Below are 113,469 nucleotides of genomic sequence, written 5' to 3'. Positions count from 1 at the left end.
GGACGTGCCGCGAAATGACTATACGCGGAACCTGCTCGCGGCCGTCCCGCGACTGCGGATCGCAATGACGGCTGTGAAGACTGATAATGACACGGGTCGGAGTGCTTCCGTCGAGAAGGATAATGGGCGAGACATGTTTCTCGTCGTTGAAGGTCTTTCCAAGACCTTCCCGCCGCCGGGCCTGGCGTGGCGCCTTGGCCGGATCGGCCCGAAGTTCGCGCTGCGTGGCGTCAATATCCGGCTGCGGCGCGGCGCGATCACCGGCATCGTCGGCGAGAGCGGGAGCGGCAAGACGACGCTTGGCCGTATCGTCGCTGGCCTCGACACGGCACAAATAGGCAGGATCATCATCGACGGAAGGGAGTATGACCCTTCGAGGAATGGCCGGCGAGGCGGTCTTCTCGGCCGCGTGCAGATGATCTTTCAGGACCCGGCCATGTCGCTCAATCCCAGGATGACGATCGAGGAGACGCTGCGCGAAAGCATCCGATTTGGCGGAGTTTCGCGTCACGATGGCGGGTCCGACGATCTCGTGAGGATGATGGATCGCCTCGGCCTCGCCCGAAGCCTGCTCGGCCGATATCCGCACCAGCTTTCGGGCGGCCAGAAGCAACGCGCCTGCATAGCGCGAGCCCTGCTGGCTAAGCCGCAAATCATCGTGGCGGACGAACCGACATCGGCTCTCGACGTCTCCGTGCAGGCGGAGATCGTGACGCTGCTGAAGGACACCATCACCGAGCGGGACATCACCATGATCTTTATCTCCCATGATCTGGCCGTCGTGCAGCAGCTCTGCGATTCCCTTTACATCTTCAGGAATGGCCAAGTGGAGGATGGCGGCCCTTGCGATGCCGTCTTCTCGCGTTCCCGCAATCCCTACACGCAAACGCTCATCAGCGCGCGGCCTCACCGCTTCATGGCCTGAGCCTCGATTGTTGCAACGGCTGAGCGCCGGCGCGCGCTTCAATATTGGTTTTTGGAAATTGGCGGCATTCGCCGCGATAAAAGGTGACACATGAACAACAGCTTCACGTTGGCCGTCACAGGCCAATCGCTCATAAAGCACGACATCCACGATATAAGCGCTGCAGCCTTCGGGCAGGTTCGCTCGCTGCTTCATCAGGCCGATCTCTCGTTCACCAATTTCGAGGGGACGATCCTTGGTAATCACGGCGGTTGGCCGCTAAAGGGTTCGTTCTTCGGATGCAGCAAACCAGCCGTCCTGGACGCTCTCCGATCCATGGGGTTCGGCGCGCTTTCGCTCTCGAACAATCATGCCTTCGATCTTGGCCCGCCGGGCGTGTTGTCGACGCTGGAAGAGGTGGAGAAGCGAGGCTTCCTCCATGCCGGTCTTGGTCGCAACGGTCAGGAGGCCTCGCGTGCGGGTGTCGGGACAATCAAGGGCCGGCGTGTCGCGATCATCGCGATGGATGGCGGTCCGGGTCCGGATTTCATGTATGCGGCGGACGCGGACAACGGCCGTCCCGAGCGCCCCGGCGTGAACCGGCTCGGACTGTCACAGGTGATCGAGGTGGACGAAGAGTCGTTCCGACGGATTAGCGTCATCCGGGACAGGGTCGGCTATACGCCGATCGACCTTGCCAATGACAGTCAGCCGGACGACCCACGGCGTCTCTCTCCAGATCGCGAGATCGGTATCGGGCGCGCCGTGTTCGCGCGATCCAACAGGTTCGGCCGCGGCGTGACGATCGAGGAGGGTGACATGGCAAGAAATCTCGCGGCGATCGGCTCCGCCGCGGCCGACGGCTCCTTGGTGGTCGCCTATCTGCACCATCATCACTGGGCTTCGGACTGGTACCAGGTTCCCGAATGGGTCGGCGGCGTCGCCCGGCAGTGCATCGACGCGGGAGCCGCCATGTTCGTCAGCCACGGCGCGCCGGTTCTCCAGCCCCTGGAGATCTATCGGGCCAAGCCGATCTTCTACAGTCTCGGCAATTTCATCTTCCATGTTCGTTCGGAAAAATCGACTTGGACGGCACCCGAGGTCTGGGAGAGCGTGATCGGCTCGTGCTCTTTCGACGGTGACAACAATCTTACCGCGATAACGCTTCATCCCGTCATCATCGGCGGCGACGAGGGACTGAAGGACCGACTGCTGGAGCGCCGGCTGGTGCCACATCTGGCAACCGGGAAAAGCGCCGAGAGAATCTTGCGGCGGTTTTCCCAACAATCGGCCAGCCTTGGCGTCGATATCGTGGTCGAGGGCGACATCGGCGTCGTGCGGCTCGAGTCGAGGACATCAGGGTCGGAGGTCATGCGCGATCGCTTCGCTATCTGACGCCATGCCCAAATCATGCCCAAATGCAGCGATCGGCCGTGCCACGAATGAGAATGCCGAGGATTTCGACGGCACCTCCTTGAGCCAGCCTGGATGGGATGAAAACCATGCAAGTTCGAGACGAACTCGTCAGTCGATTTTTTCGTTATGCCGCGATCGAGAGCCAGAGCGACGGCCGTTCCGAATCGCTGCCATCATCACCCGGACAACTCGAGCTCGCCGTCTTGCTGGCAGAGGAGTTGCGTACGCTCGGGCTCGATGATGTCCAGGTCGACGAGCATGCGATCGTGACGGCGGTGAAGCGCGGGAGCAGACCGAAGGCTCCAAAAGTTGGCTTCATAGCCCATCTTGATACAGTCGACGTCGGTCTCTCGCCGATCGTCCGACCGCGGGTTCTTCGCTTCGAGGGAGCGGATCTTTGCCTCAATCCTCGCGAGGACATTTGGCTGCGCGTCGACGAACATCCGGAAATTCTCCGTTGGGCAGGCGAGGAGATCATCTTCGGCGACGGCACCAGCGTCCTGGGCGCGGATAACAAGGCGGCGATCGCGGTCATCATGACACTCCTTGCCCGGCTCGATGCAAAAGGCGAGCACGGAGACATCTTCGTTGCCTTCGTACCAGACGAGGAAATCGGGCTGCGGGGATCCAAGGCGCTCGATCTCTCCCGCTTCCCTTGCGATTTCGCCTATACGATCGATTGCTGCGAGCTAGGCGAAGTAGTCCTTGAGACCTTCAACGCCGCATCTTGTGAAATCGTCTTCACGGGTGTCAGCGCTCATCCCATGTCGGCGAAGGGCACCCTCGTCAATCCCCTGCTAATGGCCATGGACTTCATCGGCCACTTCGACCGTGGCGATGCACCGGAATGCACTCAGGGCCGGGAGGGTTTTTTCTGGTTCAAGGATCTGATCGCAAATGACAGCCAGGCGACGTTGATCGCCCTGATCCGGGACTTCGATGAGATCGGATTCAATGAACGCAAACGTCGGATCTTGGAGATCGCGGATTTGGTCAACTCGCGATATCCGACTGGCGATGTTCGCTGCCAGCTGACCGATACCTACCAAAATATCGCCAGCAGCCTTTGCGATGATAACCGTGCCGCTGAGCTGCTTTTCGAGGTTCTCGGCAAGCTCGGGATCCAAGCGAAGCTCCTGCCAATGCGCGGCGGCACCGATGGCGCTGTGCTTTCCGCTCGAGGAACACCGACTCCGAACTTCTTCACCGGCGCGCACAACTTTCATTCTCGCTTCGAGTTTCTACCTCTGCCGGCCTTCGAACGATCATTGGATGTTGCCCGCGGGATATGCCTGCTGGCCGCCAGGGAAAATGGATCGGACGGCAGCTGAAGGAATCGGACTCGCGGGACCTCGTTTGGCATCGGCACCTTCTACGGAAAATTCAGCGACGTAGGAACGAGACGGATCCACCGAAATCATTGATGTTCCGCTTGACGCTCCGTCGAAGCTTCTCCTATCCCTGATAGGGGGCCGGGAAGATTATGTCCTGGTCCACCAGGACGTTGAATTTGTAGCCCGGCCGGATTTGGATCGTCGGCTGAACATTGAGGCTCTTCGAGATCGTCTGTTCCGCGACCCGGCCGAAGCTCTCGGCGAAGTTTCGTCGCGCGGCATCCGACGCCGTGTCCTGCGTCGCAAGCGTAGAGCTTTCCGGCATCGACATGTCGATCCCAGTCCCGATAATCGCCACCAGCGCCGCTGAACCGAATGTCCTCCACAGATGGCGGTCTACCTTGTCCCGGAAGCCCCCATATCCCTCGGCGTCGGTGCCGGCCATGCCGCCGATCCGCAAGGTAGACCCGTTTGGGAATATAAGATCCGTCCAGACGACTAGTACCCGCTCCTGGCCGAAGGAAACTTTCGAGTCATATCGACCGAACAGCTTGGCGCCTTGCGGGATGAGGAGGCGATAGCCCGTCGCGCTGTCATAGACGTTCTGGCTGACCTGCGCGGTCACGCGCCCAGGCAGGTCGGAGTTGAGGCCGGTGATCAAGGTTGCCGGAATGACCGAGCCGCGCTTCAGTTCATAAGGCGACATCCGCTGCACGACCTGGTTCGGCAGGTAGCCGAGATCCTTGATATCTTGGTTGAAGAAATCCTCCTTCGACGCCTGGCCGTTCTGGTCGACGTTTTGGCCGATAAGCCCGGATTTCATGGCGGTGGCGTAGAGGTCCGAAGCATTGTTCGCGGCGGCATTCGGCGCCTGGCGACCAGGCTCATTGGTGGAACTCGCCGCCTTCTCGACATCCGAGATGTCGACTTTAAGCGGTGAATCGAGCGCCGTGGCGCGGGCCTGAAGGCGCGCCATCCGTTGGCGCTGTGCTTCACGGATATATTGCTCGTCCTGCTCCCGCTTCAACCGCGCCTTCCACTCCTCTTCCGACTCCAGCCTTTGTCGACGATCTTGCCGCTCCGGTGGCTGACGTTCGACGAGTGGTTCGTGCTTCTCCGTTTTTTCCGCGATAACGGGAGTTGGTTGAAACGCCTCCTGCTTTTCCGGCTCACCGATAATGCCATCGGTTACACCTCTCTTGAGCTGGTCGCCGAAATTGGTCGCGGGGCTGTTAGACGCCTCCACGATGTCGCCACGTTGGAAGGAAAGACCGCGCAGCGACAGACCGATGACGACGATTCCCACGAACAGCGTGATGACGATGATGGCGACGATGATCGGCAGGCGGTTGAGCCGGCGCATGCCGGTCTGATCGTCGGCTTGGCGTGACGTGCCAAGCTGGAGCGATTGGCCCATTTCGATCTCCCTCAGTTGCGCCGCATGATCGAAAGTGGACTGGCCGGCGCGGCGCCGGATCCCGCGGGCGTATAAGCACGGCCAAGAGCGATCGAAGGCGTCGACAGGCGTGCCAAAACCTGTCCGTCGAACCGCTCGATTGCATAGGCAAGCTCAACCGGCTTGACGTCCTTCGCAACCTTGCCGTCCGTGACGACCGTGTAGCCCCACCCCTTCAGGGCCGCCTCGAGGGCGGTCGCGAACTCCGAGGTGTCGTTCTCCATCTTGATCGTCGCCACACCGGCCGGACCGATCTGCTCGGCAAGCCGGCTTGCCATGTCACCGGCAATGGCGCTTGCGGCGGGTCCGGTGACGGCGACGGGAGTTGAGCTCGTGGTCAGCGCGTCATCCGCCGTTTGGCAACCGGAAAGTAGCACGACCACGAGCAGGAATCCGAAAAGCTTGCCCATCGATCATCCTCCCCGCCGGATAGTGATCTTCTGCTGTCGCCAACCGACGCCGGAAACGAGGATCGCCTTGTCGATGGCATAGTCGACGGTCATCATGTCATTCTTCATCCGATAGTTCACGATGCGATTTTGGCCGCCGGAAACGACGAACAGTACCGGTGCGTCCTGACCCGAGATCGACTTCGGGAACTGGATGTAGGTCTTCACACCGTCCGAATAGACCCGCTTTGGCCTCCAGGGCGCGCTGCCGCTCACGGAATAGGAGAAGTTCAGCTTATCCGGCGTCGTGCCCGGAATGCCGCCTGTTTCGAGACGGGCATTGATATCCGCGAGCTTGGTCGAAACATCTTCCGGATATTCGAAGCCGACACGCGCCATGTATTGGCTGGGGTGAGACTTGAGCTGAATATGGTAGGTGCGTCGCGATGTCGTGACCACCATCGAGGTCACAAGACCAGATTCGGAAGGCTTGACGATCAGGTGGATCGCCTGGCCTCCGGTGGCCCCCGATGTCGCGGGTTCCACCTTCCAGCGCACCGTGTCGCCCACCAGCACGTCACGGACGATCTCACCACCCTGCAGCTCGATATCGCAGACCTGCAGCGGCGAACAGACGACCGAGGGCTGGGTCTCGCCAAACAGGAAGATGACCTTGCCATCCGGTCCTGTCGTGACCAGGCCAGGTGCCCCACGCCACTTCCGGGAAATAGTCGTTCCCCTCACTTCATTCGTGGTCATGCTTTGCGCCTGCGCGCACGCCACAAAGGCGAGCCCGGCCATGCAGCCGGCGGCCGCGATCAATCCTCTTTTTCGCATTGAGATATCCCTATCCTTAAAGCTGAGCCGTCCAGTCGAAATCCCGGACATAGAGGCCGATGGGATTGAGGCGGATCGTCGCCTCATCCTGCGGCGCGGTAAGCGCGACCGTGGCGATGCCACGAAAGCGACGGGTCCCGGTTTCCTTGCCCTTCCGGTCCCGCTCGTATTCCGTCCAGTCGATCTGATAGGTCTGCTTCGAAAGCGCCACGATGTTGTTGACCTCGATCGCGACCGTCGAGGATCTCGCCCTCTCGAAGGGTGAATTGCCGCGGAACCAAGTGTTGATCTTCTCGGTCGACGGATCGGAGGTGCGCAGCAGGGCGTAGGTGCGGTCGATATATTGCTTCTGTACCACGGCGTCGGGCGTGATAGAACGGAAGCTCGTGACGAAGTTGCCGAGCGTCGAGCGTACCACCCGCGCATCGGCATACTCGATTTGTTCGGGGAAGCCGGCTGTTACCGCGGTTCCAAGCTTGTCGACCTCGACGATATAGGGGACAAGCTTCACTTGGGTACTCAGATACATCGCGTAGCCGAACCCGATCACGGCCATTGCCAGGCCAAGGATGCCGACGATCCGCCAAGCGGCGGCGGCTTTCACATAGGAGCCATAGCGTTCGTTCCATTCAAGACGTGCGGCGAGATACGGATTATCAGGTGCGCGGTTCGCTGCCATTTGTTCTTCCCTTGTGATTTATGATCTGTCGTTGCGTTCCGGGGGCGGCTTTGGCGCGCCGTGACCGCCACGCTGTTCATCGAGCTTCGCATTCGCAAGTCCGAGAATGGAGCCGGCATAGGCGCCGGGGGAGCCGATCGCCTTTTCCTTGGCGGCTGAGCCGGCTGCTTGCGCGCCCGAACCGAAGCCCACACCGATACCGCGAAGAGCGGCGCCAGCGACGGAAGAGCCCGCGGCTCGTGCGGCCTGCGCCGCCGCGAAGCCCGCGCCGGCAGCGCCAGCGGCGAGGAACCCGGCGCCGGTGGCGAAGGATGCCGCCTGTCCACCATGGCGGATCGTCTCCATACCGCCGCTGACGGAGGCTCCCTGGACAACACCCTGAAGGATGCTCGGTACATACATGGCGATAATGAAGACCACGACGGAAATGCCAGCGATCGACAAAGTGGTGACAAATCGATCGGAGGATGCGGTCGGAGCATTCGCCAGACCCAAGAGGACCTGCGATCCGATCTTCGCGATCATCACCAGCGCCATCAGCTTCATGCCGACGCCGAAGGCGTATATGAGGTAACGGATGGCGAAGTCTTTCGTGTAGGATGAGCCGCCCAGCCCTAGCATGATCATGCCGGCCAGCAGACCAACATACATCTCGACCATCACCGATACGAAGATCGCCGCGACAAGCGAAAAGCAAATGACGACGACGCCCATCGCTAGTATGGCCGCGATCGCCAGGGCATTGTCCTCGAAAACCCCGAATTTCGCCTGTTGTGACATTTGCGAGGCGACCCGGATACCGGCGTCGAATATTTCGGCGGGCGAGGCTGAGCCACCGCCCGAGCCGATCTGAAACAGGCTGTCGATCACCGCGCGTGCAAACGTCGGCCCTTGCGTGAGGACGAACGCAAAGAACCCGATGAACATGATCCGCCGTACGAGTTCGGCGAACCAACTATCCAGCGACGCGGCCTGGACGGCGAGCCAGACCGCCGCGATACCGACTTCGATCGTCGCGAGGATCCAGAACAGCGATTTCGCCGCGTCCATGATAGTTGTCTCCCATCCCTTCGCCGCGGCCGATACTTGGTTTTCCAGCTCGGTGAGAACCTGTCCTTCCTGCGCTAACGCGGGGGCGGCGCAGGCGAGGCAGGCAAGTCCTGCGATCAGGAACGGGCGCTCAAAATTGCTCTTCACCATCTTGGGCGCATCTCCTGTCCGTCCTTGATCGGTGGCGGCTCCCCGCCGGAGCCGAAGAATTTCTCCCGAAGAGCACGCTGCTCCTCGCTGAGAACAGGTTTGGCTCCGCCCCGGAAACCAGCGATCAACAGGCTCGCGGCGGTGACGGCGAGCAACAGGGCAACGAGGGCAGCGCGGCTCACCAGCGAGGCTCCATTTTTTGACCTTCGGGAATGCTCTTGACCTCGGCGTCGAAGAACTTTTCGCGTCGCGCCTGGGCCAAATCCTTGTCGGTCTGCTCGGTCTGGAGCCAAGTTCCCATCATCGTCATTTGCTGTGAGACGAGACCGCGAAGCTTCTGCATCTGCGCGACTTGCTGGGCGGCGATTTCATGGCCCACCTGTAAGGCCTTCATCTGCCCATCGGCCGTCTCCGACAACGATCTCAAGGACGACATCGTCTCCTCCTCGCTGTCGAATTGGCTGGCCGTCAGGCTCGCCGCCTTCAGGGAGCTGGCGATGGTGTCGCGGTTGGTGTTTGACCAGGACTGGTAGGTCGAGGAGAACGTCGCGTTGTCCGGCAGGTTGGTTTTGAGATCGGCATAACTCTGAAAACGCTGCTGAAGAACATCGTCGGCATTGCCCATCGAAAAGGCGATGCCCTGACCTTGGTTGACGATACCGCGCAGCTGATTGAGATCGCTTTCAACCTGTCCCCAGATATGATCGGGAAGCCGAGCCGTGTTTTGCAGCATGTTCTGGTAGATCTTGAGCTGGTTTTCGATCTGATCCGCAAGCTGGCTGATCTGCGTCAGCTGGTTGTCGACCTGGATGCCCGAGCTCTTGAGCAGGTCCACCAATTGCGCGTTGTTGGCGAGCTGCGTCCACTCCGTCGCGGCACCGGTGGCGGTCCCCGCTCGAGCTAAAGGCGCGGTTCCGATCGTCAGGGCCGCGGCCGCCAGCCAGGCGAACCATCTATTCGAACTTGAGTAGCGATGTGGCATCGTGAACTCCTCTCGATTCAAGCCAGTGGATCGGCCAGTCATGGCCATGTTCGGATTTCAGCGCGCGGATGCGCTTCAAGTCTTCCTTGCCGGAAGCGCCGACGAAGCTAAGGGCGACCGGTCCGAGCGACATGTCGAAGAGGCGTCGGCCTTCAGGCGTCGCCACGTAATATTCGCGCTTGGGGATCGCGGTGGAGACAATGTCGATCTGCCGCTCGTTAAAGCCCATCCGCTCATAGAACTCCCGCGTGCCCGGCTGTCGAGCGGAACCATTGGGAAGGCAAATCTTGGTCGGGCACGACTCCTTCAGGACGTCGATAATCCCGGACCGCTCGGCGTCCGAGATGGATTGGGTCGCGAGCACCACCGCGCAATTGGCCTTGCGCAGTACCTTCAGCCATTCGCGGATCTTGTCGCGGAACACGGGATGACCGAGCATCAGCCAGGCCTCGTCGAGCACGATCAGACTGGGAGACCCGTCCAGGCGCTTCTCGATCCGGTGGAACAGGTAGGTCAGAACCGGGACGAGGTTGCGCTCGCCCATGCTCATGAGCTGCTCGATCTCAAAGGTCTGGAAGGCGCCAAGGGTCAGCCCGTCTTCCTCGGCATCCAGGAGCTGCCCCATGGGCCCATCGACGGTGTAGTGATGCAGTGCGTCCTTTATCTCGCGCAGCTGCACGCCGCTGGCGAAATCCGAAAGCGATCGCCCAGAAGCACTCGCCATCAGTCCGATCTGACGGGAAATGGCATTACGATGATCGGGCGTGATGGTGACACCCTGGAGGCCGACCAGCATCTCGACCCATTCCGTCGCCCACGCACGGTCGGCGTCGCTTCCGAGTTCGGATAAGGGGCAGAAGGCCAGCGCCCGGTCCTTCCCTTCGGCGTCATCGCCGATCTCATAGTGATCGCCGCCGGCCGCGAGCGTCAGCGGCAAAAGCGCGCTTCCTTTGTCGAACGCGAAAATCTGAGCTTGGCCGTATCGGCGGAACTGCGCGGCGATCAGCGCCAGAAGTGTCGATTTACCCGATCCCGTCGGCCCGAAGATCAGCGTGTGGCCAACATCATCGACGTGCAGGTTGAGCCGGAACGGGGTGGATCCGCTCGCGACCTGCATCAAGGGCGGCGAATTCGGTGGGTAGAAGGGGCAGGGGGCGATCGGAGCTCCCGACCACACCGAGTTGAGCGGGATGAGGTCCGCGAGATTGCTGGTGTTGATCAGTGGTTCGCGAATATTGCAATACCAATTGCCTGGCAGACTGCCAAGAAACGCGTCCGTCGCATTGAGCGTCTCTATCCGAGCGCCAAAACCTTCGGCCTGGATCAGCCGGCGGATCGCCTCAGCCTTTTCCTGCAGTGCCTCGCGGTCGCTGTCGAACAGCACGATGACCGGCGTGTAATAGCCATAGGCAACCAGCTGCGATGAGGCCTGTGCGATGGCATCCTCGGTCTCGGCCACCATGGCCATCGCATCCTGGTCCATCGACCGGCTTTGTGTTTGGAATATCTGGTCGAAGAATGGCCGGACTTTCTGCTGCCATTTCTTGCGCGTGCGCTCCAGCTTTTGCCGCGACTCCTCCGCATCGAGAAAAATGAAGCGGGATGACCATCGATAGGTCAGCGGCATCAAGTCGAGGCTATTGAGAATGCCTGGCCAGCTCTCCGCCGGCAGACCATCGATCGCGACAACGCCTAGGAAGCGGCTTTCGACCTTTGGCGTCAGGCCATGCTCAAGCTCGGCCGTCGCGATCCAGTCGACGTACATGGGAATATCCGGAAGCCTGATCGGATGGTTCTCGCCCGTGATGCAGAATCGCACGAACTGCAGCAGGTCGTCATAGCGGGCGATCCTTTCCCTTCCCTTCTCGATCGTCTCACGGGTTTCCATTCGCCTGATCGACAATGTGTTCGCGAGATACTGCTCGATTTCACGGATGGCATTCTTGAAAACAAGGAGCACCGTGTCCGCGTAAGACTTCTTCCGACTCTCTTCATCCGAATAGATATATTTGCTGAGGGCGGTCTTCCGGGACTCAAGCGGCCGGTAGGTGAGAATGAGGGCGTGCTTGCTCTCGAAATGCCCCTGATCCCGCTTGAAATGCGCCCGGCGCTCCGCGTCGATCGCGCGCGTGACCGGATCGGGGAAATGGCAGCGCTCTTCCGACGGATAATCGACCGTCGGAATGCGGATGGCCTCGACCTGGATCATCCAGCCGCTTCCAAGCCGCGAGAGGACCGCATTGATCTGCCGCGAAAGGCCGTTGCGTTCAAGATCGGTCGCGCTTTCCGAGTCCGGACCGGCGAAGTACCAGCCGGCCATCAGGCTCCCGTCCTTCAGCAGGAGAACGCCATTGTCGACGAGGCCCGCATAGGGAACCAGATCGGCGAAGGATGGACCGGTCGCGCGGAAGCGTTTGAGTGCCGCCATAGCCGTCTCCTCAATACCGGCGCCAAGGCGACGTGGTCGCCTTATAATAGGGTCTGTACGAGATATGCCGGATATAGACCTGCCGCATGAATGGGTCGGACTTCGCCATCATCCTGAGAAGTCCGACGATGACGATCCAAACGGCGACTCCAAAGAGCGCGGAATAGACGGTCAGCACAACGAAGATCAGGATGACCGCGCCCAGACCGGTGAGCAGCACTAGTTCGCGGTCTGCGCCCATCAGGAGGTTCGGACGCGAGAGTGCACGGTGAATGCGGTTGCGCTGCAGGCCAGATACGGGCTCAGTCATGAGTCCTCTCCCCGTCCAAGCGTTGTCCGTTCGATGTTAGCTGCGCGTCCGGCAATCCGATCGAGGCACCGGTCGCGCCGAACAGGCCGACGATGTTGGTGGCGCCGAGCAGGATGCCGGCGACGAGGACGACATAGACCAAGCGCCGCGCGAAATCGTTGAGCTCGCCGCCGAAGATCAGCATTCCGCCAGCGATGGCCACGGCGGCCAGTGCAATGGCGCCGGCGACCGGACCGGTGATCGATTCCTGGATTTGCTGCAACGGACCTTCCCAGGGCAGGCTGCCGCCAGAACTGGCGAACGCTGGGGTGACGCTAGCAAGAGCGAAGGATGCGGCAAGCAGCGCAACGATGAAACTCAAGTTCTTATACGACATGATGTCCTTCTTCCTGTTCTTCGCTAAGTTGGTCGGATTCAATTTCATATCGGCCGTTGACGAAGCGCTCGACCTGGATGACGTCGCGAACGCGCCGCCCGCGCGCTGTCCGTTCGATGGAGATAACGAGATCGACGGCTTCGCCGATCACCTCGTTCATGGGCTGCTGGCTTGCTTCCGCCGTGAGCTGCTCAAGACGACGCAGCGCCGACAGGGCGGTGTTCGAGTGAATGGTTGCCACTCCACCCGGGTGACCGGTGTTCCATGCCTTGAGCAAGGTGAGAGCGGCACCGTCGCGGACTTCGCCGACAACAATCCGATCGGGACGCAGGCGCATGGTGCTCTTCAAGAGCCGTGCCATGTCGACAGTGTCACTGGTATGAAGAAGAACGGCGTTCTCCGCCGTACATTGGATCTCGGCCGTATCCTCCAGAATGACGAGCCGATCCTCTGGTGCGCATTTCACGATCTCGTCGATCACCGCATTCGCGAGCGTTGTCTTGCCAGACCCGGTACCACCCGAAATGATGATGTTCAGCCTGGAGGAGATCGCGCTTCGAATCGTGAAGGCCTGGTCCTGTGTCATAACGCCGGAGCACACATAATCGTTGAGCGGGATTAGACGCGAAGCGCGTCGGCGAATCGTGAAGGCAGGCTTGGCGACCACCGGCGGCAGCAGACCTTCGAACCGGTGACCGCCTATCGGTAGCTCTCCGGAGATGATGGGTTGCTCGGCGTCGACTTCGGACTGGAGGGCATGGGCAACCGTGCCGATCACCATTTCGGCGGCGGCCGACGACATCTCGCCGGCCGGAGCGATACCGTGCCCAAGCCGTTCGATGTAGAGCTTTCCGTCCGGATTGAGCATTATCTCGACGACGGTCGGATCATCTAGCGCGACGCAGAGCTGATCGCCGAGGGCTTCTTGAAGTTTGCGGACAAGCCGGGGGTGAGAGCGAAGCTGGTTCACCGATTTCTCCTTACACTGCATGGTTGCTAGGGGTGAATTCCGACTGGTAGTTGGAAGGGCGGAGCTTCTGAAACATCTCCTCATTGGCAGGTAAGGTGCCGGCTACCGCCATGGTACCACCGATCTTCCTGGGTTGGTCGAGGCGCTGGAGCGGCCAATCGACACGAGCGAGGATCCGCTCGAAGCGGACGTCGGTCACCGTGACGATTTCCGAGAAGTTGTTCGCCATGCACCATTCGATGATTCCCGCGAACATGGTCAGCGTTGCTTCATGCACTGAACCCGTTTCCCTTCCCTCCTTAAGTGCGGTGTCGACGCAAAAGCGCGAGCTTTCGATCATTGCGCGGTGGGCATTTAGCCGGCCATTCGGGAGAAGCGAGGAAAAGACCTCGGTCACCATGGTCGGACCGAGGGCCGGGAGCAGCCTTGCACATCCGGCCACTTGGCCACAGGCGGAGATTGCGAGGACGTAGGTTGGCCCATGAGCGTCAAAGTCATCGGACTCGCATTCCGCGGTTACCTTGACGTCCCAACCCAGGCGACCGGAGAACACGCGGGCACGGAGTTTGTGATGCATGTGGAGGAGATGCGTCTCCTGGATCGTCCGGGGCGTCGAGAACGCGACAACTCGCATGAACTTCTCCGTCGTTGTTTCTTCCGCGGAGAAATCAGCACAGATTGGAATTGTGTGGCAGTTGTAGAATCCTACAAATCGGTAGCGGCCTGGGTCGGGTGACTTGGGAAAGATGCTGGAAGATCAATATTTCAACAGCGTTTCCGTTGAATGTGGTACCAGAGCCTGCCCGCAAATTTCGAGCCATGCGATTTGTGGCGGATTTCGCATGGGCGCGAACTGATGGCGGCCACGGTGGTCGTTCGGGCCATGCTGGGGGTGAGCAATGCAAAGGTTGCTGTTGATCGACCTCGCACCTCAAGTGTGAGTCCAAGCTGCAACAGTTTTCGACAATCGACCGCTTGGCCCAGCCGGCGCTGGATCCCTTTCCTCCGTTCGAGTTATTTCGATAGGGCAGGATGATTTGAGCGGACATGGTGGCCGTCTCATCCGAAGGACACGTCATGACGGCGCAGATTGTCGCGGCATGGGCCGCACGGAACGGTTTCGATTTGCTCGATGCATGGAGGTATCGTCGCAGTGACGATGCACGCACAATCACCATCGAGATCAAGAGGCTCTCGGTGGTGTTGATCGATGAGAGAACAGGTTCGCGCCCGCGGATCGTTTCCGCATTGTTCAAGGATCTGGTGTTCGGGAATCCGAGCAGCAAACTCGACCGGCTCCTGCTTGATCGTTGACAAGCGGGTGGCCGGGATTTCCATCTCTGTAATTGTTACGCTATTCGACCAAGCGCAGCTGTGGACACTCCGAGATTACATTGAATCTCTAGGTGGTAGCTTGAAAATCATCGCCGATGTCGCCGGCAAGAAGGTCGACCTTTCCAGCATCGCTGAAAAGTCACCACACCGCTCAAAAAGGGCATAATTCTGAGTTCGGGCGGCCACTAGATTACCAACCTAGCCGCCCGTCCGTTCTTTCGCTCCGCATTGTTATAGTAACTCGCCGCCTGCGCCACGGACTTGTGTAGGGATTGCTGCATGGCTTCCTGCAAAGGAACGCCGCGATTGGCGGCTTCCGTCAGATATCCGGAGCGCAGTCCATGCGCCGAAAACAGCTCCGGATCCAAACCGGCCTGGCTGCAGCGTGTCTTCAGGATCAGATTGACCGACTGTGGCGTCAGCGCCCGCCGATCGATATTGCCCCATTGGTCGATGCGCCGGAACACCGGTCCCGCGTCGACCTTGGCCTCCATCAGCCATTGCTTGAGCGCTTCGACCGGCCGGCCGATCAAAACGACGTGCGCGCGGTCGTCGGCCGCTGTCGTCTTGGTGCGGCCGAGAGTGATGGTGAGACACGGCAGGAGAGGGGAGGCGGGATTTCGGGGATCGGCATGCACCGGCTCCTCGTCGACCAGATCCTCTACTCGCAGGTCAGCGACTTCGGAGCGCCGGCGGCCGCCGGAGGCAAAGGCAGTCAGCAACAGGGCGCGGTCGCGAAGATCGACGCGGCGGTCGCCAGCACAAGCGGCCAGCAGCTTTGCCAACACATCGCCGGTGACGGCTCGTCTGCTCTTGCGGCGGCGTTGTCGCGGCGTGGCGCGCACAGCCAGGCGCAATGCGGTTTTCAGGGAAGGCGCGGCAAATAATCCCGTTAGCCCGCGCCAGCGCGTCAGGATCGACCAGGAGCTCAGCCGCCGGCGTACCGTGTCTGGCGCATGCGGGCCATCGACACGCAGTAGACCCTGGGCGCGCAATCCGATCTCGACGTTGGCCGGCATACCATGCGTGGGATCCTGGGCACGCTCGGCGGGATCCCAGAGATGATGGGCGACGAATTTGAGAAGCAGACTTTCCGGCGCCGGCCAGGGGAGGGAAGCGCCGGTGGCAAGCTCGCACCAGGCTTCGAGATAGCCGAGATCGGAGGCGAGTGCGCGAAGCGTATTGGCGCCCATGCCTTCCTTGGCGAGATGCTTGAGGGTGGCGACGTCGTCATCGGTCAGCAGCGCCGCCAGCTGATCGCGGCGGGCGAAGGGCAGGATAGCATCAAGGGCGTCCAGCTCCTCGGCGCGGAGCAGCACTGGATCAGCGGGGGAGGGCCGGACGACAGCTTTGCTTGTCATTGAGTAGCCGATGCGGGATGGCACTTTACGTCCGTCCGCCCGAAATCATTCCCCTTGAAGAGGAGAGGGGCCTTTGCGATCGCGGCAACGGCGTACGAATAGCAGTCGCCTATGTTAAGGCTGGCCGGATGGCGACCTTTGCCAAACAGGTCGAAGGCCTTCTCGGCAACATAATGATGCCGCTCGCCAAAGGCCACCGCAATCACATTTGGCAAAGCGACGAGCTGTGAAATGATGATTGCAGCGTTAGGAAAGTTCTTGCCGGTGAGCACCATTCGTGCCTCAAGCAAGGTCGGCCAGCCAATGACGACATCCTCGCGGGAGACGAGCGCATGAAACCGTTCAGCTTCGGGCTCTCCCAGTGATGTAGCCACAATTACCGACGTATCGACAGCGATCACTTCGGCAAACCGTTTTCGTCGTAGAGATCATCGTGGGCGTAGGTGGTGCCGGCCGGCACGGACCGTCGGCCCTCCGCCATCAACTCCCAAAGCGTGTCGGCTGGCGTCTGTGTCGGTTTTTGCCGCAGTTCTTGGTCGTAATGCTCGAGCGCAATTTCGACGAGCTTGTTGATTGGTTGGCCGGTGCGTCTGGCCAGGGCGTGCGCCAGATCGCGTGCCTTGCTGCTGCGGATGGAAAGCCGCGGTGCGGGCATTTTGAGCATTCCTGGCGCGGATATCATGGCTCGCAAAGATAGTGCTTTGCTGGGAAGATAGCAAGCGAACGCCTTCAGATGGCTCACTATCGATACTTGGTAAGTCTGGCTTGAGCGGCGTTGGGGCCGGATCGGCACGCACGGTCAGATGAAGCTGGAACTGATCGAGAAGGATGTCGATCCCTCGAAGCGCATCGATGCGCTGGCACCTCAGAAAACCAGACGCGGCTATCAGCCGAAATAACCCCCCGGCGGGACAGGCCTCTTTGACGTTCGACGGCAGAACAATGCCCCCGGCGGCAAGACCGGGGGAGATTTGCGGTGTCAGTCCCAAGGGACGACGGCCATCAGCTCGTCGCCATCCTGTCCGGGATAGCGGCCGAGGTTGGCGTTGAGCCTGCCGTAGCCGGTGTTGACGGAGAGGGTCAAACAGTCTCCGCCATTCTGGTTCTGCTTCTTCCAGATGCCGCCGATTTCGACGCGGCGTCCGCGAGGTGTCTTGACGAAGAGGCGATAGACCGGAGCCTTGGCGTTGGGGCTATCGAATTCCTCCCCGAAAATGTCGAAGTCGTAGGCGAGGGATGCGACATTGCCGGTGAGCGTGTTGTCCTCGTTGACGCGGATGAAGTTGACGAGATCGGTCATGGCAGTGTCTCCTTGGTTTGCGTTGCCGATGGTCACGATCAAGCGGCCGGAAGACAGTCAGCGCAAATGCCAGGGCATTTGCCGCGGGGACTGCACCCGAGGGGCAAAGCGCATGCGGAGCGGCGCCGGCTGGGAGGAATTTGCCTCGCGAGGAATGACGTCAGTCAGGGGAAATTCGTCAATGCGGCGGTTGCTGTCCGACTGGCCGGTCGCAATGAGCCATCAACTTGAGGCAACGCAATCCAGGAAGATACGTCCGGCGCTCAGGTTTCGTCTCATCTGCCTTCCATGAAGACAACGCGCCGCCGGCGCGATCGAACAACAGCCATGCCACGGATGGGTAGGCAAATTACAAAACCGCAGCGCCAAGGTTTCGGTCCACAGCCCGAAGGTGATCACCTGGGCGTGCCTACATGCTGGTATCGGCGGCATATGGAGGAAGCAGAAGCGGCAACGGCGCTGTTTGAAAAGCCGTCACTTGATAACCAAGCCGCCCGGCATTGCACCGAACGGTATGCTTCCGATGGGGATGTCTTAGTCCTGTCTGTCGTGCTCCGGGTGCGATCGGACCGATCCGGCCGAAAAGCCGGGGGCATCGCCTGCCTTCGACCTTGCGTTTCATTGCGGGCGGGCAGGGGTGCACGAGGGGAAGGGCCGAAGGGGGTTCCCCTCGCCCCAATGATGATCAAGCAGCTGCTCGCAGATCGAAATTCGCGTGGATCACCTCGTAGGGAATATGAATTTTCCCATCGTCGGTCTGTTCGATTATACCCCAATCAGACAAGGCTGACACATCGTCATGCACCCGCTTGATGTCCCGTTCGAGAGAGCGGGCAAGGCCGCGAATGCTCGACGGGCCGATCTTTTGAAGATGTTCGATCAATTCCCATCGTTTGGGTGTGATGACCGAAAAGAGCTGGGCGGGTGAGGAAAAAGTGAAGACGGCGACGGGATCAGAGGGCTTTCCCGACCGCATCGCGCTAGCCGCCCGGTCAAAGGCTTCATCAAGAGCTGCTTCGCTATCAGCTCGGATTTGGATCAAGGCTTCTTTCATGGCTTCTGCCTCCTCTTGATGATCTCCTTCCGAAAATCGGACAGGAGGGCATCGGTCGTCGTGAAGTGGTAAGGCTGCTCGTCACCGTCCAGATGGCAATGATCACCCTTACCCCGCTCATTGTCGAAACCGACGATGCGGCGACCATCCTTGCCGTAGAACAGTCAATACTTGAACAGATGCATGCTTCCGGCAACAGGTTCAGGCACTTTCCAGATAACGATCTCGACAATCGCGCCGTCTGGCAAAACCGTTTTGGAACGTTCGATCAAGGTCGCTGCAATCATGTTGTCATTTATGCCATCAGTTAAAACCGTTGTCAAGAATGACAACGGGCAAGATATGGAGAAAGCAAGCCGGTCGCAGCGGAGAGACGCTGCGACCGGCGACGGCTGATTACTCAGCCGCCTCGGGACGTTGATCATGTCCGTTGCATGGTAGTCGCTGTACTCATCTGCCTCGGCAGCCAGCAAACCACCCTTGCCTTCGTCCGCCTTGGAAACGGCGGGGCGGATGAGGGAGGGGAGCAAAGCCGCGCCGATGGCCCGGGCCTCGGCATAGGCTGCGGCTTCAGCGTTATGAGACGGCGGCGAAGGAAACCTTCACGCCACCTCGTAATCAAGCCGCCTTCGATGGCTCGTCCGACGACGCGAGCGACACGGAGAGTTTCACGCCGAGCGCTCTGGCGGCACCGATCAGCGTCGAAAGCTTCGGATCGCCGTGCTCGCTCGGGGCTTTATAGAGCGCTTCCTGCGTTACACCTGCTTCCTTGGCAACAGCACTCATGCCGATAGAACGAGCAACATCGCCAAGCGCATGAGCGATCAGGGAGGGGTCGCCATCCTCAAAAGCCGCTTCGATATAAGCGAAGCGCTCCTCCGGCGTTTTCAGGTAATCCAGAACATCAAAGCGGGTCGTTTCTAGCACCATGTCAGATCTCCTTCGCCATTTTCTTCGCTTGGGCGATATCGCGCGTCTGCGAGGACTTGTCGCCGCCACATAAACGAATGACCAAGGTGCGGCCCGTATAGGTCAAATACAAACGATATCACGGCTTAGATTGATCGAACTGCCTGCGAAGGACCTGCCATTCCTCCCAGACATGGGAAAAATCAACATCCTTGTAGCCACGCCTCTCTTCTACAGCTTCCGCGGCGCTCGTCGGCACAGCAATGGCGGCAGCGCTGTCGCGCACTGCTTCCACCTGACTTTGGGTCAGTGGCTTTCCACTCAACTTCTCCGCGTTCAGCAGCAATGCAGACAGTGACGGCACAGCCACAATGACTAGGTGGTCGGGATTGGGCCGGCGCATCAATTCCGCGAGCGTACCATTATCAGAACTCTCCAAAGGTTGATTGCTTGCCGCCATACTTGCTCCCGAACTGACGATGAGACAGACAACCCATAGCACGGCATAGATATTCACCACTCTTGGCATGGATAATCTGTACCTGTACCGATATGAAATAAATAGATCATTCGGGATCTAATGTTTTGCTGCGATGCGGCAGAAGTGACGCTTTTCGATCCGTCGAGAAACGTTTATCGAGCGCCGTGAGCCTTGGCAGTCATATCAACTCCGAGAGCGCGCATCACCGCCAACGTTGTTTTGAGCGTTGGGTTTCCGCGTTCGCTGAACGAGCGGTACAGTTGTTCCCGGGATAGCCCCGTCTTTCGAGCAATCTCGGCCATGCCCTTGGCGCGGGCCACAACGCCGAGGGCTTTGGCAACATAGGCAGCATCGCCTGTCTCGAAAGCATCGGCCATAAAAGCTGCAATTTCCTCATCATCAACGAGCGCAGCGGCCGGATCGTAAGTGGTCAGCTTTTCATTCATCCTGTTCACTCCATTCCTTCGCCAATTTTTTTGCGTTGGCGATGTCGCGGGTCTGTGATCCTTTGTCCCCGCCACAAAGCAGTATGATCAGCACGTCGCCCCGCCGCTGGAAGTAGACGCGGTAGCCGGGGCCCTAGTGAATTCGCAGTTCACTGACGCCCTCACCAACTGGCTCGACATCACCGGCCAAGCCCTCGGCCAGTCGCATCAACCGGGCTGCAATCATGGTTCTGGCTCGTTTGTTCCGTAGGCGCGATTCCCATTTCGCGAAAGTCGGCGTCTGCTTCAGTTCAATCATGCCTGTAATGTAGTCTATAAACTACATTTTGCAAGCGGAATGCTTGTGTGATTAAGCGATAGACACCCGGTCGTAGCGGAGAGACGCTGCGACCGTCGACGGCTGGCGTTACTCAGCCGCCTCGGGGACGTTGATCATGTCTGTTGCATCGTAGTCGCTGTCCTCATCTGCCTCGACAGCCAGCACACCACCCTTGCCTTCGTTCGCCTTGGGAACGGCAGGATGGATAGGAGAGGGGAGCCATGCGGTTCCCTTGGCCTGCGTCTCGGCATAGGCGGCGGCTTCGGCCTCCTTCATGCGGGCAATGCCGCCTGCGAACTCTTTGCCCTTGATTTCTGTCAATGCGGTTTCGATGCCATCGCGGGTGAGGTGATTGAAGTAGCTCTCCGCCGTCGCCTCGAAATATTTGCTCATGTCGAAATCGAGAGCCGTTGCCAATGCCTCGGCGCGGGCTCGCTGCGTCTTGCGGAAATCGTACTTTTCCTTCACGGCATCGATCGCATGGGACGCGGCGAAAGCCAGCAATTCGACAAGCTCAAGCTGATCGCGCTCAAGGCACCACTCAAAGAGATTGGCGGGATTGCCGGGAACCTGATCGCCAAAGCGCTCCGCTAGCTCGGCCAGTCCCGCGATCGCGAGGTTGTTCTGCGGTGCCTTCATGCTGGCTTCCAGCGACTTGCTGGTGAGTACAATCTCGAGGCAGCTGTAATCGCGCGAATGGGTGAGAACCGTCTGCAGCAGCAGGGCGTGAACCACGCTCGCCAGCGCGACACGATGGTTGCTAGCAAATTCGAGCCGGAGCGCGGCGGTGCTCTATACCGTCAGGTCTTCGATCAGCGTTGCGGAATGGATTAGCACGGGAGCGACGGGAGCCTGCGCGGCAGCTTCGTTTGCCCGAGCCGCATCCGCATCATTCTCGGCGTCCTCCGAACCATTCTCACCGCCCTTGGCTTCGTCCGGTCGAACATAGCCGCGATAGATCACAGGGTTTCCGCTGTAATCGAGCGACACGATAGCGCCAGCGCGGGCAAGATCATCGGGCGCATAAGCCCGTCAGCCTATGAGGAGGTCTGGAGATAATGGGGCAGGCTGGCGCAGTAATTGCGATCAGCTGCATCTACGATGCGTGCCGGGCACATCAACTCGGCTGGCGGCTATCTCGGGGATCTCACTGCAAAGGCGAGACGAGGGGAATTTTCGTTGGGTCCGATGCTATTTGCTCTCTTGAGAGCGAATTCGGTGCCAAGCAAAGCCTCCGCGCGAATACGAGGGACCGTGCAGTCACCGAAGTTATATAATAAGCCTTTGAATTCATGTGGAATTTTAAAAGTTTCCGGCTGGCACCTTCTTGCGTGACGCGGGATCAATCATTTGCTCGGGTGCCCTTCATCGGCCGCATGCTGTCGACGCCACGTTCGCGGTCGATCCAGCGCATGATGGGCGTGACCGCAATCCCGTGGGCGACAACAGAAATCAGGATGATCGTGAAGACAGTCGCCCATAGGGTTTCGACGTGTTCGAATTTCGCTCTCTGGGTTGCGAAGGCGAGATAGTAGATCGACCCGAGGCCGCGGATGCCGAACACGGCGATGATCGCCTTTTCCGCTTTTGGTTGATGGCAGCCGAACAGGCTGATCCAGCCCGCGAGCGGCCGGATGACTGCCAGCACGATGACAGCAACGACGACAACACGCCAATCGGCCTGAGCCAGGAGCGTGCCCTCGGCAAGCACAGCGCCGAAACAGACGAGAAGAACCATCATCAGCAGCCGCTCGATCTGTTCGCCGAAGTCGTGCAACTCACCGTGGAAGCTGCTTCCCCTTTCGACGCTGCGCAAGGTCAACGCGCTGATGAAGACGGCCACGAAGCCATAGCCGCCGACCAGTTCGGTGGCAGCGTATGAAACGCAGGTGAAGCCGAGGGCGGCGAGCCCGTCGCCCGTTTTCGCAAGCTGCCCGGCCTTGGGCAATCGGAACGTCAGATGGGCCAACGCCCGCCCGGCGAGCCAGCCCATGCCCGTGCCTGCGACGAGCTTCCAAAGAACGTCGACGACGAGCCAATGGCCGATCCAGTCGATTTGAGATGACGCGCCGGCTATTGCGATCGCGGCCATGACGAAGGGGAAACTGAGGCCATCATTGAGACCGGCTTCGGAGGTGAGCGCAAAGCGGATATCGTCCTCCTCGCCAGTCTGCGGCGGCCCGACCTGGACATCGGCAGCAAGCACGGGGTCGGTTGGCGCGAGCGCAGCTCCGAGCAGAAGCGCCGAAGCGGGGGGTAAGGACAACAGAGCCCAGCCGAGAAACGCGATGGCGGCGATGGAGAGCGGCATTGCAACGCCAAGCAGCCTCCAGGTCACCATCCAGCGTCTCCATCCCAGCGGACGATCGATCTTCAGACCAGCCCCCATCAACGCGACGATGACGACCAGTTCCGTCAGGTGTTCGGCCCAGCCGACATTCTCCAGCGGGTTCCTCTGCGGCAGCGGCGTAAACGGCGACAGCGAGAGGAGTATGCCGATAACGATGCAGCAGATCGGCAGCGATAGCGGAATCCTCTTCAAGGCCAGCGGCAACCATGTCGTCAGAAGAACCACCACTCCGAAGATGAACAGCGTGACGACGTAGTCCATTATGTCCTCTACTTACAGGCTTGTCAGCCGGAGGAAGATCAGACGCTGCGGGCCTGCTGTGGATGTTTTCCTTCCCTCAAATTCCTCGAGGATCTTGGCGCAGAAAGCAGAAAGAACCTTTGGATTGCGGCTCGTGATCAGCCAAGGCCCAAAGCAGGCAGTGAACGGCCGCAGGCTAGTATATGCTAAGCGGCCGCCTTTTCTGTGCCGGCACCAAAGCGCCGACGATAATCACCCGGTGACACCCCAACAAGCCGATTAAACACTCGTCGAAAAGCCGTAGAGTCCTCGTAGCCAACCGACCAAGCGATCTGGTCGACCGTACGTTTTGTAAATTGCAGCAGTTCGCGGGCCTTCTCGACACGGACGCACTGTACATACTCCGTGGGCTTGATGCCCGTTGCGGCTTTGAAGCGCCTCTGAAAGGTTCGCTCTTCAAGCCCGGCTTCGCGCGCCATATCGGTCACAGAAATGGCGCGTGCTCCTTTCGCCTGCAACCAGTGTTGGACGCGCAAAATGGCTTCGTCGCCATGCGTGAGGCGTGGTGCGAAACTCCCATAGTGGCGCTGTTCCCGTCCGCCTGCATCGACCAGAAAGAAACGGCTGGTTTCGACCATGATGCTTGGGCCCAACAGACGGTCGATCAGCCGCATGCCTAGATCGGTCCATGCCATCAATCCTCCCGCTGTGACGATATCACCATCGTCGATCACGATTTTTTCAGGCTCGACCCGTAAATCGGGGAAGCGCGTCTGAAGAAGATCTGCAAACTGCCAATGCGTCGTTACAGGGCGGCCCCGCAATAAGCCTGTCTCGGCCAAGACAAACGCGCCACCGCAGTTCGACGCCAACACGGCTCCGCGCGTGTGTTGTTCCAAAAGCCAGAGCGCAAGCGGAGCGGCTTCGGCGGCCGTAACTGGGCCCGACAACCTGCCAGGCGCGACGATAATATCCGGGAGGCCCTCGCCACCGGCATGGGTATCGAAGGTGCGCTCGAAACTTTTTCCGCTGACTGCCCAGTGAGTCAGCCGTAAAGTTCGGCCATTGCGTGCGCCGGAGAAGCTACTCGCGGTCATCAGCATATCAGTAAGCCCATGGACCATGGCTGTTTGGCATCCGCCATACAACAAGATTCCGACCTCAGCTGCCCTGACTGAAGGGCCTTGCCGATCCTGAAGCGCGGGTTCGATAGCCTCGTCCATGATAGTAGTTCGACTTTCTGATTGTCAGTTTTGGCCTGCCAAATGTCCGTTCTGCCGATCCCGATCATGCCGCAGCTGCGGTAACTATTCAACCACGGGGCGGAATTGGTTCCCCCGTTGAAAGCTAAGGAGGATACGGATATGGCGACTATCAAAACTACCGACGGTACCGAGATTTTCTTTAAGGACTGGGGACCGAAGAATGCTCAGGCCCTCGTCTTCCATCATGGCTGGCCGCTCAGCGCCGACGACTGGGATAACCAGATGATGTTCTTCCTCGAAAAGGGCTATCGCGTCATCGCCCACGACCGTCGTGGTCATGGTCGGTCAAGCCAGACCTGGGAAGGTAATGAAATGGACACCTACGCGGCAGACGTCACGGAGTTGGTCAGGGCACTCGATCTCAAGGGCGCGATCCATATCGGCCATTCAACGGGTGGCGGCGAAGTTGCGCATTACGTAGCCCGTGCTGAGCCAGGGCGTGTCTCGAAGGCCGTGTTAATTGGCGCCGTGCCGCCGGTAATGGTCCAGAAGGCATCCAATCCTGAAGGCCTGCCTATTACGGTCTTCGACGGCTTCCGTGCAGCAACCGCCGCCAATCGGGCACAATTCTTCATCGATGTGCCCGCCGGGCCGTTCTACAGCTACAATCGCGAGGGTGCGAAGGTGAACCAGGGCGTCATCGATAACTGGTGGCGCCAGGGTATGATGGGGGGCATCAAGGCACACTATGACTGCATCAAGGCGTTCTCTGAGACCGACTTCACCGAAGACTTGAAGAAGATCGACGTGCCGGTGCTTGTGATGCACGGAACCGACGACCAGATCGTGCCCTACAAGGACTCAGCTCCGAAATCGGCGGCCCTGCTTAAAAACGGCACTCTCAAGACTTACGAAGGCCTGCCGCATGGGATGTGCACTACGCACCCGGAGATCATCAATCCGGATCTTCTTGCCTTCATTGCCGGCTAACTGGCCTGGGTAACATAACGCAAGGGCGCCGCAGGTGGCGACGCCCTTGCGGATTTGGACCGTGAAGAATTCAAGAGAACGCAGCCGTGCGCTCGTCTGGATGCTGCAGAACGGCTAGCCTCGTTCGCTCAGAAGGAGTTTCAAAGATCGAAGCACTCGCGCCGCCCTGCCGCTGCGCCTGCCCGCACTATTGTAATAGCTCGAGGCTTGTTGCACGGAGCGATGCCGCGACTGCTCCATCGCCTCCGGAAGAGGGATACCGCGGTTAGCGGCGTCGGTCAGATGGCCTGATCGCAAGCCCGACTGCCATACCAATCTTCGTGTTCCAAATGCTCGGGAGATTCGATTGAATTGAACCGAGATCGACCTACAATGCCAGAATTGGGCCGAGAGGCTTTGCCCTTTGGCGCCATTTGTGGTCGTCAGCGCTCATCATCGTCAGTTTGACGTTTCGGGTGGTGCCTCGAAAATTCCCGCATCGCCATCAAGACCGGCATGAGCCCACGGCCAGCAACAGTAAGACCATATTCGACTCGGGGCGGCTGCTCACCAAAGTCGCGTCTTGCGACAAGGCCGTCGTACTCCAACTCCCGAAGATGTTGCGTCAACATTTTCTGAGAAATGTCCGGGATGTCTCGCATGAACTGTGACGCTCGCATCGATGGCTCGGCAAACAGCCGGAACAGGATGGGCAGCTTCCAACGACCGGTGATCATTCGAAGGATTCTGGTCACATGTGCAACCGATCCATCAGGGCCGAGGCAAGCCTCCCTCGGTTCTCGTTCGACAGGCACCTTAAAGTGCGTAATTGCCTCGTTCATCGTCTTGTCCTCTTATCAGCACATCGCAGTAGCACGGGAATTGCCAGGTGGATTTGAAACTTGATGGAAAAATTGCGCTTATCACAGGAAGCAGCAAGGGTATCGGCGAAGGAATTGCCAAGGGCTTGGCGCGTGAGGGCGCTATCGTCATCGTCCATGGTCGTAACAAAACGAGTACCGAAGAAGTCGCCCACGACATCGTCACCCAGGGTGGGCGCGCCTATGCGGTCTTTGGCGACCTGACGAACGACGATGACGTACAAAGGCTCGTCAACGATGCGCAGGCTTTCGTTAAGCCCGTCGAAATCTTGATCAACAATGCAGGCGGCTCCGGTGAACCTGAAGACTGGACCACCACTCGCCCGGAAACATGGGCATCTGGGTACGACCGAAACGTGCTGGCGGCTGTAAGGGTGACCGCTCGGCTTCTACCAAACATGCGCGCCGCTAAATGGGGAAGAATCGTCAACATCTCCAGCATGGCGGCGATAATGGCCCCCGCGAAAAGGCCCGATTATGGTGCCGCCAAGGCGGCTATGATTGCGATGACAGCCTCCTTGGCAAAGGAGGTCGCCATGAATGGCATTACAGCGAACACGGTATCGCCCGGAACGATTCACAGCGACAGATTAGAGAAAAGCTTCAGAAAGGTCGGCGCCGGGCAGGGCCTTGCGCCAGACGCACCATGGACCGAAATCGAGAGGATCGTGCTGCCGATGTTTGCGGAAGTCCCGATGGGGAGGGTTGGAACGCTTGAGGAGATCGCCGATGCGATCGCCTTTCTCGTGAGCCCGCGTGCGAGCTATATCACGGGAGCAAACCTACGGCTCGACGGCGGGATGTGGCCGGGACTTTGATTGTTCGCGGTGTCAGCCGCCTTTAGACCGTTTTGATCGTACCGCCATCGATGACAAACTCGGCGCCCTGGATCGAAGCAGCACGGTCGGAGGCAAGGTAGGCGACAAGGTCGGCCACCTCTTCAGGCTCGGCTCCGCGCCCGATCGAGATACCGCCCAGGGCATCAAGCACGGACTGCCGCGCGTCCTCAATCGTGCCGCCATTGGCCTTCCGGAGCATTTCGAGAAAGTCCGCGGTGGCCTCAGTCATGATCCAGCCGGGCGAGACGGAGTTGACCCGCACGCCCTTGGGACCGAGCTCTTTCGAGATCGACTTGCTGTAGGTTCTGAGCGCCGCCTTCGCGGCGGCGTAGGCTGTCGTGGATTCCGGCAGCGGCAGAACGGACTGAATTGAGGTGATATGCACGACGGTGCCTTTGCCCCGCTCCAGCATCTGCGGGATCAGCAGGCGATCGAGCCGGACGGTCGCCAGCAGGTTGAGGTTCAGCTCGGCGAGCCAGTGATCGTCTGTCAGCGCGGCGAAGCCGCCCGCCGGCGAAGCCGAGCCGCCGATGACCTGGGCAAGGATGTCGATACCGCCCAGCCGCTCAAGCGCTGCCCTGGCAAACGCTTCGCCACCCTTCGCGGTCGTCAGGTCCGCCTGCACGTAGTCTACGCCCTCTATAGGATCCTTGATCGTGCGGGCGGCGGTGACGACACGGGCGCCGCCGGCCAGGAACCGCTCGACGGTGGCGCGGCCAAGACCCTTGGTGCCACCGCTAATGAGTACGCGCTTGCCAGCGAACTCGTTGGGATCTGCGTGGATGCTCATACCGTGGTCTCCAGAATCTTAATGCCGTCGTTCTCCAGCGTGAAGCGATAGGTGAAGCGGAGCGGGCTGCCCAGGAAGTCGCCGTGAGCGGGACCTTCGAGCACGACATCGCCGTCTTCTTCCCGACCAGTGTCGGGCTCAAAGATCGCCTTAACCGCGATCGCTTCTTCCTTGAGTAGCTTGCGGATATCAGCCAGCCCCTCGTAACGCTTGCCGTTGTCAATGAAGACGGACTTCTGCAGGAAGGGCTTCATCATGCCGTCGATATCGAGACGGGCGTTTGCCTCGATATATTCGGCAATCGGCTTGGGTAGGTTCATTGACATGTTCATCTCCTTGATGGTGATGAGCAAACTTAGCGATGGACTTTTCGCCCGATAAGCGAGACAAATCGGCATGGGGTATTACGAAAATCGGGACAATGACTCGCCATTCGCTGATCGAACTTGAGGCGATTCTTGCCATCGTTCGATGCGGATCGTTTCGAGCGGCGGCGCTCGAACTCGGCATATCGACCACTGCCATCAGCAACGCGGTGGGCAAGCTCGAACGGGATCTTGACGTGCGGTTATTCAATCGCACCACGCGCAGCGTCTCGCTCACCTATGCGGGGAGGATCTTCGTCGCACAGATCAAACCGGCGCTCGAGGGCATCCAAAAAGCGATGGATACGGCGCGCTCGCAGCAGGAGACGCCGTCTGGCATCTTGCGCATCAATGCCTTCGCGACGGCGGCCCGCGAGATCATGGCGCCGCTGGTCCTGAGCTATCTGAAGCTCTATCCGCAGGTTCATATCGACATCGTCACCGAGGGGCGGCTTGTTGACGTTGTGGCCGCGGGGTTCGATCTGGGCGTGCGCAGCGCGGATCTGGTGCCGAGCGACGCGATCGCCATACCGCTGGGTCGGATGCGACGCATGGCGGTTGCGGCATCGCCCTCCTTTTTCGAAAACAGGCCTATCCCCCAGGTGCAGCAGGATCTGGTCTCTTACCCCTGCGTTCGCGTGCGGCTACCCGATGGCGCATTGTTCCGATGGCGGTTCGAGAAGGGAAGCGAAGAACTGCAGCTCGACGTCGAGGGGCCGCTCACTCTTGATGAAGCATCTCTGGCGCGGATCGCGGTGACGAGCGGCGTGGGGATCGGCTATTTCATGGAAGCCGATGTCCGCGAAGACATCGCGGCGGGACGGCTCGTGCGCATTCTCGAAGATTGGACACCGCCGCTCGCGCCGCTGTGCCTCTATTATTATAATCGGCGGAATTCCTCCGCGGCCTTCCAGGCGTTTATCGCGCTCGCGCGCGATTACGCGGCCGGACGGCTCGCGTAGCCTTGAGCCTGCTGCGCGACAGAGGCACCGAGGTCGTTTGGCATTCACCCCAAAAATCCGCGGTTTTGCGCCCGATTTTCCGACGGCCAGCGACAGGTCATGGGTGATTTCGGCCATCAGAGAAGCCGCGCGGCCCGACCGCTGCGCCGGGTCGCGCTGTTTTAGTAGCTCGAGGCTTGTTGAACGGAGCGATGTTTGGACTGCTCCATTGCCTCTGGAAGGGGAATGCCGCGATTGGCGGCTTCTGTCAGATACCCAGACCTCAGCCCGTGTGCCGAGAATTCCATAGGCTCCAACCCAGCCATCTCGGCCCGTTGCTTCAGGATCGCATGACCGACTGCGGATCGAGCGCACGCCGAGAGACGGTGCCCCATCCGGGATCCCAGAGATGATGGGCGATGAATTTGAGAAGCAGGCTTTCCGGCGCCGGCCAGGGGAGGGGAGCGCCGGTGGAAAGCTCAACACCAGGCTTCGAGATAGCCGAGATCGGAGGCAAGGGCGCGAAGGGTATTGGCGCCCATGCCTTCCTTGGCCAGATACTTGAGGGTGGCGACATCCTGGTCCGTCAGCAGCGTTGCCAGCTGATCGCGGCGGGCGAAGGGCAGGATGGCGTCGAGCGCATCGAGTTCCTCGGCACGCCTTTCAACCGAAGTTGATGACGCGCCGCTCATTTCGGCAGTCCGTTCTCGTCATAGAGATCGTCGTGGTTCGAAGTCTGATCACCGTTTGCCGGGCGACCGGCGGCTGCCAGCGCCAGGAAATCATCCATCGTGCTTTGACCCAGCTTCGGGATCGCCGTGAGAATAGCGATAGGCTGCCCGGCACGGCAGATGACGATCTCGTCATTGCGCCGTGCGAGATCCACCAGCTCTTCGAATCGTTCGGCCGCTTCGGGAATATCCGCATAAATCTTCATCGCTATTGCCCCTTACCAGACCCGTTCGTGCAGCACCGTGTCGAAAGCCACGTCCAGCGACAAGAAGGTGCAGTGTTCCAGCCGTGTCTGGGCGGCGAGAATGCGATCCCAGGGATCGCGGTGATCCCAGTCGAAGCTTGCCGCCAGCTCGGCATGCAGATCGCTGATGGCGAGCGTCTGCAAACCGCTGGCGATGACTGCGGCGCGCAATTCCTGCGGCTTCAGGTCGAGTTTCCTCAGGCGCATCTTGTTGTCGAGCTCGTAGAAGGAGACGGCGCTGACGAGGATGGTGTTGGCCTTGTCCTCGATCAGTGCCCGGGCCGTGCCCGACAGCCGGTCGCTGCCGATCGTCCACCAGTAGACGGCGTGGCTGTCGAGCAGCACCTTCACGGCTTGGGCTCGCGCTCGGCCGGTCCGCCCTGCCAGACGCCGACATCGTCGTTGAAGTCGCCGGCATCGATCGCCGCCTGCTCAGTATCGACATCGTCGAACAGGTTGTCGGGCAGGCCACGCTGGCGCAACAGGCCGAACGGGCGTTTGCCACCGTCGGGCGGGCCGATCCGCGCGTAGACTTCGTTGCCGCGCATGATAACAATTTCCTCACCCCGGTTGGCTCGTTCGAGCACCTCGGCGAAATTCTTGCGTGCATCGCTGATCTTGTAGCTGGTCTGGGGCATTGTGCGCTCCGATAGTGGCTTTTGACGCTACTGTAGCAGCGTGAATGCTCGCGTACAAGGCATTTGTACTTATCACTATCGATACCTGAAACCTATCGATAGTAAGAGGCAGAGCCAAATGATGTATGGCGGACGGAAGCAATACTGCCTTTCGATTCACTATGGTGAAAGAATATCGTTAATTCATATAGTTAATATGATGGAATTAGGTACGCGCTCTCGATCACTGGGAGGAAGAGAGCAGTAGTCTCGCGCCGCGTCGATGATTTCGGACATATGTAAATATCCGTGATTGGACCCCCTCTGATGTGTGCACGGTCGAGCGAAAAGGTGATCGCAATCCACAATTTTGAGGTGTTTCTCGGGCTTGCCTCAGATGAATGCGGTGACAAGTTTGATATAATTTTTTCGAAAATCGTCGCGTATCGGCTAGTCGATCTTGGCGATACATCTCCCGATGCAGGAGCGTTCTCGCATGGAAGATTTTGAAATCGACTATAATAAAGCAGTCGATGCAGGCAGGCGAAATCTGAAAGCTACCAAGCTTCTAAGCAATTGGTGTCTTCATGCGGAGTTTGCCCGCATGGGAGGCAGGGGAATGATAGAGGCAACGACCGGCCTTCCGATCGGGCACATGGGTGTTCGTTGCAAGTTTTCGAAAGCAAACTCCATGTTCACGTGGCTGCTCGAAGACGCGGCTTATGGATTTTACCTAGCCAACTGTAAGGGATGCGACAAGCGAGTGGCGGTTGGACTCCCGAATATTATGGAGTTCATCGGCCCTAGGGAACAAGAAGCAGAGCGACGCGCGATTCAAAGTCAAGAGGAACTTGAGCGGCGAAAACAGGAGCAGTCGGAACGAAAGAAAGTCCGCGCAGAATTAAGAAACGACTTGTCTTTGGAAGAGGGTTTCGTGCTCGATCTCATTGACGAGCTGGATAGCGACGAAATTTCTCACACCGACCCAAGGCTCGAACAGCTCGCAAACCTCGCACCTGAGAGTTTCGGCCGCAAGGTCATCGACTATCTGCTCCCGGCGGCGACATGCGAAAATCGCCCGTATTCGGTCCACGCCGCAAAGGCGCTTTTCAGGGCAAAGGTGGAGTTAAATGAGAAGCTCGCAATCGCGGTACGGTTGATCCAAAACTATGCGGAGTCGAAAGACGTCGTAGACTTCGTGGTTCTGGAATCTGCTAATCTGGACTGTGATAGCCTTGCAACGGTTCTGCGTCGCTTTGTTTCACTTGCAAATCCTCTGCCGCCGGGCATGCGAATCGGTGCGGAGGAGCGAGAATATGATCGCGGTCCAATACAAGCTTTATTTGAGGCCCGGCCAGCCGACGTTTGCAATAACATTGCAACGTTTATCACTAGCGGGAATCTTGCGGAATTCGAAGCTGCCACAGAGATGATTATCGGTATAGGCAGCGATGAGCTTTTTCAGAAACATGCCCGCAGCCTAATTGGAAAACTGATGCGTCGAAAGCGTTTGCTACCGCAGGAACGTCGTGACAGCAGCATACTCTATTATCTTAGAATGGCGGCTTCTGAAGCCCTCGAGCGGCTTCCGGAACAAACCGACGCAATTATTCAATCCTTTCTTCGGGACAATGAGGATATCGGTAAGGGGGAAGCATACAGGACCTATCGTTCTGTACTTCAACACAAATACGGTGAAACGGCCAAGATCGGAAATCCTCAGAAGATCGCGTTCCGAAGATTGCTTTGGGCCGCCGTTGATACGCCTGAGTCCCCGACAAGTGAGGCGGCGCAGTTCTTTAGACATACATGGGACGAATTCGAGCAATTAGCGGCGGAAAATCTCGATGAACTTATCGGCGCCGCCGCAACTCTAAGCGCGAAGTACGAGCGGCTCGAAGAACAAAGCACGCTGGAAATCCCCGACACAGTTCTTGCGATGATGGAGCGGAGGAACCAACGCAGTTCGATCGACACATTGCAGGGCGCGTTGATCAGTTGGGCCGCCCTAGGCGCAAAAGCTAAGGGCAAGCAGGGAGTGGGTGACTTTCTCGATCTTTACCGTCGGATGCCGGAAGGGCAGACACAGATGCGTGGGAATATGATCGTCCATGTCTCAAAACTGCTGTCAGGCATTGAAAGCCTCAGTCCGGTCTTGTCTGATTGGTATCGGGCATTGATGGACGAAAGTGCGCTTGTGCGTGCAAGTGCGGCTAAGGCGTGGGAAGATGTGCCCTCCGCCTTGGAAATCAACTTTCCCGACCTTTTTTTTGAAGCATTTGCTGTCCTTCTTACCGACCGTTACGTCATCGTTCATCAATGGGCTGTTCGCGCCCTGCGGAGGAACTTCTTTCCAAACGATAAACGCTCAATGCTCGCTGTTCCATTACGGAATCTGATCCACCACTATTCCAAAGATGGTGAACGAGAGCAGTTTCTGGTGGATTGTATTGATGTTTTCGCACTTCTCTGTCTGACCAAGGAACAGATAAAGGGAAATTATGGAGCATATTTTTCAAACCTGCTTGTGAGGCTCGAGGGCGATGCGCTGTATTCTGCAGTTAGAGATTTGAACCAACACCTTGGTGAGGCGCCGGGATTCCTCAAGGTCATATTGAAGGCGTGGCGCGACGATTACGTTCGCTCGATAAGTATCGATGATTGCATCAGTGCAATTTTGAGAGCGCCATTGGAGCAATTACGAGAATGTACGGAGGAGATCATAGCTGCATTTCGGGCGATTACGCCAATTGAGCCCGAAGATATCGTGGAAGCACTCGTCCTGATTTTTTCTTTGAGCAGGGCCACACGATTTGCGACCGCTCGTGATTGCGCCCAAGCGTTATTGGCGGGGATTCCCACCGAAGATCGAACCCAAATGTGGCGGCTTCAATTGACACTCGTTGATGTTGCCGTCGCGATCGAAAACGCGGTCGCCAACCGTGAGGATTCCGCCGAATTGATCGCGTTATGGAGCAGAACTGAAGCAGAGCTGGAGACCGAGATTGAAGAACGAGCCCGAATTCGAAACTTTCCGCCGCACGTTCTCATCCCGGATTAACGTGGCCTCTGCCATCTCCGAGGCACTGAGTGCTTCTCAAGGAGCATCGGATCGATTAGCTGAGGCTTGCCTACAATTCGACACTACAATTTCTGCGATCGGGAACGGAGACGTGGAGGATCAGTATCGCGCATATGGAATGGCGTCTGGTCTTTTTGCTCTTCTGGCAGAATGGAAGCAAGCCATCCGCCGAGCCGAGCCAGAATCGTATCGCTTTTTGGCCGCGGCGAAAATGAAGGCCTCGGAAATCGATCGGGATGCAGGTTTTGCTCAAGTCGATAAATTGCTCGATTTCCTAGCAAAGGTGGATAATGTCCAGACGCCAGCCGACCTCGATGACCTGCAAGCGCGTCTCAGCGGTTGGAGTCTTCCGCCTCTGCTCTTTGCTAAGATTCCGAAGCCGCTTCCCGATTATGTTCGGGCGCCTGGCGGTGTATCCACATCAAATGAGATCGACACTACAGTAGCTTTCCTTAGGTTTGATATCGACGGTCAGCCGGCAAAACACTGGAACTATCTCAAACCCCGGACGGCCTACGATTTATCCATAGAGGTCCGGGTGTCGAACTGGCCACAGGGCGCAACCACATTGTCCCTGGTTCCAGTGACATTGGATAGCCGCGAGCGCGACTGGTTGCCGAAGTTTCTCTTCTCGAAGCCCGACGGCGGTGGGCCGTTTACGCTGACTGGAACTGGGAGAGCGGTGCTGGAGACCGCCAACTCATTCGGGTCGAGGCCCTATGAGTTTCTCTACGCTGCTGAGTTCAACGATCGGGAGGGTCACCACAAGGTGGAGATCGTCGGTCACCGGCGCTTGCTGCTGGAGGGAACCGATGTTGATGCAAATCCGCTGACCGGTTTTCCCAACGTAGACCGACACCTTCGGAAAGTTCGCGATCGTCTCCGGTCATTTGCCGGATTGAACGTGGATGACCTGGCGAACGCGATGGTCATTCTCGGCGGTTTTGGAAGCATTGCTGCGTCAGCACTTCAAGACGCCATCTTTGAGGCGGACACCACTGAGCGCGAGTTTCAAAAGGAGGTGACCGCGCGGCTACGGATGCGTCCGGATATTGGTTCCGAGCTCAACGGCCATCCGGCTGCTGCAGGTGGAATCACCGATTTGACATTCCGGCATGTCCCTATCGAGTTGAAGGTCGAAAACAGCAAGGTCCTTTCTCCTAAAGACTTCGAGAATTATTTTGATCAGACGGCAGCCTATGCGTTGGGGCTCGGCAAGAAGATTGCGATCCTTTCGGTACTAGACTCCTGTGCTAAAAATTCGCCTATCGGAGATGTTGAAAAGGATATCGATATCTTTTCACATCAAGTCGGCAATTCTGCCGTCGTCATCGCGGTGGTCGTTATTCGTGGTGGACTTCCTAGGCCCAGCTCCTATTCAAGGTAGGTCGTACACAATGCAATCTCGCATTCCCAAATGCCTCGGGGATATCCATGCATAACGGAATTGCCCCCCTTTTTCGTCGCGGCCGCCATACGAGAAAAGCGTTTAGTGCCATTGTTGCGACAGTATCCGCTGCCCGAGTGGCCCATACATTTGCTTTATCCGCCACATCGTCACCAATCCACCATTGTCAGGGCATATCTGAATTTCTGCCAAAAGCACCTCCCTCTGATAATTCAGGCGTGTGATGTTGACGTCTGATGTAAGATCCAAGAGGTGCTAAGCTAACCCCAATCGAACGGGGCGACAGTTGCCAAATAGACATCACGCCGTAACGTCTTATCTGTTAGACATTTAAGCCCACGAGAAAAGCGTCCGCGGTTCGAATTCTGTCAAGAGCCAGAACCGAATTGAGGGAGCGGAAACTCTTTTGGCGCTCGGCCGAACGCGATCTTTCCAGCTTCATGGTCAAGGCTTCCGCGCGAATTCGCGGAAGTGCGCTCTCAGGTGAATGTGCAATCAAGGTTATGGCCGCTCAAGACTTCCGCTGTGGTGCAATACCTGCAACTCTTGCCCCGTAGGGGGGCGGCACCGTCGCCGCCGCCTTTGACTTACTCTCCCAGGTTCAATGTCTTTTGGACAAAGTCGCCTGTCGCAGGGATTCTCATGCTGCTCCGAAGCATCAGATCTGCGAAGCAGGGATTCCGGCCCGCAGCGGTGCCAGGATGTGTTGCTCGACCAGTTCAGGTGTCCACTGGACGTACTCGACCACGCTGCCGTCCGCATGCTTCATATACATCATCCGTCCGGTCGGGATGTCTTTGATGTCGCGCATCACAGATGCACCGTTCGCGAGGAGCTTGCGCTTGGCCTCGTCAATGTCCTCAACGATCCAGGGACCCAGGCTGCCGCGGATCGGCTCCAGCGCCTCGTCCGTTCCGCCAATCACCAGCACGTCGCCAATCCCGACGAGCGTCAAGGGGTCATAATTGAGCGATAGATGCGGCTCCGTCCCGTGGACTGCTTTAAGTGTTGCCACGGTGGGCTGGAGGTCTGTCGTGAATATACGGGTGTATGTCTTGAGGATCATGAAGATGCCTTTATGCTGGTGGTGAAGGTCAAGAGGCCGCTCGCTCGCGGTTGGAACACACAGCGTCCGCTTTGCGGAGGAGATGATGACGCGATCGGCCTCCTCCGCAGATCGGTCCCCGGTTTAGCGGAGGAACCTCTCCGAGACCGCCAACATGGTGACGGCGTGACCGGCCCGGGCAAGGAGCTCCTCGAAGGCGGCCCGATCGGCGTCCACCCCGTCCTGAAACGCTGTCAGGGTGGGCCACCACAACTGACGCGCGCCTAGGAAGGGTGGCTCGTCGCCGTGCACCTCGGCGCTCGGTCGGTTCACCGCGTGACGCAGCGCTCCGATCCGCAAGCCGAGTTCGGCATCGTCCGAGCCCACCCAGTCGAGATTGCCATCACGATGCACGAACTGCAGGAGATGGATGCTTGTCGGCCGCTCCAGCACGTCCCATTGACGATCGACCCCGGCTCTGGCGCCAATCGGGGGCCGCGAGACGATGACCTCCTCCTCGGTGATGAAGAAGATGACCCTCGGCAGGTCCTGGAACAACGGTTCGTCGGGGCGAATATTGTCGACGAATAAGGGCTCGTCGACCAGTGCGGCGGCGGCCTTCGGGGAGTCGAACGAGGGCATGGCGACGCCATCGTACTCGTCCTGCCCTGGGCCGAGGCGGTCGGTGTCGAACTGGTGCGCCTGGACGTAGGTGAGCATTCCCGGGATCTGACGGCCCAGGGTGCCGTGCGGGTGGCGCCAGTGGTCATGGAAGCGCTGGCGGTCGATGTCGGGGCGGCGGGGGATGAGGGAGAAGAAGCGGATCAAGGAAGTTCCTGACTTGGTTTAGTGTTGGCTTGGTTCACTTGTTATCGATGCGAATGTCACGTCTGCTGGAGGTGTAGGAGAGCCTTTCTCGTTGACTTGCGAGATAGGTATACATCTGCTACCTAGTTGCAAGAACGCACTTACAGTCGCCTAGGTATCGTCGAGGAAACCCATCATGCCAATCTGCCAGCATTTCGATGAAAGCTGCCCCAGCCGCTCGCTGTTCGACAACATCGCCGACAAGTGGTCGATGATGGTGATCAGCGTGCTGGATGCGGGCCCCATGCGCTTCAACGGAATCAAGCGGCACATTGGGGGCGTGACCCAGAAGGCGCTGACACAATGCCTGCGCCGGCTGGAACGCAACGGTCTCATCTCTCGCCGCGTCATCATGGGCTCGCCGATTGGGGTCGAATATGCCATCACGCCGCTCGGCCGTTCACTGCTCGGTCCTTTTCAGGCGCTCCATGAATGGACAATTGAGCATGTGGATGACGTGGAACAGGCGCGCCAGGCGTTCGACAGCCGCGACGCCGCGTGACCTGACGTGATCGATGTTTCCGATCGGAAGATTGCCTTCGCTCAGTCTTTGCGACCCTAGAAGACACCGTCGGCAAAAGTAAAACAGCCAAGGCCGCTTCTATTGTGATCGGACAACTCGCAAGGGAACCTCCCTCATGACCGCACCGTGAACCATCTCATTCAGTCTGTTTGCTGATGCGACAAGCAATCAATACGCATCGCCGGTAATTGGCTTCCGCACCAGGGGGGCGTTGGTTCAGATACCGTCAAGAGCACTTATTCAACTCCGGCCCTGTCGCTAAGACTGTCGGAAATGCATGGCCGTTAATCTAGGATTTCGAAGATTGGCGTCCAAAATGGATAATATTCTCGTTCATATTTCCGATCTCTCCTCTACGATCGTCAGCGAGGCCGATTATCGGGAGGAAAAAATCTATGTCGGACACAAAACTGGCAATTCTAACCGGCGCGTCGGGTGAAGTCGGCCGAGCTACTGCGCGGCGCTTTGCCGAAAGTGGCTGGTCGCTTCTATTGTGTGACCGTGCTTCGCAAGTTGTTGAGGTAGCAGAGGGGCTGTCTTCCGAGTTTGGACGGACCAGCATCGGTATGCAGATGGATCTCGAGCGCGACGCAGAAATCGAACGGGTGATCGAGAGGGCAGCACAGACGGGTATTCCGCTGCGCTTCCTCGGACTGATTGCGGCGATCAATCATCCGGCCGTCAGCATTGCAAATATCGACATGTCCCTCTGGGACAAGGTGCAGAACATCAATCTGCGGGCGAATGTAAAGTTCATCAGCGCGGCCGTGCCTTTGATGCGAGCGGCGGGTGATGCATCCATCGTTAACGTGGGTAGTTACTGGGGGCGAGAAGGGCACCCCTTCTTCAGTCCCTACTGTGCTTCCAAGGCGGCGCTGATTTCGTTGACGCAAAGCGTTGCGATCGAACTCGCCCCTGAAATCCGAGTAAATTGCGTTGCGCCTGGGAATATCGATACGCCGATGCATTACAATGCCCTGGCGGTCGAGGCGGAGAAGCGCGGCATTTCAGCAGAAGCGATGCGCGAAATCGAATGGGCCAAGATACCAATGGGCCGCCCCGCCGCCACGACGGAGATCGCTTCGGCGATCCATTTCCTCTCGACAGAGGATGCAAGCTATTTCGTTGGTGCGACCCTCGATGTCAATGGTGGCTGCCGACTAACGTGATGGTCGGCGCCAGACGGGCAAGCCGCGGCTATACGACCGCGGGTGTCTTACCTGCGCCACTCGACAATGAGGCTCGCGGTGCCGGCCCGGTGCTGCCCCTGATCACTGGGTGCGGTGTCAACAGGATCCGCTTCACTGGCTGTGAGCCGTTCTTGATCAGGCTCATGAGCAGATCGGCGCTTTCGAATCCGAGATCACCTCCCGCCGTATGAAGAGTTGTCAGCGGAGGAAAGAGCATGTTCATGAAGGGCAGGTTGTTAACACCGGTCAGCGATATCTGCTGCGGGCAGCTGACGCCAGCTGCCCGCATTGTGGTAAGACAGCCGACGGCGAGCAGATCATTGAATGCCATCACGGCAGTACTGGTGAGCCCGGACGATAGCATATGCGCCATGATCCGTTCGCCCTCCGCGACGTCGTAGGCGCGAGCTTCTACGACTTCGAAACGGCAGCCGGCTGCTTTTGGAAGGCGCATCGCCGCATTGAACCCGGCGAGCCTGTTTTGGGCGGTGGAGGCCGCCAATGGCGGTGTGACATAGGTGATATCCTTATGGCCGAGGTCGAGAACATGCTCGACCATCGCCTGAACACCGGTCGCGTCGTCCATGCAGACAGAAGAAATGCGGCTATCGCGAGGATCCCGAAGAACGGCGACGGTTGGTATACCCAACTCAAGGCAGAGATCGACGGCGGGATCGTTCAGCTCGAAGCTGGCGACGACCAGACCGGCGACGAACTGGCCACTCATGCGCTCAATTATTGAGCGAAGCTTCGCTACGCTATAGTCGGAATTGGCGACGAAGGTAACATATCCTTCCTTGGCCACGCGCTCTTCCACAGAGGCGATAATCGGAGAAAACAGCGGGTCGCTCAGATTGGGAACGATGAGGCCAATGGTTCCTGTCTTCTGGGTGCGCAAGCTCGAGGCCAGCGAATTCCGTGTGTATCCGAGCTCCTCGGCCACCTTCTCAATTTTTCGCACTACCTTGCTGGATATCCGATGCGTCGCGCCAGAGCTGAGGGCGCGTGAAGCCGTCGAGACGTGGACACCCGCGCTCTTGGCGACATCCACGATCGTCGCGCGTGGACGCTTGCTGCCGGGATGTTTTGGATTTTCGCTCATGAGGATGCCCGCTTTTTAGCCCGTGTACCCGGGAAAATATTCGATCAAACCTTTGCGCACAAGGTGCGGATTGGTCGGCGAAAGTAGCAGCGTTCTAGATGTTCAAGCCTCTCGGCGAACCAAAGATCAGCTATCTCAGCGCGTCATTTCGTATGCTTCGCACACCAAAGGTAGTTTTTGCGTAGGAAGATTGGCCAGCGCGGTATGTTTTTTCCCATATATCGCGAAATCGATTGCTCAATGCGGCGGTAGTCAAGAGACTGAAAACATTAGCTTTGCGTAGCAGAAATGAAGCATCTCCATAATCGTCGTGCCAGAACTGAGCAAACGTTTGCTCTTGACTCAAACTTGTGCGCCTCCTAAGCATGTTACCCGGATGGAGCAGCACTGTCGGTGCTGGTTGTGGAGAGAGTGCACAATGGCTTGGTCCTCAGGGGGCGATCTGAAAATTGCATTCGTCGGGACAGGCGCCCAAGGTGCCTCGATCGGCGCGGATTTCATACAGGCAGGCTTGCATGTGACGTTGATCGAGCAGTGGCCCGAGCACGTTGACGCCATGAACGCTCGCGGTATCACGGTGAACCTCCCGACTCGCTCAATTCATGCAAACGTTTGCGCTAAACATCTTTGCCAAGTCGCTGAAATTCGGGTGCGCTTCGATCTGATCTTTGTCCTTGTCAAGGCGTACGACACCTCCTGGACCTGCCAGCTGATCGAACCGGTTCTCGCCACTGATGGGCTCGTCGTCGGTATCCAGAACGGTATGACGCAACATGCGATTGCCACGATAGTCGGCGCCGAGCGAACCGTTGGCGCGGTCTTCGACATGGCGTCGAACATGTTTGTCCCGGGCGTCACGAACCGGCAGAACGATCACGACACGTCATGGTTCGCGCTCGGTGCGCTCGATCCGGCCAACCGAGACCGCGTCGAGCTGATCGCCGAACTGCTCCGCGCGAGCGGTCGGGTCGAGGTGTCCGACGATATCAGCTCTGCCAAGTGGATGAAGCTGATCGTCAATGCCGCGCAGTTAGTTCCCTCTGCGATCTTGGATCTGCCCTTTAGCGAGGCTGTTAAGGTCCCCGGAATGGAAGCCGTTATGAGAAGCGCCGGCTACGAGGCGATGCGCGCAGCTCAGGCCGATGGCGCCAGCCTCGTTCCGATCCTCGGCATGGCGCCGACCACGGCGAATGACCCCGAGCGCTATGTCGATGCAATCTTCGACGAGGTGTTGAGGACCTTCATGATGCCGGACACCCTCACGACGGTGCTGCAGGACTGGCGAAAGGGGCGGCGGAGCGAGGTCCTCGATATCAACGGGCATGTTGTCGCGATGCTGGAAAAGGCGGGGCAGAGCGCCCCTGTCAACCAGCGGGTTGTCGAACTCGCTCGATCGATCGAGCGCGGCAGGCTTGTCCCGCAGCCGTCGAACAGCGCGCTTTTCGGCGCGTGAGCGGCGACGGAATTTAAAGCAAGGCGCGCAAGCTGCGTCACGGAAAAGGAGAAGTCTATGAGTTGGGATAATGCGCGCGGCCCCAGAATCGCGTTTGTTGGCACCGGAGCGCAAGGTGCGTCCATCGGCGCGGACTTTGCGCTCGCCGGACTGGATGTCACCTTCATCGAACAGTGGCCGGACCACGTCAATGCGATTCGCCAGAATGGCATCACCGTCAATCTGCCGACGCGCACCATCAATGCGAAGGTGCCCGCGCTTCATCTCTGCCAGGTCGCCGAGATCAAGGAACCGTTCGATGTCGTCTTCCTCGTCGTCAAGGCCTACGACACGAAATGGGCCTGTCAGCTGATCGAGCCCTGCCTCGCCCCCGATGGGCTTATCGTTGGCCTGCAGAACGGCATGACGCATGAGGATATCGCTGCGGTAGTGGGGCGCGAGCGCACCATCGGTGCGGTCATTGAGATTGCCTCTAACATGTTCATTCCCGGCATTACGAACCGGCAGAACGACCATGATGAGTCCTGGTTTGCGCTCGGCGCGCTCGATCCGAAGACGCAGGAGCGCGTCGAAGACGTCGCCAACCTGCTCAGGAACTCCGGCACCGTCGAGGTGATGGAGGATATCCGGTCCGCCAAGTGGATGAAGCTGGTCGTCAATGCTGCCGAGCTCATTCCATCGGCCATCATCAACCTGCCGCTCAACGACGCGGCGCGTGCCCCCGGCATGCTCGAAGTCATGCGTGCGGCCGGCTACGAGGCGATGCAGGCGGCATTGGCCGACGGCGCCAAGATCATTCCGATCATCGGTATGCCGCCGGTCACCACCAACCATCCGGAACGCTATGTCGATCAGATCTTCGAGGAGGTGCTGAAGACCTTCTCGCGCGAAGACACGCTGACGACGTCGTTACAGGACTGGCGCAAGGGGCGCCGGGCGGAAGTGCAGGAGGTCAACGGTGTTGTCGTCGACATCCTGCGCGCCCACGGGCAAGAGGCACCGGTCAACAAGCGGGTGATGGACGTCGCCTACGATATTGAGGCCGGCCGTCTCGAAGCGCGTCCGGAGAACGCTGCTTTGCTGATCGAAACATACCGCGCCGTCAGCGATCGCGGATGAACTCCCGGCGCGAACGGAAAGGCGAGATATCATTTAACCTGAGGAGGAGAATGGCATGAAATCGCGTTTGAAATTCGGAGCCGTCGCGCGGTGGCTTTTAACATCAGCGGCACTCTGCGCCAGCGTGACTCTTTCGGCCGCGCCGGCGAATGCCGATGAGGCCAAGGGAGGAAAGCTGATTGTCGGCATCGACGAGACCGCGTCCGAATATTGGTCCGAGTATCTGCAAGGTGTAAAGGATATCGGTGCATCGCTCGGCAAGGAGCCCGTCGTGCTGACGAGCAACTACCAGGGTGATCAGCTGCTGGCGCAGCTCGGCGCGACCTATTCTGCCGGGTGCAATCAGTGCGCGCTTGCCACCGATCCGTCGTCTAACGCCTTCGTAAAGGCCGTCGTGAACCGGTCAGCCAAGTCGAAGGTTCATGTCGTAACGATCTGGAACCGACCCGAGGACATCCACCCCTGGGATACGGATTCCAAGTACTGGGTCGCTCATACATCCTTCGACGGCGTGATGTCCGGCTATTATCAGGTCATGGCGCTATGCAAGGCGCTAAACGGCAAGGGCAAGATTGCAGCCATCGAGGGCGTCCCGTCGACGCCGCCGGCATTCCAGCGCATTGCAGGCCTGAAGAAGGGCCTGAAGGAATGCCCGGGGCTTGAGCTCGTCGACACGCAGGTCGGTGACTGGCAGGAAACCAAGGCTCAGAACATCACGCGCACCTGGCTTGCTCGCTACGGCGACCAGCTGCAGGGCATTTTTGCATCGAACGATGCGATGGGCCGTGGCGCCGTCGCCGCGCTCAAGGAAAAGGGACTGAACGGTAAGGTTCTGGTCACGGGCTCCGATGGCTCGAACATCGGTCTGGAAATGGTCAAGAACGGCGACATGCTCGCGACCGTCTGGAACGATCCCGTTCTTCAGGGCGCCGTTTCGATGTCTCTAGCCTATGCCGCTGCTGTCGGCGATATCGACCCGGAAAAGCTGACGCATGCCCAGCGCGACTTCTACATCAAGCAGGACGTCGTGACGAAAGATAACGTCGACAAGTATCTCGATCTCAAGAAGAACGCGCCGAAATACACCTACGATGAAATCAAGAAAGATTTCTGGAAGGACTCTGCGGGCCAGATTCCGGAAGGCGCAAACGAGAACAAGTAATCGGAGGAGGGGTCGATGGACGCCGCTACCAGTATGAACTCCAAAACCGGCGCTCGCTCGCTGGCGCTTTTTGGCGAAATCAGAAGCAAGTCGTCATGGACGCAGTTTGCAGGCCCGATCGTGGCGCTCATCGTGCTGTCCGTAGGCTTCCAGCTGGTCAGCGGTAGCTTCTTTACGATCGACAACCTCAAATCCGTGATTGAGGCAGCGGCGGTTCCAGCCATTCTCGCCGCTGCCATCAGCTTCGTCGTCATCATGGGTTCCATCGACCTGTCGGTCGAAGGCACCATGGCGACGACGAGCATGATCGTTGCCCTGCTTGTCGCAAACGGCGTCAACGGCAACGACTACGGCCTGGTCGGCCTGCTGGCGGCGCTGGCGGTCGGCCTCGGCTTCGGTTTCTTCAACGCTGTGCTCAATGCGGTGTTGCAGATGCCGTCGCTGATCGTGACGCTCGGAACCTGGTTTGTCGGGCTCGGTATTGCCGCCGTTCTCTTTCCGTCGCGCGTGCCGCAGATCAACGATCCGCTCATTCTCAACCTAGCCCGCGTTCGAATCTTCGATCTGAGCCTTATCGTCTACATCGCGCTCGCCGTCATCATCGTCAGCCAGCTGGTCCTGAATTTCACGCGGCTAGGCCGCATGATCTACGCGATCGGTGGAGACGAAGGCCTGCTGGTCGCATCCGGTCTGCGCATTCGGTGGGTAAAGATCGCGGCCTTTTCGATTTGCGGTCTGCTCGCGGGCATGTGCGGCGTGCTGCTTTCCGCTCAGCTCAGCACCGGTAACGCGAATATCGGCAACGGGCTTCTGTTTCCCGCAATCAGTGCTGCTGTTCTCGGCGGCACTGTTCTGACGGGTGGACGTGGCGGCGCGGTTCAATCCGCACTGGGCGCCCTGTTGCTTGAGGTGCTGAACAACGGCCTGATCCAGATCGGCGCAGGTCCCTATACGCGTCATATCATCAGCGGCGCGGTCATCGTAGTCGCCGTCGCTGTAGGCGGCTGGCATCGCCGTCGCAAACTGAGGGTCGTAAAATGACAGGTTCGCTCGTTCTCAAAGGTGTCCGCAAGACCTATGGCAGCGTCGTTGCGCTCGAAGGGATCGATCTCGAAATCCCGGCGGGCCAGGTTCTCGGATTGATTGGCCAGAATGGCTCGGGCAAGTCGACGCTTCTCAAGATCCTGGCGGGATTGGCAATGCCCGATGACGGGCAGATCATTCTCGATGGCGAACCCATTGTACTCGATTCGGCGTCCACCGCCGGCAGCTTCGGCATCGGCATGGTTCATCAGGAGCAGTCTCTCATTCCGAATCTGACAGTTGCGGAAAATATCTTCCTCGACAAGCCACACCCGGCCATGAAGAACGGTCTCTACCGGTGGGGAGCGCTGAACAAGGCGGCTGAGGAGCAACTGCGCAAAATCTCGGTCGAATTGCCGGTGAAGGCTCTCGTCGAGGAATTGCGCTTCGCCGAACGCCAGCAGGTGGAGCTCGCCAAGGTTCTCGCGATCGAGGAACTCGTCGATCGCCCTCCGGTCATTCTCTTCGATGAGCCCACCTCGGTTCTCACACCTGAAGAAATCAAGCTGCTCTTCAAGCAGATAAACCGGTTGCGTGGGAATGCGACGATTGTCTTCGTCTCGCATCGGCTTGAGGAGGTCCTGGAGATCAGCGACCGGATCGTCGTGATGACCGACGGCCGCAAGGTCGCCGAACGTGAAAGCCGTTCAGTCGACCGAAATGAGCTCTACGAGCTGATGGTTGGACGTCAGCGGTTGAGCAACGCGCGATCTATCCGGAGGCCTGCGGCATCCGATGACAAGCCGGTGCTGAAGATCGAGCAGCTGGGCAGCGGACAGCATTTCCGCAATGTCGATTTCGAACTTCGCCGCGGCGAGATTCTGGGCATCGCCGGAGTGCTGGGTTCAGGCGCCGAGGAATTGTGCCGAGCCGTCTTTGGCGCAGAGCGGATCGATTCCGGAAGGATTGCGATCGAGGGCAGGGCGATGACCCCGGGCAGTCCGCGAAACGCGGTACGCGAGGGTATTGGATATCTGCCGGCTGACCGCCGGGCGGAGGGCATGCTGCCGAGCCGGTCTCTTTTCGAGAACGCAGTTCTCACGTTCGGCCTCGACTATGGCTGGCGCTCGGTCATCCTGAGGCGAAGCAGCGAACGGCCGGCGGCTCTCGAGTGGATGAAGCGCCTCAAGGTCAAGATGCATACGCCATATGCGCCGATATCGAGCCTGAGCGGCGGCAACCAGCAGAAGACTGTCCTGGCAAAGTGGCTTTTGGCGAAACGGTTAAAGGTTCTCTTCCTCGACCACCCCAGCCGTGGACTCGATCCCGGCGCCCGCGACGATCTGTTTGCCGTTATCCGACAGCAGGCGGAGAAAGGTCTGTCGATCGTCTTCGTCGGCGACACGATCTCGGAGCTGCTTGAGCTCTCGGACCGCATCCTGGTCATGCGGGATGGTGAGATCACCGCGCATTTCGACCTCGCCAGTGGCGCATTGCCGAAAGAAGAGGAAGTCGTCGCGGCCATGGTCTGAGCAAGACGTGACGGCCCCGCAAGTTGGACTTCGGATAAGGGATTGACGATCATGGAAAATACATTGGACAGCGCGCTGATCTCGGCGCTCCGCAGCCAAGGGCCGGGCTTGATGAGATCGCTTGGACCGCTTGCCGTTCTGATTGCGCTTGTGGCGATCAGCGCGGTGATTGCCCCCGGCGTGATCGAGCTGGACTCGCTCCTGAGCTTCCTGTCCGATGCGGCGCCGATCATTGCGCTGGTAATTGGCGGAACGCTGCCGATCCTGGCGGGCAGTATCGACTTGTCAGTCGCCGGCGTCGCTTCACTCACCGGCGTCCTTGTCGTCGTCCTCAATCCGATCTTTGGCCCATGGACGTCGCTCGTCGTCATCCTGCTCGCCATGGCATTCGGTGCGACCCAGGGCTTTCTGCATTCCTGGCTCCAGCTGCCATCTTTCATCGTCACGCTCGGTACGCTAAGCATGTTGTCAGGGCTTGCTTTGCTTCTTTCAAACGCGACGGCGGAGCCGATCCCCGAAAATGATTTTTTCGTTGCCTATCTCTCGAACAACACCGCAGAGATCCCGAACACGATAATTGCGCTGATCGTCATTGTCGCGGTGCTCGGCTTTTTGATGCGATATCTGCGGTTTGGACGGGACATTTACGCGCTCGGCACCGGTGAGCGGGCCGCGATCATGTCTGCCGTCAATGTCGTCGCCGTCCGCACCGTCATCTTTGCAATTTCGGCCGGTTGTGCGGCGGTCGCGGGTCTGTTCCTGATTTCCATCACCACATTCAGTTCGCCAACTCTTGCCGGCAACCTGCTGCTTCTGTCCATCGTCGGTGTTGTGCTCGGCGGCACTGCGATCTCGGGCGGTGTCGGCGGGCTGCTTCCGGCGGTCGTCGGCGGCCTGATCACGTCCTGGCTGCGCATCGTGACAGTCATCATCGGCGTGCAGCCGACGGCGCAAAACATCGTGTTCGGTCTTACTGCGCTGATTGCAGTGGCGCTGACGACCGACCGCAACAAGCTCGGCATCATCAAATAGTGCCGCTTGCGGCCGGTTATGAGAGATCAAGGGGCGGTTCGTTCGGACCGCCCCTTTGCGTTGCGCTAGACCGCGCTTCGCCTGACCCAGTCTCTTTGCGTGGATTTGAGGCTGGCTTCGATCTGGGCCGACGCGTCCTCGAGAGCAAGTCTTGTCGGTTTGTTGCCGAGCAGGGCGTCATGGATCTCTACGCCCAGAACCTTCTCGATCGTCGTGTATTGCGGAATATTGGGGCGCTGCCAGGTATGAAGAAGGTTCTTCTTTGCCAATTGGTCGACGAAGCGCACGATCGGTGAGCTCGCAGCCGCTTCCGGATCGGCGCTGACAGAAAAGCGCGGCGCGACCGGGAAGCCGTTCTTCACATGCGCCTTCATAGCTTCCCGCGACGCCATCCAAGCGATCGCGTCGGCGGCCAGTTCGACGCGCTCTTCGGGCAGATTGGTCGGGATGCAGAAGAGAAAGCCGCCGATCGGAGATGCGCGGGTGCCTCCAGGTCCGAACGGCTGCGGCAGATACTCGACCCGGCGCTTGACCACTGACTGGACGTCATATTCGAAGCGAGCCGCGCGCATGGTCCAGAAGTAACCAAGGCTTGCCTTGCCCTTCAAAAACACTTCGAGTGTCTGGTCCCACGCCATCTCGAGGATCGTCGGCGGTGATATCTCCACCAGCCGGCGCATGTAATCGAGTGCCGCAAATCCGGCATCGGACAGGATGGTGCAGCTCAGTTCCTCGAGATTGGTTCCATCGAGAGTGAAACCAGAACGCGTCTTGCGAAGCGAAATGGCGGGATGGCCGCAGGCGCCCATGAAGAACAGGAAGCTCGACGCGATCGGCATGCCACGTGCGCCATCCCAGACGGCGCCGTACATCCCGTCATCAGGTGCATGGAATTTGCGTCCGGCACTGATGACGTCGTCAAAGGTCTTGGGGAAGGACAGGCCTGCGTCGGCAAATAGGTCCTTGCGGGCGGCCAGGAACTCGACCGTGCAATAGCCCGGGACGCCATAGTCTTTGCCTTCCCAGGTCGCGGCCGACCAGATCGACGGGTGGAAGTCGAGCGGATTGATGCCAGTCTTCTGGACATATTGGTCAATCGGCCGGATGACGCCGCTTTCTGCGAACTCGCCAAGCCAGGGCATGTTGATCGCGATAACGTCGTAATCGGAGCGGGGCTTGGCGCCATTCTCACGCGCCCGGCGATAGAGCTCGGGAAGCGGCAGCAGATCGAAATTCTTGCGCGAGGCGAGATTGTTGCGAAAGTCGGCCCACATGTTGCGCATGGCCGAGAAGTAATTGTCGTCGTTCAGCAGGAAGCGCAGTTCGATCTGCGATTCAGCACGCTTCTGGACGAGACGCATTGGCGGAATGATCTGCGATCCCAGAGGAGTCCCGCCGAAATAATACTCGTCTTCCTCTTCGCCGGCACGCAAGCCAAGGGTCTGCGCCAGAAGGGATTTCGTCTTTCGCGCGTAGACTTCGAAGGAGCGGAGAAGCTGCTCGCTGGGCTGCAGCGCAAAGCTCTTGCCCGAAGGACCTTTCGCAACCTTGGCGATGTAACCGCTGTCGATCAGCCTGTTGATCAGCCGCATCGACGTCGCGTAAGGCAGGCCGGATTCCTGCCCAAGGGTCGAAATCGAAACCGTCTGGCTGAGAATATGCGACTTGATCAGGAAGGTGACGATAAGCCAGATGGCATCATCGTCGGCCTCCGCCACAACCTCTCGAAAGGGCCGGCGCGTCTTCTCGATGAAATCGATGACGCGTAACATCTCATATTCGTTCACGTCGGCCTCCCAAACCGTCGCGTTTCCGACGATCACACTAGCTGGCAAGTCGTCCTTTCACCAGTCTGCCTATATGGCCTTGAGTACGTGCGATGATCCGGATTGATCTCGCTTCAAACCGGCAAGGCGCTCGTATTGTTCGAAGAGAACGAAGAAGTCCTTTTCGGCGAGACCATCGGCGAAGGCGGCCTCATATTGCTGGCGGATCATAGAGGCGAGATACATCGGTACGTGGTCAGACTTCGCAGCGCCGAGAATGAGATCGAAGTCCTTCATCATCTGCGAAACCGAAAATGCCGGATCGAAATTCCGTTTCACCAGCAGGTCCCGCTTGTAGGCGATCAGCGGCGAGGCAACGGCGCTTTCACAGATGACATTCAGCATCGTCTCGACTGAGAGATTTCCCTTGAGCCCGAGCGTCAGGGCCTCTCCAAGCAGGGCCGCGGTCGCACCGACCAGGGCATTCAGGACGAGTTTCAGATAACGAGCCTCTTCACCCTCGCCGAGATAGAACTGCTTCGCCGCAAAGCTTGCAAGAATCGGCTCGACCTTGTGGTAGTCCGCTTCGGGTCCCGAAACCATCACCGACAACATCCCTGACGATGCCGTGACGGTGCTGCCTGAAACCGGCGCGCGAAGATAGGCGACCCTCTTGCGGACGAGTGCCTCGGCGACTTCGGCCGAGAGTTCGGGCGAGACGGTGCTCATCTCTACCAGGATCTGGCCGGGCTTGAGGAGATCGACGAGTGCCGATGGCCCGAGCGTCAGTTGGCGCAAAATGGCATCGTTCGGAATCGTGAGTATGATCACGTCCGAGGCCTCGACGAGATCCTCGAGGCTGTGCGCGACGTTCGCGCCCTGGGCGACGACCGACGCGCGGTTTTCCGGCAGCGGTTCATAGACGGACAGGGGATATCCGCGCTCCAGAACGCGCCTGCTCATGGGGGCCCCCATTTTTCCGATGCCCGCCCAACCCACTCTCAACGTGTCGCTCATGCATAACCTTTCTTCCCTGGAAGCAGGTGCGATCCAGAAATATTCGATGCCGTCATTTCACGAAGGAGCTCGAACAAGCCAATCGGGCCGTCGGACCGCTCGGTGCATGCACTCTCCTCCTACAGAAATACTAACGCCGCAGGCAGATCGTTTGCTGTATTGAAAATATCCGTTTCGGATAATTAAAGATTTGTCGAAGCGCGTATTCACCCGTAGCTTCAGTCCCGGATCGCACGGCGGTTCCTCGGGAGGAATAAGCCGTCAGAAAAAAGGAAAACGCGGAAGCTCAGCGCTGCCGCGGACGATATCTTTTTGTCGGTTTGCCGGCATGTCGGAGGAGTATGAAATGGGATCGAGCGTCGTTGCAGCCGTTGCCGGCAAGGTGGTTATCGTAACCGGCTCAGCACGGGGTATCGGTGCTGGCATAGCTTCGGACCTTGCCGACAAGGGCGCCCATGTCGTCATCGCCGATCTGAACGCGGAGGCTGCGCAGAGGACCGCCTCAAAGATTTCTTCGCAGGGCGGCAGCGCCACTGCCGTCGGGGTGGACGTATCGAGCCGTAAGGACGTTCGGGCGTTGATCGAAACGACTGTCTCGCATTTCGGCCAGCTCGATGTGATGTTCAACAACGCCGGCATCAGCCAGACCTGCCCATTCCTTGAAGTCACCGACGAGGACTTCGACCGCATCATGGCGATCAACGGCCGAGGTGTGCTGATCGGGACGCAGGAAGCGGCAAAGCAGATGATCGCCCAGGGCGGCGGCGGAAAGATCATCAATACAGCGTCGATCGCCGGCAAGCAGGGCTATCCGCTCTTTGCGCATTACTGTGCGTCGAAATTTGCCGTCGTCGCCATTACACAGGCTGCGGCCCGCGCATTGGCTGAGCATAAGATCACTGTGAACTGCTTCGGCCCTGGCGTTGTTAAGACGGAGCTTTGGGAGCAGCTAGACCGTGAATTCATCGAGCATGGGCTGACCGAGAAGCCGGAACAGGCGCTCAACGAGTTCTCCCAGTCCATCCTGCTCGGGCGCGCCTCGCTTCCCAAAGATATCACAGGCGTAACGACATTCCTCGCCTCCGATGCATCGGATTACGTCACCGGACAAACGGTGATGGTCGACGGCGGCATGGTCCTGATCTGAAACACATGCGACTGGTCCGCGACTGCGGCCACCAACTGCAATCACGAAAGGCATTGCGATGAAGGCTGTACGATATTACGCGAAGAGAGACATCCGGGTCGAAGACGTGCCGGCGCCCAGCGGCCCACTCGGCGACGACATGGTGCTGATCGAGCCCTTGGTCTGTGGCATCTGCGGCACGGACATACACGAATATATCGCAGGCCCTATCGTCACGCCGGCAACCCCCAACTCCTATTCCGGCGCTGTCCTTCCGCAGATCCTGGGCCACGAGTTTTCCGCGCGCGTTCTGGAGGTGGGCAAGAACGTCACGCATGTCTCGCCGGGCTCGCGCGTTTCCATCCAGCCGCTGATTTCGCCGCGCGATGATTATTACGGTCGTCGCGGCCTCTTCCATCTCAGCGAAAACATGGCTGTTGTCGGGCTCTCCTGGGACTGGGGCGGTATGGGCGAACGCGCCGTCGTCAACGGCTACAACGCCATTCCGGTGCCGGATACGGTCTCGGACGTTCAAGCCGCGATGATCGAGCCGGCGGCCGTAGCCGTTTATGGTGTCGATCGCGGTGGCGTGACGAGCGGTAGCAGCGTGCTCGTGTCAGGTGTCGGGCCGATCGGCGCGCTGGTTCTGCTCGCGGCCAAGGCTGCCGGCGCGACTAAGATCTTCGTCTCCGAGCTCAATCCGAACCGCCGCGCGCTGGCACAACAGCTGGCGCCCGAGGCGATCGTCTTCGATCCGCGCGAAACGGATGCAGAGAAGCTGTTCCGCGACCAGACCGAAGAAGGCGTTGGCGTCGACGTCGCGCTCGAATGCGTTGGCGCCGAAGCATCGCTGAACCTCTGCGTGAAGGCCGTGCGCCGCCGCGGGACGGTCGTGCAGGTCGGCCTACATGTGAAGCCGGCTGCGATCGATGCGATGCTCTGGGCGCTGAAGGACATCACGGTCGAGGCAACCTGGTGCTACCCGGTGACGATCTGGCCCCGCATCGCCTCGATGATCGGCGCCGGCATTTTCCCGGTCGAAAAGGTTGTCACGGCCGAGATCGCGCCCGAAGACGTGGTCCAAAAGGGCTTCGAGGCGCTGCTCGACCCTAAGGCCACCCACATGAAAATCCTCGTCAATATGAAGGCCTGATCATGATGAACCCGATGGATCTCAGCGGTCGGACGTTTCTGATCACGGGTGCCGCCGGCGGCATCGGCAGCGCGACTTCCCTTTATCTCGCCTCGCTCGGCGCAACCATCGTGGCCGCCGATCGAGATGGTGCGGTCGAAAACACGCGCGACGCCGTTCGGGCGGCGGGAGGAAAGGCCGAGGCCGTCACGTTCAACGTTGCCGACAAGGGTTCGGTTGAGGCTGTGGCGGCGAAGGTCGGTGAGCGTTTCGGCCCTCTCGACGGTATCTTCGCCAATGCCGGCATGTCGTATGAACGCCCGGCGCTGGAGCACAGTGAGGCGGACTGGCGCACGGTCATATCCGTCAATCTCGACGGCGTCTTTTGGACGGTACAGGCTTTCGCGCGCTCGATGGTGTCGGCCGGACGTGGTTCGGTGGTGATGACGGCGTCGATTGCCGGCGTCAAAGCCGTGCGGCCGGAGCTACATGTCGGCTACGATGTTTCGAAGGCTGGCGTCGCTCACATGTGCCGGGTTCTGGCGGCTGAATGGGCGCGCTCAGGCGTACGTGTCAACTCGGTCGGCCCAGGATACACCGATACCGTAATGTTGGCCGAGGTTGGCCGCACGCAGCCTGCCGTCATGCAGAAGTGGCTTGATGACACGCCGGTCAATCGTCTGATCAAACCCGAAGAGATTGCCGCAACCGTGGCCTTCCTGCTCTCCGATGCGGCGAGCGGCATCACTGGCCAGCTGCTGATGGTCGATGGCGGCTACTCTATCGCTTGAATTCGAAAGGAATAATCGATGTTTTATGCAGTTCACTGCCTCGATCACGAAGGCGCTGTCGAAAAGCGGCTTGCCAATTACGATGCCCACAAGGCTTATCTTTCGGCCGGCAAGACCAAGACCGTCATTTCCGGCCCACTGCTCGCCGATGATAACGAAACCATGATCGGCTCTCTCTTCGTCTTCGAAGCCGACACCAAGGAAGAGATCGTCGCCTTCAATAAAGCCGATCCCTTTACCAAGGCCGGCGTCTGGAAGTCCGTCAACATCCATCCCTTCAGCAAGCGGGTCGACAATCGATGACGGTGATCGAGAAAAAGCCGGTCGTGGCGGCGCTCGTTGGCCTCGGCTGGTGGGGTCGCAAGATGGCGAGCCTCGTCAATGATGGCGGCGCGAAGATGCACTTCGTGCGCGCGGTCGATCCCAGCCCTGACGCGGCCGCCTTTGCCGCCCAGATGGGGCTGCAATATTCGCCCGATATGGATGAGGCTCTGGCCGACCCGACCATCGAAGCGGTCGTGCTCGCGACACCGCATTCGCTGCATCGGAAGCAGATCGCCCGTGTCGTTGCCGCTGGCAAGCATGTCTTTTGCGAAAAACCTCTCGATCTGACCCGAGCCGGCGCCGAAGCCTCCGTTGCACTTTGCCGCAAGGCGGGGCTCGTTCTTGGCATGGGCCATGAGCGTCGTTTCGAGCCGCCGATCGCCGAGATCCTGGAGGCAGCCAAATCGGGAAGGCTCGGCCGGCTGCTGCAGATCGAGGCGAATTTCAGCCACGACAAGTTCCTCGGCCTCGACGCGTCGAACTGGCGGCTGAAGGCCGATCAGGCTCCTGCCGGCGGCATGACCGCAACTGGCATCCATCTCACCGACCTTGCCGTCAAGCTGATGGGCCTGGCAAAGGATGTCCGCGTCGTTTGCGAAAACCTCGCTTCAAATATTCCGCAGGGCGATACGATGAGCGCCCATATCCGCTTTGCCGATGGTGGTTCAGCTTATATCTCGGCGACGCTTGCCACGCCCTTCATCTCGCGTTTCGCAATCTTCGGTACGGATGGATGGATCGAGGTGCGCGATAAGGCACATGTTGAAGCACCCGACGGCTGGATCATCACAGAGGGTTGGAAGAACAAGCCGATCACGGTGCGTGAAGTGCCGCCGGCCGAGCCGGTCCGCGACAATCTCAGGGCCTTCGCCAAGGCTGTTCGCGGCGAGGCGGATTATCCGATCACCGGCGAGGACATGATCAACAATATTGCATTGCTCGAAGCCATCGTGCGCTCATCGAAGAGCGGCGCGCTGGTCGAGGTCTAGGAGGATGACGTGAAAGCTCTGGTTTTCGAGGCACCCGAAAAGCCTGTTATCGCCGATGTCGGCATGCCCGACCTTTCGCCGAACGAGGTTCTGGTTCGCACCAAGGCCGTCGGCATCTGCCACTCCGACTATGAGCTCCTGGCCGGGCGCTACATCATCCCGATTTCCTATCCTGTGACCCCGGGTCACGAATGGAGCGGGGAGATCGTCGAGGTCGGACGCAACGTCAAGGGCTTCAAGAAGGGGGACCGGGTTGTGGGCGAATGCGTGGTGAGGACGCCGGAGCGGCTGCACCATTTCGGCTTTTCCATGAGCGGCGCGGACCGCGAATTCTTTGCCGTCAATCCGGAATGGCTGCACAAACTACCCGATGCGGTGGATGACAAGAAGGCGGCACTGATCGAGCCTTTTACCTGCGGCTTCTATGCGGTGCTGCGCTCCGGCGGCACCAATGCCAGCGAGACCGTCGTCGTCTCGGGCGGCGGCACGATCGGCCTCGTCTCGGCCGCGGCGGCGATCGGTATGGGTGCCCGCGTCATCGTTGTCGATCCGCTGGCCTCGCGCCGTGAGGTGGCAAGGCGCCTTGGCGCCGACAAGGCGATCGATCCGACCGACGGTAGTGCCGCCGATAGGATTCGCGAGCTGACGGGTGGCCATGGCGCCGATCTTGTCATCGAGGCTTCTGGCCACGACGCGTCGCTTGCTGCGGCCTTCGACTACGCCCGTGAGGAAGGTCGCATGTCGATGGTGGGCATCAATATCGGCCGCAAGGTGCCGGTCACGATCGGCCAGATTCAGATGAAGAACCTAACCGTGCGCGGCTGTATTGGCTCGCCGGGCGTCTGGCCTGCCGCCATCCGCTTCCTGGAACGCACGGGCATCGATCTATCGCCGATCCAGACCCATGACTTTGCCCTGACGGAGGCAGTCCAGGCCCTCTCGTTCGGTCAGGACCCTACGAAGAGTATCAAGATCACCCTGTTGAACGGTTGAACACATGAGCAAGCATGCCCTGATTGTCGGCGCGACCGGCATTACCGGAAGCAATCTCGCTGAACTCCTGCTGGCCTCCGATGACTGGAGCGTGTCGGGCTTGTCCCGATCCGTCAGCCCTGTTGCCGGCGTGCAAACGTTTCAATGCGATCTCGTCGATCCGGATTCCGTCCGCGGCGCGCTGCTTGGCTTGCGGCCGACCCACGTCTTCATTACAGCCTGGTCGCGCCGGGAAACGGAAGCGGAGAACTGCAAGGTGAACGGAGCGATCGTCCGCAATGTGCTCGACGGATTGCAAGGCGGGAGCGTCAAACATGTCGCGCTGACGACCGGGACCAAGCACTATCTCGGTCCGTTCGAAACCTACGCTAAGACGCAACCGGAAACACCGTTTCGCGAAGAGCAGGCCCGTCTGCCGGGCGACAACTTCTACTACGTCCAGGAAGACGAGGTTTTCGCCGCCGCCGCCCGCGATGGGTTTACGTGGTCCATCCACCGACCGCATACGCTAATCGGCTATGCCGTCGGAAACGCGATGAATATGGCGGCAACGCTCGCTGTCTACGCATCGATCTGCAAGGAGACGGATAGACCCTTCATATTCCCGGGATCGCCGCAGCAATGGCAGGCGGCGACCGATGTCACCGATGCGCGCCTGCTTGCCCGTCATCTTCGATGGGCCGCAACCACGAAGGATGCCGCCAATCTCGCCTTCAATGTCGTCAACGGCGAGGTTTTCCGGTGGAAATGGCTCTGGCCTCGGATCGCCGCCTATTTCGGCATTGAGACGGCACCCTATTCAGGTGCGCCAGATCCGCTGGAAATCCAAATGGCAGGGGCGGGCGAGATCTGGGATGGGATGGTGAGGAAATATGACCTGCAGCCCAACGCGCTCACGCGCGTCGCGTCCTTCTGGCATTCGGACGCAGACCTCGGACGCCAGGTCGAAACATTCAACGACATGGGCCGCAGCCGCAAACTCGGCTTTCTGGATTACCAGGACACGACCCAGTCCTTCACCGACGCTTTCGACCGCCTGCGCGCGGATTGCATCATACCCTAATTAAAGGAGGATCGCATGAATGCCGACCTCACCACGCCGGCTTCGCCGGATGGATATTTCACCGAAGAAAACTCGATCGAGACCGTTAACGCCCGCATGGCCAAGACTGTCCATCCGCGACTTGCCGAGATCATGGCATCTCTCGTGAAGCATCTCCATAATTTCGCGCGCGAGACCGAGCTCACGCAGGAAGAATGGGAATTCGGCATCGATTTCCTGACGCGCACCGGGCAGATCTGTACGCAGGAGCGTCAGGAATTCATCTTGCTCTCGGATACACTCGGTCTTTCCATGCTGGTCGACGCCATTAACAACAGGCGGCCGCAAGGTGCGACCGAAAACACCGTCTTCGGTCCTTTCCATGTCGAGGGTTGCCCCGTTCGCCAGATGGGCGATCAGATCTGCCTGGATGGTAAGGGCGAGAGCTGTCTCTTCATCGGGCGCGTGCTCGACCTCGACGGCAATCCTGTCGCCGGGGCGAGGATCGATGTCTGGTCCGACAATGCCGAGGGCTACTACGACGTTCAGCAGCCCGATATCCAGCCGAAATGGAACAATCGCGGCGTGTTCGTGACTGCTGAAGACGGACGCTACAGCTTCATCGGCATCAAGCCGGTGTCCTATCCCATCCCCGACGATGGGCCGGTCGGAAAGATGCTGGCAAGCCTCGGCCGCCATCCGTATCGCCCGGCGCATATGCATTACATGGTGCGTGCAGAGGGCTTCCAGAAGTTAGTGACGCATACCTTCGTCGGCGGTGATCCCTATCTGGAGTCGGACACGGTATTCGGCGTCAAGAAGACCCTTGTCGCGCCGTTCACGCGGGTCGAAGGCGATGAAACGCTCTGGCGATCCGATTACGATTTCGTTCTGGCAAGACCAGATCAGACGCGTTAGGAGCCTGCATTGGAAGATTTCGTCTATACAGGAAATCCCGGTCGCGTTGTCTTTGGCAGCGGCACGATTGCCCGCCTCCCTGAGGAGGCAGACCGGCTGAAGGCAAAGCGAATTCTTGTGCTCTCGACGCCTGAGCAGGCCGGACAAGCGGCTAGCATCGCCAAACATCTGGGATCGCGCGTCGTCGGAACCTATTCGAAAGCGCAGATGCACACTCCCGTGGAGGTGACAGCGGATGCCATGCAGTCCCTCAAGGAGTGCTCGGCCGATGCCGTGCTTTCGGTCGGAGGCGGGTCGACTACCGGACTTGGAAAAGCAATCGCATTTCGTACCAATCTGCCTCAGATCGTCGTGCCGACGACTTATGCGGGTTCGGAAGCAACGCCGATCCTGGGCGAAACTGAAGGTGGTCGCAAGGTCACCAAGTCCGATCCGCGCATTCTTCCCGAAGTCGTCATATATGACGTGGATCTGACCCTGACCCTGCCGGTCGCGCTGTCGGTGACCAGCGGCATCAACGCTGTCGCGCACGCCGTGGAAGCGCTTTATGCCAGGGAAGCGAACCCGGTCATCTCGTTGATGGCCGAACAGGGAATATCGGCGGTCACTCGTTCGCTGCCGCTTATTCACGCCGATCCTGGTAACCGCAACGCGCGCTCCGATGCGCTCTACGGGGCATGGCTCTGCGGCGTCTGCCTTGGCGCGGTCGGCATGGCGCTACATCACAAGCTTTGCCATACGCTGGGCGGAATGTTCAATCTGCCCCATGCCCCGTTGCACACCGTAGTTCTTCCGCATGCTGTCGCCTACAACGCGTCGGCTGCGCCAGCGGCCATGAAACGTTTGTCGCGGGCCATGGCCGTTGATGATCCGGCTACAGGTCTTTTTGATCTTGCGAAGCGACTTGGTGCGACGATGTCGCTGAAGGACCTCGGAATGCCCGATGGCAGTGTCGAGAGCGCTGTCGAACAAGCAATGGCCAATGCTTACTGGAATCCACGCCAGCTTGAGGAGCCCGCTTTGAGCGCATTGCTTGATCGTGCATTCCAAGGGAAGCCGCCCCTGGGCGTGATCTGAGCTAGCTTGGCGCTGCCTGGCAGAAACGTGGAAGGGTGGAATAGCAGAGGTCCAAAATGGATAAATCCTCTGTTTCCTTTGTTCTCGGTCCGCGTACGATCATAGCCGCGACATTTACAAGTCGCCGGTCGCTCGGGAGGAGCGAATAGAGAGTTTGGTGAGGAGTCTGAGACAATGCTGGCAGTTCGTGTTGCAATATCCAACCCAGACAAGGCGGATGCGCGCGAACTTCATCTCGAAGATCACAAACGTCATCTTCGCTCAGGAGGCATCCGCGTGGTTCAATCAGGACCAATTCTGGACGGCGCTGGTAAGGGAAGCGGCGGTGTCGTTATTGCCGAGGTTGCCTCGCTGGACGATATGCGCCGGTTCAGTTCTGAAGATCCGTTCGTGCGCCATGGTGTCTATTCGACCGTCAGTATTTACGAGTGGCGCCCGACGATAGGCGGCAACGCCTGACGCGGCGGCGAGTGAATTTCGATGCCCGGTCAGTTTTCGAAGGAGGAGAGAAAATGAGAGCGGTACGATTTATCAATTGGGACAAGGTCCGAGACTGGCTCGCGCAGGCTGGATGCGCCTGCAGCGGTTATTATGCCGAGTATGAGGCTTTGCGTCCGAGACCACATCCGCACTCCCTCGCCGACAAAAATTTGAGCCACTCCTCGCTACGGGTCGTCCGGACGATCAAGGGGCGCGAGCTCTAGCGCTACGCCGAAATTCATCTTTGTTGGCTTTCTACCCGCGGCGCCGGCCGTCGCGGAACGGGGAGTTCTGACGTGAACAATGCGGAAAGAAGCTTCGATGACGAACATCACCTCCATCGCTTCTAACCAGCGGATCAAGGAGCCTTTCATGGCGATACCGCTGGCGCGAAGCTTCCTGACAGTCATGCTCTCGACTTTGTTTCTTCTTGTGCTTTGCGGTGTTTTCGCACCGTCCAGTCTGTCATCCGGCGCCCTCTCTGGGAGCCTACCTTTCGCCGCGATTATCGCGATCGTCGGTCTTGGGCAGTTGCTTGTGGTGCAGCAGGGTGGCTTCGATCTTTCCCTCCCAGGGGCCGTGTCTCTTGCTGTGGTTATGGCCACGCACTACCCGCAGCAAGACGACGCGTTGCTTTATCAGGCCGTGCTGATCTCGTTGGGCATTGCGCTCGTTGCCGGCCTGCTGAACGGCATTCTTGTCAGCCTTTTTCGGCTAAATGCGATCATCGCTACGATCGGAACCAACGCGCTGCTTTACGGCGCCGTATTTGCGGTATCCGGTGGCGTTCCGTCCATCACGACGAACCTGCTGGCCACGATCGCCGGAGGCCAGATGTTCGGGCTCCCCAACTCCGTCGGCGTCGCGATTGTCGCCATGGTAGTCGTCTCGTTCACGCTCAAGAAGACGGTCGCAGGCCGCAGGTTCGAAGCGATCGGCGCCAATCCGCTGGCATGCCAGGCGGCCGGCCTGCGGGTGCGCGCTCACCAGATGATGGCCTATGTGTGGGCGCAAGTGCTCTACTGTCTGGCCGGCACGCTGATCGCCGGCATTACGCGAGAGCCGACGGCCTTCCAGGGCGACAGCCTGCTGCTGCCGTCCGTAGCCGTCGTTGTCCTTGGCGGCACATCGTTGCTCGGCGGCAGAGGCTTCCCGATCTCGACGGTCATAGCGGCCTTTTTCCTGAACCAACTGAGCCAATTCGCACTCACAGTCGGTGTGCCGTTTTCGGCTCAGACCATTATCCAGGCCCTCGCCCTGGGTTTTGGCATCGGTGTTTACTCGTTCCGATGGACGGTAAATTTAAGATCGACGACTGGGGTAAAAAAAGTGGAGGAGAAACAATGAGATATCATTCAATGGCAAAGCAATTGGCGCTTGCCGCCGTTTTCGGGGTGGCGGTTTTCGCCAGCGCCGATATTGCCAGGGCGGAAACCCCATCTTGGTGCGGGCCCAAGAAGGCGACGCTGGCGTTGCTCGACGGCTACGGCGGCAACAGCTGGCGTCAGGTGACGACCGCTTCCGGTAAGCAGACCGTCGAGTTGTGTCCAAGCATAACCAAGTACGAATATGCGGACGGTCAGGGCGATACCCAGAAGTCGATCTCCGATATCAAGAGCATGGCCGCGAAGGGCATCGACGCATTGGTCGTCTTCGGCGATGCAGGACCGGCGGTCCTGCCGGCGCTGACCAGTGTTTACAAGTCCGGCAAGGTTGTGGTTCCCTATCGTGTCGCCGTTGGCGGCAAGGACGGGCAAAACTATTCCAAGTTCGTTGGAGCGTCGTTCGAGAACGATGGCGAGACCTGGGGCAAATGGATCAAGTCGATCCTGCCCAAGGGTGGGAATCTGCTGTTCCTCAGCGGCCCTGCAGGTAACAGTCAAGGTCTTGACGAGCTCAAGGGCCTCAAGAAGGTGTTGGGCGCCGAGTACGTCTTCGTCAATCAGGCACCCTTCGCCGTCACCAACTGGGATCCTGCCCTGACGCAAAAGGTGTTGACCGCGGAAATTGCCAAGAACCCGAAGATCGACGTGATCATCTCCGACTTCGGTCCGTCTATGGTCGGCGCGCTGCCGCTCTTCGGCAAGCAGGGCAAATCGATCCCGGCGCTTGCGACCTCCGACGGCAATTCACTCGGCTGCTTCTACGAAGAGAACAAGGCCAGCAACCCTGATTTCAAGCTCTTCACCGTGGCGACCGGCAATGACAACGTTCGTCTTGCCGTTCAGTGGGCCGTTGCATTGGCAACCGACGGCAAGCCGCCGGCCGATACAACGTTCAAGGCGCCAGCATTCGAAGATTCTGTCGCCGGCGGCGCCAATGCTGTGAAGTGCCGCAAGGATCTGCCTGGCGCGATCTATCTTTCGTCCGCGCTGCCGCCCGAGGATCAGGCCAAGGCCGTTACGAAGTAGTCGCAGTTCCTTCAACGATCTGCCTGGCCTTGCACCCAGGCAGATGCAACCTCAGTCGGATTTCAGGCCATGGCCGCAGCAGACATCCATTCAAATGCACCCTTCTTGTCGGCCGAAAACGACGTCACTATCCGGCTCGATGGCATCTCGAAGTATTTCGCCGGCATTCCGGCGCTGCGCGACGTGAGTGTCGAATTCCGACCTGGGGAAGTGCATGCCATCCTTGGCGAAAACGGCGCCGGCAAATCAACCCTAATGAACATCATCTCGGGCACGCTGCAGCCGAGCGAGGGTGAAATCACTTTCGACGGTGTTCCCGTCAAGCAGATGACCCCGGAGGTCGCTGCCTCGCTCGGGATCGGCATCTGTTTCCAACATCCGGCCATTCTCGCCGATCTTTCGATCGAGGAAAATCTGCTCGTGGCGCTCACCGCCTCTGGCGCGTCAGGGCGGCGATCGTCCGATGCCCTGCAGCAGATGCTTCAAACGGTCAGCCTCGATCTTCCGCTGCATATGCGAGCCGGGGAAATGACGGTTGCGGAGAAACACCTGCTGGAGATCGGCAAGGCATTTGCCGTCAAGCCGCGGTTGTTGATCCTGGACGAGCCCACCGCCTCACTCGACCAGGAGGCCAGCGAACTGCTGTTCGATCTTGTGCGGCAGGCAGCGGCAGAGGGAACGGCCGTCGTCTACATCACCCACCGCCTTGCCGAACTCAGGCAGATCGCACAGCGAGTGACCGTGCTGCGCGACGGAAAAATTCGCGGCAGTGCGCTGGTCGGGGAGATTAGCGACGCCGAGCTTGTCGGCATGATCGTCGGGCGTACGCTTGCGGCGGCTTTCCCTCCGAAAGCGCCGGGCAAAAGCGGGGAAATTGGGCTTTCGGTCACCGGTCTCAGCTGTGAAGGCGTCGACGATGTCACATTCCAGGTGCCGCGGGGGCAGATCATTGGCGTGGCGGGCGTTGCCGGCAACGGCCAAGCCGCGCTGATGCGAGCCCTGGCGGGATTGAATATCTCACGCGGATCGATCAACCTGCGCGGACGCAACCTCGGCCATACGGAGCTTCTCGAAGAGGCTGCCTTCATGCCATCGGACCGACTTCGGGAAGGCGTGGCGAAAGGCCTCACCGTTCGGGAGAACGCCACCTTCTCGACGCTTGAGAAATTTGCAACCGCCGGGATCATGAGCCGGAAACGCGAATTCGATAAAGTCAGTGCGATCTTCTCCGAACTCGCGGTCAAGGCACCCAGCATGGAAGCACCGATCTTGTCGCTTTCGGGTGGCAACCAACAGAAGATCGTGATGTCGCGGGCGATGCTTTCGGATCCGGGCTTGGTTGTCGCTGACGAGCCGACGCAAGGGGTCGATGTTGGCGCCCGATTCGAGATCTACCGTATTCTGCGGGATCTATGTGAGGCGGGCACACCCGTCGTCGTCAATTCCTCCGATGCTGTTGAGCTCGAAGGGCTCTGCGACAAGGTCGTCGTCATGTCACGTGGGCACGTGGTCGCAACGCTCGCAGGAGAAGATGTCACCGAGGAGAAGATCGTCGCCGCGGCCATCAATGCTGAAACGCATGATGTTCACCCTGGCGCAGCCAAGGCTTCCGGCCCTGCCAAAGGTTTTAAGCATTTGCTGCAATCGGACAACGCGCCGGTCATTCCCCTGGCGCTCGTTGCGATCGTCCTCGGGCTTTATGTCAACGGGCAGAACGAAAACTTCCTGTCGGTCTCCAACATCTACAACATATTTCTGCTGGCAACGGCGCTCGGATTCATTGCACTTGGGCAGACCATCGCCTTGCTGATGGGCGGTATCGATCTGTCGGTTGGGCCGCTGGCCGGGTTTCTGGTGGTCGTCGCATCATTCTTTCTGACCGACGACATGTCGGCTTCCATGATGGCACTTGGGTTCTTCCTAATGCTGGCAGGGGCGGTCGCGGTGGGGACTGTCAACGGGCTGCTAATACGGTATGCGAATTTCACGCCGATCGCGGCGACACTGGCCATGTATATCGCCATACAGGGTTTCAGTTTCCTTTTGCGTGAAAATCCGGACGGGTACATCAGCTATGCGATTACAGACTGGATCAACTGGCAATGGGGTCCGTTCCCGGTGGTATTCCTTGTGCTTTTGCTGGTGACGCTTGCGGGCGAGTATGTTCTCCGCAGATCAAGATCGGGGTGGCGCCTGCGGGCCGTCGGATCGAACGAGGATTCGGCCCGCCGCATGGGCATTCGCGTCGATCTGACATTCATTTCCGGATACGTGGCATGCTCGGTATTGACCGGCCTCGGCGCGGTCATGCTGATGGCGCAGATCGGCGTGGGTGATCCCCGCCAGGGCATCAATTACACGCTATCCAGCATCACCGCCGTGGTCCTCGGCGGAACCAGCCTGGCAGGCGGGCGCGGGACGTTTATCGGCACTGTTATCGGCGCCATCCTGCTGACCGAAGTGCTAAGCGCCGTCACCTTCCTGAGCCTGTCACAGACCTACCAGTATTTCTTTCAGGGCATCCTGATCGTCATTGCAGCACTCATTTACGCGGCAGTTCGAGGCCGCCGCGCTACCGGCCATTGAAAAATTGAACGCCTATCCCGGCTCCCGCTCCCATACGCTCGGGCGATCTGCTGATCGTGGGAACGGCGTAGGCCCGAATTTCTGAGGAGGAAGAAAGAACATGACGAACAGGGTTCATGGCATGCATCATATCGGTCTGACGGTGCCTGATATCGAAGAGGGCGTTGCCTTCTTCAAGGCCGTTTTCGGTGCGGTCGAGGTGTTCCGGACGGGGCCCTTCGATGTCGACCAGGATTTCATGACGAAGAAGATCGGCGCTGCTCCGCAATCGACGATACGCGACCTCGTGTTTCTTCGCTGCGGCGAGGGGACGAGCGTCGAACTGTTCGAATATAGCGGCGAGGAAATGTCTCCGCCGAAGCGTCCGTCGGAAGTCGGAGGCGCGCATATCTGCTTCGAAGTCGAGGATGTGCATGCATCGGCCGACCGGCTGCGAGCCCAGGGCGTCGACCTTCTCGACGGTCCGAACCTGATCACCGAGGGGCCGCTGGCCGGTTTCGACTGGATTTACCTGCGTGCCCCATGGGGACTTCTGCTCGAGGTCGCGAGCTTCGATAAGCTAGGTTACGAGGACAGTTCGCAGACGAAACTCTGGCGAGCCAAGACTGCTTGAGCGCGAGGCGCCGGAGCAGCACGCTACCACGTGAACCGGAAGACAATTTGGGCCCGTCTTCCATCTTATCGGATAGTCATCCCGCGGCTGATCTGACCGGTCGATGAGGCATGAAACGGGGCGGCTGCGATAGCCTGACTGTGGCGGATAAACGGCGTGGCCAACGCCGTTCGTCTGTAGGATTCCTGCCGTCAGGAATTGCATATTATCCAGTAGATCCAGTGACTTACATTTATCCAATGTGGATAAATCTCTTGTTCTCGTGTAGCTGGCATTCATTACACTGATCGTCGTCAACAGCCCTGGAGGGGGCTACCGAGGAGGATCTGAATTTGCGTAACATCGGAAATCTCGAAATCAACCGCCGCAAGCTCCTGCAGGTGGCGGGTGCCGCCGCTGCCGTTTCTCTTGCCAGCCCGCTGGTGCTTCGCAAGACTGCTCGTGCGTCCGATCAGCAGATCACGGTTCTCAACACCTTCCCGACGCTGGCCAACGAATATTGGCAGGGATGGAATGCCGGGGCCAAGCGTGCGGCCGAACAGCTCGGCATCAAATACATGTCACAGACATTCGACGATTCCGTCGACAAGCAGATTGCCCAGATCGAGCAGGCGCCGTCTCTCGGTGTGAATGCCGTCGTCACCTTTGCTCAAAATGCCGAGGTCATAAAGGCGCTTTGTGCCACGGCATCCCAGGTCGGCGTGAAAATCGCCAATGCGCACTCCACCGCGGCATGGCTTGCGCCCACCGATCCGACGTTCAAAGACGCCTATATGCTCTACAGCCAGCCGGACAATATCCGTGGCATCGCGGCGATGGCGCAGGCGTTGTTCGACAAGATCGGCAACAAGGGCAAGGTGCTCTATGCTGCCGGCATGCCCGGCAACTTTTCGGCCGATACCCGCGCGGCGGGCGTCAAGCTCGCCCTGAAAAACAACCCTAATATCGATCTCGTTGCCGAACAGCCTGCCGGCGAAAATCGCGTGGCCGCACGCCCGGTGGTCGAGAATCTTCTGACGGCGCATCCGGATGTGGCGGCGATCATTTCCTACAATGACGATACGGCGATCGCGGTCCTGGATGTTCTGCGAGAGCGCGGATTGAGCGGTCAGATCCTGACCGCAGGCAACGATGCTACCCGGGAGATGCTGACGCGGATGAAAGACGATCCGAGCGCGCTCGGCACGGTCTCGATCAACGCGCCATTCATGACGGGATATTCTGTTGTCACCCTGTTCGATGCGCTCAATGGCGTCACATACGATCCGCTGGAACGTATGCGCTACTTCGATTCCCTCTTCCTCGATTCCCCGGATGCTGCCGCGAAGTATCTTTCACTGATGGACAGCAGTGGCGGTTTTGCGTTCGATTTCAAATCGATGTCGCGCCATCTGAACGGCGACAACTGGAAGATCCAGTGGGGCATGGAAGTGATCGATCCGTCTCAGTTCTGGAGCGGCATCGATTCGATGCAATCCTTGAAGCCAGCGAACTGGGCGCTACCGGAAGACGTCGCCACCTCGCTGAAGGCGGGCAATGTCGAGAAGCTGAACAAGATGTTCAAGGACCACGCTGCAGCCGGACCGCTCTCGGAAGTCGCGCAGAACACAAAAGCCGGCAAGACGGTTCTCGGCTTCTAACGGCCACCCACAAGACGATAGCGCATTCCGGCTGACAGGGCAGGAATGCGGATACGTATCATCGCTGCATGCGGACGGCAAAGAGGCCATGACTGTACATCTCGAACTTCGGTCGATCACCAAGCGCTATCCCGGGGTCAATGCCCTGCAGGGTGTCAGCTTCATGGTCGAGCACGGCCGCACCCTCGGTCTCGTCGGCGAGAACGGTGCCGGCAAGAGTACACTGCTCGACATCATCAGCGGCGTTCAAAGCCCTGATGACGGTGATCTGCTGTTGCATGGTACGGCGCGGACGTTCCATGGCCCGGCGGCCGCTACGAAAGCCGGTATATTCCGTGTGCACCAGGAGCAGGCGCTGATCCTCGTCTATCCGATCTATCAGAACCTTTTTCTGGGTCTAGAGAAACATTTCACCCGCAATGGCGTCATCCGCTTTTCACGGATGAGAGACCACGCGGCCCGGATTCTTGATCAACTGGATATTTCAATCGATCCGCGGCTCATCACCGGCACGCTGAATTTCGGTACTCGGCAGTTGGTGGAAATCGCCCGCGTTGTCGCGCAGTCCGAGATTCTCAAGATCGAGCGCCCGCTCATCCTTCTCGACGAGCCGACCGCCTCGTTATCGGGCCCGGAGCTGCAGCTTTTCTACCGTATCGTTTCGCTTCTCAAGACACGGTTCAACGCCTCGATCATCTTCATCTCTCATAGGCTCGACGAGGTGCTGCACCTCTGCGATCAGATCCTTGTGCTCAAGGATGGCCAGGTCATCGATGCCGACGTCAGGCAGCCGACCGAGAAGCGGCTGCATAGCCTGATGGTCGGCCGCGAACGGCTCACCGATTTCTATGCTACCGATAGGCAACGGACGGCCTTCGGACCGCCGGTGCTTGAAGTCAAAGGCCTAAACTCGGTGGCATTTTCTGATGTCACGCTTTCTGTACGAGAAGGGGAGATAGTCGGTCTCGGCGGCCTTGTGCAGTCGGGCAAGACGGAGCTGGGCAGAACGATCCTGGGGGTCGAGGCCGGGCGAGGGGATATTCGGATTCTGGGCAGGGATGTCTCGGCACTTCCAGCGTCGGGCCGGATTGAGATGGGCATCGGCTACGTCCCGCTGCATAGGCATCGTGACGGCGTGATGCTTGGCCGTTCGATCCGCGACAATATCGTTTTGCCGTCGCTGCGGCGATTTACCAAGTTCGGCATCTTTTCCGTCTCTCAAGCCAGAGTTTTCGCGGCGGAGCGCATGACTGAACTCAAGGTCAAAGCCCCTAACAGCGATGCTCTTGTCGGCTCGCTCAGCGGCGGAAACCAGCAGAAAGTGGTGCTTGCAAAGTGGCTTGCGCGGAGACCCGCGCTGATGGTCATCGACAATCCCACCCGCGGCGTCGATGCTGGTGCGAAGGAAGAGATCTACCGGCTTCTCCGAGACATCACTCATACCGGATGCGCGGTGCTTCTGATCTCGGATGATCTTGTCGAACTGATCGAGCTTTCCAACACGATCTACTTCATGGCAAACGGCAAGCTATCGGAAGCGGTCGTTGCCGATCCTCACAGCAAGCCAAAAGAACAAGACGTCATTTCGATGATGTTCTGACGCGGACGCAACTAAGGAAATACGATGTCTAAATTCGGTGCCGTCGGCAAATTGACGCCATTCCTGGCGGCATTTGCGCTCATCATCTTCTTTTCGTTCATGCACGACGCGTTTCTGACATGGCCAAATATCTGGAACATTGTCCGACAGTCATCGGTCCTTCTGGTTGCCGCCATGGGCATTACATTCGTTATCCTGATCGGTTCGATCGACCTCTCGGTAGGATCGATCATGACGTTGTCGGCCATATGCGCGGTCACACTGGTTCCGACGATGGGAGAGGCAGGCATTGTTGTCGGGCTTCTCGTTGGTGCCCTTTGCGGCGCAATCAACGGTGCTCTGAATGCCGTCCTCAAACTTCCGAGCTTTCTCGTCACCCTCGGAACCCTGTTCATATTCCAAAGCCTCGGGCTTATCATATCAGGTGGCCGCCCATTGCCCTGGAATACTCCTCTATCCAGCGCGCTGGCCGGCGGCGTGGCTTTCGGCTCGTTTCCGAAGATCGGGCTTTGGGCAGTGGGCGTGCTGGTAATCTGTACGCTCGTCGCCCGGTTTACCCGTTTTGGTCAATACATGTATGCCATCGGCGACAACGAGCGCACGACCAGGATGTCCGGGATCAATACGACCAAGATGAAGGTCCTTGTCTTCGTCGCGGCAGGGCTTATCTCAGGGTTGGCCGGCATCCTTCTTGGTATCCGGACGTTCTCGGCGTCACCAGGCATGGGCGATCCGTTTCTCCTCGATACGATCGCGGCTGTCGTCCTCGGCGGAACGCTTTTGACAGGCGGCGTCGGCGGCCCGTTGCGCACTGTTCTGGGTGTCCTGACGATCGTGATTCTTGCGAACGGAATGACCCTTCTGCAGGTCGATCCCTTCTATCAGGTCGGTATCCGGGGCGCTGTCGTCATCCTCGCGGTGCTTGTCACGACAAGACGCCGGCGGCTTGACGAGGTTGTTAAATAACTGATGCTTTCGCTTCGAAAGTCAGCCAATTGCCAGATCGCGTCGCAGGACTGGCTGCTATCGGCCGAAAGGTGGACGAAGATTTCTCAATTCTCACATATAGCGGCAGCCAACTGTATTATTTCCATAATCCGCCTCTGAGCACCTATTATTTTCCCAATTTTGTTATCGGGCAATGGTTGGGCGGCCTGTTTTATAGATCGATGCAGGGCGAACAAGCCGCTGATTTGAGGGAGGTGGTCCGTGCATCTTTCACAGAGCATGGTAGCGAATTCCGTCTCACCTGAGAAATCCTCGCCAAGCAAATATTCGCAACCTTACGACTTGGCGCGCTGGTACCGTTTCCGGTGTTTCAGGCATGTCGGTCATTCCACCAATTCTCTCGATGGGTGCAATGCTCGTGAGGTGGCTCTTTGAAATGGAGTGGAGGGCAAGCCAAGCCCGTCCAACTTCCTGTTTGATCCTGTATAGAAACCGCGCCGCGAAACGAAGCGGGCTGTCCTAACCAAAGCATCAACACGCTTCGAACTGCCAAAGAGCCATTTCGGGCGGCAACAGCGAGCCGCTGTTATAGGCGGACGCTTTCGCATGCAGTATAGCTGGGGAATGACGCGACAATCCTTTTCGCTTGGACAGCTGAAACATAGCGAGCGGCCGGTGCGTATCGGCTTCTTCCTGGCGCCCGATTATCCGCTGATGACCTTTTCGGCGGCACTGGATTCATTGCGCCAGGGAAACCGCCTGCTCAAGCGCAAGGCCTTCGAATGGGTTCTAATCTCGGCCGAGGGCAAGGAGGCGAGGTCGAGCAGCGGGCTGGCCTTCCCAGTGGACTATGCTATGGCAAAGGCTCCGAAATGCGATATTCTCTTCGTGTGTGCCGGCGTCAATTACACTGAGAGCTACGATCCGGCGCTGTTTTCCTGGTTACGTCGCGTCTATTCAGAGGGCTGCGTTCTCGGCGGCGTGAGCACCGCCGTGTTCTATCTGGCGAGGGCTGGGCTTCTTGAGGGGCGCCGCTGCGCCATACATTGGGAATCGCTGCCGTCGTTTCGAAGCGAGTTTCCCAATTGCCTGGCGACAGACGATATCTTCGCCGTCGACGGCCGCTTGATTACGTCCTCCGGTGGCACCGTCACCCTGGACATGATGCTTTACCTGATCGCCGCGATCGAGGGTCGTGACCTTGCAGAGCAGATTTCCGATCAGTTCAATCATCCCCGCATGCGTCGCCAAGACGACGTTCAGCGCATGGTGCCGGAGGACCGTTTTGGTATCAGGAACGCCAAGCTCGGTTTCGTCATCCGTCGGATGGAAAGCAGCTTGTCGGAACCTATCGAAATCGCGGAGCTTGCCGCGAGCGTCAAGGTCTCGCCGCGCCAGCTGGAGCGATTGTTTCGCACACACCTCGGCAAAAGCCCGTCGCAATTCTACATTGATCTGCGCATGGCGCGGGCTAAGGAACTGTTGATCCATACCGATCTCAGCGTCTCCGATATCGCCGGCGTCTGCGGTTACGAATCCCCGTCTCATTTCAGCCGCTTCTATCGCCAGCACTTCAGGGAAAGCCCTGCTGCCACCCGCCGCGCGTGATCGGCACGCCTGCAATTTCTGCCTGTCTTTTGGCTAAGAACAACGTTACTGGTGCAATGCAGCAATATGTCGCCTGGCGCATATTTCATGTCGGATGAATGCATTCTGTCGCATTCATATTGCCTCTAGATTTGGTCTCGACGGCGAAAACGGACACAAGATCCGCGCAGGCCGAAGCGGCGGGAAAGCCCGCTCCGCTTCGCATTCAGACAATAATGGGAACAGTTTGCACGAACTAGGAGACCATCCTCGTGGATAAGAATCAGCATTCGTATATTCCGACACTTATTAAGGACCTTTCGGACGGCAGCATCAACCGCCGGGACTTCCTGCGCAAGTCGACCCTTCTTGGCCTCTCAGCTGCCACCGCTTATTCTCTCGCTGGCGTTACCCCGCCTTTCGGCGAAGCCAAGGCCGACGACATGCCGAAGGGCGGCAACCTGCGCATTGGCATGCGCTGCATGGAAATCAAGGATCCACATCTTGCCGACTTCGCCGAAAAGTCGAATGTCATCCGGCAGGTCTGCGAATACCTTACCTTCACCGACCGCAACAACATCACCCATCCCTATCTTCTCGAAAAATGGGATGTCAGCGATGATCTGAAGACCTGGACGCTGCATGTTCGCAAGGGCGTCAAATGGCGCAAGGGCGGCCGCGATCTCAATGCCGATGACGTCGTCTGGAACCTCAAGCGGGTCAGTGACCCTAAGGTCGGCTCGTCGGTTCTAGGCCTGTTCACTGGCTATCTCGTGCAGGAATATGACGGCGGCGAGAAGGACGATAAGGGCAATCCGAAGAAGTCCAGCAAGCTTTGGTCTGAAAACGCGATCGAGAAGGTAGACGACTACACGGTTCGCTTGAACTGCTTCGCGCCGCAGATTGCCGTTCCCGAGCATCTCTATCACTATCCAATGTTCATCCTCGACCCGGCCGACAATGGTTCCTTCGGCCCCGATGCAAATGGCACCGGCCCGTTCGAGATGACGCAGTACACAGTCGGCAAGGGCGCAAAATATAAAGCTCGCACTGACTACTGGGGCACCGGCCCTTATCTTTCGACCTTCGAATTCGTCGACCTCGGCGACAATCCAGGTGCCGGCATCGCGGCCATGGCATCCAAGCAGGTTGACGGCCTGTCGGAAGCTGACGCCGTGCAGATCAGCTCCATGAAGAACTTCCCGCATGTGGCGGTCTACAAGGTAGAGACGACGCAGACCGTCGTTGCTCGCATGCATCCTGACGTGGAGCAGTTCAAGGATAAGCGCGTACGTCAGGCCATGCGCTTTGCGATCGATCGCGACAAGGTTATCCAGACCTCCCTGCTGGGCGCCGGCACGCCGGCAGAAGACCACCACGTCGCCCCGTCGCATCCGGAATATGCGGCGTTGCCGAAATATCCGCGCGATATCGCCAAGGCCAAGAAGCTGTTGGCTGACGCCGGCTATCCCAACGGCTTCGAATTCGACATGGTCACGCGTCCGGATCCTATCTGGGAGCTCAACACGGCACAGGTGCTCGCCCAGCAGTTCGCCGACATCGGCGTCAAAATCAACATAAAGTCGCTGCCGAGCGCCCAATATTGGGAAGTCTGGACCTCCGCCCCTTTCAGCTTGACGGCCTGGGGCCATCGCCCGCTCGCGATCATGACGCTGTCGCTCGCCTATCGGTCGAACGCCGCCTGGAATGAATCCCACTATGCCAATCCGGAATTCGACCAGCTGCTGACACAGGCCGAGGGCATTCTTGATCCGAAGGAGCGCAGCAAGGTGATCGAGAAAATCGAGCTGATCATGCAGGATGACGGGCCGATCGTTCAACCTTTCTGGCGCGTCTTCTCGACTGTGATGGACAAGAAGGTGAAGGGCTTTGAGCTCCATCCTTCGCAGTACATCTTCGCGCACCAATACGCGATCTCCGCCTGATCAAGCGGCGCAATGATCGCCTGGTTTCGTCCGGGCGATCCCTTGAAGCCCGCGAGAAAACCGGACTGAGAGTGCAATGTCGAAATTCCTACTCAAACGGCTGATCATGATGCTCCTCACCATGTTGTGCGCATCCTTCCTGGTCTTTGCCGTCTGCGAATTTACGCCCGGCAGCGTGGCGCGAAAATCGCTCGGCCCCTTTGCCACACAACAACAGGTCGATATCCTGACCGAAAAGCTGAAGGCGAATGATCCGCTGCTTGTGCGCTATGGTCGCTGGCTCGGCGTGCTCCTCGGCGCCATTCCGGATCCGCTGCAGGATCCGGGCACGGGCCTCAATTTCACGGATCCACGCGGAGCGCAATATTTTGGCAATTTCGGCTACTCCACGCTGAACAAGCTGCCGGTCAACGACGTGATCTGGAACAGGCTCGGCAATACGGCGGTCCTGGCCGGCCTCGCCTTTATGCTGATCGTGCCGTTGTCGATCATCTTCGGCATCCTGTCGGGACTGAAGGAAGGAGGGGCGCTCGATCGAACGCTCTCGATCATCTGCATCACCTTCACCTCCATCCCCGAGTTCGCATCCGGCGTCTTCCTGGTAACGCTCTTCGTCATTCTCTGGCCAATTCTTCCGGGGACGAGTCCGCTCAACAGCGATGGCGGATGGCCGGTGCCTTATCAGTTCGTCTTGCCGGTTGCCGTGCTCGTCATCTACGATTTTGGCTATGTCGCCCGCATGATCCGCGTCTCGATGATCGGCGTCATGGAGCGGCCCTATATCCGCACCGCCGTGCTGAAGGGCATGAGCACCCGCCGTATGGTGCTCGGCCATGCGCTGCGCAACGCCATGATCGCGCCTTTCACCGTACTTCTTCTGCAGATCAACTTCCTCATCAGCGGCGTTGTCGTCACCGAGCTCGTCTTCGCCTATCCAGGCTTCGGCCGGCTTATCCTTGATGCCAGCCTGTTCGGCGATATCGCGACGCTAGAAGCCGCAACGCTGATCACCGTCGCCGTCGCCGTCATGACGCAGTTGCTCGGCGATCTCGGCTACATGCTGCTCGATCCACGTATCCGGGTGAGGTAAGCCATGGCACTCCAAGACAATATCGCCGGCATCAAGATTACATCGGCCAAGCGCGCGGCGCGGCCGAACTGGATGCGGATATTCCATTCGAAGACGGCCGTGGTTGGCCTCTTCCTCGTCGTCTTCTGGGTGGCCGCAGCCATTCTCGCGCCGATCCTGCCGCTGCCGTCACCGACAGATTCGGATGTGATGGCAATGGGCAATCCTTTTCCGTCCGCTACCCATTGGCTCGGCACCGACATCCTCGGCCGCGACGTACTCTCCCGCCTGATCTTCGGCGCGCGCACCGTGCTCTTCGTCGCTCCGCTATCGGTTGTGGTCGCCATGGTCGTCGGCATCGCCATGGGCACGGTCGCCGGCTATTATGGCGGCTGGATCGATACGCTGATCAGCCGCGTCTCCGACATCGTTCTCGCTTTCCCGGTGCTCGTGATTTACGTGATCCTGATCGCCAATATCGGGCCATCCGTACTCAATATCGTCATCGCCACGACGATCGCTTCCTCGCCCGGCATCGGCCGTATTACCCGTGGACTGGTTCTCGGCCTCAAGGAGCAAGAATATATCGCAGCCGCCAAGCTGAGAGCGGAAAGCACGATCTACATCATGCTCGTCGAGCTGCTGCCGAATTGCCGCAGCCTGCTGATCGTCGATGCCTGCCTGCGCATCGGCTATACGATCATCACCATCGGCATTCTCGGCTTCCTCGGTCTCGGTCTGCCGCCACCAAACCCGGACTGGGGCGGCATGGTCAAGGAAAGCGTCACCGTTCTCAATGTCTGGCCGCTGATGTCGCTCATTCCATCCGCCGCCCTTGTCAGTCTCGTTCTCGGTTTCAATCTACTAGCCGATGGCATGCGTGAGGCATGGAAGCCATGAACCTGTCCGTCTCCAACCTGCAAGGGGCCGCCATGCCCGACTCTGCAATGTCCGACGCTCCGAACTTCGATCTCGAACCGCTGCTCGATATCAGGGATCTCAGGATCGAGTTTCGCGGCAAGAGCGAAACCGTCGTCGCGGTGCCGAGACTGTCCTTCCGCGTACGCCCGGGCGAGAGCTATGGTCTCGTCGGCGAGTCCGGCTGCGGCAAGAGCACCACGGCCATGGCGATCATGGGCTATCTCGGCCAGACCGGCGTCATCGCCGGCGGCAGCATCCGCTTTGACGGTAGGGAACTCGTCGGCGCCAGGGAAAAGGAACTCCGCTCGATCCGGGGGCGTCGCATCGCCATGGTCTATCAGGACCCGATGAGCGCGCTGAACCCGGTCAAGACAATCGGATCGCAGCTTGCGGAAGTGCCACTGCTGCATCTCGGCTCGACGAAGGCGGAGGCCATGGAGATGGCCGCCGCCATGCTCGATGACGTCCGCCTGCCCGATGCCGGCGACATGCTGAAGCGTTATCCGCATCAGCTGTCCGGTGGCCAGCAGCAGCGCGTCGTCATTGCCATGGCGCTTCTGGCGCGCCCTTCGCTGCTTCTGCTCGATGAGCCGACGACCGGCCTCGACGTGACGGTCGAAGCGGCCGTCATCGATCTTATCGGCGAGCTGCGTCGTCGCTATTCCACCAGCCTGCTGTTCATCTCGCACAATCTTGGCCTGATCGCCGAAACCTGCGACCGCGTCGGTATCATGTATTCCGGCGAGATGGTGGAGGAGGGCACGACCGGCGATCTCTTCCGCCATCCACGCCATCCCTATACGCAGGGGTTGATCGATTGCATTCCCGATATCGGCAGCGACAAGCGCAGCCGCGCGCTCGCCGCCATCCCGGGCCATATCCCGTTGCCGCAGGAGCGACCGCAGGGCTGCTTCTTCGCGCCGCGCTGCGCCGGCTTCACCGCCGGCCTTTGCGACCGACCGGATCTCGCGCTCACCGAGGCAGGTGCCGATCATCTGGTCCGCTGCGCTCGCTGGCAGGAGATGGAACGATCTGGCCGCAAGCTGCCGGCAGAACTTGGCCAGATGGTGCCGACGGATGAGGCAATCGCGCTCTCCGACGTCACCAAGCTTTACCGTATCGGCGCCGACAAGACCGTCAAGGCCAACGAGGCCGTCTCCTTCGGCGCGCGCAAGGCCGAGATCGTTGCGCTGGTCGGCGAATCCGGCTGCGGAAAATCAACCCTTGCCCGCATTGTAACCGGTTTGGACAGCGCGACCTCTGGCTCGATCCGCATGGCAGGCGAGAATATCGCCGAGCTGCAGGCGCGACAGCGGCCGCACAGCATGCTGCAATCGATCCAGATGATCTTCCAGAATCCGGACAGCACGCTCAACCCCTCACATTCGGCAGCTTTTTCCATCCGCCGCTCGATCAAGAAGTTCGGTATCCGTAAGGGTAAGGCGGCGATCGAAGAGCGGGTGCGCGAGTTGCTGGGGATGGTGCGCCTGTCGCCCGCGGTCGCCGACCGCAAGCCGAACCAGCTCTCCGGCGGCCAGAAGCAGCGCATCGCAATCGCCCGCGCCTTTGCCGCCGATCCGTCGCTAATCGTTGCCGACGAACCGGTTTCGGCACTCGACGTCTCGGTGCAGGCGGCGGTGGTGACGCTCCTTCTCGATATCCAGAAGGAGAAGCACACGACGATGCTGTTCATCAGCCACGATCTGGCGCTGGTGCGACATGTCGCCGACAAGGTCGTCGTGATGTATCTCGGCAAGGTCATGGAGCAGGGCACTGTCGAAGAAGTCTTCGGCGGCGGCACGCACCCCTATACCGAGGCGCTGATTTCGGCGATCCGCAGCCCCAATCTCGACGAGGCGCCGCGCGAGCGGATACGGCTGACCGGCGAGACGCCGAGCCCGGTCAAGGTGCCGGCAGGCTGTCGCTTTGCCACCCGCTGTCATCGCAAGGTCGGCGGCATCTGTGACACGGTCGGGCCGCCGATCCGGCAGATGTCTGAGACGCATCAGATCGCCTGCCACATCGAGGAAGATCGTTTGCGCGCCGAACTGCCGATCTATGTTTCGGCTATGGGGGAGGAGGGATGAGCTCCGAGACCTCCATCGAGGCGAGCTTCTGGAAGAGGGCGGCGCGTTTTCGCGCGCTGGTGCCTGTCATGGTGGCGATCTGCGTCATCGGCACCGGAAATAGCCTGCTGACGACCTCGGTTTCGCTGCGCCTCAGCCAGCCCGGGATCGATCCTGGCGTCGTGCAGCTTCTCCTGACCGGCTTCCCCATCGGATTTCTGGCCGGCTGCCTTGCGGCGCGTCTTCTCGTCGCCCGCCTCGGCCATCGCGTCGCATTTCTTGCGGTCAGCTTCCTCGCGGCCTTTGCCGGCTTCGGCTATATGGCGACGGCGGCGACGCCCGTCTGGCTTGTCCTGCGCTTTCTCAGCGGTTTCTCGATGGCCGTCCTCTTCGTGGTCTCGGAGAGCTGGATCAATCTCTATGCCGATGAGCGCAATCGCGGCGCCTATTTCTCGCTTTACATGATGATGACCTCGCTCGCCGTGCTCTTCGGCCAACTGCTGGTCGAGGCTGCAGGCCCGCATTCGCCGCACCTCTTTCTGATGGGAGCCCTGACGATTACGGCAGGCACGCTCTATTGCCGGTTTGTGGGACGTCCCTGGCCGGGGCTTCCGATGCGACCCGTTCGCCCCCTGCAGGCCGATGTCACCGCGGCTGATCAGCGTTACGGCCTGTGGAAGCTCGCCGTTCTGGCCCCGGTCACGATCATCGCCGTCTTCCAGGCGGGCATGACCAACATGAACGTCTTCGCGTTGACGCCGCTCTATGGCGCCAAGATCGCGCTTCCTGCATGGACCACGATCGGGTTGGTGACGGCGTTCAGCATGGGCGGCATGCTAGCCCAGACGCCGGTCGGCTGGCTCTCGGATCGCTTGGATCGCCGCTGGATGCTGCTGGTCCAGGGCATCCTTGCCGCGGCGCTCTGCGCGGCGATCATCCTGCTCGCCAACCATTATGTGCCGCTGCTCTTCGTGCTTTTCTTCCTCTATGGCGCGACCGCCCTGACGATCTATCCCGTCGGCATCGCATTCGCCAATTCGCAGATCGATAGCCGTCATATGGTGTCGGCGTCGGGGGGCCTGCTGCTGCTCTATTCGATCGGCAATGTCATGACGCCGGGGATTGCCGCCGGTCTCATGGATTACGTCGCGCCCTATGCGCTTTTCATCATGCTCGGCAGCGGCGCCGCGCTGGTTTCGGTCGGCGCCTGCTTCAACCTTCGGCGCAAAGCCGTCACGCAAATTATGGAGGCGACGCCCGATGGCCTTGCTTCCGGAGTGAACCAATGAGCAGAGATGTTCCCTTCGATCTCGTCATTCGCGGCGGCCGGGTCGTGCTTCCGGATGAGACACGCGAAGTCGATATCGGCATTCGTGATGGCAAATTCGCCGCCATCGCCAAGGGTCTGCCCGAGGGCAAGCGCGAGATCTCGGCCGAGGGCAGGCTTGTCCTGCCGGGCGGCGTCGATAGCCATTGCCACATGGATCAGCAGCCCTGGGAAGGAAAGGCCACTGCCGACGATTTCAATACCGGTACGCTCTCGGCGCTCTGCGGCGGCACGACCACGGTCGTCCCCTTCGCAATGCAGATGCGCGGCCAGTCGCTGCGCGCCATCGTCGACGACTATCACGAGCGAGCTCGGCCGAAGGCGCATATCGATTACGGGATTCATCTGATCGTCGGCGATCCCTCGCCCGAGGTGTTGCGCGACGAAATCCCGGCGCTGATCGCCGAGGGCTGCACCTCGATGAAGATTTATCTGACCTATGACGGGCTGAAGCTCGACGACTACGAGGTCCTGAACGTGCTGGATCTCGCCCGCTCGCATGGCGCGATGGTGATGGTGCATGCGGAAAACGATGCCTGCATCCGCTGGCTGACGGAAAAGTTCATCGCCGCCCGCAAGACGCAGCTGCGTTATCACGAGAAGGCCCATTCGGAGATCGCTGATCGCGAGGCGACCTATCGCGCCATCAGCCTGTCGGAGCTGGTCGAAACGCCGATCCTCGTCAGCCATGTCGCCGCAGGCGGTGCGGTCGAGGAAATTCGCCGCGCCAAGGCACGCGGACTGCCGGTCTATGCCGAGACCTGCCCGCAATATCTATTCCTCTCGGCCGAAGACATCGACACGCATGATCTCTCGGGCTCCAAATGCGTCTGCACCCCGCCGCCGCGCGACAGGTTGAACCAGCCGGAGATCTGGCGCGGCATTCTCGACGGCACGCTTGAGGTGTTCTCGTCGGATCATTCGCCGTGGAACTACGCCGACAAGATCGCCGGCGGACCGGACACACCCTTCAACCGCATCCCGAACGGCATTCCCGGCATTGAGACGCGGCTGGCGCTGCTGTTTTCGGCCGGCGTCAACGGCGGTCGCATCTCGCTGCAGAAGTTTGTTGACCTGACCTCTGCTGCGCCGGCGCGCCTCTTCGGCCTTTATCCGCGCAAGGGCCTGATAGCCGTCGGATCGGACGCCGATATCGCCATCTGGGACCCGGATCGCGTCGTCGCCATCACCAACGACATGCTGCATCACGCGACCGATTACACGCCTTATGAGGGGCAGACGGTACGCGGCTGGCCGGTCATGACGATCTCGCGGGGTGAGCTTGTCTGGAACGACGGCGAGGTTCTGTCGCGGCCCGGCCGCGGCCGGTTCATCCCGCGCCTGCGTCCATTCCCGCCGCAGCAGGGGCTTTCCAGGGTGCTGGCGTCATGACCTCGGACTCCGATCCCATGACGGCACGACTTGCCGGCAAGGTCATCCTGATCATGGGTGCCGCCAGCGGCATCGGCGCGGCCATCGCGCGGCGCTGCCTTGCCGAGGGCGGCAGCGTCGTCTGCGCCGACCATGCGGAGGATGCCGCCGTCAATCTGGCCGAAGAACTCGGCTCGCGCGCGCTTGCCGTGCGTTGCGACGTCACCGACGGACGTTCGATGGAGCGCGCAGTTGATACGGTCCGCGGCCGGTTCGGCCGGCTGGACGGCCTGGTTCACAATGCCGCTGCGCCATCGCTGGATGGGACGGTGGTCGATCTCAGCGAACTGCAATGGCGCCGCGAGCTCGATGTCAGCCTGACGGGGGCTTTCCTGGTATCGAAGTTCGCATTGCCCCTGATGATCTCAGGCGGTGGCGGCTCCGTGGTATTGATCGCTTCTCAATTCGCGCATGTGGCAACGGGCAAGGCGGTCGCCTATTGCGCCGCCAAGGCGGGCCTCGTCCATCTCGCCAAGGCCATGGCGATCGATCATGCGGATGAGGGCATCCGGGTAAACAGCCTGTCGCCGGGCGCGGTCGCAACGCCCCGGCTTCTACAGCGCTGGCCGGATCTCGAGGCCGCCGACCGGCAACTCGGCCCGGCGCATCTGCTCGGCCGGATCGCCCAGTCCGACGAGATTGCCGCCGCGACCGCCTTCCTGCTCTCCGCCGACGCCTCCTTCGTAACAGGCACCGACCTGCTCGTCGATGGCGGCTATGCGGTGCGCTGAACCCATGAATGCAATGATCTGGATTGGATTTTGAAATGACCCTTCTCGTCACAGGCGGCACAGGCTTCGTCATGAGCGTCGTGGCACGAACCTGGCTTGATCGCGATCCCACGGCCCGCGCCGTCATTCTCGATCGCTCCGACCTCGATGCCATGGCCGAGCGCTATTTTGCGCCGGTGCGCGATCGTCTTTCGGTCATCACCGCCGATATCTGCGACCCCTTGCAGTGGTCGACCGCGCTTGATCAGCACGGCATCAGCGTCATCGTGCATGGCGCGACGATCACGCCGATCTCGCGCGGAAGCGCTTCCGAGGCCAAGCGTCAGCCGGAAGCCGAGGAGCCGGCCAGGATCGTCGATGTCAATCTGATGGGCACGGTTCACATGCTCGAATGGGCGCGCAGCCGCCCCTCCGTCAAGCGCTTCATCTATGTCAGCTCCGGCTCGGTCTATCGTCATCACGGGCCGGACTGGGCCGGCGAGCCCTTGCCGGAAGACGGCTATGTCGCGCCGCTGACGCTTTATGGCATCTCCAAGTTCGCCTCCGAAATGGTGGTCAACCGCTATGCCGATCTCTTCGGCCTGTCGGCGCTCAGCGTCCGACTCGCCTCGGTCTATGGCACGATGGATCGGACGACAGAGAGCCGCAATTTCCGCCATGTTCCGAACAAGGTGGCACATATGGCGCTCGCGGGCGAGGTGATCCGGCCGAACAGCCTGGAATCGGTCGGTGACTACGTCCATTCCGCCGACGTCGGCAATGCCGTCGTGGCACTGCTGACGGCGCCGCGGCTTCGCTATCGCCATTACAATATCGGTAGCGGCCGCACCTCGACCACAGGCGACATCGTCGAATGGGCACGCGAACGCGTGCCTGATTTGAAGGTCGAGGTCAGCCCGCACGACACCGCCAACGTCGTCCAGGACGCGACGCTGAAGGACGGCATGTGGGGCGAATATGATCTCGCCCGCATCGAGCGCGACACGGACTGGCGCCCGCGCCCCGCCAGGGAAGCCTTCCACGACTACATGGACTGGATCGTCGCGAATGAAGGCGCATTGGAGGAGACGAAATAATGTCGGCAGCCGTCAAACCCGAAAACACGGAACGCCAGGCGCGCGATTTTATTGGCTATGGCCCGAAGCCCCCCTTCATGAGCTGGCCCGGTGGCGTCAAGCTCGCGATCAACCTGGTGCTGAACTACGAGGAAGGCTCGGAATATTCCTGGCTGGAAGACGGCCGCAACGACAATTGGGGCGAGTACAATATTCCAAACAGCCCGCCGGTGCGCGATCTCGGCACCGAGACGCATTTCGAATATGGCAGCCGCGCCGGTGTCTGGCGGCTGGCGCGCCTCTTTGATCGCTACAACGTTCCGATCACCGTGTCAGCCTGCGCCATCGCGCTGGAAAAAAACCCTGCCGTCGTCGGATGGATGAATGCACGCGGCCATGACCTGCTTGGACACGGTCTGCGCTGGAGCGAATATTCGACCATCGAGCGCGAGGATGAGGAGCGTCAGCTGCACGAGGCGATCGCCCTCTACAAGAAGCTGACCGGCCGAAGGCCGATGGGCTGGAATTGCCGGTCCTTCCCGAGCGTCAACACCCGCGATCTGATCGTGAAGGAGGGCGGTTTCCTTTATTACTCCGACCCCTGCAACGACGATCTGCCCTATTTCATCGATCATGACGGAACGCGCCTGCTCGTCGTTCCCTATTCCAAGACGCTGAACGACAGCCGCTATCTGATCGCGCCCGGCTACAGCAATCCGCGCGATTTCACCGAGGATTGTCGCTCCGCCATCGACTACATGATCGGCGAAGCGCACGAGACCGGCGGGCGGATGCTGACGATCGGTATCCATGCGCGCTGGATAGGACAGCCGAACCGAGCCTCCGGCCTGCGCGATGTCATCGAACATGTCCAGAAGACGCCGGGAGCTGCCTTCATGCGCCGCGAGGATATTGCCCGCTACTGGCTCGAAAACCATGAAACATTTGGCTGTCATGCGTGATGGAACCGAAGCAGTGCCGCTGGCGGAGCCCAGCGAACCGGTGAGCGGTTGGAGGAAAGACATGAACGGTGCTGAGGTCGTCGCCTCGATCTTGAAACAGGAAGGCGTCAAGCAGATCATCGGCTTTCCGAACAGCGAACTGTTCGATGCGTCAGCCCATCTCGACATTCCGCCTGTCATAACCCGGACGCCGCGTGTGGCTGTCAATATTGCCGAGGGCTATGCTCGCACGACGGCGGGGCGAGAACTCGCCGTGGTCACAGTACAGTACGGTCCTGGCGCGGAGAGCGCTTTCGGCGGCATCGCCCAGGCCTTCAACGACCGCGCGCCGATCCTCTTCCTGCCGACGGGCTATCCGCGGGGATCGGAAGCGGTGGCGCCGAATTTCGAGGCGAGCCGCAATTTTCGGCACATCACGAAATGGTGCGAGGCGGTGACCCGTGTCGAGCATTTGCCAAAGCTGATGCACTCGGCAATCACCCGTCTCCGCAATGGTCGCCCGGCCCCCGTGCTTCTCGAATTGCCCGTCGATCTCCTGGCGGAAAAGCTCGATCCATCCCACGATATCTATCAAAAGCCTCGCCGCAGCGTGCCGCAGGCCGATGCCGGTGAGATTGCCGAGCTGGTTGCCGCCTTGCTCGCCGCAAAGAATCCGGTCGTTTTCGCGGGCCAGGGTGTGCTTGCTGCCTCGGCCTCGAAAGAGCTGGTAGATTTTGCGGAGCTGCTGCGCATCCCTGTCATGACGACGCCGAATGGCAAGAGCGGCTTTCCGGAAAACCATCCGCTGGCGCTCGGCACGGCGGGGCGCGCGCGGCCGGCAACGGTCGATCACTTCATGGACAAGGCTGATGTGGTGCTGGCGCTCGGCACAAGCCTTACCCGCTCTCACTACATCCTGCCGATCGCCAAGGACAAAGTGCTGCTGCAGGTCACGATCGATGAAGGCGATCTCGGCAAGGATTATCCGATCGCGCAGGGTGTCATCAGCGACGCCCGCTCCGCTTTGCAACAGATGATCGAGCACGTAAAAAGCGAGAGGCAGGCCATCCCGGATCGCGGCGATATTGCCGAAGAGATCCGCAGCATACGCGCCGCCTTCATGGAACGTTGGACGCCCTTCCTGACCGCCGACAGCGAGCCGATCTCGCCCTATCGTGTCGTCTGGGAAATCATGCGCGCCGTGGATCCGGCCAAGACCATCGTGACCCACGACGCCGGCAATCCGCGTGATCAGTTCAGCCCTTTCTATGAGGCGACCGTGCCAGGCAGCTATGTCGGCTGGGGCAAGACGACGCAGCTCGGCAGCGGCCTCGGCTTCGCACTGGGCGCCAAGTTGGCACGGCCGGAGGCGACCGTTGTCAACCTGATGGGCGAGGCCGCCTTCGGCATGGTTGGCATCGATTTTGAGACTGCGATCCGCTGCAATCTGCCGATCTTGACTGTCGTGATGCGCAACAACGTGCTCGGCGGCTACGCGGCCAGCATGCCGATCGCCACTCAGAAATACGGCGCCAATCGCATGTCGGGCGGCTATGCGCCGATCGCGCAAGCGCTGGGCGGCTATGGCGAGTGCATCACGTCACCGGCGGACCTTCGTCCAGGGCTTCTGCGTGCCTTTGCCAGGGTCCGCGCGGGTCAAGCGGCGCTGATCGAGGTCGTGACCCATGAAGAACCACGCCTGCCGGGCCTCTGCTGACGGATGATCGGTATGTTCGATACGATCATATCAGGCGCGACCATCGTCAATGCGGACGGTGAGGCAAGGTGCGACGTCGCCATCCGCGACGGCCGGATCGCAGCCATTCTTTCGCCCGGCGAGACGGCCGAGGCTCGCACCGTTCTGGACGCCGAGGGCTGCGATCTCCTGCCCGGTCTGGTCGACGCCCATGTCCACCTGCGCGAACCGGGGCTGACGCATAAGGAAGATTTCGATAGCGGCACGCGTGCCGCCGCCTTGGGCGGCGTGACGACCGTGCTCGACATGCCGACCGACAATCCCTGGACCGCGGCCGCCGACCAGCTTGCCGCGAAGATGGAGATGGCTAGGGGACGCATCCATGTGGATGTCGGCTTTCAGGCCGTCATCAGTCAAGATATCGGCCTGCTAGACGGATTGCTGGACCTGCGTCCCGTGTCGCTGGAGCTCTTCACGGCTGACGTTCCCGACGCTTTCCTCTTCGACAGCATCGACGCCGTCTCCCAGATCGTCAGGCGTCTTGCCGGCTGCGATACACTGATCGGCATCTCGCCTGGGGATCAATCAATATTGGTCGGCAGCGGCGTACGCAATCATGTCGGCGATATTGCAGCATTTCTGGAAAGCCGCCCGCCTCTAGCGGAGGCATCGGGCGTGGCCCGCGCTATTCTGGCCGCAGCGGGAACCAATGCCCGAATCCATGTGCGACAAGTCAATTCGGCGCTCGGTATGTCTACCTGGCGGCGGCTGCGCGACATGGCGGACGCAACGGTCGAGACGACGCCCCAGAATTTCTTCTTCACCGATGCACAATACCAGACGGCAGGTGCCAAGCTGAAGGGCTCGCCACCTTTCCGGACCCCAATCGATGTCGAGGCGCTGCGAGCCGCTCTTTCCGAGGGGCTGATCGATATCGTCAGCACCGATCACGCGCCGCATAGCCCTACCGAGAAGGCGGCGGCCTACGCCGCATTCGCCGACATTCCCGGCGGAATGCCGGGGCTTCAGACTCTGCTCGCGACCATGCTGCGGCTGGTCGAGGAGCGCGTCATCGGGCTCTGCGACCTCGTGCGCATGTGCTCCTTCAATCCAGCCGCACGTTTCGGCCTGCGTCGTTCCAAGGGCGTGATTGCCGCAGGCTTCGATGCGGACATTGTGGTGCTCGACCGCCGCCGGCCGAGTTGGATTACAAATGGCCAACAGGTCTCGCGCGCCGGCTATACGCCCTTCGATGGCTGGAGCGTACCGGGGACGCTTGCACACGTTTTCCTACGAGGCCAAGAGATCGTTCGCGACGGGAAAATCATCTCCGAAAGACGCGGGAGCGTCGTCACCCGTGAATCCTGAGGAACCAGCCGATGCCCATGCTGCAGAGCAGAATTGCCATCGTTACCGGCGCCAGCTCCGGTCTAGGTCGCGCCATCGCCTTACGCTACGCGACTGAAGGCGCCTCCGTCGTCATTGCCGATACGATCGAAGCGCCGATCGAGGGCGGCGAGACGACACTGGAGCGCATTCGCGCCGGCGGCGGCAACGCACTGTTTGTGCACACTGATATTTCTGATTGGAATGCGGTCGGTCATCTCGTCAGCGAAACCGTTCGCAATTTCGGTCGCCTCGATGTGATGATCAACAACGCGGCGACCTACACATCGACCAATCTGATGGAAACGACACCGGAGCAATGGGCTCGCGTCATCGCTGTCAACCTCACCGGCTTCTTCTATTGCTGCAAGCGAGCTGCGCAGCAATTCCTGACCCAGGAGCCCGTCGGCGAGGTGCGCGGCCGCATCATCAATATCTCCTCGCAGCATGGCATGGTCGCCTGCCCCGGCGATTTTCCCTATGGCGTGAGCAAGGGCGGCATCGTGCAGATGACCCGCCAGATCGCGGTTGATCATGCCGACGACCTGATTATCTGCAATGCGATTGCCCCGGGCAAAATCGTCACCGGCAAGCCGGGGGTCGCCAACGATCCCGATGCGCTCGACTATTCACGCCGCCGCACGCCCTGGCCGCGTCTCGGCGCCCCGGAGGATGTCGCCGGCGCGGCTCTGTTCCTGGCAAGCGACATGTCGAGCTATATGACAGGCATCAATCTCATGGTCGACGGCGGCTGGATGGCTGGCTGACCCTCAACGAAAACCGGCTGTCTGCCGGAGAATGAAAGGAAACACATATGGATTTGGGACTGAAGGGAAAAACGGCGCTCGTCCTCGGCGGTGGCGGTGGCCTCGGGAGCGCGATTGCCAAGACATTGGCTGCCGAAGGCAGCCGCGTCGCTGTGGCCGATATCAACAGGGAAGCGGCTGAAAAGACGGTCGCAGAGATCGAAGCACGTGGCGGCAGCGCCGTGGCGATCGCTTGGGACCTTGCCGACCTTAGTATCATCACTTCGAACCTTTCAGCGATCGAAGCCCGGTTCGGATCGGTCGATGTCCTCGTCAACATGACCGGCGGCCCGCCGCCGACGCTCGTTGCCGGCCAGAGCGCGGAGAGCTGGCGCAAGCATTTCGACAGCATGGTGCTGTCGGTCATTTCGATCAGCGATGCCGTGCTGCCGAGGATGCGCGAGAAGAAGTGGGGCCGGATCGTCACCTCGACGTCGTCAGGCGTCGTCGCACCGATCCCGAATCTCGGGCTCTCGAATGCATTGCGCATGTCATTGCTGGGCTGGTCAAAGACCCTTGCCGGCGAGGTCGGCCGTGATGGCGTAACGGTCAATATCGTACTGCCTGGCCGCATCGCCACTCAGCGCATCACCTTCCTCGATGAGCAGAAGGCCAAGCGCGAAGGCCGGTCGGTGGAGGACGTCTCGGCGCAAAGTACCGCCTCCATCCCCGTCGGTCGCTACGGCGACCCGCAGGAATACGCCGATGTCGTCGCCTTCCTGGCGAGTGCGCGTGCATCTTATGTTACTGGAAGTGTTTTGAGGATCGATGGCGGTCTGATCGCAAGCGTTTAGATGCGGTAGCTCCGGCATTCCAATTGGCTGGCTATGTTAAAAGGCTGGTTATATCGGGTAATATCGCCAGCTCTTATATCCTTTTGGCTATGAGAAGCGCCGCACAGGCCGTCGCCACTACTGCCAATCTGGGAAAGATCCCGCTATTTGCAATCATTCAGCGTTGCTACGACAATATTGCGCCAACGAATAATGATGGACGTTCCTGCAAGGCCGGAGCTTGTAGCCTTGCAGCGTCGACCCTTTGGAGCCTGCGGAATCGTTCTCAGCGCGAAATGGGTACTTGCTCCAATCGTTTGTCATGGCCGATCAATACAAGAACAATCCCGCCGAGGAGCGGGCCGGCAGCCAGAGCAAGCAGTGCAATGCTCGTATTGCCGGTGGCATCGCGGACGGCACCATAGACTGAGGGTCCGATCGAGCCGCCGAGGTTGCCGATCGCATTGATCATAGCAATACCGCCGGCCGCCGCCGTACCGGTCAACATTGTGCCGGGAATGGACCAGAAGCATGGGGCGAAGGACTGATTTCCCATGACAGCGATGGTCAGGACGATCATCAGGATCACGGGATGATCGGCGCCAACGAATTTACAGATCACCATCGCGGCCGCGACGATGAACATCGTCGAACTGGCATGCCAAACCCGCTCGCCGGTGCGGTCGGAGCTGTAGCCCCACAAGATCATCGCGGCAAAACCGAAGATGTAAGGGATTGCCGCTACCGGTCCGATCCAGTCGCGATCGACACCCAGGCCCTTGACGATCAATGGCATAAAAAAGACCAGGCCGTAACCAGCATACTGGTGGCCGAGTTCAACGAATGTCAGGAGCCACACCTTTATGCTGCCAAAGGCGGCGCCGAGCGTGAAACGGCGTACTGATTCCTGCTGTGCCCGTTCGGCGGCAAGGCGCCCCTCGAGCCAATCTCGTGACTGAGTGCCGAGCCACGGTGCCTGACTAGGTCGGTCGGTCAGAAGCCAGAGGATCAACGCGCCCGTGATAATCGATGGCACGGCCTCAACGATAAACAGCCACTGCCATCCAGCCAAGCCAAGAACCCCGTCGAGATGCATGAGCTCGCCACCGATCGGCGGTCCGAGGATTTGCGAAATGACGCCGGCCGACATGAACCAAGCGACGATGCGGCTGCGATATCGCGCCGGGAACCACCAGGTGATGTAGATCAGGACCCCAGGAAAGAATCCAGCCTCGGCGAGTCCGAGTAAGAAGCGGACCGCGTAAAATGACCAATTATCCCAGACGAATGCCGTCAGCGCGGAGACAATGCCCCAGGTGACGAGGATGCGGGTCAGCCAGACGCGTGCGCCGAAGCGTTCGAGAATGAGATTACTAGGGATCTCCGCAAGTAGATAGCCAAAGAAAAAGACGCCCGCGCCAAAGCCGAACTCCGCATTCGAGAAATTGAGGGCAGGGCTCATTGTGGTGGCCGCCATGCCAATGTTGGCTCGATCGAGGCTCGCACAGAAATAGCCAAGCATCAGGATCGGCACGAGCCGCCAAGTGACGCGGCGCATCGTTTCGCGTTCGATTCTGGCTAGGGTGTCAGGCGGTGTGGCCGCGTCCATATCTTCTCTCCCATATGGCACGTATATTCACTTGCAGCGGTCGATTGCGCCGCAATTCCTCCAAAAACGTGCCGGTTTCGCTATCTTTAGCGCACTCGAAGTGCCTCAAGTGCGGTCTCGTTGATCTCAATTCCGAGGCCCGGTGCGGTGGGCAAATGAAACAAACCTTTGATTGGTTTGGGCGCATTGGTGAAGATCGTGTGACGCCGCGCACTCGGATCGTCCAATTCGCAAGGCTTCGTCGCGTGAAGCTGGGAGGCGCAGACATGCAAATTGGCAAGATGGCCGACAGTTGGTTGCGTCTGATGCGGCACGAGTTCGACGCCATGGGCATTGCAGAGGGCCGCGCATCGCAATAGCCCGGTGATGCCGCCCATTTTGATGATATCCGGCTGCACCATACGAACGCCCGATTGAATCAGCTCCGCGATGGCTGAGGTCGTATAGCTTTGCTCGCCGGCAGACACGGTAATATCGAGCTTGTCGGCAAGTGCTCCGAGCTCTCGGGGATGATAATGCTGCAATGGCTCCTCAAACCACCAATAGCCAAGCTCCTCCAAAGCACGTCCGACTCGGATTGCTCCGCCGAAGGAGAGGCCGTTATTGGCGTCGAAGGCCAGGGGAAAACCGTCGCCGACCAAACGGCGTACTGCGCGGGCCTTTTCAATGTCGCCGGCAATATCCTGATCGAGCTGCGTTCGATCATTATCGAACCGAATCTTGATGGCCGCGGGATTGTCGCGCATGCGTTCTTCGACAGCCCGGCAGACTTCGTCGACGGTGCGCTGACCGACGCTATTGCGTCCGATCGAGGCGTAGAAGGGCAGGGAGGTTCGCCAGGCACCTCCGACAAGCTTGTAGATCGGCTGACCGAGAAGTTTCCCCTTAAGGTCCCATAGGGCGATGTCAATCGCCGCAAGCGCCCCGGCGAGGGCGCCCTCGGGACCAAGCTTGACCAGCCCGTGCACCAGACGGTCCTGAAGCACGGCATGATCTAACGGATCGGCACCAAGAAGGGAAGGCGCAATGTCATGCTCGATCATAGCAAGGGAGGCGCGGCCGCCTTGCATAGGCGAAGCTTCGCCGAGCCCCATAAGGCCGTCATCAGTATAGATACGCACGAAGGCGCTACGCATTGCCGGCGTGTCGGAGGGCGACCACTGCACCTGGACGGTTTCCACGCGATCAATCTTCATACATTGCTCCTCATTATAGATTATATATAATCTTTTATTGCAACGTAACTGAAGCATCGGGCTATATCAACCGGCAAATAGGAGATTCTTGTGCTGGAAAATGCCGAGACGGAATTCGACGCGATGGGCGTGCCCAATTATCATCGGGTACGCGATGCGATGCGTTCGGACATCGCGAAGGGAAACCTCGCGCCGAACGCCCGCTTGAAGATCAGTGATCTGACCGCACGTTACAGGCTCAGCCCGGCACCGATTCGCGAAGCACTGGCTCAATTGGCAACAGAGGGATGGATCGTCATCCATCCCAACCGAGGCGCCTGGGTGAGAGCAATCGACGAGGCGTTCCTCAGAGATCTCAATGAGATCAGGATCGCGCTCGAATCTTACATCACTGGCCAGGCGGCTGCCGTCGCGACGGCGGATCAGGTCGCGGCGCTCGAAGCAATCGAAAGCCGGTATGAGCAAACGCTATCCAACGCAGGTGCAATGGACATTGCTCGCCTCGTCCAGTTGAATGCGCAACTGCACGATGCAATTAAGGCAATCCGTCCCAATCAGGAAGCTGGGGTGCTGATGCAGCGCCACAGCATCTTCTTTAACACGATGCGCACTGCATGGGGTTATGGCAACTACCGACCACACCAGATTGCTGAGGAACATCGTCGTTTGATTAATGCGTTTCGCACTAATAATGGACCGCTCGCCGAGCAAATTTCGCGAGAACATATTGCCCACGCCATGGATGATCTGCTTCAGCTGTGGCGAGCACGAAATGTCGAGGCAAGATAATTGCGTTGCACGGCGGCCTTGCGCTCGCTGTTCTTGATCTTTTCGAGCAGCGCCTCGTCATACCGGGTGTGCTGGCTCGGAGACCGCTGTAACCAGCCATGACGATATACCCAGTGCTTCGTAGAGCCATGCCCCTTTGCGCGGCAGTCGTTGCGACGCAACGACGATAGGGGCCAGATGGTGGAGAGCACAGCCGCGCTTGTACTGAGGAGTGATGCCACCGAAAGGCGCGTTTAGGATTTTGCCAGAGTAAGGGCTGCTTGGACACCGCCTTCCAAAAGAGCTGCCGCCTGCGACGGGTCGGAAACAGCACGGGCAATCTGCAGGGTGCCGACCATGAGCGCAAAAATCGCTCTTGCCTTATTACGGGCGAGAGATGAAGACGAAGAGGGAAGTCCTGATGCGAGGGAATCAGTATATTTTCTCAGTTCAACTTCATAGGCCTCGCGAGTCGGTTCCGGTTGTCTTGCGAGTTCGGGCAACAGCGCAGCCGATGGGCACCCGGTTTCGCGGCGGAGCATATGGTCGACGTTGAGATAGCTGCGGATGATGCTTTCAAGACCTACCTGGTCGTTTAGAGCCTTCTCGAGAATTTCCCGCTGATGTGTCAACGCACTCACCATGGCTTCTTTCACGAGTGCTTCTTTTGAATCGAAATGCGCATAAAATGCGCCATTCGTTAACCCGGCCTCCGTCATAATCCCAGCCAATCCGGAGGCGGCCGCTCCATCGTGGCGAAATCGCCTGGCCGCAACCTCGACAATGCGACGTCTCGTGCTTTCTTTATGGCCCTTTTCAAACCGCATCTGTTGTCTCCCGAAGTGTTTGCGTTACGCGATTCATCGCGATCTGCATATGGTTCTCATACGTCAGGAGGCTGCCGTTTCAAGAGCAACCAGCAGGTCTCGGTCGAGCTGTTGGGCGATTTCGCCCACCTGTAAATCTTCGAACTGACCGAAGGCGGTGAGCGGGCGATCATATTCAAACGCAACGCCGCCCGTGTCGTCGCGCAGAAGGACTCGGACGGGTGCGTAGAGGCCCGCAGATATGCGATGCCGCGTCATCTTCGATGCCGTCAACGGATTTCCAATGTCGTACTGGACCGACTGACGCTCCAGACCTGCCACCTGTAGAAGCGCACCATGATCCCTGAAGCCGAAAATCGAGAGAGATGGGAGAGCCTCGAGCTCTTGAAGCGCACGCCCTGTTTGCCGATAACGCAAGAGGGTGAAAATACCGTCGTCAATGCGAGGGATAAGCGACTCCAGCTTTGACCTGACGGCACTGAAATCTTTCTCGGAACGGATCGTGACATGGTCGATGCTGATCGTCTTGATGTCTGTCGTAATCGTCATTTGCTTAACCTTTTCAGTGGTGGGTCGAAGCGCGCCGCCTTGACCGAGTTCGCGCTTCAAAGAGACGAGATACCGAGCGCTTCAACCCGGCGAGCCAGTGTCAGCAGGCGACGATCGCCACCAGCGGGAGCATCGATCTCAAGGCCGATCGGAAGGTTGTTGCTCACTCTGCCCATGGGTAGGCTGATGCCCGGGAGACCAGCTCCGCTGGCCGGGATGGTGTTTTTCGCCAGCGCCGCGAAGGTCACTTGTTTGCCGCCGATCAGGAACTCATTTTCCTTTCCAATCTTTGGTGCCGTGCACGGGGTCGTTGGCAGAATAAGTGCCTCAGCACCGCTTTTCGTAAAAGCGTCGGTGAACAGTCGCTGGATCTGCGGCCGGTCGATAGTGAGGGCTTTGTGATAGGCATCCGCAGCCAGCCATTTCGATCCGGTCGGCAGCACCAAATGCTGCCAGACGTCCCTCAAACCGGGCTTCAGGTCGTCGTAGATTTCTTGAAACGAGGTTGGAATATCGTTGTCGCGAAGAAAGCCGACGATCGCTTCCCTTGTTTCACGGAAGAAAAGGTTCCAGGTCGTTGTGTTGGCGAGCGCCGCAAACTCGTCGCCAAAATCGATTTCAATAACTTCAGCTCCACCATCGCGCAGTCGACGCACAACCTCGTAGAACCGCGCTCCGACATCGGCGTCGATCAGGTCGAGATATTGCTTCGGGGCGTATGCAAATCTCACTCCGTTAAGATCGCCGCGCATAAGCCCCGCCGATTGCGGAGTCTTCGTTATGATCTGGTCAATCAGTTCGCAATCTTCGACTGTGCGGGCGAAAACACCGGTCGTGTCGAGAACATGTGAAATCGGAGCGACACCGTTCCGTGGCCAGCGACCAGTCGTCGGCTTAAATCCCACCACACCACAAAGTGATGCCGGTACTCGGATCGAACCGATGGTGTCGCCTCCGAAGGCCGCAGGGACAATTCCCGCGGCTACAGCCGCGGCCGATCCGCTCGATGATCCACCACTCACCCGATCAAGGGTGTGGGGATTTTTCACCTGCCCGTAGGGACCATTGTCTCCGGTCAAGCCATAGGACATTTCAACGAGGTTATTCTTGCCAAATACGATTGCGCCAGCCTCTTTTATGGCACTGACCACGCCCGCATCATGAGTGGGTATGAAGTCTTTCAGATTGTTGACACCGAGCGTCGTGCGCAACCCATTCGTCAGGTAGCTGTCCTTCACACCGAGAGGGACACCAAGCAAAGGGTCGGACGCGCCAGCAGATCGTGCCTTGTCAGCAGCGTATGCCGCCTTAATGACAGCCTCCTCATCGATCGTGATGAATGCCTTGAGCTCCGATTTCTCTCGCGCCTGCGCCATAAGGGCTTCGGCGTAGGTTTCCGCTGAGAAGTCGCCGTCGCTCATTGCCCGAGCAGCCTGCACGACGCCGATTGCCGTAAAGCCAGGTTCGCTCGGCTCGCCTGAAATTACTTCCGTTTGCATGAAAAGTTCCTCGTTAAGTGTCTGATTCCGCCGCCCACTGGATGAGAGCGCCAGTCAATGGAATTACGATCATAATATAGAATTATGATTGTAATACAATAGCGGTCGAAATTTATTCAGATAAGCCGTTGAGGCGATGAACTCATGTGCTTCCGTGAGCGCGATTTTAGGGGCTGCTGTTTCCGCGGCGCTCCCGATGAAAGGTGCTGCATGGTGCTGGAGATGCGAAGATTTCTGTTGAAAGTGTCGTCAACCTATGACGCGAGACAGGCTCGCATCGCCTTTGGCGGCAGGCAGGGTGGAGCAAAGGGAGGACCTTGGCGGCATCTGCTCCCACGATGTCCGACCAAATGGTTGCAAAACATCCTGTGCGCCACCCTGCAATTTGGACGCCTGACACGTACGTGGGGGCGGGCCAGAGGTCGGCGCGCTATTTCAGGAGAAGATCGAATACGACCGTCTTGAAATCGAGTAGAGGCTTATCACTTTTTTCAGCCCGCATGCGCAGCAATGCGCCCTCCCAACTGTTCAACACAAACCGGGCCAAAAGCGTGGCAGGCACGGCACGACCGACCGTTCCCTCATCCTGTGCCTGTGCGATACAAGCCTCAAAAAACCGCGTCCACGATCCGAAATGCATTGAAAGTCGCTCGCGCATCAGGGCGCTGTGATCCGCGACCTCGGCGCTGATATTTCCGAGAAGGCACCCTCTCACGAAGCCGGCTGCCCTGAATGCGTCGATCCTGTCGTCAAAATAACCCGCCAAGCGGGCAAGGGGAGCAATTGTCGCATCGCAAAGCATGCTGCGCAGCTTGTCTTCATTTCGATCGAAATAGGCATCGAGGACTTCGGCGCCGAAAACCTCTTTGCTGGCGAAGTGATTGTAAAACGATCCCTTGGGGACGCCGACGCTCTCGGCAATGCCTTGGACACCTGTCGCGGCATATCCGTCGGCATGAAACATCCGCAAACCTGCCTGAACCAGGTTATCGCGGATGCCGGGCTTCGGTTTGGGCCCCCTCCGGCCGGGTGACGAAGATTTCATCCGATACATCCTTGACTAATTAATTCCGACCGGTCACCTTATAATTAATACACCTGGCAAGCCGGTGTCAAGAAACGCAATCTCCTACAGAGCATCCCGCCGTGCCTGAAGCATAACTGTGCAGCCTTGTCCACGACACTCGAAGCGAGAACCGCCGCCTTCCTCAAATCATGGAGAGAAACATGACCGCAAACCCACCCTCAGACGATGGACTTTCCTGGAGGACCCTTAATATCAAACGCCCGGGCCTCAGCCGCGACGTACCACCCGGCCGCGAAGAACTGCTGTGGGTGGCAAATTCATCAACGCTGATTTGCGGCGAACGCGATGCGGTCCTTGTCGACACCTTCCTCACCATTGAACAGACACAGACGCTGTCGGATTGGGTTGCCGCCAGCCGCAAGAATCTGACCGCCATCTATGTCACTCATGGGCATGGCGATCACTTCTTCGGACTGGCGCCACTGCTCGAACGTTTTCCGAACGCCAGGGCCGTTGCAACGCCCGCCGTGGTCGAGGCCATGCACGAACATCTGTTGCCGGCTTCAGTCGAGAATTTTTGGCGCAGGCTTTTTCCAGGACAGATCCCCGATCGGCTGCTTGCGGCTCAACCACTGGAAAACAATGAACTGGACCTAGAAGGGCATAAGCTGTTGGCGGTGAACGCGGGGCGGACCGATACGGCGGTGTCGACCTGCCTATATGTGCCGTCGGCGGGTCTGATCGTCGGCGGCGACGTCGTCTACAACGGAATTCACCTGTATCTCGGCGAAACCACCACCGAGAGCCGGATCGAATGGATTTCGGCGCTGGATCGGCTCGAAGCCCTTACCCCTCGTACGGTGATCGCAGGACACAAGGTACCGGAAAATCCTGACGACCCACGCATCATCGGTGAGACGCGGCAATATATCCACGACTTCAATCGCCTGAACGATGCGACGACGACTGCGCGCGAACTCTATGATGCAATGCTGCAGCTTTATCCCAATCGCGTCAATGTGGGCTCGCTCTGGGGAGCCGCGAACATTGCGAAGAAGCAGGCTTGAGGCTGGAGACGGGTAGGTCGTCGTGACCGCCTCTCCCTGTGATCCAAGACACGTCCAATTACCTCAATTCGAAAAGAGAATATCCAATGCAAAATATGCTCTTGGCAGTTGCCGTTACTCTTGCAACTGTTTTCGCGACTGCAGCTTCGGCGAACAATAAGGACCGGCTGGACAGCCGCACCGTCAGCACGATCGAATCGCGCTTCAATAAGCTCATGGAGCTGGCGAACAAGCATGACATCAGCAGCCTGCACACGATGTTCTGGCAATCGCCGTCCGCTCTTCTCGTCGCGAAGAGTGCCATTCCATCCGAAGGAAACTGGGCAGGCTTTTGGGGCAATGATGCAATCGATCGGAAACTGCACGATATAGCCGCCTCGGGTCCGGTCGTGCTGACCCCTGATCTCTCGAAGCTTAAGATCATTGGATTGACCCCCGATATCGCGGAATCCTATGCGCCTATGGACATCACCGTCTCCTATGCTGGACAGGACGGAACGCCCAAGCCATTCCTTATGATCATCACCTGGAAGAAAGTCGCGAAGGACTGGAAAGTCGCCTCGGAAATCATATTGCCCATACCGGCAAGCCCTGCGCCTGGGGCCGTTCATCGGGGATAGTAGGCCATTGACGTGTCGTATCGGTCAGCCTTGAGCCTCCTTCCAGATCAAACGGCAGAAACATCGGGTGCAGTCCTGCCGAGTGGAACGAATGGGTGGTGAGTTCGGTTCTGGTTTGGGCCTTTTCCGGTCCAACACTGATCTCTTTTGCGGAAGTAAGCCTGTGGTATTTTGAGCTGGTCGCTTGGTCCATCGAAAGGGCAACTGAAATGGAATTCGCCAAACAATATGAGCTGCACGTCGCGGATCCGACGAAGGACTGGCCGGCTGTGGCAACATAGTTCCCCGAGCAGAGTTTGCCAGCCAAGGCCGAGGTTGGTCGGGCGCACGGAACTGAACTCGGCGCGCCCTCAAGCAGTTGTATTGATTATCGCGAGAATCTGACCCATTTTTCATTTCGCGGTGGTCCAATCGGACCTTTAAATGATGTTCGCCGACAATATGATAGCTCGGATATTGTGGGCCAACGCGAAATGAAAAAGTGGGTTAAATCATGCCGCAATTCAACACCTCAGCAAGTTCCATACATCCGACTATGCCGGATCGGATACCTAAGTCATTGATAATTTGGGGGTTCGACACGAAAATAGCGGTTCTTATCCCTTCAAGAGCAAAACCAACCGCTCGCCCGTCCAGACTTATTTCTTCGAGATTGTTTTTGGCTTCGGTTGATATAGACGGCGTTTGACGTTCGGGCGCAGAGCATTGCGGAGATCTTTGTCTGCGGTCGAAAGGTCGAACCATTCGGGATCGAAGTAACCACCGCACCATCGAATGGTTTCGGCAAACTCGGGATCATCTGGATCGGCAATGATCTCCAGAAACCGCTCGTATCCCGATAGTCCACCGACATCTTCAGGCGGTCGCGCCCTTTCGCCGGCGACACAGCTTGCATGCTTGGGCGTCGTGGCGAGTGTCAAGAAGTCCTCGATCGAAACGGTATGCCGCCAGCCGTCCCCGAAATCATAGTGATAGCTGAAGACAGCGCCTTGCTCAAAGTCAAGCAGACGAACCTCCCTATGATCGAAGACCCGAGGATCGTCGTTGGTCGCGTCCTCCTCAAGGATCTCAACATCCCCATATCGAAGACCGCCGATCCGGAACTCATAGAGATGATAGTGCCACCAGTTGAAGGCTGCCTGAATTCCGAGATGCAGATGCTCCAGGTTCCAATGGACAGGCAGAACCAGACGGCGCCAGACGCCGGGCTCTATTTCGTCGATAGAAACTTTGATCTGCACAGCGTTTGCGGCTTTGAACATTGCCGGATTGAACAAGGTTGCCGACAGGCCGTCAAGACGAGCGCGGCGCACGACACGTTTCTCGCGGTCGTGCCCTTCAATTCCTATCGGGCGCTTTTAATACTTCAACACGTTCGCTCATTTCAGCTTTTCGGTTGGCCAGCCGGTCGATCGCTTTGCAGAGTGTCGATCCTGAAAGGCTAGCCTCGAGATCGGTTTTGAACAGCAGAGCGGGGTGACGATTAGGGCCGGACTGCGCCCAAGATCGACGCCGCAGAAGACCATATCCGTCTTGCTTGCACGCTCGCTTTCGGCGCGCAGTAAAGCAGGAACGTGTATGCCAGGCTCGGATCCGACCGGAGCTTCCGCAGCCTACCAGAGCTGATGTCCGATTCAACAAGGCTTAGCGGCGCCACGCCACGTCCTTCGCCGGCGAGGCAGTAATTTCTGATGTCCGCCGCCATATCGTGTTCCAGCTCAACCGTCGACGGTATCGAAACCCGGCACCTTTGCCAAATCTGACCGATGTAGGTTCGGCGATCTGAGACATGAAGCGGCGCCGGCTTGCGGTCCTCCAGTTCCGGTGACGATACAACAACCAGCCTCTCCTTTGCGACCTCGATTGATCGCAACGCCGAGAACTCCGGAGATTGGATCACTTTCGGGTGGCTTGTCGCCAGAGCCAGGTCGCATTCGGAACTCGCAAGCATGGATCCGACCCTATCGTGGTTTGCTATCCGAACGGAAAAGCTGGCGGGAATCGCCTCATTTGAGAGCTGATGCTTGAATGACGGGAAAACGCTGATGGTTGCGCTGTGAGGCATCGCAATCGTTATTGCGCCGTCTGCAGCCTGCCAAGGCCGATGGTTCGAGCGGAAAGCCGCTAATTCCGCCACGATGCCGCGGGCCACCGGCACAAAGTCCTTCCCGGCCTGTGTCAGCGCGACCGGCCTGCTTCGCCGATCAATCAAGTCGGAAGCTAGCCAAATCTCCAATTGCCGCAGTCGTTTGCTCAGGTTGGATTGCGTGGTTTCGCGGTCCGCTGCAGTTCGCGTGAAACTGAGGCTCTCTGCAAAATTCAGAAAGTCGCTGATGATGTCGATATTCATAAAGGTCGTGCTCGTCCCTGCTTAGGCTTCTCGCAATGAAGGAGCCCGAATTCACGCTGGTCTTATGGCATAATTAGGGAAATTTCACCTGCCGCCGCGTTGCGCGCCGTAGTCAAAAATGGACTTTCGAAAACACGAATTGGAATGGTGCGAAGTGGTGCTTGCGTCAGAACCGTCCTGTCACCTAGCTCTTGCCCGGATGCACAAAGCCAGATTAATCCACCATCTTTGATGAGAGACATATCAGATGACCATCAGCTTCACTCGAAGAAACGCATTGCTTATGGCGTTATTCACATCTTCCTTTTTCTCCGCAGCCGAGGCTTTTTCTGCCGAGACTGATCGCTCAATTGAGGAAGATATTCGCTTGATTGAAACGAAGAGCGGAGGTGAGTTGGGTGTTGCTGTGCTCGACACCGGGACGAACCAGGTGGTTGGTCATCGACTCGATGAACGGTTTGCACTCTGCAGCACGTTCAAGGTACTGGCGATCGCTTTCGTTCTTGCACGGGTCGACCAAGGAAAAGAACAGCTTGATCGGAGGGTCGATTTTTCAGAGCAGGACCTTGTCCTTCCCTATAAAGCGACCAAACCTCACGTTGGCGCTGAGGGCATGACGATCGATGAGCTCTGCAAGGCAGCAGCGATATACAGCGACAGCACCGCGGCAAACCTGTTGCTGGCCAGTTTTGGTGGTCCGGCAGAGTTGACGGACTATCTTCGCTCGATAGGCGATAATGTGACCCGGGTGGACAATGTCGAACCAAAGCTCAACATCGTGAAACCCGGCGAACTGCATGACACGACGTCCCCACGCGCAATGGCAGAGACGATGAAGCGGATCATCTTGGGTGACATGCTATCCCCGCGGTCGCGTGGTCTTCTGACGGACTGGCTAGTCAACGGACAGGATGCGGCGACACAGAGACTGCGCAAAGGCGTTCCGGCCGGTTGGCGGATTGTCAATAAGCCAGGCACGTGGAAAGGCATATCGACGAATGATGTCGGCGTCATCTGGCCGCCACATCGCCCGCCGGTCGTCGTTGCGGCCTACCTCAGCCACGCACCAGGATCGATTGAATCTCAAGAAGCTGTTCTCGCGGACGTCGCGCGGCGTGTCTGCGATAGGCTATTGCGATCCTGAGGCCGTGTCCGAGACTGCCCATCTTTCGATGGCATCTGATTCCAGAACGTTTCACCTGTCCGCGGAACCGGCATCAAACACCGCTTGTCGAGATCTTTGCTCGGCTGCGCAATACGATTCTTTCCAACATCAAACGATTGTAAACTCTTCGAGACCAGAGGACGCATTGTGTGAGCGACGACATTGTAATCCTGAGAAATTTACGCGTGCTTTCCTGTGACGGGAACGGCGCGCAAGTTTCTACGGAGGCTGACATTAATGGCCTCGTTGGAGCCGCCATTGGCGACAGAGCCGATCTGGTTGCCTTGCCCGCAGCGCGATTGGACCCGAACTTCTTTGATCTCAGAACGGGATTTGCGGGCCTGCTCGTGCAGAAATTCGTCAATTATCAGATTCGCTTGGCAGTCGTCGGTAATATTACGGACGCATGCGCACGAAGTAGGGCGCTAAAGGACTTCGTGTACGAGTCCAACAAGGGCTCGTCATGCTGGTTTCTGAACGATCTTGAGGATTTGAGCCGGAGAGTGAAATGACGATCAGTCAGCAGTCGGTCACCGCTTGCTGTTTCGCGTTCAAGGCACGGCGATATCGACAGGCTGGATCCGCCTCACCTGACGCGCCTTCGGAATTGAAATGGCGGAAAAAGCGCGCCCCGCACATTGAAAGAGGCGGCGTGGAACGTTGACGATCGACGATCCGAGCTCGTACGCAGGCGCCGATGATTGACGTGCAGGCATCGGTGCGGCGGCTTGCGGATGACAGTTATGAGAGACAGAATAGTGGCAGGCTCTGACGAAGCGCCTCTTATCAGCCCACTGAGACACTGATGAATCCGAATTCGCCATCCAACGAGTCGTCGGTTCCTATCCCTTCAAGAGCATGACCCCCATGCTACCGGAACCGACCACTCTGTCGATCCAGCAATTGTCTCTTACCACGCTGCGCCGGGACCGTCTCAGCACGCGGCGGGCCAGTCGGGAAGGGGCGCGATGCCGAACTGCGGTGCGGCTGCCTTGAGGCGGGCGATATCCGCCTCGGCCGACGAATTGGGTTTCTCATCGGTGCCGATCTCATAACCGGCGTGTTCGACAAAGGTATCGAACAGCGACGGAGTACCGAGCAGAACGTATCGTGCCATCTTGTCGGTCTTGTTCATGAGGGAACGCCACGCGGCATGAAGATGCAGTCACCTGTGGTCAGTGAGTGCTCTTTTCGATCGATGATCGCAGCCAGCTCCCCTTCAACCATGTAAATGGTCTCGTCATAGTCCGCATGGACATGAATTGGCGTTCTGGTGTCGCCGTTACTGCGGTTTTCGAAAAGGCAGAACTGACCACCCGTCTGCGCGCCCGATAGCAGGCACTTCATAGATACACCGCCAATGCGAAGGTCTTGGGTGTTCTGGGTCACGATTGAATCCTTTCAATTCTTGTAGGCTGCATTTTCCGTCTGGGAGCCGGACATCCACTTGCCGATCAGGACGACGACCAAAGCGATTGCCGGAATTCCAGCGGCGACAAATGGCAGGCTCGTGAAGCCGAGGCCGTGCGCAACTGTGGTTCCGCCGAGCCACGCGCCGAGTGCGTTGCCGCCGTTGAAGGCTGCGATGTTGAGGCTGGAGGCAAGGCTCTCACCAGCGCCCTTCGCTTTTTGCATGACCCACATCTGAAGTGGTGCGACCGTCGAGAAGGCTGCGGCACCCAGCAGGGCCACCATGACGATGGTCAGGATCTTGCTGTGAACGACAAGGCCGAAGACAATCAAAACGCCTGCCAGAGCAAGCAATGTCCCGATGACAGTCGGCTGCAGGAAGCGGTCTGCAAGTTTCCCACCTGCAAGATTGCCGAGGACGAGGCCGCCACCAAAGACCAGCAAGATCGGAGAGACCGCTGCCTCACTGAACCCAGTGACCTCGGTAAGCAGTGGGGCAATGTAGGTAAAGACCGTGAACAGCCCGGCAAATCCAAGCGCTGTGACGGAAAGGCCGATAATGATGGAAGCGTTCATCATGGCGCGGAGGTCGGCGCGCCAGTCACTGGCAGCAGCCGTACCGTGATCAGAAGGAACGTAACGAGCGATCACCGCCAGGGCGACGATGCCAATCGCGGTGACGGCCCAGAAGGTCGCGCGCCAGCCGAGTTCGAGACCGAGCCAGGTGCCAAAGGGCACGCCGAGGATGTTTGCCGCGGTCAGTCCGGTAAACATGACAGCGATGGCGGACGCCTTGCGGTCCGGCTTGACCAGCGAGGTCGCGACGACTGAGCCCACGCCGAAGAAGGTACCGTGCGCCAGCGCCGTGACAACGCGCGCGGCGAGCAGGAACCAATAGCTCGGCGCAAGAGCACAGGCGAGATTGCCAATGGTGAAGATCACCATCAGGGCCAGGAGGACCTTCTTGCGGGACCAGCCGGACAGAAGGACGGTCAGGACCGGCGCGCCGACGGCAACGCCGACGGCATATCCTGATATCAGCAGTCCGGCCGTCGGGATCGATACGTTGAGGGCAGTTCCCACCTGGGTCAAAAGGCCCATGAGAACGAATTCGGTGACGCCGATCCCGAAGGCTCCGATCGTAAGCGCGTAGATCGCAATAGGCATTGTCTTCTCCTTTTCGTTGCCAGCCGACGAAGGGCACGGTTTTCCGAGCGGGATAGCGACGCGTCTCCCGTTGCCGATGAGGACTGGAGGGTTGAGCGCGCTTAAGCGCTCGGGACGTGGGCGGCGGATGCCGCGACTTTCAGAAGCTGGGCATGTATATCGGGCGAAGCGGCAAGCAGGCCGTCTGACGACCAGCCAAAGCCGTTGCCTGAGAGATCGGTGACGACACCGGCTGCCTCCTTGACTAGCAAGGCGCCGGCAAGCCAGTCGGGAATGTCATGGCCGACCTCGAAGTAGCCATCGAGCCGACCAGCCGCGACGTAGGCAAGCTGCAGCGACGCAGAAGCCATCTGACGGACGACGAAGACTTGCCCGGTCACGCGTTCGAGCAGTCGGAGTGCCTCGGCATGCTCTTCCGGTCCGACCTGAGCGATCGGCGGTACGGCCGACCCCAGAACGGCGCCTTTGAGGTCTGTCTTGTTCCGGGTCGTCACGCGCTCCCCGTTCAATGTCACACCCTGACCTTCCTGGGCGACGAACAGCTCGTTCGATGTCGGATCATAGACGATCCCGAAGACGCAACGCCCACCGATGACGAGCGCCAGCGAACTCGACCACAGCGGCAGGCCCTGCAGGAAATGATAGGCTCCGTCGATCGGGTCATACACCCAGTAAGCGGCATTGGGATCATTCGGCACGTCCTCCTCGCCCGTCCAACCGATGTCAGGATAGCGCGTGGCGAGCTGGCCGCGCAGATCGGCGGCTGCCTTGGCGCTCCTGGAGCGCACCCAGTGGATGACGGAAGCAATATCGTCCGTCTGCGAAGGGCGGTCCAGCGAGGCCGCGATCTGGTCTGTCGCGGCGCGAAGCAGGAATGCACAAGTGTCGGTGTCTACGGTCATCATGGCTGTTCTTTCTTCAAAACTCGATTGACGATGGAAGAAGGATATGGCCCTCTGCCTGCCTCACAAACTCGCTTTGACCCGGCGCGGAACATGGTGCGAAAACCCAAGCTAAGTCCCAGAAAACAAACGGTTCAGGCGCGTTCCGCGGTTACTGTCGAGATCATCGTCGAGGCGGCAACTCGCATTCTGGAAGAGCGCGGGCTGGAGGGGTATACGACCAATGCGGTGACCGATCGCGCCGGTGTCAGCATCGGCTCGCTTTACCAGTACTTTCCAAACAAGGACGCCATCACGATCGCGCTGATCCATCGCGAGACCGCTGACCTTCTTGCCGACATCGAAAGAGCCAGTTCCGAAGACGACTGGCGCACCGCGCTGGCCTTGATGACGGATGCGGGCGTCGCCCATCAGCTGCGACGGCCGGCACTTGCCCGCCTCCTCGACATCGAGGAGGACCGCCTCCCGAACCACGCCCGTGAGAAGAGCGTGGTCGACGTGATCCATCCGGCACTGACCTCTGTCCTCCAGAAGGCCAGCCTCGAGACCGAGAACGATCTCGAAACGCTGGCCTTCGACGTGATGGCGATCACCCGCGGGATGACGGACATGGCAGGCATCCGGCGGGAGCTGGATGGAGTGGCTCTACGGGCGCGCACCCGGCAGGCCGTGTTCGGCTATCTCGGGCTGACGCCGCCCAGGGCGTGAGCCCGACGTCACTTCATCGACACGACGCCTATCTGCTTGAGCAGCGTGAGATTGTCCTCGATGTGCCAGTTGTCGGTCACCTTGCCATCCGTCACTTTCAAAAGATCGGTTGCGATGAACTCGATCGTCTGGCCCGTCCCCTTGGCGGAGGCAAACGTCCCGGTGAAATGACCACGGAACACCATGTGGACGGTGACGTAGTTGCCTGAGAATATCATTTTGCGGACCTCGACGGAAAGGTCCGGGACGGCGGCGCGGAACGTCTTCGACGCGAATGCTGGGCCTTCGGGTCCCTGCGGACGGCCGTCGGGCAACGTATGGTCGGTGAAGGACGGCGAGATCGCAGCCTTGAGATCAGCCTCGTCTCCGGTGTTCCAAAACGAGTAGAAATGCCGAGCTGCCGTCTCCGCAGACGCCTCGGCATGTGATCGCTTCGCTGAATGGACGATGTCGTCGATCTTCAGCGGTGCCGCCGCGAAGGCCGGAGCTGACACGGAAATTGCAAGAGCGGCAGCCGCAAGGCCGCCTGTCACAGCGTTCTTGATCATTGTCTTCAATCCTGTTTCGGTTGGTCAGTTGGTTTCGACGTCGTCCCGGAAGACGAGTTCGAGAAGGATGCCGCCCGGGGTGCGGACAAACAGCCGCCGTTCCCCGAACTCGGGAAGGTCCATGGTGGAGTAGGCGATCCCGGTAATATTCAGCTTGCGGCGGAAGGCGCCGTATCCTTTGAGGCGAAAGCCGACATGGTCGATCGTCTCAGCATCTCGGCCGACGGTTACCTCGCTGCCAGGAATAAGATGGACGAGTGGCTCGTCGCCGCGATAAAGCCAGTATCCGGGAAAGCTGAAGTTCGGTCGGAAGCCGACGGTCAGGCCAAGCAGGTCCTGCAGGAACTGTCGGGTTCCTTCGAGGTCCGCCGTCCGTAGTGTCACATGATCGAGCTGCATAGTGTCACGCGATCACGCCGCCACCATCGACACGCACGGTCGAGCCGGTGGCAAACGGCGTCGTCATCAGGAAGAGAACGGCGTTGGCGATATCGGAAGGCTGGCCGACGGTCTTGGCGGGCAGACTGCCGGCGACGCGCTCAAATATCGCGTTGCGGCTCGCCTCGTCCATCCTGGCCCAGAGCGGCGTGTCGATCAGACCTGGAGATACGGCATTGACCCGAATGGGAGACAGCTCCAGGGCAAGACCCCGGGCAAGTGACTCCAATGCTGCGTTGATCGCGCCTTGCAAAACCGACGAGGCCGAGGGGCGCTTGCTCAGGAACCCGGAAATAAAGGTCAGCGTGCCGCGTTCCGCAATCCTTGCGGCCTTGGCGATCCGGTAGGCACCCCAGAACTTGCTCTCCATCGCTTTCTTCGCGTCATCGAGCGAAAGCTTGCGAACCGGACCGCTGGGCGTCTGAGCCGCAGAGACGACGATATGATCCCATGCGTCATGGGATCCGAAGAAGGTTTCGATCGCAGACCCATCGCCGGTATCGAGCACGACTGTGGCCATCGAGGGGTCGACCGACGCTGCGGCTTTCCCGAGCTTGTCTGGCGATCGCGATGCGATTGTGACGACAGCGCCTGCGGCATGTGCCTGCTGGGCGACTGCAAGCCCGATGCCCGAGCTGCCGCCGATGACGAGGACGCGCTTCTGGTTCAACGATGCCATGTCCATCTCTCCGCGATTGGTTTCGATGACGGTAAACTAGCGCTGGAACGTACTTGCGATAATGGAGATTGTTGTCGATGGTCTCTTGCGATATCAGCAAGAATATGAGCGACAACTTTCTCGACATGCTGGTCTTCGTGCGGGTGGTTCAGGCGCGCAGTCTGTCAGGTGCTGCGCGCGAGCTGAACTTTTCGCTGACCGTGATCAGCCGCAAGCTGTCGAGGCTGGAGGAGCGGCTGGGGGTTCGGCTGATCAACCGGACGACTCGGTCTCTGGCGCTGACCGATGAAGGCGCGCGGTTCTATGACCGCTGTGTCCAGATCCTGGCGGAGATCGATGATGCGGAAACGGAAGCATCGAGCGGAAGGGATACGGCGATCGGCACGCTGAAGGTTACATCGACCTTCGCATTCGGCATCAGATGGATCGCGCCGTTGCTCAGCGAATTCCAGGAGATGCATCCGGGCCTGCTCGTGCATCTCGACACAGACGACACCCTGACAAATATCGTCGAAGGCGGCTATGACCTTGCCATACGCTTTGGTGCGCTTGCCGACTCCAGTCTGGTCGCCAGGCAGATTGCACCGAACAGGCGCGTCATCTGCGCAGCACCCGCCTATCTCGATCGCCGTGGAAGGCCCGAAACAATCGAAGACCTTACCCGCCATGAGGTCATTGCGTTTGGCGAACCGCCGAACAATCACTGGACCTTCGCCGATGGCCGCAGCGCAAATGTCATGGGGAGGCTCACGACCAACAATGGCGAGCTTGCGCACCGCTGGGCACTTTCCGGAGCCGGGCTTGTCCTGAAATCCATCTGGGACGTCCAGGACGATATCGAAAGCGGCAAGCTGGAGATTGTCCTCCCCGACGTTCATCTTGCTGCGGCACCAATCCACGTCGTATTCCCGCATAGCCGTCTTGCAGCCGCCAAAGTGCGGCTATGCATCGAGTTCCTGGCAAACAGACTGAAGTCATCGAACGCATCGCTTCGATTTTGAAATCCAGACGGATATGTCATTTCGAAAATAAGCATGAAAGCGGCACTGTCTAGATGTTTCAGCGACTTAAGGAGTTACTGGTGACCGACCGTTCCAATCTCATCAAAAGCTTAAATGCCATTCCGCATCGTAGTAGGTCACTGCCGAGGCGGCGACTTCGCGAACGAGCCCCTCGAGGCGATCGTCGGAGAGATCCATCCCGACGATGAGGGGGCCTGCGGCCGGCCTGTTGTCCAGATCGCGGGATAAACCCGGAGCTGGACGGCAGCGTGATGCCCTCCACGGTCACAGGCTCGAGGAGATAGTGGCAGCCGCGTTGTTGCTCTGGATCTCGACCTCATAGTCATGGTGCCGGATCAGGCCGTTCCATTGGAACAACAACCGAATGGGCTTGGCAGTATCAGCCACTTTTTGGAGCCAGCGATCCTATGGATGAGCGCGGACCAGCACCATCGCAGGCCCGGCCAAGAACGTCAGCCCGAGCAAAAGCGAAACGCCGATCTTTCGGATTTTAATGCGCCGTGTTCTGACGCCGTCCCAGTCATAGATCACAGAGAACTCCCGAGTGCCAAACAACTCCCTCTCGGCTTGAGGGCACTGATGCGATATGCTCCGCCGCGCGAAGTCGATGCGTACATCTTCCGAGATTATCGTCAGCTAAAATACAATTTAGTCAATGGGTGAGACGATGACGGATTAATGGATCGTCCCGACCGCGGAGCGTGCTTGGCACCGCATTTGCAGGGCGCGGATCAAGCTAACAGCATTACCGATGATTGTCATATTGCTGGAGCTGCAACATATCGCCAGGTCTTGGCGCATGATCTTCAACATCCATCCGATATCGAGAAGCGATCTCACCGTCTGGGCATCCCCATCGCTGGCGACGTCGAAGGCGAGATTTGAGATGGTTGCCGCGAGGAAATCAATCCGGTCAAGCCGCTCGCTATGATCAAGCTGCGTGAAAGGAATTGTTGAGGCTTCGTCGCTTTCGAACATATGAGTATCCTCCGGAAGAGAAAGAGGGCCGCGCAGGTCGTAAGGTCAAGAGGAACATCCTCCACATTCAAGGGCCGCACGACCTCCCATGAGCCGATGCATCCGTGCCCAGATTTCAAACCTCCTCGGGTAGGTACGAAGGTCACAAGTCGTTGATCGATTCCAATAGGTGGCGGGTACCACTTTCGCCATTGTCGTTGCTCGGGAATACACAGCGACAACGAACAGGGCCCTTCCCGCAGTCACCGCAGTCACAATCCAAAGTAATGTCGGCGTCCAATTTGTTACGCAGCTTGCTGGCAACCGCCGAGCGCCCTGTCTGGCGCCTGGGACTGCCCCATCGGTTGCATCCCGGTGATCCTGTTTCGGAAGGAAACGGGAGTCACCGAACGAGTTCGCGCATCTTAAAGGCGACCTCGGTCCGGTTCGTCGCATTTAATTTTTTCATGATATTGCGAACGTGTACCTTCACAGTGCTTTCACAAAGGTCCATTTCGTACGCGATGATCTTGTTTGCTTTTCCGCGTCGCAGGCCTTCGGCGACGACCGCTTCACGTGGCGTAAACATGCCGTCAAGGACATTGCTTCGTGGCTTGGCAATGGCGATGATCGTCTCCTTGGCAGCAAGCAGGCTGCTTGCCGGCACGAAGATACCGCCAGCGCGGGCGAGCGCCACCGCTTCGGCCGCAACCTTGATACCAACGCTGCTCGGGATATAGCCGCGAGCGCCACATTCCATAGCGTGCAGGAGTTGAGCGAGTTCATCGCCATCGGCACCGACGATCACGGGACTTGTCTCGAATCTTTCCGCAAGAGCGCGGATCTTGGCGCTGATGTCTGTGTCGGATACCTTGCGGCCCCCGATCATGAACAAGATTGCGGACGGCAATGTCTTCATATCGCGCATTTGCCATTCCTCCAACGAACCCGCTGTTATGATATGCAGCGCACTGTCATAGTCAGCCAGGCTCTTCGAAAGACACTCACGATCCAGAGCACGGGAATCGATGAGGAGAACGTAATCTTGCCATTCATCGATACCGGGAGTGCCGGCAGTGATGGACGGACGCAGTGAGTTTGATGTTGGAACTGAAGAAAAGCGCGCGCCCGATTCCGGTGTAAATTTCTCACTCGTAATCGTTTGTCCAATCATGGCCGTTTCCCAACTATTAAAGTGGCCTTTTTTATATTCACGCAGGTCCCATGTTTTCAAATTCCAGGTTTTTATTTTCCTATATTTTTACTTCACGCATTAACATAGGTTAATATAGAGCGTTGGCTTCGATAAAATTTGTTCTTGATGCAACGCTGCATATATTTGATTTTCCTAAATTCTTATTTATCTCGGGAGTGCTAGGGCAAGCGCAGGTCGCATCCTGACAGTCGGCATCGGAAACTCGGGAGGAGCGGGGTGTGATGACTTCCGTCGAACACCGATCCCAAGGGCTGAACAATCGCGCGGAGAATTCACACCTGCCACTGCGAAAACGAGAGCGGATGATGCAAGGCTTCCGATCCGCCGGCGGCTTGCAACGATTTATATCGGTGTTTTCAGCGGTCAGAAATCTTTTCGTCTCGCCGCATCAGACGCGCTCCGCCCGCGCCATTCACCTCATCGGATCCGCGCGATCGCGCAGTGGAAGGCCGCAGCCGGCTTCAGCCAAGCAACGTGACATCACCACTATAACGGCTACTGGTTTCCAGCGGCCGCCTTTACCGCGAGCGTGGCGGCGGGAGCGATCGCAACAAATCCGCCTCCGCGTTTGTCGACGCGTCTCGCCGTCGCGCATGTACAATGGTGCTTTGATCACTACGCGTCCTACCGGCGACGAATTCGGTTCCCGGGTTATTGCCAGCCGTATGGTCGGAAACATCATGCGGCTCGCCATGCTGATCGAGCGCCGCTATGCGCCTTATCCGAAGTGGTTCGGGACTGCTTTCTCGCGACTTGCCTGCGCATCCGATCTCGCGCCCTTGCTTGAGCAAGTCTTGGTGGCGCAATCCTGGCAGACGCGCGAATCCGCCTTGGTGGAAGCTTGCCGCTTTATGGCGGAACTACAGATCCAAAGGGGCGTCCCCGGCGCGGTTGCTCCAACGATGGGCTCTCTCAACGACCGGCCCTATCGTTTCGTCGACACTCTGAAGATTTTTGATGCGATCCACGCCGCTATCGAAGAGGACGATCTGCGGCCGTTGCCAGAGTTCGGGGCTGCCGACCAGTTTCTCAGCAGCAACTTTGTTCTCGCGGTTCTCGCCTATGCGAGCGCCGCTACGGGTGCTCTGCTAGACACTGCGCTTGGGACACAGGCAGGCAGAGCGACGACGGAGACCAAAGAGAAAGCTCGCGGTTAAGCGCGCGTACGCAATGTTGACTTGAGATAGGATTGATCGCCCCTTCGAGCGATCAATGCAGCCGCTCGAGATCCATCACAGGCCGCCGCCCGGAGTGGCCGTTCTCGTGCAGTTCGCCGATGTTAGCGGTGTGCTGGTCGCGCTTGCCGTTTTCTAACCGTCCTCGGTCTGATCTATTTTTTCAAGGTGCTGCGGCGGCGAGCTAGCACGGGATACGGCTATCTTTGGTGGAATCAGATGTCGCTGTTTGCATGTTGTTTCCGATCATGATGCTCGTCATCACAAGGGCGTTCTGCCAGTTTCAAGCCCGCTCCATCTGCGCAAAGGTCGTGTCGGCATCCCGTCGCTGTCGAAGCGAGCGCGATCGAGACAGCTTCATAGGAAATATGGGCCGTGATGTCGGTGGCAATATCCCGGTAGCGCCTGCGCGTCAGTCAAGGTCAAGGGGTTGCTTGAGCTCGTCAATCCGTTTCGAGGCTTCCGCCTTGGTCAAATCCTCGGCGTAAGCGTCGGATTGGTGCGCCTGTTCCGACAGTGTCTTCAGATAGGAGCGCTGCGCACCGGTCATGGGTTCATCGCCGCTGACCCAGTCGTCCGGGTCTTTTTGCGTGTTGGACGAGGTATCGGTTTTGGGGTTGTCACTCATAACGATCTCCTGGATTCGTTCTGCAAACGTTCTTGGGTGGTCGTTAGTTCCCGTGTCTGCTCACGAGATGCACGGAACTCATCTGCCGGTCTCGTCGTTCTGTTGGGAAGCTTGCATCCGAGGAGAAGGTGATTGCCAATTATTACCACTGCGGCCTGGTCCATCCCGAAAAAGGTGGTCGACCGGTTTGCGCAAGAGGGCAGTGGCCTGACCCGGTACGCGTCGGTCTTCGACGGCGTCGAGATCAATTCGACCTTCTATCGTCGCCACAAGGCATCGACCTTCGCACACTGGGCGGAATCCGTCCCGGATGGGTTTCGCTTCGCGGTTAAAATCCCCAAGGAGATCACCCACACCCGAGCGATGAAAGACATTCACGAGCCATTCGATGCATTTCTTAAAGATATCGCACCGCTCGGAGAAAACCGCGGGCCGCTGCTCTGCCAGCTGCCGCCGTCGCTGACCTTCGATGTTGGCGTGCTCGAAACCGCATTCAAGACGATGCGGAATGCCGATGACGGTCCGATCGTCATCGAGGTAAGGCAGCAAAGCTGGGCATCGGACGAGGCACTCGACCTGCTCAAGAGCTATGCCATCGACCGAGTTCTTGCCGATCCCGCACCGGTTTGGCCGGCAGAGGGTTTCGAAAGACCACCAAAATACGTTCGTCTGCATGGCCAGCCAAAAATCTATTATTCGAGTTATAGTCATGAGGAGATCAGGTCGTTCTCAAATCTCTTGGCGCCAGATGGCTGGTGCGTGTTCGACAACACAGCCTCAGGAGCCGCGATCGAAAACGCTCTGACGATGCTCGGCTGAGTAAAGCCACGCCTCCGTTATTAGCGCTCTTACTTCTTTATGGTCTGCGATGCGTCGTTTTCTGGTGATAGGTTTGATCTCGCGTGGCGCGGTGCAATCCTTTCGGTGCTGCCTTGGCCAGATCACTGCGGTTTCGATCGGCTATGCGGCTCTCTACAGAGCGCCCATCGTAACGGATCGCTCCAAGGTGACAAAACTGTGAGGCAATTCCCCCGCAGGGCTGTTCGGTTACTCGTAGCTCCTCGGCGGCTATAGTGGCGGGCAAGCGGAGTACCTGCGAGTGCCGCTATGCGGTTGTCGGCCCGATCAAGGTCCCTGACGGCGTAGGAGATGAGCAGGTTCCATTCCTTTTTGACATTTTTCCAACCGGCTATATGGCGGCCGATTTCTGCAACATCCAGCCGGGTGACACGATCGCTCGAACCTCATTTCGACGGCCCCTGCCTCGCGTGACAATGCGCGTGTCAGCAGGCGGTGAATGAGGCCAGATGCGGTCCTATACCCCAGAGTTCTCTGCGATCCGGCCGTCTGTGTGTCGGCCGCCTTGGATGGTCGGATAGGATAAGCTGCGCCCCACGCGGCCGGCCCAAGCTGTCCTGGGCGACCAGGCGAACTATTCTGCCGGATCGGGATCTGGCCGGGCGCTAGTGTGCCAATCATCTCCCTCACCATCGCCACGGCCTGCATCTCCGTATGGTTCGCTCTCGTGACGTCCTCACCGTCGGGATGAGCGGCTACCGCGATAGGCATCGTCCGGTAAGCTTTCCAGAAAGTGTGAGCCCAGACCACCATTTCTTCATCAATGCGACTCAACAGCTCCGAGCAGTCGCTTTTGGTCTCGCTTCACCTGCAGATCGTCCGTCGAGCAGATAGTCGCTCGTAATGTTCGATGGTCACGCTTATTTCGGGGGCGTGAATCTGAACAGCGTGAATGAATCATCGGCCCACCCCTGATGAAACCAGGGTGAATCCTGAATATGCGATGCCGTGACATACATCGTACCATCTGGTCCTTGCGTGAACGTATCGGGCCAGCGGAGTCGACTGTCCTGAAGAAGAGGCGTCACCTTTCCGTCTGAACCCAAGATCTTGACGCCATCGTTTTGGATTGTGCTGAGATAGATGCGGTTTTGGTCGTCTATCCAAAGCCCGTCGGTGGGCTCCGTGTCGGCGTACTTTTCCGGTTTAGCCGCTGACGGATCCTGGGATGCTTTCTGCAATGTCTCGGTTGCGATGCGATACATCGTCTTGCCGGTCAGCGCCTTCCAGTAAAGCGTCTTCCCATCCTTCGAAAGCGCGATGCTGTCGGCATTGAAGAGTGGTTGTCGACCGTCAGGCCGGCGAAGCGGCTTGCCATCGACTTGGATGACAACGTCTTTCTCGAATTGGGTGGACGGATCATCGCTGAGGGCACGCCACGCCTTTCCAGAGTTCAGATCGAGAACGACCAGACCCCCCGGCATGCCTGAATCGGTGAAGTAGGCAAAGGCTTCATCGGGAGCGATGCGCACGTCGTTGAGGTAGCTCGCGGGACCGGCGACATCGGATCCGAACGGGTAAATGCGTTTGACGCTATTCGTCTTCAGGTCGATCTGGACCAGTTTCGGGCCGTCTTTGACCGTCTTTTCGCTGTTGGGCGCTGCCGGATCGACGACCCAGAGCGAGCCCCTGCCATCGGCGAAAACGCTTTGCACCGTCACGAAATGATCCTTGGCAGAAATCTCCGACATCTTTGCATTGCGCCAGGCATTCCATTCGTCGTTGGGATAGGGCCTGATCGAGCCGTCTTTCATCACTTCGGCAACGGAGACCGGAACGTCTTCCGACCAGCGGGGGAAATTGACGAAGATCCGGCCATCCTTCGAGACGGTAACGCCGGTGACCTGATGGTCGAAGGTTGCAACTTTTTCCAGGCGGCCGTCCGTTTTGCTGGTAACCGGCGCCACCAGTTCCTTCGCCTTGTTCGTCAGTCTTTCCATGGTCTGGGCGTCAGCGAGGTTTGGCGATACCAGGACCAGGATGGCTGCGGCACAGAGAACGCTGCTTCGAGAAAATATGCGGTGCATGGTGGCCTCCGTTGATTAGCCCCTTGAACCCCCTCCATCGGCGAAAGTTCCTGCTTCGCGAAATAAGCCATGCAGCCGCAGGCGATAAAACTCTGCCGCTCCATGGCTTGCCTCGCCCAGCAGGACGATACGGTGATACCGCTCAAAGGACCAACCGACCTATGTCGTCGAACGGCGGAAGGGATTCGGCTGCTTCAGCGATCATTTCGACCAGCGGGATGAAAATGACCCCAATACAAGCACCGACTTCCACGAAATGTGCACCATAAGTGTGATGGGATTTTTGGTCCCAGTCGGGTACCTGAGATGACGCGGGCAGTTTGCCCGTCACAGACAACCCTTTCGGATATTTTGCCAGAATTTGACTGATAAAATCGTTGCATGCGGAAATGCCTGCCTGTTGAATAAGGCTAGCCTACTGCTGAATTCACCCGCGGGATCCGCGACATATGGCAAAACATCGAGGCCTCGCGCAAAGTTCGACGCGGCTGAACAATGCCGTACGTAGAGGTATATCGATCTGCTTCTACGAAAGCTCCTGGCCAAATCACCGCGGTTCGGGGGCGTCCTTCGCATTCCAGTCGTAGCTTCTCATATAGTCGAGAAATGCGCGCATGGCGGCGCTCGGCAGGCGACGGCTGGGGTAGTATAAAAACCAGTGTGGCAAGGTCA

Annotated in this window: 113 protein-coding genes and 8 pseudogenes (1 of these 121 only partly in view); 61 read left to right on the top strand and 60 right to left on the bottom strand. The window is 59.0% G+C overall.

Translation table 11 applies throughout. The features are described 5' to 3' along the window. From FBZ97_RS28210 to pepT, 3 genes are all read left to right on the top strand, one after another. Positions 1-925: the 3' portion of an ABC transporter ATP-binding protein gene (locus tag FBZ97_RS28210; RefSeq protein ID WP_145323681.1), read on the top strand. Its footprint begins 749 nt before the window's first position; 925 of the gene's 1,674 nt are visible here — the last part of the coding sequence; its start codon lies off the left edge, out of view; the stop codon is at positions 923-925. A gap of 90 nt (positions 926-1,015) precedes the next feature. Beyond that, a complete protein-coding gene (locus FBZ97_RS28205; RefSeq protein WP_145323683.1) occupies positions 1,016-2,299 on the top strand; it encodes a CapA family protein in 1,284 nt (427 codons plus the stop codon). 107 nt (positions 2,300-2,406) lie between these two features. Continuing rightward, positions 2,407-3,651, top strand: coding sequence for a peptidase T (gene pepT / locus FBZ97_RS28200; RefSeq protein ID WP_145323685.1), 1,245 nt, complete (start codon positions 2,407-2,409; stop codon positions 3,649-3,651). Positions 3,652-3,775: 124 nt separating this feature from the next. Here the strand turns inward: pepT and trbI are convergent, their stop codons facing one another. Genes trbI through FBZ97_RS28140 form a run of 12 tightly spaced genes read right to left on the bottom strand, consistent with a single transcriptional unit; the run spans position 3,776 to position 13,915 of the window. Continuing rightward, on the bottom strand, positions 3,776-5,071 hold the full coding sequence (trbI, locus tag FBZ97_RS28195) for an IncP-type conjugal transfer protein TrbI (RefSeq protein WP_145323687.1): 1,296 nt from the start codon (positions 5,069-5,071) through the stop codon (positions 3,776-3,778). A gap of 11 nt (positions 5,072-5,082) precedes the next feature. Beyond that, positions 5,083-5,520 (bottom strand): conjugal transfer protein TrbH, encoded by a 438-nt coding sequence (gene trbH / locus FBZ97_RS28190; protein WP_145323689.1) that lies wholly within the window; start codon positions 5,518-5,520, stop codon positions 5,083-5,085. 3 nt (positions 5,521-5,523) lie between these two features. Then, positions 5,524-6,336, bottom strand: coding sequence for a P-type conjugative transfer protein TrbG (gene trbG / locus FBZ97_RS28185; RefSeq protein ID WP_113354757.1), 813 nt, complete (start codon positions 6,334-6,336; stop codon positions 5,524-5,526). A 16-nt stretch (positions 6,337-6,352) separates the two neighbouring features. After that, entirely contained in the window at positions 6,353-7,015 is a 663-nt protein-coding gene (locus FBZ97_RS28180; protein ID WP_069610834.1) for a conjugal transfer protein TrbF, read from the bottom strand. A gap of 18 nt (positions 7,016-7,033) precedes the next feature. After that, positions 7,034-8,215: a P-type conjugative transfer protein TrbL gene (gene trbL, locus FBZ97_RS28175; RefSeq protein WP_113396282.1), complete on the bottom strand. Its 1,182-nt coding sequence runs from the start codon at positions 8,213-8,215 to the stop codon at positions 7,034-7,036. Then, positions 8,209-8,397 carry an entry exclusion protein TrbK gene (gene trbK / locus FBZ97_RS28170; RefSeq protein WP_145323691.1) on the bottom strand — a complete coding sequence of 63 codons (189 nt, stop codon included), beginning with the start codon at positions 8,395-8,397 and terminating at the stop codon, positions 8,209-8,211. The genes trbL and trbK overlap by 7 nt, the downstream gene beginning before the upstream one ends. After that, positions 8,394-9,197 carry a P-type conjugative transfer protein TrbJ gene (gene trbJ / locus FBZ97_RS28165; RefSeq protein WP_145323727.1) on the bottom strand — a complete coding sequence of 268 codons (804 nt, stop codon included), beginning with the start codon at positions 9,195-9,197 and terminating at the stop codon, positions 8,394-8,396. The genes trbK and trbJ overlap by 4 nt, the downstream gene beginning before the upstream one ends. Next, complete coding sequence (locus tag FBZ97_RS28160) at positions 9,169-11,625, bottom strand: conjugal transfer protein TrbE (RefSeq protein WP_145323693.1); 2,457 nt, start codon at positions 11,623-11,625, stop codon at positions 9,169-9,171. The genes trbJ and FBZ97_RS28160 overlap by 29 nt, the downstream gene beginning before the upstream one ends. A 10-nt stretch (positions 11,626-11,635) precedes the next feature. Further along, positions 11,636-11,935: a conjugal transfer protein TrbD gene (locus tag FBZ97_RS28155; RefSeq protein WP_145323695.1), complete on the bottom strand. Its 300-nt coding sequence runs from the start codon at positions 11,933-11,935 to the stop codon at positions 11,636-11,638. After that, positions 11,928-12,311: a TrbC/VirB2 family protein gene (locus FBZ97_RS28150; RefSeq protein ID WP_145323697.1), complete on the bottom strand. Its 384-nt coding sequence runs from the start codon at positions 12,309-12,311 to the stop codon at positions 11,928-11,930. Before FBZ97_RS28150 ends, FBZ97_RS28155 begins: the two co-directional genes overlap by 8 nt. After that, on the bottom strand, positions 12,301-13,281 hold the full coding sequence (trbB, locus tag FBZ97_RS28145; protein WP_145323699.1) for a P-type conjugative transfer ATPase TrbB: 981 nt from the start codon (positions 13,279-13,281) through the stop codon (positions 12,301-12,303). The genes FBZ97_RS28150 and trbB overlap by 11 nt, the downstream gene beginning before the upstream one ends. Before the next feature lie 10 nt (positions 13,282-13,291). After that, the gene (locus FBZ97_RS28140; RefSeq protein ID WP_145323701.1) at positions 13,292-13,915 is read right to left on the bottom strand and encodes an acyl-homoserine-lactone synthase; all 624 of its coding nucleotides are present in this window, start codon (positions 13,913-13,915) and stop codon (positions 13,292-13,294) included. A gap of 443 nt (positions 13,916-14,358) precedes the next feature. On the opposite strand from FBZ97_RS28140, the gene FBZ97_RS28135 reads away from it, so the two are divergent. Then, a complete protein-coding gene (locus FBZ97_RS28135) occupies positions 14,359-14,595 on the top strand; it encodes a hypothetical protein (protein WP_113354827.1) in 237 nt (78 codons plus the stop codon). A 206-nt stretch (positions 14,596-14,801) separates the two neighbouring features. Here FBZ97_RS28135 and FBZ97_RS28125 read toward each other — a convergent pair whose 3' ends face one another. From FBZ97_RS28125 to FBZ97_RS28115, 3 genes are read right to left on the bottom strand one after another with little or no spacing between them, the layout of a single operon-like run. After that, entirely contained in the window at positions 14,802-15,977 is a 1,176-nt protein-coding gene (locus FBZ97_RS28125) for a site-specific integrase (protein ID WP_145323703.1), read from the bottom strand. Then, entirely contained in the window at positions 15,974-16,378 is a 405-nt protein-coding gene (locus FBZ97_RS28120; RefSeq protein WP_113354766.1) for a type II toxin-antitoxin system VapC family toxin, read from the bottom strand. The genes FBZ97_RS28125 and FBZ97_RS28120 overlap by 4 nt, the downstream gene beginning before the upstream one ends. Continuing rightward, positions 16,375-16,632, bottom strand: a complete 258-nt coding sequence (locus FBZ97_RS28115) for a type II toxin-antitoxin system VapB family antitoxin (RefSeq protein ID WP_113354767.1) — start codon at positions 16,630-16,632, stop codon at positions 16,375-16,377. The genes FBZ97_RS28120 and FBZ97_RS28115 overlap by 4 nt, the downstream gene beginning before the upstream one ends. Positions 16,633-16,750: 118 nt before the next feature. Between FBZ97_RS28115 and FBZ97_RS28110 the strand changes: the two are divergent. Next, positions 16,751-16,876 (top strand): annotated as a pseudogene (locus tag FBZ97_RS28110) (WGR domain-containing protein); the annotation flags it as partial. 80 nt (positions 16,877-16,956) lie between these two features. Here the strand turns inward: FBZ97_RS28110 and FBZ97_RS28105 are convergent. The 10 genes and pseudogenes from FBZ97_RS28105 to FBZ97_RS28060 all read right to left on the bottom strand — a co-directional run bounded on the left by FBZ97_RS28105 (position 16,957) and on the right by FBZ97_RS28060 (position 21,476). Next, a complete protein-coding gene (locus tag FBZ97_RS28105) occupies positions 16,957-17,277 on the bottom strand; it encodes a DUF736 family protein (protein ID WP_186449558.1) in 321 nt (106 codons plus the stop codon). 685 nt (positions 17,278-17,962) lie between these two features. Continuing rightward, complete coding sequence (locus FBZ97_RS28100; RefSeq protein ID WP_113354768.1) at positions 17,963-18,331, bottom strand: transcriptional regulator; 369 nt, start codon at positions 18,329-18,331, stop codon at positions 17,963-17,965. Beyond that, positions 18,328-18,495 (bottom strand): DUF6516 family protein, encoded by a 168-nt coding sequence (locus FBZ97_RS35135; RefSeq protein WP_348642387.1) that lies wholly within the window; start codon positions 18,493-18,495, stop codon positions 18,328-18,330. Before FBZ97_RS35135 ends, FBZ97_RS28100 begins: the two co-directional genes overlap by 4 nt. Further along, entirely contained in the window at positions 18,496-18,861 is a 366-nt protein-coding gene (locus FBZ97_RS35130) for a hypothetical protein (protein WP_348642386.1), read from the bottom strand. Between the two features lie 88 nt (positions 18,862-18,949). Then, on the bottom strand, positions 18,950-19,261 hold the full coding sequence (locus FBZ97_RS28090) for an addiction module antidote protein (RefSeq protein WP_069610771.1): 312 nt from the start codon (positions 19,259-19,261) through the stop codon (positions 18,950-18,952). Between the two features lie 118 nt (positions 19,262-19,379). After that, complete coding sequence (locus FBZ97_RS28080; RefSeq protein WP_197044230.1) at positions 19,380-19,700, bottom strand: hypothetical protein; 321 nt, start codon at positions 19,698-19,700, stop codon at positions 19,380-19,382. Between the two features lie 173 nt (positions 19,701-19,873). Then, entirely contained in the window at positions 19,874-20,167 is a 294-nt protein-coding gene (locus FBZ97_RS28075; RefSeq protein WP_069610770.1) for an addiction module antidote protein, read from the bottom strand. After that, positions 20,160-20,465, bottom strand: a pseudogene (locus FBZ97_RS28070) (type II toxin-antitoxin system RelE/ParE family toxin). Before FBZ97_RS28070 ends, FBZ97_RS28075 begins: the two are co-directional and overlap by 8 nt. 108 nt (positions 20,466-20,573) lie before the next feature. Further along, positions 20,574-21,221, bottom strand: coding sequence for a hypothetical protein (locus tag FBZ97_RS28065; protein WP_145323708.1), 648 nt, complete (start codon positions 21,219-21,221; stop codon positions 20,574-20,576). Between the two features lie 57 nt (positions 21,222-21,278). Next, a complete protein-coding gene (locus FBZ97_RS28060) occupies positions 21,279-21,476 on the bottom strand; it encodes a hypothetical protein (RefSeq protein WP_145323710.1) in 198 nt (65 codons plus the stop codon). Positions 21,477-21,590: 114 nt separating this feature from the next. Here FBZ97_RS28060 and repC point away from each other — a divergent pair. Next, positions 21,591-21,701, top strand: a pseudogene (gene repC / locus FBZ97_RS34860) (replication initiation protein RepC); the annotation flags it as partial. Between the two features lie 127 nt (positions 21,702-21,828). Here the strand turns inward: repC and FBZ97_RS28050 are convergent. Beyond that, on the bottom strand, positions 21,829-23,100 hold the full coding sequence (locus FBZ97_RS28050; RefSeq protein ID WP_145651042.1) for a cation:proton antiporter: 1,272 nt from the start codon (positions 23,098-23,100) through the stop codon (positions 21,829-21,831). A gap of 182 nt (positions 23,101-23,282) precedes the next feature. Further along, a complete protein-coding gene (locus FBZ97_RS28040) occupies positions 23,283-24,299 on the bottom strand; it encodes a GlxA family transcriptional regulator (RefSeq protein ID WP_145324628.1) in 1,017 nt (338 codons plus the stop codon). A 141-nt stretch (positions 24,300-24,440) separates the two neighbouring features. Between FBZ97_RS28040 and FBZ97_RS28035 the strand changes: the two genes are divergently transcribed. Further along, entirely contained in the window at positions 24,441-25,271 is an 831-nt protein-coding gene (locus FBZ97_RS28035; protein WP_145324626.1) for an alpha/beta hydrolase, read from the top strand. Between the two features lie 114 nt (positions 25,272-25,385). Here the strand turns inward: FBZ97_RS28035 and FBZ97_RS34855 are convergent. Then, positions 25,386-25,571 (bottom strand): annotated as a pseudogene (locus FBZ97_RS34855) (hypothetical protein); the annotation flags it as partial. Positions 25,572-25,693: 122 nt separating this feature from the next. Continuing rightward, complete coding sequence (locus tag FBZ97_RS28025) at positions 25,694-26,092, bottom strand: helix-turn-helix domain-containing protein (RefSeq protein ID WP_145324624.1); 399 nt, start codon at positions 26,090-26,092, stop codon at positions 25,694-25,696. A gap of 47 nt (positions 26,093-26,139) precedes the next feature. Here FBZ97_RS28025 and FBZ97_RS28020 point away from each other — a divergent pair, with 47 nt between their 5' ends. Then, on the top strand, positions 26,140-26,949 hold the full coding sequence (locus tag FBZ97_RS28020; protein WP_069610766.1) for an SDR family NAD(P)-dependent oxidoreductase: 810 nt from the start codon (positions 26,140-26,142) through the stop codon (positions 26,947-26,949). Between the two features lie 22 nt (positions 26,950-26,971). Here the strand turns inward: FBZ97_RS28020 and FBZ97_RS28015 are convergent, their stop codons facing one another. Both FBZ97_RS28015 and FBZ97_RS28010 read right to left on the bottom strand, forming a co-directional pair. Next, a complete protein-coding gene (locus FBZ97_RS28015; RefSeq protein WP_145324622.1) occupies positions 26,972-27,760 on the bottom strand; it encodes an SDR family oxidoreductase in 789 nt (262 codons plus the stop codon). Continuing rightward, entirely contained in the window at positions 27,757-28,086 is a 330-nt protein-coding gene (locus tag FBZ97_RS28010; protein ID WP_145324620.1) for a nuclear transport factor 2 family protein, read from the bottom strand. Before FBZ97_RS28010 ends, FBZ97_RS28015 begins: the two co-directional genes overlap by 4 nt. Positions 28,087-28,181: 95 nt before the next feature. Between FBZ97_RS28010 and FBZ97_RS28005 the strand changes: the two genes are divergently transcribed. Continuing rightward, positions 28,182-29,087 carry a LysR family transcriptional regulator gene (locus FBZ97_RS28005; RefSeq protein ID WP_145651045.1) on the top strand — a complete coding sequence of 302 codons (906 nt, stop codon included), beginning with the start codon at positions 28,182-28,184 and terminating at the stop codon, positions 29,085-29,087. A 161-nt stretch (positions 29,088-29,248) separates the two neighbouring features. On the opposite strand, the pseudogene FBZ97_RS28000 reads toward FBZ97_RS28005, so the two are convergent. The 4 genes and pseudogenes from FBZ97_RS28000 to FBZ97_RS27985 all read right to left on the bottom strand — a co-directional run bounded on the left by FBZ97_RS28000 (position 29,249) and on the right by FBZ97_RS27985 (position 30,680). Further along, positions 29,249-29,758: pseudogene (locus FBZ97_RS28000) on the bottom strand (tyrosine-type recombinase/integrase). Further along, positions 29,755-30,003, bottom strand: coding sequence for a prevent-host-death family protein (locus FBZ97_RS27995; RefSeq protein WP_113396292.1), 249 nt, complete (start codon positions 30,001-30,003; stop codon positions 29,755-29,757). Before FBZ97_RS27995 ends, FBZ97_RS28000 begins: the two are co-directional and overlap by 4 nt. Before the next feature lie 12 nt (positions 30,004-30,015). Then, positions 30,016-30,393 (bottom strand): PIN domain-containing protein, encoded by a 378-nt coding sequence (locus FBZ97_RS27990; RefSeq protein ID WP_069610762.1) that lies wholly within the window; start codon positions 30,391-30,393, stop codon positions 30,016-30,018. Then, entirely contained in the window at positions 30,390-30,680 is a 291-nt protein-coding gene (locus tag FBZ97_RS27985) for a type II toxin-antitoxin system prevent-host-death family antitoxin (protein WP_145324618.1), read from the bottom strand. The genes FBZ97_RS27990 and FBZ97_RS27985 overlap by 4 nt, the downstream gene beginning before the upstream one ends. 475 nt (positions 30,681-31,155) lie before the next feature. Between FBZ97_RS27985 and FBZ97_RS27980 the strand changes: the two genes are divergently transcribed. Both FBZ97_RS27980 and FBZ97_RS27975 read left to right on the top strand, forming a co-directional pair. Further along, positions 31,156-33,720 carry a hypothetical protein gene (locus FBZ97_RS27980; protein ID WP_145324616.1) on the top strand — a complete coding sequence of 855 codons (2,565 nt, stop codon included), beginning with the start codon at positions 31,156-31,158 and terminating at the stop codon, positions 33,718-33,720. Beyond that, the gene (locus FBZ97_RS27975; RefSeq protein ID WP_145324614.1) at positions 33,665-35,128 is read left to right on the top strand and encodes a hypothetical protein; all 1,464 of its coding nucleotides are present in this window, start codon (positions 33,665-33,667) and stop codon (positions 35,126-35,128) included. Before FBZ97_RS27980 ends, FBZ97_RS27975 begins: the two co-directional genes overlap by 56 nt. A gap of 679 nt (positions 35,129-35,807) precedes the next feature. Here FBZ97_RS27975 and FBZ97_RS27965 read toward each other — a convergent pair. Together FBZ97_RS27965 and FBZ97_RS27960 are read right to left on the bottom strand one after the other, a co-directional pair. Continuing rightward, a complete protein-coding gene (locus FBZ97_RS27965) occupies positions 35,808-36,215 on the bottom strand; it encodes a VOC family protein (protein ID WP_145324610.1) in 408 nt (135 codons plus the stop codon). A 123-nt stretch (positions 36,216-36,338) separates the two neighbouring features. Continuing rightward, positions 36,339-37,022, bottom strand: a complete 684-nt coding sequence (locus tag FBZ97_RS27960; protein ID WP_145651039.1) for an EthD domain-containing protein — start codon at positions 37,020-37,022, stop codon at positions 36,339-36,341. Between the two features lie 175 nt (positions 37,023-37,197). Between FBZ97_RS27960 and FBZ97_RS27955 the strand changes: the two genes are divergently transcribed. Beyond that, a complete protein-coding gene (locus FBZ97_RS27955) occupies positions 37,198-37,563 on the top strand; it encodes a helix-turn-helix domain-containing protein (RefSeq protein WP_145651036.1) in 366 nt (121 codons plus the stop codon). A gap of 416 nt (positions 37,564-37,979) precedes the next feature. Then, positions 37,980-38,753: an SDR family oxidoreductase gene (locus tag FBZ97_RS27950; RefSeq protein WP_145324169.1), complete on the top strand. Its 774-nt coding sequence runs from the start codon at positions 37,980-37,982 to the stop codon at positions 38,751-38,753. Between the two features lie 28 nt (positions 38,754-38,781). Here the strand turns inward: FBZ97_RS27950 and FBZ97_RS27945 are convergent, their stop codons facing one another. Next, entirely contained in the window at positions 38,782-39,876 is a 1,095-nt protein-coding gene (locus tag FBZ97_RS27945) for a LacI family DNA-binding transcriptional regulator (protein ID WP_113408944.1), read from the bottom strand. A gap of 418 nt (positions 39,877-40,294) precedes the next feature. Here FBZ97_RS27945 and FBZ97_RS27940 point away from each other — a divergent pair, with 418 nt between their 5' ends. From FBZ97_RS27940 to FBZ97_RS27915, 6 genes are read left to right on the top strand one after another with little or no spacing between them, the layout of a single operon-like run. Continuing rightward, positions 40,295-41,329, top strand: a complete 1,035-nt coding sequence (locus FBZ97_RS27940) for a 2-dehydropantoate 2-reductase N-terminal domain-containing protein (protein WP_113408943.1) — start codon at positions 40,295-40,297, stop codon at positions 41,327-41,329. A 57-nt stretch (positions 41,330-41,386) separates the two neighbouring features. After that, positions 41,387-42,448 (top strand): 2-dehydropantoate 2-reductase N-terminal domain-containing protein, encoded by a 1,062-nt coding sequence (locus tag FBZ97_RS27935; protein WP_145324167.1) that lies wholly within the window; start codon positions 41,387-41,389, stop codon positions 42,446-42,448. Positions 42,449-42,503: 55 nt separating this feature from the next. Beyond that, on the top strand, positions 42,504-43,610 hold the full coding sequence (locus tag FBZ97_RS27930; protein WP_113408942.1) for a sugar ABC transporter substrate-binding protein: 1,107 nt from the start codon (positions 42,504-42,506) through the stop codon (positions 43,608-43,610). 15 nt (positions 43,611-43,625) lie between these two features. Continuing rightward, positions 43,626-44,651, top strand: coding sequence for an ABC transporter permease (locus FBZ97_RS27925; RefSeq protein WP_113408941.1), 1,026 nt, complete (start codon positions 43,626-43,628; stop codon positions 44,649-44,651). Then, positions 44,648-46,165, top strand: a complete 1,518-nt coding sequence (locus FBZ97_RS27920) for a sugar ABC transporter ATP-binding protein (RefSeq protein ID WP_113408940.1) — start codon at positions 44,648-44,650, stop codon at positions 46,163-46,165. The genes FBZ97_RS27925 and FBZ97_RS27920 overlap by 4 nt, the downstream gene beginning before the upstream one ends. 51 nt (positions 46,166-46,216) lie before the next feature. Continuing rightward, positions 46,217-47,197, top strand: coding sequence for an ABC transporter permease (locus FBZ97_RS27915; RefSeq protein ID WP_145324165.1), 981 nt, complete (start codon positions 46,217-46,219; stop codon positions 47,195-47,197). Positions 47,198-47,262: 65 nt separating this feature from the next. Here the strand turns inward: FBZ97_RS27915 and FBZ97_RS27910 are convergent, their stop codons facing one another. Beyond that, a complete protein-coding gene (locus FBZ97_RS27910; protein WP_145324163.1) occupies positions 47,263-48,984 on the bottom strand; it encodes an extracellular solute-binding protein in 1,722 nt (573 codons plus the stop codon). Between the two features lie 69 nt (positions 48,985-49,053). Beyond that, positions 49,054-49,980 carry an NAD(P)-dependent oxidoreductase gene (locus FBZ97_RS27905; RefSeq protein ID WP_113408937.1) on the bottom strand — a complete coding sequence of 309 codons (927 nt, stop codon included), beginning with the start codon at positions 49,978-49,980 and terminating at the stop codon, positions 49,054-49,056. Positions 49,981-50,326: 346 nt separating this feature from the next. Between FBZ97_RS27905 and FBZ97_RS27900 the strand changes: the two genes are divergently transcribed. The 31 genes from FBZ97_RS27900 (at position 50,327) to FBZ97_RS27750 (ending at position 86,406) form a co-directional block, all read left to right on the top strand. Beyond that, the gene (locus FBZ97_RS27900; protein ID WP_145324161.1) at positions 50,327-51,127 is read left to right on the top strand and encodes a glucose 1-dehydrogenase; all 801 of its coding nucleotides are present in this window, start codon (positions 50,327-50,329) and stop codon (positions 51,125-51,127) included. Positions 51,128-51,185: 58 nt separating this feature from the next. Continuing rightward, complete coding sequence (locus tag FBZ97_RS27895; RefSeq protein WP_145324159.1) at positions 51,186-52,259, top strand: zinc-binding dehydrogenase; 1,074 nt, start codon at positions 51,186-51,188, stop codon at positions 52,257-52,259. Positions 52,260-52,261: 2 nt separating this feature from the next. Beyond that, on the top strand, positions 52,262-53,029 hold the full coding sequence (locus FBZ97_RS27890; RefSeq protein WP_113408934.1) for an SDR family NAD(P)-dependent oxidoreductase: 768 nt from the start codon (positions 52,262-52,264) through the stop codon (positions 53,027-53,029). Positions 53,030-53,047: 18 nt separating this feature from the next. Continuing rightward, positions 53,048-53,332, top strand: a complete 285-nt coding sequence (locus FBZ97_RS27885; RefSeq protein ID WP_112343044.1) for a YciI family protein — start codon at positions 53,048-53,050, stop codon at positions 53,330-53,332. Further along, positions 53,329-54,342 (top strand): Gfo/Idh/MocA family oxidoreductase, encoded by a 1,014-nt coding sequence (locus tag FBZ97_RS27880; protein WP_145324157.1) that lies wholly within the window; start codon positions 53,329-53,331, stop codon positions 54,340-54,342. The genes FBZ97_RS27885 and FBZ97_RS27880 overlap by 4 nt, the downstream gene beginning before the upstream one ends. A 9-nt stretch (positions 54,343-54,351) precedes the next feature. Beyond that, positions 54,352-55,335, top strand: a complete 984-nt coding sequence (locus tag FBZ97_RS27875; protein WP_173004637.1) for a zinc-binding dehydrogenase — start codon at positions 54,352-54,354, stop codon at positions 55,333-55,335. A gap of 4 nt (positions 55,336-55,339) precedes the next feature. Further along, positions 55,340-56,398 (top strand): SDR family oxidoreductase, encoded by a 1,059-nt coding sequence (locus tag FBZ97_RS27870; protein WP_145324155.1) that lies wholly within the window; start codon positions 55,340-55,342, stop codon positions 56,396-56,398. 15 nt (positions 56,399-56,413) lie between these two features. Next, positions 56,414-57,295 (top strand): intradiol ring-cleavage dioxygenase, encoded by an 882-nt coding sequence (locus FBZ97_RS27865; protein WP_145324153.1) that lies wholly within the window; start codon positions 56,414-56,416, stop codon positions 57,293-57,295. A gap of 9 nt (positions 57,296-57,304) precedes the next feature. Beyond that, positions 57,305-58,372, top strand: coding sequence for a maleylacetate reductase (locus FBZ97_RS27860; RefSeq protein WP_113408930.1), 1,068 nt, complete (start codon positions 57,305-57,307; stop codon positions 58,370-58,372). A gap of 174 nt (positions 58,373-58,546) precedes the next feature. Continuing rightward, the gene (locus tag FBZ97_RS27855; protein ID WP_069613520.1) at positions 58,547-58,831 is read left to right on the top strand and encodes a YciI family protein; all 285 of its coding nucleotides are present in this window, start codon (positions 58,547-58,549) and stop codon (positions 58,829-58,831) included. Positions 58,832-59,224: 393 nt separating this feature from the next. Next, positions 59,225-60,199: an ABC transporter permease gene (locus tag FBZ97_RS27850; RefSeq protein ID WP_173004646.1), complete on the top strand. Its 975-nt coding sequence runs from the start codon at positions 59,225-59,227 to the stop codon at positions 60,197-60,199. Next, positions 60,196-61,263, top strand: coding sequence for a substrate-binding domain-containing protein (locus FBZ97_RS27845; protein ID WP_113408928.1), 1,068 nt, complete (start codon positions 60,196-60,198; stop codon positions 61,261-61,263). The genes FBZ97_RS27850 and FBZ97_RS27845 overlap by 4 nt, the downstream gene beginning before the upstream one ends. A 69-nt stretch (positions 61,264-61,332) precedes the next feature. Beyond that, on the top strand, positions 61,333-63,849 hold the full coding sequence (locus tag FBZ97_RS27840; protein ID WP_145324151.1) for an ATP-binding cassette domain-containing protein: 2,517 nt from the start codon (positions 61,333-61,335) through the stop codon (positions 63,847-63,849). Positions 63,850-63,949: 100 nt separating this feature from the next. Beyond that, positions 63,950-64,462 (top strand): VOC family protein, encoded by a 513-nt coding sequence (locus FBZ97_RS27835; RefSeq protein ID WP_113408926.1) that lies wholly within the window; start codon positions 63,950-63,952, stop codon positions 64,460-64,462. A gap of 332 nt (positions 64,463-64,794) precedes the next feature. Further along, entirely contained in the window at positions 64,795-66,102 is a 1,308-nt protein-coding gene (locus FBZ97_RS27830; protein WP_162751468.1) for a sugar ABC transporter substrate-binding protein, read from the top strand. Positions 66,103-66,190: 88 nt separating this feature from the next. After that, a complete protein-coding gene (locus FBZ97_RS27825) occupies positions 66,191-67,702 on the top strand; it encodes a sugar ABC transporter ATP-binding protein (protein WP_113408924.1) in 1,512 nt (503 codons plus the stop codon). 24 nt (positions 67,703-67,726) lie between these two features. Further along, positions 67,727-68,668, top strand: coding sequence for an ABC transporter permease (locus FBZ97_RS27820; protein ID WP_113408923.1), 942 nt, complete (start codon positions 67,727-67,729; stop codon positions 68,666-68,668). Positions 68,669-69,256: 588 nt separating this feature from the next. Continuing rightward, positions 69,257-70,258, top strand: coding sequence for a GlxA family transcriptional regulator (locus FBZ97_RS27815; RefSeq protein WP_246661881.1), 1,002 nt, complete (start codon positions 69,257-69,259; stop codon positions 70,256-70,258). A gap of 251 nt (positions 70,259-70,509) precedes the next feature. Further along, positions 70,510-72,183 (top strand): ABC transporter substrate-binding protein, encoded by a 1,674-nt coding sequence (locus FBZ97_RS27810; protein ID WP_113408920.1) that lies wholly within the window; start codon positions 70,510-70,512, stop codon positions 72,181-72,183. A 76-nt stretch (positions 72,184-72,259) separates the two neighbouring features. Beyond that, the gene (locus FBZ97_RS27805) at positions 72,260-73,273 is read left to right on the top strand and encodes an ABC transporter permease (protein ID WP_145324149.1); all 1,014 of its coding nucleotides are present in this window, start codon (positions 72,260-72,262) and stop codon (positions 73,271-73,273) included. Positions 73,274-73,276: 3 nt separating this feature from the next. After that, positions 73,277-74,152: an ABC transporter permease gene (locus FBZ97_RS27800; RefSeq protein ID WP_145324147.1), complete on the top strand. Its 876-nt coding sequence runs from the start codon at positions 73,277-73,279 to the stop codon at positions 74,150-74,152. 32 nt (positions 74,153-74,184) lie between these two features. After that, positions 74,185-76,260 (top strand): ABC transporter ATP-binding protein, encoded by a 2,076-nt coding sequence (locus FBZ97_RS27795; protein WP_246661880.1) that lies wholly within the window; start codon positions 74,185-74,187, stop codon positions 76,258-76,260. Further along, complete coding sequence (locus FBZ97_RS27790; protein WP_113408916.1) at positions 76,257-77,528, top strand: MFS transporter; 1,272 nt, start codon at positions 76,257-76,259, stop codon at positions 77,526-77,528. The genes FBZ97_RS27795 and FBZ97_RS27790 overlap by 4 nt, the downstream gene beginning before the upstream one ends. Further along, positions 77,525-78,958, top strand: coding sequence for a dihydropyrimidinase (gene hydA, locus FBZ97_RS27785; protein WP_145324143.1), 1,434 nt, complete (start codon positions 77,525-77,527; stop codon positions 78,956-78,958). Before FBZ97_RS27790 ends, hydA begins: the two co-directional genes overlap by 4 nt. Then, the gene (locus FBZ97_RS27780) at positions 78,955-79,728 is read left to right on the top strand and encodes an SDR family oxidoreductase (RefSeq protein WP_233788731.1); all 774 of its coding nucleotides are present in this window, start codon (positions 78,955-78,957) and stop codon (positions 79,726-79,728) included. Before hydA ends, FBZ97_RS27780 begins: the two co-directional genes overlap by 4 nt. A gap of 35 nt (positions 79,729-79,763) precedes the next feature. Further along, on the top strand, positions 79,764-80,804 hold the full coding sequence (locus FBZ97_RS27775) for an NAD(P)-dependent oxidoreductase (protein ID WP_145324141.1): 1,041 nt from the start codon (positions 79,764-79,766) through the stop codon (positions 80,802-80,804). Beyond that, entirely contained in the window at positions 80,804-81,745 is a 942-nt protein-coding gene (locus tag FBZ97_RS27770) for an allantoinase PuuE (RefSeq protein WP_113408913.1), read from the top strand. Before FBZ97_RS27775 ends, FBZ97_RS27770 begins: the two co-directional genes overlap by 1 nt. Further along, entirely contained in the window at positions 81,720-83,441 is a 1,722-nt protein-coding gene (locus FBZ97_RS27765) for a thiamine pyrophosphate-requiring protein (RefSeq protein ID WP_348642393.1), read from the top strand. The genes FBZ97_RS27770 and FBZ97_RS27765 overlap by 26 nt, the downstream gene beginning before the upstream one ends. A gap of 12 nt (positions 83,442-83,453) precedes the next feature. Then, a complete protein-coding gene (locus tag FBZ97_RS27760; protein WP_145324139.1) occupies positions 83,454-84,788 on the top strand; it encodes a dihydroorotase family protein in 1,335 nt (444 codons plus the stop codon). An 11-nt stretch (positions 84,789-84,799) separates the two neighbouring features. Further along, a complete protein-coding gene (locus tag FBZ97_RS27755) occupies positions 84,800-85,573 on the top strand; it encodes an SDR family NAD(P)-dependent oxidoreductase (protein ID WP_113408911.1) in 774 nt (257 codons plus the stop codon). 47 nt (positions 85,574-85,620) lie between these two features. Beyond that, positions 85,621-86,406: an SDR family oxidoreductase gene (locus tag FBZ97_RS27750; RefSeq protein WP_113408910.1), complete on the top strand. Its 786-nt coding sequence runs from the start codon at positions 85,621-85,623 to the stop codon at positions 86,404-86,406. Positions 86,407-86,671: 265 nt separating this feature from the next. Here the strand turns inward: FBZ97_RS27750 and FBZ97_RS27745 are convergent, their stop codons facing one another. Then, positions 86,672-87,994, bottom strand: a complete 1,323-nt coding sequence (locus FBZ97_RS27745) for an MFS transporter (RefSeq protein ID WP_113408909.1) — start codon at positions 87,992-87,994, stop codon at positions 86,672-86,674. Between the two features lie 86 nt (positions 87,995-88,080). After that, positions 88,081-89,190, bottom strand: coding sequence for a mandelate racemase/muconate lactonizing enzyme family protein (locus FBZ97_RS27740; protein WP_162751467.1), 1,110 nt, complete (start codon positions 89,188-89,190; stop codon positions 88,081-88,083). 90 nt (positions 89,191-89,280) lie between these two features. On the opposite strand from FBZ97_RS27740, the gene FBZ97_RS27735 reads away from it, so the two are divergent. After that, positions 89,281-89,979: a GntR family transcriptional regulator gene (locus tag FBZ97_RS27735; protein ID WP_113408907.1), complete on the top strand. Its 699-nt coding sequence runs from the start codon at positions 89,281-89,283 to the stop codon at positions 89,977-89,979. A gap of 233 nt (positions 89,980-90,212) precedes the next feature. On the opposite strand, the gene FBZ97_RS27730 is transcribed toward FBZ97_RS27735, so the two are convergent. The 4 genes from FBZ97_RS27730 to FBZ97_RS27715 form a co-directional block, all read right to left on the bottom strand. Beyond that, positions 90,213-90,785: a TetR family transcriptional regulator gene (locus FBZ97_RS27730; RefSeq protein ID WP_113408906.1), complete on the bottom strand. Its 573-nt coding sequence runs from the start codon at positions 90,783-90,785 to the stop codon at positions 90,213-90,215. A gap of 63 nt (positions 90,786-90,848) precedes the next feature. Further along, on the bottom strand, positions 90,849-91,394 hold the full coding sequence (locus FBZ97_RS27725) for a DUF302 domain-containing protein (protein WP_246661878.1): 546 nt from the start codon (positions 91,392-91,394) through the stop codon (positions 90,849-90,851). Then, positions 91,391-92,833, bottom strand: coding sequence for an amidase family protein (locus tag FBZ97_RS27720; RefSeq protein ID WP_145324135.1), 1,443 nt, complete (start codon positions 92,831-92,833; stop codon positions 91,391-91,393). Before FBZ97_RS27720 ends, FBZ97_RS27725 begins: the two co-directional genes overlap by 4 nt. Positions 92,834-93,263: 430 nt before the next feature. After that, positions 93,264-93,887 (bottom strand): TetR/AcrR family transcriptional regulator, encoded by a 624-nt coding sequence (locus FBZ97_RS27715; protein ID WP_246661877.1) that lies wholly within the window; start codon positions 93,885-93,887, stop codon positions 93,264-93,266. Between the two features lie 173 nt (positions 93,888-94,060). On the opposite strand from FBZ97_RS27715, the gene FBZ97_RS27710 reads away from it, so the two are divergent. After that, entirely contained in the window at positions 94,061-94,927 is an 867-nt protein-coding gene (locus FBZ97_RS27710) for an MBL fold metallo-hydrolase (RefSeq protein ID WP_113408902.1), read from the top strand. A gap of 86 nt (positions 94,928-95,013) precedes the next feature. Then, a complete protein-coding gene (locus FBZ97_RS27705) occupies positions 95,014-95,547 on the top strand; it encodes a hypothetical protein (protein ID WP_113408901.1) in 534 nt (177 codons plus the stop codon). Between the two features lie 638 nt (positions 95,548-96,185). Here FBZ97_RS27705 and FBZ97_RS27700 read toward each other — a convergent pair. Together FBZ97_RS27700 and FBZ97_RS27695 are read right to left on the bottom strand one after the other, a co-directional pair. Next, positions 96,186-96,809 carry a plasmid pRiA4b ORF-3 family protein gene (locus FBZ97_RS27700; RefSeq protein WP_145324177.1) on the bottom strand — a complete coding sequence of 208 codons (624 nt, stop codon included), beginning with the start codon at positions 96,807-96,809 and terminating at the stop codon, positions 96,186-96,188. Positions 96,810-97,030: 221 nt separating this feature from the next. Next, a complete protein-coding gene (locus FBZ97_RS27695; protein WP_145324133.1) occupies positions 97,031-97,897 on the bottom strand; it encodes a LysR family transcriptional regulator in 867 nt (288 codons plus the stop codon). Positions 97,898-98,144: 247 nt separating this feature from the next. Between FBZ97_RS27695 and bla the strand changes: the two genes are divergently transcribed. Both bla and FBZ97_RS27685 read left to right on the top strand, forming a co-directional pair. Further along, entirely contained in the window at positions 98,145-99,041 is an 897-nt protein-coding gene (gene bla / locus FBZ97_RS27690; RefSeq protein ID WP_145324131.1) for a class A beta-lactamase, read from the top strand. A 170-nt stretch (positions 99,042-99,211) separates the two neighbouring features. Continuing rightward, positions 99,212-99,574, top strand: coding sequence for a DUF4180 domain-containing protein (locus FBZ97_RS27685; RefSeq protein ID WP_145324129.1), 363 nt, complete (start codon positions 99,212-99,214; stop codon positions 99,572-99,574). Between the two features lie 422 nt (positions 99,575-99,996). On the opposite strand, the gene FBZ97_RS34850 is transcribed toward FBZ97_RS27685, so the two are convergent. From FBZ97_RS34850 to FBZ97_RS27670, 4 genes are all read right to left on the bottom strand, one after another. Continuing rightward, positions 99,997-100,197, bottom strand: coding sequence for a hypothetical protein (locus FBZ97_RS34850; protein WP_246661876.1), 201 nt, complete (start codon positions 100,195-100,197; stop codon positions 99,997-99,999). Continuing rightward, entirely contained in the window at positions 100,194-100,451 is a 258-nt protein-coding gene (locus tag FBZ97_RS34845) for a cupin domain-containing protein (RefSeq protein ID WP_246661875.1), read from the bottom strand. The genes FBZ97_RS34850 and FBZ97_RS34845 overlap by 4 nt, the downstream gene beginning before the upstream one ends. Before the next feature lie 12 nt (positions 100,452-100,463). Next, positions 100,464-101,639, bottom strand: coding sequence for an MFS transporter (locus tag FBZ97_RS27675; protein WP_145324127.1), 1,176 nt, complete (start codon positions 101,637-101,639; stop codon positions 100,464-100,466). A gap of 101 nt (positions 101,640-101,740) precedes the next feature. Beyond that, positions 101,741-102,544 (bottom strand): inositol monophosphatase, encoded by an 804-nt coding sequence (locus FBZ97_RS27670; RefSeq protein WP_145324125.1) that lies wholly within the window; start codon positions 102,542-102,544, stop codon positions 101,741-101,743. 90 nt (positions 102,545-102,634) lie between these two features. Here FBZ97_RS27670 and FBZ97_RS27665 point away from each other — a divergent pair, with 90 nt between their 5' ends. Further along, positions 102,635-103,249 carry a TetR/AcrR family transcriptional regulator gene (locus FBZ97_RS27665; protein WP_145324123.1) on the top strand — a complete coding sequence of 205 codons (615 nt, stop codon included), beginning with the start codon at positions 102,635-102,637 and terminating at the stop codon, positions 103,247-103,249. Between the two features lie 8 nt (positions 103,250-103,257). Here FBZ97_RS27665 and FBZ97_RS27660 read toward each other — a convergent pair whose 3' ends face one another. Genes FBZ97_RS27660 through FBZ97_RS27650 form a run of 3 tightly spaced genes read right to left on the bottom strand, consistent with a single transcriptional unit; the run spans position 103,258 to position 104,914 of the window. Then, entirely contained in the window at positions 103,258-103,797 is a 540-nt protein-coding gene (locus tag FBZ97_RS27660; RefSeq protein ID WP_145324121.1) for an ester cyclase, read from the bottom strand. 24 nt (positions 103,798-103,821) lie between these two features. Further along, positions 103,822-104,196 carry a glyoxalase gene (locus FBZ97_RS27655; RefSeq protein WP_145324119.1) on the bottom strand — a complete coding sequence of 125 codons (375 nt, stop codon included), beginning with the start codon at positions 104,194-104,196 and terminating at the stop codon, positions 103,822-103,824. 4 nt (positions 104,197-104,200) lie between these two features. Then, positions 104,201-104,914, bottom strand: coding sequence for an SDR family oxidoreductase (locus FBZ97_RS27650; protein ID WP_145324117.1), 714 nt, complete (start codon positions 104,912-104,914; stop codon positions 104,201-104,203). 77 nt (positions 104,915-104,991) lie between these two features. Here FBZ97_RS27650 and FBZ97_RS27645 point away from each other — a divergent pair, with 77 nt between their 5' ends. Then, complete coding sequence (locus FBZ97_RS27645) at positions 104,992-105,915, top strand: LysR family transcriptional regulator (protein WP_246661874.1); 924 nt, start codon at positions 104,992-104,994, stop codon at positions 105,913-105,915. 696 nt (positions 105,916-106,611) lie between these two features. Here the strand turns inward: FBZ97_RS27645 and FBZ97_RS27635 are convergent. Together FBZ97_RS27635 and FBZ97_RS27630 are read right to left on the bottom strand one after the other, a co-directional pair. Then, positions 106,612-106,914, bottom strand: coding sequence for a hypothetical protein (locus FBZ97_RS27635; protein WP_145324115.1), 303 nt, complete (start codon positions 106,912-106,914; stop codon positions 106,612-106,614). 382 nt (positions 106,915-107,296) lie between these two features. Continuing rightward, entirely contained in the window at positions 107,297-108,067 is a 771-nt protein-coding gene (locus FBZ97_RS27630) for a response regulator transcription factor (protein ID WP_145324173.1), read from the bottom strand. Positions 108,068-108,327: 260 nt separating this feature from the next. On the opposite strand from FBZ97_RS27630, the pseudogene FBZ97_RS27625 reads away from it, so the two are divergent. After that, positions 108,328-108,587, top strand: a pseudogene (locus FBZ97_RS27625) (DDE-type integrase/transposase/recombinase); the annotation flags it as partial. Positions 108,588-108,789: 202 nt separating this feature from the next. Then, positions 108,790-109,266 (top strand): DUF4037 domain-containing protein, encoded by a 477-nt coding sequence (locus FBZ97_RS27620; protein WP_246661873.1) that lies wholly within the window; start codon positions 108,790-108,792, stop codon positions 109,264-109,266. Between the two features lie 430 nt (positions 109,267-109,696). Here the strand turns inward: FBZ97_RS27620 and FBZ97_RS27615 are convergent, their stop codons facing one another. Continuing rightward, positions 109,697-109,912, bottom strand: a complete 216-nt coding sequence (locus tag FBZ97_RS27615) for a DUF3072 domain-containing protein (protein ID WP_145324111.1) — start codon at positions 109,910-109,912, stop codon at positions 109,697-109,699. Positions 109,913-110,044: 132 nt separating this feature from the next. Between FBZ97_RS27615 and FBZ97_RS27610 the strand changes: the two genes are divergently transcribed. Further along, on the top strand, positions 110,045-110,731 hold the full coding sequence (locus tag FBZ97_RS27610; RefSeq protein ID WP_145324109.1) for a DUF72 domain-containing protein: 687 nt from the start codon (positions 110,045-110,047) through the stop codon (positions 110,729-110,731). 175 nt (positions 110,732-110,906) lie between these two features. Further along, positions 110,907-111,150 (top strand): annotated as a pseudogene (locus FBZ97_RS27605) (glutathione-dependent formaldehyde dehydrogenase); the annotation flags it as partial. A 480-nt stretch (positions 111,151-111,630) separates the two neighbouring features. On the opposite strand, the gene FBZ97_RS27600 reads toward FBZ97_RS27605, so the two are convergent. Beyond that, complete coding sequence (locus FBZ97_RS27600) at positions 111,631-112,710, bottom strand: major royal jelly family protein (RefSeq protein ID WP_246661891.1); 1,080 nt, start codon at positions 112,708-112,710, stop codon at positions 111,631-111,633. A 634-nt stretch (positions 112,711-113,344) separates the two neighbouring features. Continuing rightward, positions 113,345-113,469, bottom strand: a pseudogene (locus tag FBZ97_RS34840) (LysR family transcriptional regulator); the annotation flags it as partial.

Origin of the sequence: Rhizobium sp. ERR 942, assembly GCF_007828395.1 — a bacterium.
Lineage (GTDB): Bacteria > Pseudomonadota > Alphaproteobacteria > Rhizobiales > Rhizobiaceae > Rhizobium > Rhizobium dioscoreae.
This window is presented reverse-complemented; position numbering and strand designations above follow the sequence as displayed.

Bases quoted from the DNA above. Each gene is read 5' to 3' on its own strand.
- FBZ97_RS28205 (WP_145323683.1), top strand. From the start codon at position 1,016: ATGAACAACAGCTTCACGTTGGCCGTCACAGGCCAATCGCTCATAAAG.
- pepT (WP_145323685.1), top strand. From the start codon at position 2,407: ATGCAAGTTCGAGACGAACTCGTCAGTCGATTTTTTCGTTATGCCGCG.
- trbI (WP_145323687.1), bottom strand. From the start codon at position 5,071: ATGGGCCAATCGCTCCAGCTTGGCACGTCACGCCAAGCCGACGATCAG.
- trbH (WP_145323689.1), bottom strand. From the start codon at position 5,520: ATGGGCAAGCTTTTCGGATTCCTGCTCGTGGTCGTGCTACTTTCCGGT.
- trbG (WP_113354757.1), bottom strand. From the start codon at position 6,336: ATGCGAAAAAGAGGATTGATCGCGGCCGCCGGCTGCATGGCCGGGCTC.
- FBZ97_RS28180 (WP_069610834.1), bottom strand. From the start codon at position 7,015: ATGGCAGCGAACCGCGCACCTGATAATCCGTATCTCGCCGCACGTCTT.
- trbL (WP_113396282.1), bottom strand. From the start codon at position 8,215: ATGGTGAAGAGCAATTTTGAGCGCCCGTTCCTGATCGCAGGACTTGCC.
- trbJ (WP_145323727.1), bottom strand. From the start codon at position 9,197: ATGCCACATCGCTACTCAAGTTCGAATAGATGGTTCGCCTGGCTGGCG.
- FBZ97_RS28160 (WP_145323693.1), bottom strand. From the start codon at position 11,625: ATGGCGGCACTCAAACGCTTCCGCGCGACCGGTCCATCCTTCGCCGAT.
- FBZ97_RS28155 (WP_145323695.1), bottom strand. From the start codon at position 11,935: ATGACTGAGCCCGTATCTGGCCTGCAGCGCAACCGCATTCACCGTGCA.
- FBZ97_RS28150 (WP_145323697.1), bottom strand. From the start codon at position 12,311: ATGTCGTATAAGAACTTGAGTTTCATCGTTGCGCTGCTTGCCGCATCC.
- FBZ97_RS28140 (WP_145323701.1), bottom strand. From the start codon at position 13,915: ATGCGAGTTGTCGCGTTCTCGACGCCCCGGACGATCCAGGAGACGCAT.
- FBZ97_RS28135 (WP_113354827.1), top strand. From the start codon at position 14,359: ATGACGGCGCAGATTGTCGCGGCATGGGCCGCACGGAACGGTTTCGAT.
- FBZ97_RS28125 (WP_145323703.1), bottom strand. From the start codon at position 15,977: ATGACAAGCAAAGCTGTCGTCCGGCCCTCCCCCGCTGATCCAGTGCTG.
- FBZ97_RS28115 (WP_113354767.1), bottom strand. From the start codon at position 16,632: ATGCCCGCACCGCGGCTTTCCATCCGCAGCAGCAAGGCACGCGATCTG.
- FBZ97_RS28105 (WP_186449558.1), bottom strand. From the start codon at position 17,277: ATGACCGATCTCGTCAACTTCATCCGCGTCAACGAGGACAACACGCTC.
- FBZ97_RS28100 (WP_113354768.1), bottom strand. From the start codon at position 18,331: ATGAAAGAAGCCTTGATCCAAATCCGAGCTGATAGCGAAGCAGCTCTT.
- FBZ97_RS28090 (WP_069610771.1), bottom strand. From the start codon at position 19,261: ATGGTGCTAGAAACGACCCGCTTTGATGTTCTGGATTACCTGAAAACG.
- FBZ97_RS28080 (WP_197044230.1), bottom strand. From the start codon at position 19,700: ATGGCGGCAAGCAATCAACCTTTGGAGAGTTCTGATAATGGTACGCTC.
- FBZ97_RS28075 (WP_069610770.1), bottom strand. From the start codon at position 20,167: ATGAATGAAAAGCTGACCACTTACGATCCGGCCGCTGCGCTCGTTGAT.
- FBZ97_RS28040 (WP_145324628.1), bottom strand. From the start codon at position 24,299: ATGGACGAGGCTATCGAACCCGCGCTTCAGGATCGGCAAGGCCCTTCA.
- FBZ97_RS28035 (WP_145324626.1), top strand. From the start codon at position 24,441: ATGGCGACTATCAAAACTACCGACGGTACCGAGATTTTCTTTAAGGAC.
- FBZ97_RS28025 (WP_145324624.1), bottom strand. From the start codon at position 26,092: ATGAACGAGGCAATTACGCACTTTAAGGTGCCTGTCGAACGAGAACCG.
- FBZ97_RS28015 (WP_145324622.1), bottom strand. From the start codon at position 27,760: ATGAGCATCCACGCAGATCCCAACGAGTTCGCTGGCAAGCGCGTACTC.
- FBZ97_RS28010 (WP_145324620.1), bottom strand. From the start codon at position 28,086: ATGTCAATGAACCTACCCAAGCCGATTGCCGAATATATCGAGGCAAAC.
- FBZ97_RS28005 (WP_145651045.1), top strand. From the start codon at position 28,182: ATGACTCGCCATTCGCTGATCGAACTTGAGGCGATTCTTGCCATCGTT.
- FBZ97_RS27995 (WP_113396292.1), bottom strand. From the start codon at position 30,003: ATGAAGATTTATGCGGATATTCCCGAAGCGGCCGAACGATTCGAAGAG.
- FBZ97_RS27985 (WP_145324618.1), bottom strand. From the start codon at position 30,680: ATGCCCCAGACCAGCTACAAGATCAGCGATGCACGCAAGAATTTCGCC.
- FBZ97_RS27980 (WP_145324616.1), top strand. From the start codon at position 31,156: ATGGAAGATTTTGAAATCGACTATAATAAAGCAGTCGATGCAGGCAGG.
- FBZ97_RS27965 (WP_145324610.1), bottom strand. From the start codon at position 36,215: ATGATCCTCAAGACATACACCCGTATATTCACGACAGACCTCCAGCCC.
- FBZ97_RS27955 (WP_145651036.1), top strand. From the start codon at position 37,198: ATGCCAATCTGCCAGCATTTCGATGAAAGCTGCCCCAGCCGCTCGCTG.
- FBZ97_RS27950 (WP_145324169.1), top strand. From the start codon at position 37,980: ATGTCGGACACAAAACTGGCAATTCTAACCGGCGCGTCGGGTGAAGTC.
- FBZ97_RS27945 (WP_113408944.1), bottom strand. From the start codon at position 39,876: ATGAGCGAAAATCCAAAACATCCCGGCAGCAAGCGTCCACGCGCGACG.
- FBZ97_RS27940 (WP_113408943.1), top strand. From the start codon at position 40,295: ATGGCTTGGTCCTCAGGGGGCGATCTGAAAATTGCATTCGTCGGGACA.
- FBZ97_RS27935 (WP_145324167.1), top strand. From the start codon at position 41,387: ATGAGTTGGGATAATGCGCGCGGCCCCAGAATCGCGTTTGTTGGCACC.
- FBZ97_RS27930 (WP_113408942.1), top strand. From the start codon at position 42,504: ATGAAATCGCGTTTGAAATTCGGAGCCGTCGCGCGGTGGCTTTTAACA.
- FBZ97_RS27925 (WP_113408941.1), top strand. From the start codon at position 43,626: ATGGACGCCGCTACCAGTATGAACTCCAAAACCGGCGCTCGCTCGCTG.
- FBZ97_RS27920 (WP_113408940.1), top strand. From the start codon at position 44,648: ATGACAGGTTCGCTCGTTCTCAAAGGTGTCCGCAAGACCTATGGCAGC.
- FBZ97_RS27915 (WP_145324165.1), top strand. From the start codon at position 46,217: ATGGAAAATACATTGGACAGCGCGCTGATCTCGGCGCTCCGCAGCCAA.
- FBZ97_RS27905 (WP_113408937.1), bottom strand. From the start codon at position 49,980: ATGAGCGACACGTTGAGAGTGGGTTGGGCGGGCATCGGAAAAATGGGG.
- FBZ97_RS27900 (WP_145324161.1), top strand. From the start codon at position 50,327: ATGGGATCGAGCGTCGTTGCAGCCGTTGCCGGCAAGGTGGTTATCGTA.
- FBZ97_RS27895 (WP_145324159.1), top strand. From the start codon at position 51,186: ATGAAGGCTGTACGATATTACGCGAAGAGAGACATCCGGGTCGAAGAC.
- FBZ97_RS27890 (WP_113408934.1), top strand. From the start codon at position 52,262: ATGATGAACCCGATGGATCTCAGCGGTCGGACGTTTCTGATCACGGGT.
- FBZ97_RS27885 (WP_112343044.1), top strand. From the start codon at position 53,048: ATGTTTTATGCAGTTCACTGCCTCGATCACGAAGGCGCTGTCGAAAAG.
- FBZ97_RS27880 (WP_145324157.1), top strand. From the start codon at position 53,329: ATGACGGTGATCGAGAAAAAGCCGGTCGTGGCGGCGCTCGTTGGCCTC.
- FBZ97_RS27870 (WP_145324155.1), top strand. From the start codon at position 55,340: ATGAGCAAGCATGCCCTGATTGTCGGCGCGACCGGCATTACCGGAAGC.
- FBZ97_RS27865 (WP_145324153.1), top strand. From the start codon at position 56,414: ATGAATGCCGACCTCACCACGCCGGCTTCGCCGGATGGATATTTCACC.
- FBZ97_RS27855 (WP_069613520.1), top strand. From the start codon at position 58,547: ATGCTGGCAGTTCGTGTTGCAATATCCAACCCAGACAAGGCGGATGCG.
- FBZ97_RS27850 (WP_173004646.1), top strand. From the start codon at position 59,225: ATGGCGATACCGCTGGCGCGAAGCTTCCTGACAGTCATGCTCTCGACT.
- FBZ97_RS27845 (WP_113408928.1), top strand. From the start codon at position 60,196: ATGAGATATCATTCAATGGCAAAGCAATTGGCGCTTGCCGCCGTTTTC.
- FBZ97_RS27840 (WP_145324151.1), top strand. From the start codon at position 61,333: ATGGCCGCAGCAGACATCCATTCAAATGCACCCTTCTTGTCGGCCGAA.
- FBZ97_RS27835 (WP_113408926.1), top strand. From the start codon at position 63,950: ATGACGAACAGGGTTCATGGCATGCATCATATCGGTCTGACGGTGCCT.
- FBZ97_RS27825 (WP_113408924.1), top strand. From the start codon at position 66,191: ATGACTGTACATCTCGAACTTCGGTCGATCACCAAGCGCTATCCCGGG.
- FBZ97_RS27820 (WP_113408923.1), top strand. From the start codon at position 67,727: ATGTCTAAATTCGGTGCCGTCGGCAAATTGACGCCATTCCTGGCGGCA.
- FBZ97_RS27815 (WP_246661881.1), top strand. From the start codon at position 69,257: ATGCAGTATAGCTGGGGAATGACGCGACAATCCTTTTCGCTTGGACAG.
- FBZ97_RS27805 (WP_145324149.1), top strand. From the start codon at position 72,260: ATGTCGAAATTCCTACTCAAACGGCTGATCATGATGCTCCTCACCATG.
- FBZ97_RS27800 (WP_145324147.1), top strand. From the start codon at position 73,277: ATGGCACTCCAAGACAATATCGCCGGCATCAAGATTACATCGGCCAAG.
- FBZ97_RS27795 (WP_246661880.1), top strand. From the start codon at position 74,185: ATGCCCGACTCTGCAATGTCCGACGCTCCGAACTTCGATCTCGAACCG.
- FBZ97_RS27790 (WP_113408916.1), top strand. From the start codon at position 76,257: ATGAGCTCCGAGACCTCCATCGAGGCGAGCTTCTGGAAGAGGGCGGCG.
- hydA (WP_145324143.1), top strand. From the start codon at position 77,525: ATGAGCAGAGATGTTCCCTTCGATCTCGTCATTCGCGGCGGCCGGGTC.
- FBZ97_RS27780 (WP_233788731.1), top strand. From the start codon at position 78,955: ATGACCTCGGACTCCGATCCCATGACGGCACGACTTGCCGGCAAGGTC.
- FBZ97_RS27775 (WP_145324141.1), top strand. From the start codon at position 79,764: ATGACCCTTCTCGTCACAGGCGGCACAGGCTTCGTCATGAGCGTCGTG.
- FBZ97_RS27770 (WP_113408913.1), top strand. From the start codon at position 80,804: ATGTCGGCAGCCGTCAAACCCGAAAACACGGAACGCCAGGCGCGCGAT.
- FBZ97_RS27765 (WP_348642393.1), top strand. From the start codon at position 81,720: ATGAAACATTTGGCTGTCATGCGTGATGGAACCGAAGCAGTGCCGCTG.
- FBZ97_RS27760 (WP_145324139.1), top strand. From the start codon at position 83,454: ATGTTCGATACGATCATATCAGGCGCGACCATCGTCAATGCGGACGGT.
- FBZ97_RS27755 (WP_113408911.1), top strand. From the start codon at position 84,800: ATGCCCATGCTGCAGAGCAGAATTGCCATCGTTACCGGCGCCAGCTCC.
- FBZ97_RS27750 (WP_113408910.1), top strand. From the start codon at position 85,621: ATGGATTTGGGACTGAAGGGAAAAACGGCGCTCGTCCTCGGCGGTGGC.
- FBZ97_RS27745 (WP_113408909.1), bottom strand. From the start codon at position 87,994: ATGGACGCGGCCACACCGCCTGACACCCTAGCCAGAATCGAACGCGAA.
- FBZ97_RS27740 (WP_162751467.1), bottom strand. From the start codon at position 89,190: ATGAAGATTGATCGCGTGGAAACCGTCCAGGTGCAGTGGTCGCCCTCC.
- FBZ97_RS27730 (WP_113408906.1), bottom strand. From the start codon at position 90,785: ATGCGGTTTGAAAAGGGCCATAAAGAAAGCACGAGACGTCGCATTGTC.
- FBZ97_RS27720 (WP_145324135.1), bottom strand. From the start codon at position 92,833: ATGCAAACGGAAGTAATTTCAGGCGAGCCGAGCGAACCTGGCTTTACG.
- FBZ97_RS27715 (WP_246661877.1), bottom strand. From the start codon at position 93,887: ATGTATCGGATGAAATCTTCGTCACCCGGCCGGAGGGGGCCCAAACCG.
- FBZ97_RS27710 (WP_113408902.1), top strand. From the start codon at position 94,061: ATGACCGCAAACCCACCCTCAGACGATGGACTTTCCTGGAGGACCCTT.
- FBZ97_RS27705 (WP_113408901.1), top strand. From the start codon at position 95,014: ATGCAAAATATGCTCTTGGCAGTTGCCGTTACTCTTGCAACTGTTTTC.
- FBZ97_RS27700 (WP_145324177.1), bottom strand. From the start codon at position 96,809: ATGTTCAAAGCCGCAAACGCTGTGCAGATCAAAGTTTCTATCGACGAA.
- FBZ97_RS27695 (WP_145324133.1), bottom strand. From the start codon at position 97,897: ATGAATATCGACATCATCAGCGACTTTCTGAATTTTGCAGAGAGCCTC.
- bla (WP_145324131.1), top strand. From the start codon at position 98,145: ATGACCATCAGCTTCACTCGAAGAAACGCATTGCTTATGGCGTTATTC.
- FBZ97_RS34850 (WP_246661876.1), bottom strand. From the start codon at position 100,197: ATGAACAAGACCGACAAGATGGCACGATACGTTCTGCTCGGTACTCCG.
- FBZ97_RS27675 (WP_145324127.1), bottom strand. From the start codon at position 101,639: ATGCCTATTGCGATCTACGCGCTTACGATCGGAGCCTTCGGGATCGGC.
- FBZ97_RS27670 (WP_145324125.1), bottom strand. From the start codon at position 102,544: ATGATGACCGTAGACACCGACACTTGTGCATTCCTGCTTCGCGCCGCG.
- FBZ97_RS27665 (WP_145324123.1), top strand. From the start codon at position 102,635: ATGGTGCGAAAACCCAAGCTAAGTCCCAGAAAACAAACGGTTCAGGCG.
- FBZ97_RS27660 (WP_145324121.1), bottom strand. From the start codon at position 103,797: ATGATCAAGAACGCTGTGACAGGCGGCCTTGCGGCTGCCGCTCTTGCA.
- FBZ97_RS27655 (WP_145324119.1), bottom strand. From the start codon at position 104,196: ATGCAGCTCGATCATGTGACACTACGGACGGCGGACCTCGAAGGAACC.
- FBZ97_RS27650 (WP_145324117.1), bottom strand. From the start codon at position 104,914: ATGGCATCGTTGAACCAGAAGCGCGTCCTCGTCATCGGCGGCAGCTCG.
- FBZ97_RS27645 (WP_246661874.1), top strand. From the start codon at position 104,992: ATGGTCTCTTGCGATATCAGCAAGAATATGAGCGACAACTTTCTCGAC.
- FBZ97_RS27635 (WP_145324115.1), bottom strand. From the start codon at position 106,914: ATGTTCGAAAGCGACGAAGCCTCAACAATTCCTTTCACGCAGCTTGAT.
- FBZ97_RS27630 (WP_145324173.1), bottom strand. From the start codon at position 108,067: ATGATTGGACAAACGATTACGAGTGAGAAATTTACACCGGAATCGGGC.
- FBZ97_RS27620 (WP_246661873.1), top strand. From the start codon at position 108,790: ATGCGGCTCGCCATGCTGATCGAGCGCCGCTATGCGCCTTATCCGAAG.
- FBZ97_RS27615 (WP_145324111.1), bottom strand. From the start codon at position 109,912: ATGAGTGACAACCCCAAAACCGATACCTCGTCCAACACGCAAAAAGAC.
- FBZ97_RS27600 (WP_246661891.1), bottom strand. From the start codon at position 112,710: ATGGAAAGACTGACGAACAAGGCGAAGGAACTGGTGGCGCCGGTTACC.